The following is a 112,120-nucleotide window of genomic DNA, read 5'->3' as shown; positions in this document are numbered from 1 at the left end:
CTGCAGGATCGGTGCCGTCACGTCTCCGAAGAAGCCCGACGACGTGACGATGCGCCCCCGGCGCATGACCTCGGTGATGGCGATGATGGACACGAGCGTCGTGTCCTTGTTCAGGGTGATCAGCTGCGAGACCGTGGCCGGCACCATGCGGCGCAGGCCCTGGGGCAGGATCACGTAGCGCAGCGCCTGGCGACGGGTCATGCCCAACGCGGACGCCGCTTCGCCCTGGCCCTTGGGCAACGACAGGATGCCGGCGCGCATGATCTCGGCCAGCACCGCGCTGTTGTAGAGGATCAGGCCCATGAAGGCGCCCAGCACCAGGCCGGACTGGAACGCCTCGGGCGCCCAGCTCGGCATCGCGTCCTCCCAGGCCTGCTTCCACGACTGGGGCAACCCCAAGGCGAAGTACAGGATCAGGAAGATCAGCGGCAGGTTGCGGAAGACATCGACCCACGCGCCCGCGAGGAAGCTCACAGGCTTGAGCACCGACAGCCGCAGCAACGCCAGCACGAGCCCGAAGATCAACGCGAAGATGATCGAGATGACCGCGATCTCCAGGTTGATGAGGAACCCCTCGAGGATGAACCGGGCGTTGTTGCCGGTCCAGAGCCATTCCCAGTTGTCGGGACTGAAGAGGTAGCTCATCGGGCGATCGCGAATCGCTTTTCGAGGGCGCGGAAGATCAGCGTCGCGGCCCCGGTGAGGATGATGTAGCCGACGGCCGCCCAGAAGAACGTCTCGTCGGTCTGGAACGTGCGCGCCGACACGACGCGGGCCTGCTTCAAGAGATCAGGCAGCGCGAGCAGTGACACGCCCACGATCGCCGAGTTCTTGATCATCGCGATGGTGAGCGAGCCCAGCGGCGCGATGACGGTGCGGAACGCCTGCGGCAGCACGATCCGGCGCAACGTCTCGGCGTACGAGAACCCGAGCGAGAGCGAGGCCTCGATCTGGCCCTTGCCGACCGAGAACACGCCCGAGCGCAGGGCCTCGGCCACGTAGGCCGCCGTGTACAGCCCCAATGAGGCGATACCGGCGACCCACGGCCCGATGTCGACGCCCGCGCGGCGCAATCCCGCGAACGAGATGAACAGGAGCACGAGCAGCGGGATGTTCCGGAACACCTCGACGTAGAGCCCGCCGAGGCGCTGCAACCACTTGTTGGGCGCGATCCGGAACGCCGCCACGAAGGTGCCGACGACCATCGCGATCCCGAAGGAGCCCGCGATGATCTGAACGGTCACCCACCAGCCCGAGCTGAACTCGGACCAGTGCTCTGTGAGGACGTCGATCAAGCGACGTCGTTAGTTGTTCTTGACCAGCTCGACGGCTTCGTCGACGCCGATCGTCGGCGGCTCGCCGGGCTCGCCCGTGTACTTGCCGACCCACTCGTCGTAGACCTTGAGCCAGGTGCCGTTGTCCTTGAGCTCGGTGAAGACGCCGTTGACGAAGTCGGTCATCTCCTGGTCGTCCTTCTTGATGCCGGCGCCGTAGGGCTCCTGCGTCAGCTGGTCACCGACGAGCTTCAGCGTCTCGTCCTGGATGATCATGCCCGTGAGGATCACGTCGTCCGTGGAGACCGCGTCGACCGCGCCGTTCTGCACGAGCTCGAAGCACTCCGAGTAGGAGTCCACGAGCTTGAGCTTGGCCTCGGGGGCCTGCTTCTTGAGGTTCGCCTCGTAGGTCGAGCCGAGCGCCGTGCAGACGTTCTTGCCCGCGAGGTCCGCGACGCCCGTGATGTCCGAGTCACCCGGCACGAGCACGCGACCGCGCGCGATGAAGTACGGATCGGAGAAGTTGATCTGCCCGACCCGCTCCTCGTTGATGGTCATCGTCGAGAGGATCAGGTCCGCCGTGCCGTCCTCGAGGAACGGGATGCGGTTGTCCGAGATCGCCTCGATGAACTTCGGCTCGACGCCGAGCTTGGCCGCGACGGCCTTGCCCATCTCGATGTCGAAGCCCTCGACCTCACCCGACTGCGGGTTCTTGATGCCGAACGGCGGCACGTCGAACTTGACGCCGATCGTGATCTCGCCCTTGGCCTGAATCGCACCCAGCGACGTGTCCGCCGCGAACTTCTCGGCGGTCGCGGCCGGAGTGGCCTCCGTCGTCGCTTCCCCACCCGCGGCGCCGCTCCCCGACGGCGCCTCGTCGTCCCCACATCCCGCAAACGCCAACGCGCCTACCGTCAGCGCTACTCCCAGCCAACGCAAACCCTGCATGTCCTCCGCCCTTCCCCCTAGTGGTGGATGATCTTGTCGACGAATTCCCGCGCGCGTTCCGACTGCGCATTGGCAAAGAACTCCGCGGGCGGCCCCTCCTCCACGATCAGGCCACCGTCGATGAACACCAGTCGGTCACACACCTCACGGGCGAAGCCCATCTCGTGCGTGACGACCAGCATCGTCATGCCCTCGCGAGCGAGGTCGCGCATGACGTCGAGCACTTCCCGGATCATCTCCGGGTCCAACGCCGAGGTCGGCTCGTCGAACAGCATCAGCTTCGGGTCCATGGCGAGCGCCCTCGCGATCGCCACCCGCTGCTGCTGCCCGCCCGACAACTCGGCCGGGAACTGATGCGCCTTCTCGGCGATCCCTACACGTTCGAGCAGCTCCTGCCCGCGTGTGCGCGCCGCGTCCCGCGCGATGCCTTTGACCTTCACCGGTGCCAGGACGATGTTGTCCAGGACCGACATGTGTGGGAAGAGGTGGAACTGCTGGAACACGAACCCGATCTCCGCCCGTAACGCCGATAAGCCCTTCCCCGGCTTCACGGGTCGTCCGTCGAACGTGATCTCGCCACGGTCTGCTGTCTCCAGACCGTTGACGCAGCGCAACATCGTCGACTTCCCGGAGCCCGAAGGCCCGGCGATCACGATCACCTCGCCGCGCGCGACCGAAAGGTCTACGCCGGCCAGGACGACGTTGTCGCCGAACGCTTTATGGATCCCCTGAAGTTCGACCAGATTCTGGTCACTCATTTACCCCTCACCCTGTTTTCAACCCTATACGGATGGACAGCACGAGTCACGTCCCTGGTAGCCTGGTGGTTCAATGGTCCGGCCAATTGCCTTCGGCACGGTGCAGCGGGACGCGCTCCCCGACCAGATCGCCGCGCGCTTGATCGCGCTCATCACCGAGCGTCAGCTCAAGCCGGGAGACCGCCTGCCGCCTGAGCGCGAGCTGGCCGCCTCCATGGGTGTCAGCCGCTCGTCCCTGCGCGAGGCGCTGCGGGCGCTGGCGATGCTCGGCGTCGCCGAGATGCGCCAGGGGGACGGCACGTACCTGACGGCCCTGGAACCGGAGCAACTACTTCGGCCGGTCGGGCTAGTGCTCAGCCTCAGCGATGCCGGACTGGCGGAGCTGTTCGAGGCGCGCAAGCTCGTCGAACCCGGTCTGGCCGCGCTGGCGGCCCAGCGGATCGACATCGCCGCCGCGGAGGAGCTCGTGCGCTGTGCCGAGTCCTCCCCGGAGGCGCTCGAGGACGCCGAGGCGTTCATGTGGAACGACATCGAGCTGCACGGGCTGATCGCCCGCGCGGCCGACAACGCGGTGCTCAGCCGGCTGCTGGATTCAGTGGCGAGCATGGGCCTCGCGAGCCGGCGCCGGACCGGGCGGTTGGCGAAGGTGCGCGCCCAGAGCGCGCAGGATCATGTGGAGATCGCCGCGGCCATCGCCGCCGGCGACGCGGAGGAGGCCAGAGCGGCGATGTTGCGCCACCTGGAGAACGTCGAAAGTGCGGTGACCGGATGATCGAACGGCCGGGCAAGATCGTGGCGATCGGGCTCAACTACATGGACCACGTGCGCGAGTCTGGGGCGGAGCCGCCCAAGCAGCCGCTCGTGTTCTGCAAGTTCACGACGTCGCTGATCGGCGACGGCGAGGAGATCAAGATCCCGCGCGCGCTCACGGAGCGCGTGGACTGGGAGGTCGAGCTCGCCGCGATCATCGGCAAGGAGGCGCGCAACGTCTCCATCGAGGACGCGCTGTCCTACGTCGGCGGCTACACGATCGCCAACGACGTCTCCGCGCGTGACCTCCAGTTCGCCGACGTGCAGTGGGTGCGCGCCAAGAGCCTGGACACGTTCTGCCCGCTCGGGCCGAAGGTCGTCCAGATCGAGGACCCGCAGAACCTGAAGCTGATCACGCGCGTGAACGGCGAGGTCAAGCAGGACTCCAACACGAGCGAGATGATCTTCAGCGTCGCCGAGCTGGTGAGCTTCTGCTCGCACTCGTTCACGCTCGATCCGGGCGACGTGATCGTCACCGGCACGCCCTGGGGCTGCGGCGAGTTCATGGAGCCCAAGCAGTCGCTCAAGCACGGTGACGTCGTCGAGTGCGAGATCGAGGGCATCGGCGTGCTGCGCAACCCGGTCGTGGAGATCTAGCGATGCTGGTCCACGTTCCCACCTCGGTGGACGAGGCCGTGGCGCTGCTCGACGAAGGCAAGGGCGTGCTGGTCGCCGGCTGCACCGGCCTGTACCCGCACCTCGGGCCGGACCAGTCGATCATCAGCCTGCGCAACGCCGGGCTCTCCGGCGTCGAGACGGACGGCGACACCGTCCGCGTCGGCGCGACCACCACGCTGACGCAGCTCGCGCGCGAGGTCCCGTTCCTGCGCGAGTCGATCGCGTCGATCGCCTCCCCCACGATCCGCAACATGGCCACGGTCGGCGGCAACCTGTTCGCCCCGCAGCCGCACGGCGACCTCGCGGTCTGCCTGCTCGCGCTGGACGCCCAGATCGACAAGACCGGCGACGTGGTCACGAGCATCACCTTCAAGGTCCCGGAGCACTGGTACTACACGAAGGCGATGCGGCGCAAGCAGAACAGCGCGTCGATCGTGACCGTCGCCTCCGACGGCGTGCGGATCGCGCTCGGCGGCGTCGCGCCCGGTCCCGTGCGCGCGCTCGCGGCCGAGGCCAAGCTCGCCGAGGGCGACATCGACGGCGCGGCCGAGGCCGCCCTCGAGGCCGCCGACCCGTTCGACGACGCGTACGCGAGCGCCTGGTATCGCCGCCGCGTCCTGCCTGTCCACGTCCGGAGGGCGCTCACCAATGCCGTCTAGCGTCATCGAGATCACCGTCAACGGCTCCGAAGAGGAGTTCATCGCCAAGCCGGGCACGACGCTGCTCGGCGCGCTGCGGGACACGCTCGGCCTCACGGCCGCCAAGCGCGGTTGTGGCGTCGGCACGTGCGGCACCTGCACCTGTCACGTCGACGGCGAGGCCGTGATGAGCTGCCTCGTCCCGGTCGAGACGATCAACGGCGCGACCGTCAGGACGCTCGAGGGGACGACGCCCGCCGACGGGCTCTCCCCGCTCCAGCAGGCGTTCCTGGACAACTTCGCCACCCAGTGCGGCTTCTGCACGCCCGGGATGATCATGGCCGCCGAGGCGCTGCTCGCGGTCAACCCGGCCCCGACCCGCGAGGACGTGGTGACGGCGATCTCCGGCAACGTCTGCCGCTGCACGGGCTACGAGAGCATCATCGAGGCGATCCTGATCGCCGCGGAGGCGACGTCATGAGCGAGGGCAACGGCGCCAACGGCAACAGCACGTTCGACGTCATCGGCAAGCCCGTCCAGCGCCTGGACTCGCTCGGCCACGTCACGGGCCGCACGCAGTTCTTCGAGGACGTCAACCCCGCCGGGATGCTGCATCTGAAGATGCACCGCTCCGAGCGCCACCACGCGAACCTCGTGTCGGTGGACACGTCCGAGGCCGAGAAGGTCAAGGGCGTCGTGCAGATCCTCACGCACGAGGACGTGCCGAAGAACTGGTACACGGTCCTGACGCTCATCAACGTCGGCTACCCCGAAGAGCTGGTGCTGGCCGAGAAGAAGGTGCTCTGGTACGGCGAGCCGATCGTGGCCGTGGTGGCCACGAGCGAGCGCGCCGCGCGTGAGGGCGCCGCGGCGGTCAAGGTCGAGTACGAGGACCTGGAGCCGATCTTCGACGTCGAAGAGGCGATCAAGGCCGACGCCTATCCGCTCAAGCCGCACGGCACCAACTACTTCGAGTACGAAGGGCACCACTGCCGGCGCGTGCGTCTCGGCGACGTGGAGAAGGGCTTCGCCGAGGCCGACCACATCTTCGAGTTCAAGTACCAGTCCAAGCCGATCGAGCAGGCCCCGACCGAGACGACGGGGTGCATTGTCGAGCCCCGGCACGACGGCCGCCTGAAGATCTACTCGAACACGCAGGCCGCGTTCTTCACGCTCGACAACACGGCGCTCATCCTCGACGTGCCGTTCGGCAAGCTGCAGGTCGTCGGCGGCACCGTCGGCGGCGGGTTCGGCGGCAAGGTCGACGTGACGGTGGAGCCGATCACGTGCATCGCGGCGATGAAGACGGGCAAGCCGGTCAAGTACGTCTACGACCGCTACGAGGAGATGCAGATCTCCTCCCCGCGCGCGGCCGAGCGCATCTACATCAAGGACGGCGTGATGAACGACGGGACGATCGTCGCCCGTCAGGTCACGCTCTACGCCGACGCGGGCGCGTACAGCCGCCACAGCCCGTACGCGACCACGAAGGCCGCCGCGCACATGCCCGGCCCCTACAACATCCCGAACGTCCACATCGACTCGTGGTGCGTCTACACCAACCGCACGCCTTCGTCCGCCATGCGCGGGTTCGGCGTGACGATCGGTGACTTCGCGCTGGAGACGACGATGGACCGGATCGCGCGGGCGCTGGACCTCGACCCGCTGCAGCTGCGGCTCAAGAACGCCTACCGCGACGGGGACATGAAGGCCCACCACAAGGTCGCGGAGGGCACCGCGCTGATCGAGGTCATCCAGAAGGCGGCCGAGCAGGTCGGCCACGAGCTGCCCGACGAGTACCGGGCGATGTCGTCGAAGGAGGCGCGCTAGATGGCCAAGCTCCGCGGACGCGGCTACGCCGCCGTCAACTACCCCACGGGCATGAACCTCGGCGGTGACCCGACGCAGGCGCTCGTGCACTCGACCACGACGGGCAACTTCGTCGTGTCCCTGTCGTCGGTGGACCTCGGGCAGGGCCTGAAGACGGTCGCGGCGCAGGTCGCGGCCGAGACGCTCGGGCTGCCGTACGAGAACATCATCGTCGACACCGCCGACACCGACACGGGCCCGCACTGCATGGGCACGTTCGCCTCGCGCGGCACGCACCGCGTCGGCAACGCGGTGATCATGGCCGCGCAGGAGGCGCGCGAGGCGATGCTCGCGGCCGCCGCCGAGGAGCTCGAGGTCGACGCCGAGGACCTGGAGACGGACGGCACGGGCTTCATCAAGCTCAAGGGCTCCGAGGAGGTCAAGATCCACGTCGTGGATCTCGCGATGGCCGCGCACTTCAAGCTCGGCCGCACGATCGCGGGCCGCGGCATCTTCCTCAAGGAGCGCTCCTACCCGGACCCCGAGACGGGCAAGATGGACCCGGACTCCGCGCAGGCCCACGCCTGCACGGTGGCCGACGTCGAGGTCGACGACGAGACCGGCGTCATCGAGGTGCTCGCGCTGCACAACGTCTACGAGGTCGGCCGCGCGATCAACCCGCGGATGGCCAAGCAGCAGATCGAGGGCGGCGCCTGGATGGGCATCTCGCACGCGCTGTACGAGGCGACCGACCCGTACTACCCGCAGCGCGACCATGGCCCGCGGGACTTCGAGGAGTACCTGATGCCCGGGCCGGCGGACAACGCCAAGATGGAGTCCGACATCATCGAGTTCCCGGCGGCCAACGGGCCGTACGGCGCGAAGGGCATCGGCGAGATGACGGCCAACGCGCCGATCCCGGCGATCGCCAACGCGGTCTTCGACGCGTGCGGCGTGCGGCTGATCGAGATGCCGTTCACGCCCGAGTCGGTCCTGCGCGGGCTCGACGAGCTGCGGGCGAGTGCCTGATCCGATCGAGCAGCTCGGGCGGTCCCTCGCGGCGGAGCAGTACTTCGCCGACGAGGGGCTGCTCACCGCGGCGCATCTGTCGCTGACGCTCGGCCGTCCCCTCCTGTTGGAGGGCGAGCCGGGCGTCGGCAAGACGGAGATCGCGAAGGTGCTCGCACGTGTGCACGGGCGCGAGCTCATCCGCCTGCAGTGCTACGAGGGCCTGGACGCGGCGCAGGCGCTGTACGAGTGGGATCACCCGAAGCAGCTGCTGGCGATCCGCACGTGCGAGGCCGAGGGCAAGCCGGTCGGCGAGCTCTACGACGAGTCGTTCCTGATGGAGCGCCCGCTGCTGCGCGCGCTGCGGACGCCGTGCGTGCTGCTGATCGACGAGATCGACCGCGCGGACTCCGAGTTCGAAGCCTTCTTGCTCGAGTTCCTGAGCGACTTCCAGATCACGATCCCCGAGCTGGGGACGATCGCCGCGGTCGAGCGGCCGATCGTGATCATGACCTCCAACCGCACGCGCGAGCTGCACGACGCGCTCAAGCGGCGCTGCCTCTATCACTGGATCGCGTTCCCGGACTCCTCGCGCGAGCGGCGGATCATCGAGTCGCGCGTGCCCGGGCTCCCCGAGGACGCGGCGAAGACGCTCGTCGCGGCCGTGGCGGGCGTGCGCGACCTGTCGCTGATCAAGCCGCCCGGGATCGCGGAGACGATCGAGTGGGCGCAGGCGGCGAAGCTGCTCTCGGACGAAGGCTCGGCGTGGCCCAGCGCGCTGCGACGCTCGCTCGGGTTGCTCGTGAAGGAGCAGGAAGACACCGAGAACGTGCTCGCGCACGCGGAAGGGCTCGGGCTGTGATCGCGGCCGACGAGCTGCTCGAGGAGTTCGTCTCGGCGCTGCACGTCGGCATGGAGCGGCGGGTGGACTTCCTCACCGCGCTGCGCGACAACCCGCCGCACGACATCACGCGGCTGTACTGGCTCGCGCGCGTCACGCTCGTCATCCGGCTCGAGGACCTCCCGTTCTTCGACGCCGTCTTCGCCATGCACTTCCTCGGCGCCCCGCCGCAGGAGGTGCCCAACGAGGAGGGCGAGGAAGAGGCGCCGGAGCCGAAGTCCAGCGGCGAGCTCGCCCCGCAGGAGCTCTCCGAAGGCACCGGCAAGAGCGCGAGCGTCCACGACCTGCGCCACAAGCGCACGTTCGAGGGCGACGCCGACGACCTGCGCGAGCTGCGCCGGGCGCTGCGCGAGCACCTGCCGAAGATCCGCTCGCGCCGGCGCCGGCCGCATCGCCGCGGGCAGATCGACGTGCGCCGCACGCTGCGCCACGCGACCCGCACGGGTGAGATCACGATGCTCGCCCGCCGCGGCCGCCCGCACCGGACGCGGCCGCTGCTGCTCCTGATCGACGTGTCCGGCTCCCTGCGCGAGCACACGCCGGACTACCTGCGCTTCGCGTGGGCCGCGCAGTGCGAGACGTTCACGTTCGGCACGCACCTGACGCGGGTCACGCGCCAGCTGCGCCAGCGGGAGCTCGCGACGGCGCTGGCCGAGGTGAGTGCCGTGGTCGAGGACGCGGACGGCGGCACGCGGATCGGACCTTCGCTGCACGAGTTCGTGACCACGCCTCGCTACGCCGACCGGGCGCGCGGCGCGCTCACGATCGTCCTCTCGGACGGGCTGGAGCGCGGCGATCCCGCGCAGATGGTGGCGGCCGTCCATCGGCTCGCCCGCCTGTCGCACAAGTTGCTGTGGTGGTCGCCGCTGGCGCTCCATCCGGAGTACAAGCCGGTCACCCGCGCGATGGCCGCGATCGTCGACGAGGTCGACCTCGCGGGCGCGCGCGAACTGGATTCGTTGTTGGAAAGGGTGCGTGAGCTGTGAGCGGATACGTCGATGCCCATCACCACATCTGGCGTGTGCAGGACCTCCCGTGGCTGAGCGGGCCGATGATCCCGCGGATCTTCGGGCCCTACGAGGCCCTGCAGAAACGCGACTACCTGGCGGCCGAGTACGGCGCCGACGCGGCCGCGCACGGCTTCACGCAGTCGGTCTACACGCAGGCCAACTGGCCGCTGGACCGGTCGGTCGACGAGGTCAAGTGGGTCCAGTCCCAGCACGAGGAGACGGGCCGGCCGAGTGCGATCGTCGGCTCCGCGGACCTCTTCAGCCCGCGGGCCTCGGAGACGTTCGACGCGCAGATCGCCGCTTCGCCGCTGATGCGCGGATGCCGCCTGCAGGTCCACTGGCATGAGCACGAGGCGTTCCGGTTCGCGAAGTCCGCGGACGCCATGCTCGACCCGATCTTCAACGAGAACCTCGAGCGGATCGCCGAGCGCGGCTGGGTGTTCGAGCTGCAGGCGTTCCCGAACCAGCTCCCGTACGTGAAGGAGCTGCTCGGCAACCACCCGGACCTGACGTTCGTGATCATCCACGCGGGCATGCCGATCGAGGGCGAGCCGTGGCGCGAGTTCCTGCACGAGCTCGCGCAGTTCCCGAACCTCAACGTGAAGCTGTCCGGCCAGGGCACGTTCATCCACCGCGTCGACCCGGAGTGGATCAAGACCGTGACGCAGGTCGTCGTCGACGAGTTCGGATCAGGCCGCGCGGTGTTCGGCACCAACTTCCCGGTGGAGAGCATCTGGACCGACTTCTCTAGCCTGGTCAATGCGTGGTTCGGCGTGCTCGCCGGCTTTCCGCAGGACGTCCAGGACGACATCCTCGGCCGGACCGCGCGCCGCATCTACAGGCTCGAGGAGGCATAGGATGACCCGTCCAGTCCAGCACACCGCCAGCGCCGTCGCCGGATGGTTGCGAGACGGGCGGCGGGTCGCGGCTGGGCTCCTCGTCGAAGTCGAGGGGTCCTCCCCGCTCGACGTCGGCGCCTCGATGTACATCGACGACCAGGGCGGCATCGAAGGGTCGATCACGGGCGGCTGCGTCGAGGGCGCGGTCGCCGCGGCCGCGATGGAGATGCTGGAGTCGGGCGGCGCGCCCCAGCTCGTCACCTACGGCATCAGCGACGAGCTCGCCGGCACGGTCGGGCTGATGTGCGGCGGGATCGTCCACATCTTCATCCACGAGCTCCGTCCCGAGCATCAGGACGCCGTGCTCGCCGACCTGCAGGCGACGATCGACCACACGCCCGCCGGGCTCGTGACGCTGCTCGACGGCGAGGACGCGGGCGCGAAGCTGTTCGTCGACGGCGAGCGGACGATCGGGTCGCTCGGCGTCGGTGAGCTGCTGGACAAGAACGCCACGCGCGAGGCGCAGGGGCTGCTGCAGGAGGGTCGCTCCTCGCTGCGCGACTTCGGCGAGGACGGCGCGTCGCTCGGCTCCGGCCTGCGCGTCTACAACTCGATCCAGGCCGAGCCGCCACGGATGGTCGTGTTCGGCGCGATCGACTTCTCGAGCGCGCTCGCGCCGCTGGCCAAGGGCCTCGGCTACCGCGTGACGATCGCCGACCCGCGCTCCGCCTTCCTGAAGTCGCGCCGCTTCAGCGCCGCCGCCGAGACCGAGGTCGGTTGGCCGGACGCGGTGCTCGACGGCGTCGAGCTCGGCCCGCGCGACGCGGTGCTCATCTTCACGCACGACCCGAAGCTCGACGTGCCGGCCGTGCAGGCCGCGCTCGGCACCGGCGCCGGCTACATCGGCGCGCTCGGCTCGCGCAACACCACCGCGGACCGCAACCGGCGGCTCCGCGACGTCGGCGTGACCGACGACGAGATCGACCGCATCTTCGCGCCCTGCGGGCTGGACATCGGCGCCTCCACCGTGGAGGAGACGGCGGTCGCCGTCCTGGCCGAGATCATCGCCCACCGTGCGGGGCGCCACGGAATGCCGCTGCGGGAGGCCCGCGGGCCGATCCGACACGCGGATGTGAACAACGAAAGGGAAGAATGGCCTACACCGTCGCGGTGACCTGGATCGCCAAGCCCGGCGAGGAAGACGAAGTCGCGCGCTGCTTGACCGAGCTGGTCGAGCCCTCACGTGCCGAGGAGGGCGTCCTGGTCTACGTCCCGAACCGCGACCCCGAGGACCCCTCGAAGTTCTTCATCTTCGAGGTCTACACGGACGAGGCGGCGTACACCGCCCACACCGAGACCGAGCACTTCCAGCGCCTCGGCTTCGGCGACGCGATCCCGCGTCTGGTCGACCGCAAGCGCGAGTTCTACGCGCCGATGGTCGACTGATCCAGGCCTTTTAGGTGCAAGCGGGGTGCCCAATCGGGCATTCCCGCTCTGCACCTTCTGACCTTCTAGGGGACTTATGCTGGTCCGGTCGTGCCCCGGTCCAGGTCGCCCGAGTCCGCTCTCTTCGCCGCTGCCGCGGAGAGCCTGCCGATCGCGATCGTCTTCGGTGATCGCGAGGGCCGCATCACGTACGTCAACCCGTTCGCCGACGCGCTGTTCGGGCTCGACGGCGCCGATCTACGGGGTACGGACGTCACGGCGTTCACCGCTCCCGAGGACCGCGAGGAGGCCCGCGCGATCGTGCGCTGCCTGCTGGCCGGCGAGGCCGTCTCGGACGCGCTGATCCTCCAGCTCCGGCGCGAGGACGGCTCGACCTTCCCCGCGGAGTTGACGCTCTCGCCGATGTTCGACGAGGCGGGCGCGGTCATCGGCGTCGCCGGGATGGCGCGCGACGTCACGCTCCGGCACTCGGCCGACGCGGCCGCCGCCCGCCTGCGCGGCATCGTCGACGCCGCGTTGGAGGCGATCCTGGGCGTCGACGTCGACGGCACGGTCCTGTTCTTCAGCCCGTCCGCGGAGCGCCTGTTCGGCTGGTCGGCGGCGGAGATCGTCGGGCAGTCGGGAGACCTGCTGGTGACCGCCGAGTACCGGATCGGCGCGCCGGCGCTGTTCGCCGTGCTGGAGGCCAAGGGGTCGCTCCGGGCGGACACGATGGCGTTGCGCAGCGACGGCACCGCGGTGGAGGTCGAGCTCAGCGCGGCGCCGATCCGCGACGCCGACGGCACGATCACGGGCGCGGCGATGACCGTGCTCGACGTCTCCGAGCGCCGGCGCGAGCAGCGGCTGCTGGAGCGCATCATCGAGAACGCGCCCAACGCGATCGGCGTCAAGGACCTCGACGGGCGCTACCTGTTCTTCAGCTTCGGCGCCGGCGAGGTGCCGTCGCCCGACGCGGTCGGGCGCACCGACGCCGAGTTGTTCCCGCCCGAGGTCGCCGTCCGCAGCGTCGAACAGGACCGGATCGTGCTCGAGACCGGCGCGCCGGCGACGTTCCGCGAGACGATCCTGTTCCGGGACGGCACGGACCACCAGTTCGTCACCACCAAGTTCCCGCTGGTGGGGCCGCACGGCCGCCTCGAGGGGCTCGGCGTGATCGCCCACGACGTGACCGAGCTGCGCCAGGCCGAGCTGGACCAGGCGCGGCTCGCCGCGCTCGTGCAGGCCGCGCCCGACGCCATCGTCGCGCGGGACGAGCACGGGCGGGTCGTGACCTGGAACCCGGGCGCGGAGGCCATGTTCGGGCTGCGCGCGGAAGCGGTGCTCGGGCGGTCCTACGCCGACCTGGTGGTGCCCGACGACGAACGTGCGCGCCACGAGGCGCTCGTCGCCGAGGCCCAGGCCGGCCAGACGCTGACCGTGCAGGTGATCCGGCGCCGCGGCGACGGCACGCTGTTCCCCGCCCAGGTGTCGGTCGCGCCGCTGACGTTGCTCGACGGCACCTGGCGCGGGACGCTCGCGATGATCCGCGACATCACCAACCTCGTGGAGGCCGAGCTGCAGCTGCGCGAGCGCGCGCAGCAACTCGAACGCTCGAACGCCGAGCTGGAGCGGTTCGCCTACGCCGCGAGCCACGACCTGCAGGAGCCGCTGCACTCGATCAAGCTCAGCGCGGGCGCGGTCAGCCTCGCCGCCGAAGACCTCCTCGGCGACGAGGAGCGCGCGCTCCTCACGGGCATCGACGAGTCCGCCAGCCGGCTCAGCGCGCAGATCCGCGGGCTGATGCAGGTCGCGCGCGTGGCCCTCGGAGAGGCGCCGGGAGAGCAGGTCCCGGTCACGGTCGCGGTCCGCGACGCCATCGACGCGCTCCGGGCCGCCACCCTCGAGGCGCAGGCCGAGGTCGTCGTGGACGAGCCGCTGCCGCCGGTCGAGGTGCCGCGTTCGGAGGTCGCGCTGGTGCTGCAGAACGTGATCGCCAACGCGATCAAGTACCGCCGCGAGGGCGTCCCGCCGCGCGTGCAGGTCACGGTCGAGGCCGGCGAGGAGCTCGTCGAGATCCGCGTCACCGACAACGGCGTCGGCCTGTCGGAGACGGACCTGGCCCGCGTGTTCGGCCTCTTCGAACGCGGGGCGACCAACGCTTCGGGCACCGGGTTGGGCCTCGCCGTCGCGCGCCGGATGATCGAGCGGCTCGGCGGCTCGCTCGACGCGAGCTCACCCGGTGTCGGGCACGGCTGCGTGTTCACGCTGGTCGTGCCGTTCGTGGCGTAGCTACCGGCGCGCGGCGAGCTCGCGCGCCGACATCACGCCCTGCTCGGCGAACAGGCGGTCGTCGCCGGTGAGCACGTCAAGCAGGGAGTGCGCGCCCATGGTCATCTGGTGGCGGCGGAAGGCGTCGGCCACGACCTCGCGCACGGCGGGCTCGAGATCCTCGCCGACTTCGAGCCAGCTGCGCAGCATCCGCGTCTGCTCGGTGATCGCGTCAGCCACGAGCGTGTTGACCACGGTCATCGTCACCGCGTCCAGGCGGCCGAGCGCGAAGCCCGCGCCGGTGAAGCCGGCGGAGGTGTCGCGGCCGGGGACGCGCGGCAGCGGCTCGGCGCCGGCGACCAGCTCGGCGTCGCTGCCGGCGAACAGCTCGCCGCGAGCGATCGCGGTGAGGATCGCCGTCAGCTCGTGCCCGAGGTCCAGGCGCCGCAGGTCACGGGAGGCGAACGCGCGGATCACCGCGGCCGCGAAGAACAGGAAGCGCAGGTTCGCGTACGCGGTCACGCCCGGAGCGAGCAGGTTCGTGCCCTCCGCCGTGATCAGCGACCACACGTCGGGACGCGTCTGGCCGGCCTCGCGGCAGCCGAGCCCGTAGCGACGCGCGGTGTCGCGGAGCGCCTCCAGCGCGAGGCCCAGCGAGTCGCTCGCGACCGAGGCGGAAGCGGGCAGGACGGTCAGCTCGTGCTGGTCGCCGTTGTAGCGGAGCCGCGCGCGGACGTCGATCCGAGCGAGCTCGCGCTCGGTGGCGTTCAGGCACGCGCGCGTCCGGTCCTCCAGGGTGCGCAGCGCGAACGGCTCGGCGTCGAAGAGCACGACCGTGCGGGTCAGCGCGACCGTCGCCAGCACGCGGCGCGTCGGCTCCTCGCCGAGGATCTGCAGCGCGCGCACCGTCGTGGCCGAGAGCGCGTCGACCGAGCGCAGCAGCGGCAGCCGGTCGTCCAGCGCCTCGCCGAGGTCCGACGCGAGCACCGACGGCAGGCACAGCACGGCGCCGCCCGCGTCGACGCGGATGTGCGCGGGAGCGACCGGGTCCCACGTCAGCCGGCCGGGCGCGGCCGTGCGTGCGCCGCCGACGAGGTCCTCCCCCGTGAGCCACTTGAGGTCCATCGTGTAGTCGGCGGTGCCGCCGGCCAGGGTCTGCACGCGGAAGGCGACCCGCGTCGCGCCGCGGCTGCCCGCCCAGCCCCGCAGCGCCCGCGCCACCTCGTCCGCGAGGGAGGGCTGGAGCCCGCGACCGTCGGCGACCGCCGCCTGCAGGAGGGCATGGCCCGCGGGCGTGAGCCACTCGCGCTGCGCCGGACCCACGAACGCGTACGGCGCGGGGGCGGCGCCGACGCGAGGACGGTGGATTCGGGCGGCGTGGGACTCGGACGGTCGGGACAAGGGGGGCGGCTCCGGTTGCGGGGGAACTGCACCGTTGTACGTCCTCGCGGGACGCAGGTCGAGTGCGTGGTCCCCCGCACCGGGGAGGGCGAAGCCTCGCCCTGCGGGCTCGTTTCGCTCGGACGATCGCCCGGAGGACTCGTCCTCCCGGCCTACGGCTGCACGGTCTCGATGGTGTCGATCGGCTCCAGCTGGGAGATCTCGGCGCGCCGGTCCTCCCAGTGCGGCGGGATGCACATGTGCGTGCCGAGCTCGTCCACGGGCTCGTCGATCGTGAAGCCCTGCGGCGTCGAGAAGGCGAGCTCGAACAGCGCGCCGCCCGGGGTGCGCAGGTAGACGCTGAAGAAGTAGCCGCGGTCCTTGACGTCGGACACGTCCGTGTAGCCGAGGCCGACGATGTAGTCCTTGACGACAAGCTGGTTCTCGGCCGTGCCGACGTCGAACGCGTGGTGGTGGATCGTGCCCTCGCCGAAGCGCCACGTGCCCTGCTGCAGGTCCGGCTCCTCGACGAGCTCGAGCGTGCGGCCGTGGCCTTCGCCCTGGATCTCGTACTGGTGGTGCGCGCCGTCGCTGGCGACGTGCGTGCAGTTGAACGCCTCGCGCAGGAACTCGTCCTGCAACTCGGGCTCGCGGACGCTCGTGGTCGTGCCGAACGCGCCGCGGATCGCGTGCTCGGCGGGGACGTCGCCGCCGGCGTAGGGCTCGCGCGTGTCGCTTCGCGTCTCCCCCACGATCTGGTACGGGATGCCGGACGGGTGGGCGAGCTCCAGGCGCTCGGTGCCGAAGCGCTCGACCTGCTTCGCGGCGATGCCGGCGGTCTTGAGGCGGTCCGCCCAGTACCCGATCGACTCCGCGGGCACGGCGACGTTGATCGACTTTGCCTGGTTGGTCCCGCGCTTGCCCATCCAGCCCGCCTGACGGTACGGGAAGCTCGTCAGGATCGTGCTCGCATCCCCCACGCGGTTGGCGTAGTAGAGGTGGTAGATCGGGATCTCGCCGTCGAAGAGCACCGTCTTCTTGACGCTCTTCAGGCCGAGCGTGCGGACGTGGAAGTCGTAGTCCTCCTGCGCGCCGCCGACGCAGAACGTCAGGTGGTGGCTGCCGTTGATCGTCCCGGGGTTGGGCATCGTGGTCTCTCCTCCGTAGGCTTCGCCAATGTCCAGGCACCCAGACCTTTTCAAAGACATCGACTCAATGGAACCGGAGGCGTTCACACGTCATCTGTCCGACGATGTCCGCTTCACGTTCGGCAACAGCGAGACGGTCGTCGGGCGCGACAACGTGCGTGACGTCTGGGCCGGCTTCTGCGACGGGATCGCCGGCGTGAGCCACGCGGTGATCGAGCAGTTCGAGGCCGGCCCGGCCACGATCGTGGAGTCGACCGTGACCTACACGCGCAAGGACACGTCGACGGTCTCCCTCCCAGTGGTCACGATCTACCGCGGCGAAGGAGACCTCATCGACGACTACCGGATCTTCATGGACGTGGCGCCGCTGTTCACGGCCGCGTGAGCGACAGCCCCACCCGGGTCCGGCGACGTTGATGCGGCCGTGGCCTTCAGCTTGAGGTGGACCGTCTCGGCGGCGTTCGCGACGCCGGCTGCAGCGACGAGGGCGGTGATGGCGGTGGCGAGGAAGAGCAGGGTGCGGTTCATGGGCGGAAACCTATGGACGACCGTGCATAGGTTCCGCGCCCTTTCCCCTACTGCGAACGTGTCGTTTTACACAGAACGGGCCGGACCGGTGATGCCGCTCGGGCTGACGGCGCGCACGGTCACGCGCTTGGCGCCCCGGATGGCGAGCCTGGGGTGCTTGACGTTGCGCACGACGGTCTTACCGCCGCGCAGCTTGACCGTGACGGTGTAGGCCGCGGCGTGCTGAACACGCTTCCAAGTGGCGCCGCGCTTGGTGACCTTCAAGCCCTTGACGGGCGCCGGGCGGGCCGCCTTCGGGGCGCGGTACGAGGCGACGTCGAGCTCCTCGCGCAGCACACCGTCCTGCTCGACGAGCGCGACGATGCGGCGCTTCTCCGCGGCGCCTTGCGCGGGCGTCCAGCGCAGGGTGCCGCGGTCGCTCGTGAGCTTGCCGAGCTCCCCGCCGGCCGTGCCGCCGCGCTCGACGAGCGTGATCGTCTGGCCGGCGACCTTCGGCGCCGTGTAGGTCAGCACGCCGGGCCGCGCGACCTTGACCCTGATGTCCGGCTTGTCCAGGCCGTCGGCGGTGAGCACCTCGGTGATGGTCGACGAGCCGAGCTGCGGGGTGATCGCCCAGCGGCCGGCGGCGGGCTTCTCGATCAGGACCTGGGTCGTGTTCGTGCGCGTGTCCTCGAGCAGCAGGTAGCCCTGGCCGACGACCGACGGCTTGCCATCGCTAGGCGGCTGGAGGGTGCGGCCGTCGGGTCCGGTGAGCACGACCTTGGGCGGCGCGCCCTCCCCCTTGATCACGAGCGAGGTGCCGGGCAGGCCGGCTTTCAGGTCGACGGTGCGCGCCGCGCCGGTGAACTGCGCCGCGGCGGCCTTCGGGCGGCTGATCGCGACCTTGTAGTCGCCGATGTCACAGCCGCTGAAGTACGGGGTCGGGAACGCCTTGCCCCACTCGTAGCCGATGCCAGGCGTCCAGTCGGTGAGCCACAGGTCGATCTTCAGGCAGGCGGCGATGCCCTTGGAGGAGACGATCGCGCGGGCGCCGGCGCACAGGTCGACGGCGTCGATGCACGCGTCCACGCGGCCGCTCGCGTTGAACTTCGTCTTGAGCATCTCCAGGTTGATGCCGCCGCTGAGCGACACGATGCCGTCGATGCCCCAGTCGAACTTGCCCATCGCGGTGATGTAGCCGTCGCCGTGGACCGAGAGGCGCGCCTCGGCGACGGGGATCTCGACCAGCTCGAGCTCCCCGAACGCGCGCAGCACCCACGGACGGTCGGCGTACGTCGCCCAGCCGAGGCCGGCGGTCAGGCGCGCGGCGGCCTTGCCGAGCACCGACGGGCCGGCGGTGAGGGCGACCTCGCCGCAGAGGGCGAACGTCGGGTGGCCGTGGTCGACGTGGGCCGGGACGCTGGACGGGCGCGGGCCGAGCAGCTCGGTCGGCCAGTAGAGCGGCTTCCTTCCGGTCGCCGGGACGCACTCGCTCTCGGGCGGGTCGACCTCGATGCGGAACTTGATCCGCTCCAGCATCACCGGGATCGGTCCGCCGAGCGGCAGGCCGCCCGGGAACTTGGCCTCGGCCTCGCCGTACGCGAACTTGCCGGAGCTGCGGATGCCGGCCTTGCCGGTCAGGTCGACCGCCGCGGGCGCCGGCAGGTTGATGCCGGCCTCGATCTCCCACAGGTTGATGCCGTTGTAGGAGACGACCAGGCGGTCCAGGCCGATCGGGCCGAGCGCGGCGGTCGGGACCGAGAAGCTGAACGCGTCGTCGGCGCCCGCGGCCTTCGCGACGCCGCCGAGCGTGACCGGACTACCGGAGGTCGCGCCGCCGAACTGCGCGGGCAGGGCGACGAACACCTTCGCGCGGAACTGGCTGCCGCTCAGCGCCGACGTGCCCGAGAGCCCCGTGACCTTGAGGCCGTTGACCTTCGCGTCGGGGCTGATGGTGAAGCCGTTGAGCCGGGTACCGGACGGCGTCCACTCGAACGCGCCCGTGGAGAGCGTCGCGAACGTGCCGCCCGCGTTCATGGAGACGGTGGCGTTCTTCGTCGCGATGCGGTCCTTGGCGAGGCTGACCCACTGGCCGGCCTTCGGCTCGATCGCGATGCCGTTCAGCGTGACGGGCTCGGATGTGCGGTGGTGATCGCCGAAGTCGCGCAGGCAGGCGCCGGTCGCGGTGAACGCGCCGAGCTTGACGGTCTGCTCGCACTTGGGCTCCTTCACGCTGACCGTGAAGCTCTGCGTGGCCTGCGCGCCCTGGTCGTCGGTGACGCGCACGGAGACCGGCCACTCACGGACGATCGGCCCGATCGTCCGGCGCGGCTTCGGCTGGAACGTGTGCGTGACGGTCGGTGTGGTGCCCGTGGTCTGCTCGAACGTGCCGTCGCCGTCCAGGTCCCACTCGTACTTGACGATCTGGCCGTCGGGGTCACTGGACGGCGCGGCGCTGATCGTCTTCGGTGCGCCCTGGTGGGCGATCGTCAGGCCGCACAGGGTGAGCTGGCCGTGGCGCGTGCACTCGCGGTCGAAGCGCGCGACGGGCGGCGCGTTGGTCGGCGGCGCGGCCGTGGGGATCGCGGTGGCGGTCGGCTCCGGCGTGGCCGTCTCGGTCGGCGTGGCCGTCGGCGTGGGCGTCGGCGTGCCGATCACGAACGTCTTCTCGGCAACGCTCGTCCGGATCACGCCGTCGACGGCCTGCGAGGCCTGCAGCCGGACCACGTGCGTGCCGTCCTTGAGGAACACGGTCTTGGTCGTGCGGCCGGTGGCGTCATCGAACGCGCCGTCGCCGTCCAGGTCCCACGCGTTCGTGATCGGCGACAACCCAGAGCCGGTGCTCGTCGCCATCAGCGCGACGGACTCATTGAGCCTAGGCTGCTCGGGGTTCGCGGTGAGCGAGGCCATCAACGGCTGCTGCGCCGTTGCGGCCGGCGCCACGAAGAGGGTCACGGCCACCGTGGTCAACAGCAGCCGTCGAAGGGTCGAGGTCATGACCGCCATGCTCATCGCGCCGGCCCACCCCGACATCGGGGTCCACCCTGAACCCGCCCAAGTTCAGGGAGCGGTTATCCACACCCCAGTCGGCCAGTCGTCGGCGTCGGCCTCGTAGTAGTGGACGCCGTCATCGCCCCGCTGGGCCTCGCCCGGCTCGGGGACGGACTTGGTGTCGTCGGGCTACGGGCGCGGCCACGCGTTCAGCGCCGGCTCGGTGCGAACGCTCGAAGCAAATGACCGCACACGTAGTCGCGTGCGTCGACGAGAATCGTTCACGGCCGGGTCCTGCACCTTGCGCAATTGGATCAGTCCCACAGCGCCCGGCGCCGTGCGTGTCGGCCCGCGTCGGCACCTCCCTGCGCTCGCCCCCGAACTCGCGCTTCGGTCTGTGTGCGCGGTAGGGCTCTTAAGTGCGCTGGGAGGTACCGCCGCGTGCCGCCCAGAAGCGTGGGCTGACTAGCGGTGCGGCTTCTCCTTGGCAGGCGTGCGGAGGGAGGCGAGGTCGTGTTGGCGTGGCCTTTCGCCTCCTTGGCTTCCCGGAGATCAAGTCAGCCCCCCGCTTGATCGGCCACGGCGTTCCCCTTGGACAGTGGCCCTCGGGCGGGCATTCCCTGACATCTCCGGTCCTTCGGAGCACTCAGGCGCGACCCGAGTGGCATAGACCCAAGCTGGCGGGCACGGGCTCAGCCTCGCGGCGAGCTCCGCCGTGGGTAGCTCGACGACGCCACCGGCCCGAGTCGCACGCGTGACGACGAGCCAGCCGCTGCTTCTATCACGCGAAAGCAACGGTGCCGGAGATCTCGAGGTCCGCTCGCGCGATCCGACCCAGAGATCTGCGGCTAGGGCGCGCGTCAGAGTTCACCATCGCGGTTGCAGCTCATGAGGCGACCGGCGGTCCGCCTTCGTTCCGCGTTGTGCGGTTTCAACCTCTTTGAGGCAGAATCGCGACCACATGCAACGGATCGATTCGCTCGGCGGCGCGCGTACCGGCACGTGAATCCGTTCAAGCGCTTGCGTCTTGACGCTTGTTGCGAATAAGGTGAGTCGTTGTGAAGGCAAGTGATCCTTCGAGCGCGTTTTGATATCCACTGCGGCGATGCAGGTCGTGATCCGGCATTTCGCTGCGGGCTCTGGTGCGAACGAGGCAATGCCTGAGGAACAGGATGCCCGATGACGTCGCGCGAAGACCTTGTCGACCGCGCTCTCGACACGCTGACCCGGCTGCTGACGCTGACGGAGGTAGCGGCGATCGATAGTCATGTCGCGCTGGAGGTGGGAGGGCTTGCCGATCCGGAGGCTGTCGATGCCTTAGGGATGTACCTCGTAGCGCTGCTTGCCGGAATTGTGGGAACGGACCTGCGGCTGTCGGCGGCGCTCCTGGAGGACTCGGCCGACGCAAAAGCAGAGTTGATGGCTGCCGTCGTCGCGAGGCTAGAGCCGGTTCCCGACGCGAAGCAGGAAATCAAGGACGTTTTCGCACCCAATGTTCGTGATCCATGGATCGCGGAAGGCGTTGCTCACGCTCTACTGGCGGTTCGACAGCGCGCCGTGACGCCGTGCGTTTCGGGAAACGTGGCAGCCATTGCCGTGCCGCATCCGAAACCTTCCCAGCAAGGACTAGACCTGTTCGCCATTTACGATGACGCAGGGCTCCCGGCACTCGCGTTGGGTGAGGCGAAGGCGACTAAGAACAATGGGAGTGGGCGGCTCACGGAAGCCACTTCCTTCTTCCAGAAAGTGCATGATGGCGCCCGCGACGTCGATATCCGGATGCAAACGGTGGTCTTGCGACCCGCGTTGTCTGCCCAGCTGCAGGCTGGTCTTTCTGGCGCATTCTGGAAGACGCGTGCGTGCTTCCTGCCGTTTATTGCCCACGGTGATCAGCTGGATCTAGCCCGCAGTCGTCCTGGCCTGAAACGGATCGGGCGTCCCGTCGAGAGCAAGCGCGTGTTGGATTGTCACCCGGTCGTGTACGACGAATTCTTCGATGCCGTTGATGCTGCCATGCGCAGAGCGGCTGCGGCGCTGTACGCGTAGATGTTTAATCGCGGAATAGCGGTTCTGCTCGAAGCGCTCCCCACGTTCGAAGGGTTGGACGGACAGACCGTTAAGCGGATGTTGGCGCGCGCGTACCTCGAAGGTCTAGACGTGGCAACTGCGGCACAGGGCGCTGAAGCGGACGCACTCGCAGCTGAACTCCGACGCTTGGTTACCGCGCTCGAGGTGCACGCGATCCTCGTGCCTGGCGTAGAGCCCGAAACGCGTCGCGCGTGCGCGTTCGTCGCAGCCGAGAGCTTGAGTTTGCTCCCAACCTTCCACGGCTCTTCAACGGCCGCAGAGTTCTTTCCCGCCTTTGGTCGGCGCTCGCGCTACGAAGTGGTCGAAGCGGCACTCTTGTATCTGATTGCGGCGTTCGACGCCAATGCAGCGGTGGCGATTCCCGATGCTTTTCCACCGCCAGGTCCGCTCACCGCGGCTGATTATCAGCCGGACGTAATCGCTGAATCGCAGGCGTCAGAGTGGGCGCTTCGGCATATCGACGCGCTGGTACGTCTTGGCTGGGTCCGAGACGAAGACTTCCCAGAGGTTGCGGACCCCGCGCAGCCGGTCCTTACCCGCGTTCGAATCGAGGTATGGCGACGCCTCGGGGAAGCGGCGCGGGCGCACCTCCGCTGGCTTCGCCTTGAGGACCAAGCGAGCGCGAGCCCAGCGGCTGCAGCCCTCGGCGCCCTGCTCACGCTATTGGAAGACGGAGAGAGTGCGGCCTACGCCGACCAAGCCCACCTCGCTCGTCTGCTGAAGTTTGCCTGCGATGGGACCGGCAGTAGAGCACTGCGTGACGTCCCGCCGCCGGCAGATCCTGGGTTCTTCGAGGAGTATCTGGAACGGCGCTGTGCGCGCCGACCAGTGCTGTGGCCATCGGCTGAGAGCTACCGGGACGCGTGCCTTCCCGGTCCGGTCAACCATGCTGCAGTGAGCATGCCGACGGGGTCGGGGAAGAGCGCGGTGGCAGAACTCGCCGTCGCACAGGCGCTGAATACCGGATGGGTGCTCTATCTCGCGCCGACGCGGGCACTCGTCGCGCAGGTGCGGCGAGATCTCCGGACCGCCTTTGGCGCCCTCGCAGAGATCCGTGAGTTCCTCGGCGGCTCGGAGTTCACGGCGCTTGACGACGAGAAGCTGGGTGCCGACGACCTTACTCGGCACGTGCTCGTCATGACACCGGAGAAGTGCTCGTTGGCGCTTCGACAGTCGCCGGAAGTGTTCGAGGAGCTCTCGCTATGTGTGTTCGACGAGTGCCACCTCATCGGCGAACCGCGCAACCGCGGTGTGCTCGCGGAACTCGTCGTGGCGCAACTCATATCGGTGGCGCCTCGTGCCAAGTGGCTGATGCAGTCGGCTCTCCTCCAGAACCCCGAGAGCATTAAGTCGTGGTTGGAGCGAGCCACCGGCGGCCCGTGTGCCGCTCTCCGAGAACCATGGCGGCCGACCCGGACGCTGAGAGCGGTTGCGGGTTTTGACCCCGACGACGTCGACGACGCTCGCGTTCGTGGTCAGGCTGCACTGCTACAGAAACCGCGTAACGTCCACTTGCCGGTCGACGTGCGCGTCAATCTACTGGTCAACCTTCAGGGAGCATGGGCCGAAGCCGCTGCCGAGGACTATGCACTGGCCCGAACTCGGTTGGTCGCACCACTTCGCGCTTCGTGGGAAAACGGCCAAGTTGTCGTGCGCGGCCCTGCGTATGTGAATAAGGCGACCGGCTCCATCGCTCAAGGTCTCGCAGACGCGGGCCACCGAGTCCTCGCGTTCATTCCTCGAAACAAGCACTACAGCTTTTCTGTTGCGCGCGACCTACGGGGCTTCGGAGATCAGTCAGACCCGGACGACGTCAAGTGGCTCGAACTCGAATGGCTGCTTGACATTGCCGACTACGAACTCGGTGTCCCGAGTGCATTGCGGGACGTGATCCGGAAGGGCGTGGCGGTTCACACGAGCGCGATGCTCCCAGAGGAGCGGAGAGCGAGCGAACTGGCCTACGAACGCGGCTTCGCGAAGATCGTGTTCGCGACCGGGACGCTCGCGCAGGGGTTGAACCTGCCGGCGACGGCAGTCGTGATAGGGGGAATCACCGTCGGCTTTGAGCGGGACCTGCCCCGCGCGGTCCACGCCGCTCGAGAGCAGAGCCAACTGTTGAACGCCGTCGGCCGCGCCGGTCGTGCGTACGTGTCGGCACGCTCCTTGGCCGTGGTGCTACCGGACACAGCGATCGAGATCGGTCCGGACAGCGATGGCCGAACCGTCCGGACTCGCGCTCCGTTCCTTCAGCAAGAAGACGCGTCATCCCCGGTTGTTAGTCAGCTCGGGCCTGTCCTTGCAGACGCACTGGCGAACAAGTTGACCGTGCAGACGATGGGACCTGAGGGCCTTACTGCGTTTGCGTTTCTGCCGCTGCGGGCTGATCGGACAGAAGCAGAAGCCATCATCAGCCGGACATACGCGGTTGCGGCACGCCCGTCCGTCGGCATTGAGCAAGTGCGGCGAATGGCGGATTCGATGTTCCGGCTCGGCGACGGGCTTCGCGATTCCGTTCAAGGGCCAGACTGGCTTGTGCAGACCGCATACGAATCTGGTCTTTCGCTGCGTCAGATCACTGCTTTGTGGTCGGAAGTAAGCTCGACTCTCGAAGCGCCGTTTCCAGTAGATGTGCGGGGGTGGGCGGCACTCCTAGCGCGAACAATGTCTGGCCTCCCGTACGAGGTCGTTGCAGAGACGCTTCGCGTTTCGGATCTCGACGGCACCGAGATGAGATCGCTCGCAGCCGAGTTTCAAGACCATGGCAACGCCTGGACAGTGTTCGCGAGTGTTCTCGACCGTTGGCTTGCCGGCGACTCGCTGTCCACCCTCGCTGGAATCGCTGTGAATCCGGCTCGTCCAAGCGAGCCGGGACGGGGGACTGGACAGCCTCTGCCCAAAATGATTGGCTTCGCCGAGCACATCTTCACGTTCGGCACGACCCGCTTGGCGGGCGGGTTCGCTCTCATGGTTACCACGGCGACGGAACAGGACGGCGCGAACTTCGGTTGGGAGTTCTCCTCAACTTCGGCGCCAGCGTTAGCCCAGCTGTCGATGGCGATTCGAGCCGGGTGCCACGACGATGGAAGTCTCGGTTGGTGGAGATTTGGCGGAGTACGACACCGCCGCCTAGCGCACCTCGCCACAAGGCTCATACCGCCTCCGCCGTCAATTGTGCATGCCGACGACGAAGTTCAGCGCGACTGGTTCAAGGGCAAGCGCGACGTACTGCTCGACAGCGAGTTCCTCACCAGCCCGGAACGAACCCTTGTCGATGACGAGCGTGCGGCGCTGACGGCCTTCTCGCTCGCCCCCCGCTAGGGCTCCCGTCGGGTACGAAGCCCTAACACCGGTTAGGGTCGGCTGCGTGAACCTAGAGAGCGTAGACCAAGTATTCGGGCGAGAGGCCAGGAAGTGGGTCTGGTCAGCACAGCCCCGGTGGGTCTTCAACGAGGATGGGTCTGAAAGAGCCGATTTAGATCCGGTCGAGACCGTGGCCGAGATCGACTTCGATGACGAGAACGGCTGGTGGACGTGCCATCCAGAGACTCGTGCCGGTGATCTCGCGGTCGTATACCGCTCCGCTGGCGCGCGGGACTCTGAGTTTCCCGTCCGTGGCCCCAAGGACCTTGCGTACGTGGTGCTCGCCACGTCGGACGCCTTTCGTCTGGATGAGAACCCACTTGCAGTGGACGCAGGTTTCGGTCGCCACTATGGATGCCACCACGCGTTCGTCGCCAAGATCGATCCGCCGATACGGCTGGCGGAACTTCGCGCGGACTTGGTCCTCAGTGCATGGCCGGCGTTGAAGGCTAGCTTTGTCAGGGCGGCCATGCCGATGCCTGAGCAGGTGTGGCAGCGGTTGCTCGAGATCGCCGGAGTCGTAGCGGGGCGGCGGCCGTCCAACGCTGTGACGGGACACCGTCCGCTCAAGCCTGTTCGAACCGAACTTGAACTGGAGAACTGGCTCGCTCAGAACCTCAGTGTCCTTCGCGAGCACGGCCTAGATTTGGAGCTGATCGGCCAGCAGGTCTTCTGCAAAGGTCACGACGGGACGATCGACATCCTGTGCCACTTGAAGGATGAGCCTCGGCACTACGTAGTGATCGAGTTGAAAGCTGGCGAAGTCCGGCGCGACGCCGTGGGCCAGATACTCGGCTATGTCGGCTGGGTTCGAAATGCGCCAGACGCCATCGACGTCACGGGGGTACTCATCGGTCAGTCCCAGCATCGGCAAGTGCCCTATGCCCTCGCCGAGGTCGTCTCGAGGGTACGTTGGATTAGCTGGGACTCAATCGAGTTTCCTGACTCGAGCGGTGGTCGAACGACTTGACGTAGCTCCGTCTGCGCCCAGTGAACGCGATCCGAATGGCCCGATGAGGACTGGCGGACAGAACTAGCCGTCTCTTCGGCTGGCCGCGTTGCAACTCGTGTCTTCCTGACCGCCGGAGCGGACGATGGGGGAGCTCGGCTGGGCCGCATGCCGGACTGCTGCTCTGCGCGAGTTCGGCGACTACTCGAAGCCGTCAGCGTGTGGTGCGGACGGGGATCATGGGTGCGCGGCGGGCGTGCACGGTGTCGATGATCTCGGCGTTGTCGATGCCTTGCAGGTAGATCGACGTGATGCCGAGGTTGCTGTGGCCGAGCTGTCGCTGGATGACGATCAGCGGCACGCCTTCGTGAGCCATCTCGACGGCGTGCGCGTGACGAAGCTGGTGCGGCGCGAACCGGCGGCGAACTCCCGCCGCGGCTGCGGCGTGGCGCATCTCGTTTCGTGCGGCCGCGGTTGACCACCGTCGTCCGCGTGTCGGGCCGGTGATGATGCAGAACAGGGGCCCGACCGGCAGCTCGAGCCGGCTTTCGAGCCACGGTTGTAGCTCTTGCCAAGCCCAGTCGTCCATACCGACCTCGCGCCGGCGCCCGCCTTGGCCGCGACGAACCAGCACCGCTCCGCGGCGCGCGTCGAGGTCAGACTCGGCGAGCGCGAGCGCTTCGCTGATCCGCAGTCCCGCACGCCAGAGCACGGCGATCAGCCCGCGGAGCCGCTGTCCGTGCAGCGAGTCACCGGCCGCGCGCATCACCGAGACGATCTCCTCGACCGTTGGCGGATCGGCCGGATAGCGCACGCCCTTGTTCCGTGGCGGGCGCCCGGCGTGGAAGCCCGGCATGGTGGCTGGTGAACGACGGCGACCGGCGGCATCGAGCATCTGCGACATCGTGTCCTCCCTCGAACCGTTGCGATGCACCGACGATGCCAATCGCACAGGCGGCCGTCACGGAAGCAGCAGTCCCGCGGGAGCCGCACCGCCCGGATCTCGCCAACCCCTACATGGAAAGCAGAAGCGTCGGCACCGCAAGTTTGAGGGGCCCAGTCCGAGCCCGTCGCTCGATCGCCGTTCTCGTGTGGCTCCTCGCCCAACCGAACTACCGCACCCATTCTCCTTTTCTCCGCCAAATGCGGTCTTGCAGGAACCTGCAAGACCGCTATTAGCGCATCTCCGGGTGGCTCGATCTGTCAAGGCCGTGTACAACGCCCATACCGCTGTCAACTACCGGAGCGTGCTATGAGCAAAGACGACATCCAATTCCTCGTCATGCTGATGCTGACCTTGTCCGCGCTAGCGATGGGTGTGCTCGGCGTCGTACTGGGCGCGCTCGCCCTCAACTGAGGCGTAGCCGTGCTGGCGCCGCCAACGGCCCTTTTCCAGCTCTCGCGGCGACTCACGAACGAGACGCAGGAGCGGCTCGGCGAGGTGCTCGGAATCTCTGCATCGCAGGTTTGCCGGCTAGAGCGTGGTGGCCAAGTCGTGTCCCCCACTCGCTGGAAGGAGATGCTCCCGAGGTTCGCCATCGGAACCCGCGCCGACGACGAGGAACTGCCCCTGCATATCCTCTTCGAGCTGACGCCATCCGGCTATCGTCTTGTCAGCGTACCGGGCTGCCTCGGCGTGTTCGCAGATTGGCAACTTGCTCTCGCAGTGGCCGCCTTACTTGACTGTCTGAGCCCGTTCACCGTGGTGGCGCATCCCGTTTGGCTGGACGCTGCAATGGGTTGGACCGACTCAAGTGAGACCGGTCCGGACCAACTGGTGCTCATCGACGAGCAAGGTCAAGCGCCGGAGAGCGTCGTGCACCGGGCCACGCGCGAGCCCGCCGCGACGTACGTGTCCGGGCTCCTTCAGTCGCTCCCGTCTCGGTCGTAGTCGGGCCTCCGTCAACGTTCTGCTGGTCAGATCCTGAAGACGCCACGGATCCCGGCCATCGGATTCAACGGGGTCCCCGGTGGAGTCACACCCGTCGCCTTGGCGGCGGGAGCGGATCGGCGTGATCGGGGCCCGCTCTCGCAAAGAACGACGAGGAGCGGTCCGCCGGCGCGGATGCCTCACTGCTCCTTTGCGCGAACAGCACGAGTCCGGAAACACCATGGCCCGTCGGGACAACCGGCAGTCGTAATGGCTCGCCAGTCGCGCCGCGGCGGACGTGGCTACGTCGGGATCGCGATCCCACGAGCAGCGTGCCGTCGACGGCCTCGGTGAGCTTCGACAGGACGATCACGTCAGAGGCGAAGCAGGCGCCGCTCTGGTGTTTCAACGATGCACGCACCCATGACGCCAAGGCGATCCGCCAGCTCGCGCCGGTCAGCATTGGCGTCAAGCGCGGCTTCGTCGCGAGCCTGACGATCGCCACCTGAGCCGCGCAGGTTGTTCACACGCGGGTGGCCGACGCGCGCTGAGGTTGCGCGCGATGAAGATCCTCTTGAGAGCGCTTGCGCTGGTCGGCGTGCTGCTCGCCGCGACCACGGCGAGCGCGGCGGCAGCGCCGCTGAAGGTCAGTAGCTACGACATCAACTACGGGGTCGGGGTCGACGGGAAGCTCGACCTGGACCGGACTGCGGCCGCGATCACCGCCACGGGTGCGGACGTGATCGGCCTGCAGGCGGTCGACAAGTACTGGAGCACCCGGTCGGGCAATCTCGACGAGCCGGCCGAGCTCGCGCGGCGGCTGAACATGCATGTCGTGTACGGGCCCAACCTGGACAACGCGCCGGTCAATGCGGGCGATCCGCGGCGCCAGTACGGCGTCGCGATCCTGTCGAAGTTCCCGATCGTGTCCTCGACGCACACGCTGCTGCCGCGCCCGACCAACGGTGAGCAGCGCGGGCTGCTCGAGGCCGTGGTCGACGCCGACGGGACGAAGGTGCGCGTCGCCACCACGCACCTGCACACGACTGCGGTCGAGCGGGAAGCCCAGGTCGCTGCGATCATCGCCAAGCTCTCCGGCTCGGCCGAGCCGGTCGTCATCACGGGCGTGCTGAACGCGGCGTCGACGGCGCCGGAGCTCGCCCCGATCCTCGCCGCCTACCGCGACACGTGGAAGATCAAGGGCGTCGGCGACGGGTTCACCGCGCCCGCCGCCAACCCGACCGGGCGCACGGTCTACGTGCTCGCCGCCAAGGGCATCGGCGTGCTGTCCGCCGTGCTCGGCGACCGCACGGCCTCCACGTACATCCCCGTGACGGTCGAGCTCGACCCGTCCGGCCAGACGGGCGACACCGGCGACGGCCCGATCGTCACGCCGACGCCCACCCCCACCCCGACGCCCGAGCCCGACGCGGGTGGCGGCGCGCATCCCGACGCGCCCGGCACCCCGCTGCACGTCACGAGCTACAACATCGCGCACGGCGCCGGCTACAACGCCCAGAACCAGCTCGTCTTCGACCTCGACCGCACGATCGACACGCTCCGCGCGATCGGCTCGGACGTCATCGCGCTGCAGGAGGTCGACAAGCACTGGAGCGACCGCTCCAACAACCTCGACGAGCCCAAGGTCCTGTCCGAGGCCCTCGGCATGCACGTCGTGTACGCGCCGAACCTGGACAACCCGCCGAACACGCCGGGCGGCCCGCGCAGCCAGTACGGCACCGCGATCCTCTCCAAGTATCCGATCCTGGAGTCGCGCAACACGCTGCTCCCGCGGCCGGGCAACGGCGAGCAGCGCGGGCTGCTGGAGGCCGTGATCGACGTCAACGGCCTGCGCGTGCGGATCGCCAACACGCACATGAGCACGCTCGCCAACGAGCGGACCGCGCAGACCGCGCGGATCATGGAGCTGCTGGCGGACTCCAAGGAACCGGTCGTGCTGCTGGGCGACCTCAACGCCACGCCGGAGAGCAGCGACCTCGCAGCGCTGTGGACGCGCTACCGCGACTCGTGGAAGCTCGGCGGCGTCGGCAGCCCGTTCACCTACCCGGGCAACTTCCCGGACCGGCGGATCGACTTCATCGCGCTCTCGAGCGGCATCAACGTCCGCTCGGCGGAGGTCGTCAACACGCTCGCGTCCGACCACCGGCCGTACACCGCCAGGCTCGCGATCACGACGAGCACGCAGACCACCGCCACGGTCGGCGGCACGGTCCCGGCGACGCTCTCCCTGTCGCTCGGCACGCCCGGGATCTTCGCCCCGTTCCAGCCGGGCGTCGAGCGCACGTACACGGCCGGCACGACCGCGACGGTGACGAGCACCGCGGGTGAGGCGACGTTGTCGGTCTCCGAGCCCGGCCACCTGCGCAACGGCGCGTTCAGCCTGCCGGAGCCGCTGCAGGTGACGCTCACGCCGCCGTCCTGGACCAGGCCCGTGACCAACGCGCCGGTCACGATCGGGTACCGCCAGCACATCGGGTCCAGCGACGCGCTGCGTACCGGCACCTACGCGCAGACGCTGACGTTCACGCTGTCGACGACGACGCCGTAGCGACACGTCCGGTCGGGGCGGACAGGTTCCGCCCCGGCCACTACGTGCAGTCCTTGAGGCCGGCGTCCTTCGCGGCCGTCTGGGCTTCGGTCGTGAGCCGCGTCGCTTCTTCCGCGGCTTCGGCGTCCCCCGAGGCGAGCTTCGCGTTGACCTCGCTCAGCGCCTTCGCGCGACTGAGGATCCGATCGACCGCGGCCTCCGAAGCCTCGGGCCCTTCGAGCTCCCCCAAGTCCTCGAGCGCCTTCTGCGTCCGCGCCCCAAGGTCCTCGGTGGCCCGGATCATCGCCTCCTGGTCATCGGTGTCGATGCCCTTGAAGGCCTTCTGGTTCTCTTCGTCGAGCTGCTTGCAGATCGCGTTCGCGCGCTCCCGGAACGCGTCCGCGGAGAGCGTCTCCGACTCGCCGCCGCACCCTGCCACCACGAGCACCGCGACGGCCCCGCTCAGAATCCTCCGCACGGCCTCCAAGCTAGCGACTGCGAGCGACGGGCTCGAGCGCGACCGTGGCCGGATCGATGCCGTTCCCGACGAGCACGACCTCGATCCCGTCACGCTCGTGCCGCGCGACCCAGACGTCGTCGACGGCGAGGAACTCGAACGCCTCGTCCACACCGTCGAGCGTGAATGTGCGCTGCGTCGGCTCGACGCCCGACACCCGCCGGCGCATCGCCCGCCGCTGGCCCATGAAGCGGATCAGCATCGCCGGATGCGACAGCACCAGATCGGAGTCGGGCTCGACCTTGCGCCAGACCAGTTCCGTCGCGAGCGGCTGCGGCCACCGCCGGGGACCGTCGAGCCGTTCGGTGCTCACGGTCAGCGGGATCGTCTCGCCGTCCTCGCACCGCAGCTCGACCGAGCCGAACTCTCCGCCGTCGCTGACCCTCCGCAGCACCGCGGTCCGCCCGACCGGCGTGTAGATGGGCCAGCTGAACCGGGCCAGCACCTCGGCCAGCGCCTCATCCAGCCCGCGCGTCGACGAGCGAGGCCGTCGCCGCTTGCGGGGCGTCTCCAGCCCGATCGGCGCCTCGTGATCGTCCTTCGGATGGAGGCCGCCCCCGCCGACGACGAACCCGCAGCGCGCGCACGCCACCATCCCCGTGCGCGGGTCGACCGCGATCTGCACCCAGGCCTCGTCATCACACACCGGGCACGGCTCGCCGGCGTCCCGCACCACCGCGCGCGGCCCTTCCGGGAGCGGAGCGATCAACGCCCCGTCCGCGCCCAGGAAGCGCACCAACGTCTCCGCGAAGCCGGCCTGGTCCGCGACCACGCGCCACACGTCACCGTCCACCGTCGCCTCGTGCTCGTCGCCGGCGTCGTCGATGACCACGACCCGTACCGCGCCCGGCGGTACCTGTCCAGTCATGTCAGGGCGAGGGTTGATGCGCACGCGCGGCGTTCTAGCAGTAGCGTCGGGCCAATGGCCGACTTCCACAGCGAGACGATGTCCGTCATCACGAACGACCTCGCGCCGGGTCAGGGGCCGGCGCTGCACCGGCATCCGTACGAGGAGGTGTTCGTGATCGTCGAGGGTGAGGCGACGCTGACGCTCGGGGACGAGACCGTCGTCGTGCGCGGCGGCGAGCCGCCCGTGGTCGCACCGGCGCACACGGCGCACGCGTTCAAGAACACGGGGACCGGCCGGCTCGTCACCGTCGACATCCACGCCAGCCCCGTGTTCAAGACCGAATGGCTGTGATTCAGCCCCCGTGCACGCCGCCGTGGAGGTCCTCGGCGAACGTGGAGTAGTCGTAGATCGGCAACGCTTCGGTGCTGACGCCGGCCCCCAGCTCGCGGAAGATCGGCAGGCCGCCGAGCGCGCGATCCAGGTCCGCGTGGGACTCGACCTCGACGATGGCGAAGACGACACGCTGGCCAGACACTTTCCACAGGTGCTTGACGGCGCCGGCCTCGACCGCGGCCATCGCCGCGTCGGCCTCGCGCCGCCAGATGGCCACGAGCTCCGCGTTGCTCACGTTCGCGGGCTGACGCACTTCGAACCGGACGATGAACTGCACTGGGGTTCTCCTCCTCAGGTCGCTGGGCGCGACCCTACTGATCTGCCCGAGAGCGAGACATCGTGGCAATTGACACAGTATGGTCTCGGTCGAGAGCAGCGAGTGCAGGGAGAGGAGCCGTCGTGAAAGTCAAAGACGCGATGACCGAAGAGGTGTTGACGTTCACGCCCGCGCGCAGTCTGCGCGACGCGGCGAAGTTCATGGCCGACCACAACGTCGGCTCACTCGTGGTCATGGATCCGGAGCAGCCGGGGCCGGGGATCATCTCCGAGCGCGACCTGGTCCGGTCGCTGGGCAAGGGCGAGGATCCGGACACCGAGCGCGTGTCGGATCATCTGACGTCCAACGCCGCGTTCGCCGACGGCGACTGGGACCTCGAGGAGGCCGCGGACACGATGGCCAAGGGCGGGTTCCGGCACCTCGTGGTCGTCGATCACGGTGAGCTCACCGGGATCATCTCGATGCGCGACATCATGAAGATCTGGCGGCCGAGCGCGCGCCTCGTTTAGGTTCTCGCACCCGTTGCCGATAGCGAGGGCGTGGACCGATCCGTCCCGCCCCCGCCTCGACGCCTACTCGCGCTGCTCGGTGTCATCACCGCGCCGCTGTACGTCTCGATCGCACTGACGGACTCTCCCGCGCTCCACCAGGGCGTCATCGCCGCCGTCGGCGTGGTCGCGCTGATCGTCTCCGGCCACACCGCGGTCCGGACCCGTGGCTCCGCGCAGCTCGCGCTGACGACCGGGATCGCGCTCTGGACCAGCGGCGCCATCGTCGCCGCCGTGCAGCTGCGCGGCGGCCTGTACACGAGCTACCCGACCGCGGCCGAGTGGCTCTGGCTCTCCTCCTACCCCGCGCTGCTCGTCGCCGTGATGCTGATGGTCCCGCGCTGGGGCGCCGGCCACTGGCTCGACGGCGTCGTCGCCTGCCTCGGCGCCTCCGCGGCCGGCGCCGCGCTGCTGATGCCGCACCTGACCGTCAACGGCCTGTCCCCGCTCGGCGGTGCCGTGGCGAGCGCGTTCGCGATCGGCGACATGCTGCTGATCGGCTTCACGATCGCCGCGCTGGTGATCTCGCGCCGCTCGCTGCATCCGCAGTACCGGCGGCTCGCCTGCGGCGTCCTGCTGCTGGCGGGCACCGACCTGCTGTTCGCGTTCCGGATGGCCGGGCCGGTCGAGGACTACGCCAACTGGGTCGACATCGGCTGGGCGGCCGGGCTGATGTCGCTGGCGCTCGCCCGTCCCCGGAGCGCCCGGCGCGAGCCGGCCGTCGGGCGCGTGCCGATCATCCCCGTCGTGAGCTCCGCGGCCGCGCTGTCGGTGCTGGTCGTCGACCACTACCACCGGGTCGCCGACGGCGCGATCTGGCTGGCCGTCGCCGGCCTCGCGCTCGGCATGGCCCGCACCGTCGAGGCGGCCCGCACCGGCGCCCGGCTGGCAGAGGCCGAGCGGCTCGCGCACACCGACGACCTGACCCGCGTCGGCAACCGGCGGCGGTTGTTCCGCGATCTCGGCGACGCGTTCGAGAGCGGCACCGGCGCGCGGCTCGCGCTGTTCGACCTCAACGGCTTCAAGGCGCTCAACGACAGCCAGGGACATGCCGCGGGCGACGCCTTGCTGGCCGAGTTCGGCCGGCGGCTCACCGACGCGGTCGACGGCGCCGGCACCGCCTACCGGCTCGGCGGCGACGAGTTCTGCGTCCTCCTCGACGCGCGCGCCGACGAAGCGCTCGCCCGCGCCGGTGCCGCGCTCCGGCAGGACGGCGTGACCGCCGCCACCGGCTCCGTCCTGCTCGGCGTCGAAGCGACCGATCCCACGCAAGCCCTGCGCCTCGCCGACGCACGCATGTACGCGGACAAGACGCGGAACTAGCGAACTTAAACGTCCTGGACGTTTATGTTTCCCGACATGACGTCAATAGCGGTCGTCGGCGGCGGGTTCGCGGGGGTGGGTGCGGCGGCCATGCTCGCGCGTGCGGGCTACCGCGACGTGACGGTGTTCGAGAGGGAAGCGCGGCTCGGCGGCGTGTGGCACCACAACACCTATCCCGGCGCCGCGTGCGACATCCCCTCGCACCTGTACGAGTTCTCGTTCGCGCCCAACCCGCGCTGGTCGCGCCGCTACGCGCCGCAGACCGAGATCCAGGCCTACCTGGAGGACGTGGCGCGGCCGTTCGACGTACGCCTGAGCACCGACGTCAAGGCCGCCCACTTCCATGACGGCCGCTGGACGCTCGAGACGAGCGCGGGCGAGCACACCGCGGACGTGCTGATCACGGCCTGCGGGCAGCTCACGACGCCCGCGATCCCGCCGCTCCCCGGCCTGGACGACTTCGCCGGACCCGCGTTCCACACCGCCCGCTGGGACCTCGCCACCGACCTCACCGGCAAGCGCGTCGCGGTGATCGGGACGGGCTGCAGCGCGATCCAGGTCGTGCCCGCGATCCAGCCCGAGGTCGCGCAGGTCACGGTGTTCCAGCGCTCCCCCGGCTGGACGATCCCGAAGGGCGACTTCCCCTACCCGGGCTGGGCGCAGCGGCTGTTCGCGCGCGTCCCGCTGCTGCAGCGACTGGACCGCGCCGCCAACTACGCCTTCCACGACTTCGCCGCCTACGCCCTCTCGCACCGCAAGACGAAGCTGCTCGCGCCGTTCCGGGCGATCGGGTCGCTGCAGATCAAGCGGGCGATCAAGGACCCGGAGCTGCGCCGCAAGGTCACGCCGGCCGACGAGATCGGCTGCAAGCGGATCATGCTCACCGACGACTGGTATCCGACGCTGGCCAAGCCCAACGTCGACCTCACCGACCAGCGGATCGAGCGCATCACCGCGGACGCGATCCGCACCGCCGACGGCGTCGAGCACCCGGTCGACGCCATCGTGCTCGCCACCGGCTTCCGCGCCCACGACTTCGTGGCGCCGATGGCGATCGCCGCCGAGGACCGTACGCTCGCGCAGGAATGGGCGGCCGTCCCGCGCGCGTACCTCGGCATCACCGTCCCCGGCTTCCCGAACCTGTTCCTGCTCTACGGCCCGAACACGAACGGCGGCTCGGGCTCCGTGGTGGCGACGATCGAGGCCCAGCTCACGCACGTGATCGCCGCGCTGAAGGAGCGCGAGCGACGCAGCGCCCGGACGATCGTCGTCCGCCGCGAGGCGGCGCAGGCGTTCGACGCCGAGCTGCGCACCGCGCTCGCGAGGACGGTGTGGCACAGCGGCTGCACGAACTGGTACGTCGACGAGCACGGCAACGACCCGAGCCAGTGGCCGTGGTCCTGGACCGAGTACCGCCGCCGCACCTCGCGGCTGGACCCGCAGGCCTACGAGACGGGCTGAAGCTCGCCGGTGCCGCGCTCGATCAGCGTCGTCTCGCGGACGACCTCACGCGCGCGGCCGTTGAAGCCATCCAGGCGCGAGAACAGCAGCTCGGCGGCGGCGCGCCCGAGCGCGACGGCGTCGTGGGAGACCATCGTCACCGGCGGGGCGATCGGGCCGCGCAGCGGGATGTCGTCGAAGCCGACGTGCGCGACGATCCGGTCCAGCCCGAGCCGGAACAGCGTCCGCATGACTTCCACCGTGATCAGGTTCTGCGCCGAGAAGACCGCCGTCGGCGGCTCCGGCCCGGTTACGAGCGGCTCCAGGTCACCGTTGACGACGATGTCCTCTTCCAGCCCCGCCATGCCCTCGCGGTAGCCGGCCAGCCGCTCGGCGGCCCCGAAGCCCGCGTCGGCGCCCGGGCCGACGAACGCGATCCGCTCGTGGCCGTGCGCGCGCAGGTGCTCGATCGCGCGTCGCGCGCCACCCCGGTGGTCGGTGAACACGCAGTCGGTGTCGATCGTCTTCGGCGGGCGGTTGACGAACACCAGCCCGGTGCCCGTCGCGACGTCGCGCCGCAGGTACGAGTGGTCCTTGCCGGTCGGGAGCAGCAGCAGCCCGTCGACACGCCGGCCGAGCATCGTCTCGATGATCTCGCGCTCGTACTCGGGGCTGCCGTCCGAGCTGGCGGCGAAGGTGACGACCGAGCGCTCGCGCGCGACCTGCTCGGCCCCGCGATGGAACGCCGCGAAGAACGGATCGCTGATGTCCTCACCGATCAGCCCGATCGTCGCCGACAACCCGTTCGACCGGCGGAGCGACCCCGCGGCGTGGTTGTGGCGGTAGCCGAGGAGCTCCACGGCGCGCTGCACGTTCGCCGTGAGATCGGCGTCGACTCCCTGGCCGTTGACCACGCGCGAGACCGTGCTGAGGCTCACGCCGGCCATCGCGGCCACGTCTTTCATAGTCGGCCGCCGTCCGTTCATCGCTGTGGCAGGAAAATAGCGCGTCTCGGATCGGAATACGACCGGAATCGCCGGTCTGCAATGGGTTCTGTCACCCAACGCATTAAATCATCGGACAAATCGCCGGAGAGCGTCCCGATCCTTGACCGATATCGACCGTCGGCCCGTTTCGATCCAACCAAGATCGCGCAGTTGCCGGAGCGCTTTCGTCACCGCTTCCCGCGACGCGCCGGTCCACCCCGCAAGCTCCTCCTGGGAGAGCGGGAGCGTGATCGTGACGCCGTCGTCCTCCTCGCGCCCGTGCGTGTCGGAGAGGTCGACGAGCCGGCGCGCGACCCGCCCGAGCGTGTTCGCGCTCGTGAACTCCTTGCGCTGCAGGTCCGCCAGGCGCAGGCGCCGGATCACGATCATGAAGCCGAGCACGACCTCCTTGCCGTCGTCGGTGAACGTGACCGCCTTGGCCCGCCCCTCGGTCAGCACCAGGACGCGCGTGGGCTCCTCCCCCTCGCGCAACATCGCCGCGCCGCGCTTGAAGGCGCGCGGCACGGCGCGGGCACGCAGCGTCGCCCGTTCGTCCTCCTCGAGCAAGCCGAGGAAGTCATGCTCACCGGTCACGAGCTGGAACCTACCGCTCCGCCTGGCTCTGTGGTTGACTTCGCGCCACCGGGGCCGGCTCTCATCGGCGGCCCATCGGAGGGGCGACAGGGAGAGGGGACAGTCATGAGGGGTACCAGCACGCGCTGGTTGGCCGGTGCTGCGGCAACGCTGGCGATGGCCGTACCGGTAGCCACCGCGGGAGCGCATTCCGCGGACTTCATGTTCACGGGGGACGTGGCGCAGCAGATCGGCGCCTACCAGGGCGGCGCGGGCATGTTCATGCAGCGCGCGCCGGACACGCCGGGAGCGCTGACGCTCGTCGGCCACGAGCCGCTCGAGAGCCGCGGCATGAACGCGGCGATCGCGGTCAACAAGGGGTTCGTGTACGTCGGCAGCCGCACGGACGGCAGCGCCGGCCGCCAGAACGCGGGCATCATGGTCGTCGACGCGCGCAACCCCGCGCAGCCGAAGATCGCGGCGCAGATGAAGCCGCCGCTCGAGGGCAACCCGCAGGAGTCCTCGCGCGAGCTGCGCGTGTGGCGCTCGCAGGACGTGCTGATCGTCCTGCACACCAACTGCGGCGGCACGTCGGCGCACCTGTGCGCGCAGCCGAGCCGCAGCTCGATGCGGTTCTACGACATCAAGGGCGAGAACGCGACGAACCCGAAGCTGCTGCACCAGAACACGCGTGACACGCACGAGTTCTTCATCTGGGAGGACCCGAAGAACCCCAAGCGCGCGCTGATGTTCGAGGCCAGCGCGGGCTCCCAGCTCGCGATCTACGACCTGTCGCCGCTGCTGAACGCCGACGAGGCGACACGCGCGCCCGTGCGCCTGTTCCAGGGCGCGCACGGCTTCGGCAACTCCAACGGCTCGGGCATCCACTCGTTCTCGGTCTCCAACGACGGCACGAAGGCGTACTTCGCGCTGCTGACCCGCGGCTTCGGCGTGGTCGACGTCTCCGACTTCACCGACACCGACCCGGCGACCAACACCTACCGCACGATCACGCCGACGGCGAACCGCCCGACCTGGCCGGGCCCGGGCGCCCACAGCGCGATCAAGCTCTGGAACAAGGACTCGGTGTACGTCTCCGACGAGGTCTACGGCACGGCGACCGGCAACGGCCACGGCTGCCCGTGGGGCTGGACGCGGTTCATCGACATCAAGGACGAGACGAAGCCCGTGGTCGTCGGCGAGTACCGGCTGGCGGAGAACCAGCCGCTCTCGTGCACGGCGTTCAACCCCTCGCGCACGTCCTACTCCGCCCACAACCCGACGCTGACGCCGAACATCGCGTTCAGCACCTGGCACTCGGGCGGCGTGCAGGCGATGAACATCTCCGACCCGACGAACGTGACGCAGCTGGCGGAGTACAAGCCGCGGCCGCTGGCGTCGGTCGGTGACGAGGACCCACGGCTGTCGAGCGACACGCTGCCCGACCGCACCGACAACAAGGTCGTGATGTGGAGCTACCCGGTGATCGAGGACGGGTTGATCTACGTCGTCGACCTGCGCAACGGCCTCTACATCCTCAAGTACACGGGCCCGTTCCAGCAGGAGGTGGACGACGTCAAGTTCCTGGAGGGCAACTCCAACCAGGGCGACGCGCTCTGCTTCGAGCCGGTCCCCGGGGCGGCGCTCGCCGACTGCTCCACGTCCGCCGAGGGCACCGCGGGCGGCTCCGTGCCGGCCACGCTGTCGCTCACGCTCGGCGCGCCCGGGACGTTCGGCACGTTCCTCCCGGGCACGACGCTTGACTACTTCGCCAAGACGGACGCGAAGGTCATCTCGACGGCGGGTGCGGCGCTGCTGACCGCGGCGGACATCAGCACCGTCGCCACGGGCCACCTCGTCAACGACGCGTTCTCGCTGCCGCAGCCCGTGCAGGTGAGGGCCACCAACTCGGCCAATCCCGCCTCCGCGTACGCCCCGGTGGGGTCAGCGAACGTTCCCACGCCGCTACTTTCGTACACGGCTCCGGTGTCCAACGACGAGGTGACGTTCGACTTCAAGCAGTCGATCGCTTCCACCGACGCGTTGCGCACCGGCGCGTACTCGAAGCTCCTGACGTTCACGCTGTCTACGACGACCCCTTGAGAAAACACGCCCTCATCCTTGTGACGCTCGCGCTGGCGGGCTGCGGTGGCTCCTCCTCCAGTGAGGACGAGCTGCCGCCCGAGCCGACCACCGACGCCGCGCTCGAGATCGGCTCTTTGGCCGCCGATCCCGGCAACGGCGAGCTGCTGATCGGCTCCACCGACGGCTCGTTCCGGATTCCGAAGGGCAGCAAGACGCCCGCGGAGTTCAAGCCGTCGATGTCGGCGCCGGGCAAGGGTGAGGGCCCGCTCATCGACCTCGTCATGCGGTACACGGGCCCGGGTTCGCTGCTGGCGTCCGGCCATTCCAAGGGCGGGACGCTGCCGCTGAACGTCGGGCTCGTGAGCTCCCCGGACGACGGCAAGACGTGGAAGGTCGTGTCCGGGATCGGCGAGATCGACTATCACGACCTCGAGATCATCGATGCGCAGCGCGTCGTGGCGCTGCGCACCGACGACCCGAACTCCGTCCAGGTCTCCTCCGACGGGGGCAAGACGTTCGAGAGCCGGGCCGCGCCCGCCGCGGCGGCGACGATCGACGTCACGATCAACCCGGACGACCCGAAGCAGTGGGCGGTGGGCACCGAGCAGGGCACGTGGCTGTCCACCAACGAGGGCCGGTCCTGGCGCCAGCGCGACACGACGCCGAAGGCCCGCGTCTCCTGGGGTGCGTCCGACCAGCTCTACAGCGCCGGCCTCGACGGCAAGATCCGCCGCAGCGCCGATCAGGGCAAGACGTGGAACGAGGTCGGGGGCTCGGCCGGGGGCGGTCCGAAGGACTTCCTCGCGACCGCCGACGGCACGCTCTACGCGTACATGACCGGCGGCAAGGTGCGCACGTCGCCGGACGGCGGCAAGACGTGGGAGGACCTGGCGTCGCTGCGGTAACGCCGGGCCGAGGGGGCTGACCCTTTACCCTGGCTGGGAATGGCGTTTCATCGTGACGGGGCGGACCCGATCGGAGGCGAGCGGGTCGGCCGGACGCACCAGGAGATCCGGGTGCGGTCGCGCGTCGTCGCCGCGGCGACGCTCGCCTGCCCCAGCTGCGACGCGCCGGTCGCGCCCGGCGAGCGGGCGCTGACGCCGGCCGAGCCGATCCAGTGCCCGTTCTGCGGCGAGGCCGGCCGCGTGCGTGACTTCCTCTCGCTCGCGGCGCCGACCCGGCCCGCGCACGTCGAGATCCGGATCAGGTAGGCCGCGCCACGCCGTGGCGGCGGTTGAACTCGCTCGCCGAGCGGGCGGCGTCGATCGACGCCCAGATCACGAGCGGGATCCAGCCCAGGATGCCGATCAGGCAGGCGAAGGTCAGAAACCACAGCACGGCGTTGCCGACGGCGAGCAGGATCGCGGTCGTGTCGTTGCGGCCGGCGTAGAAATGGCCGACGCCGAGCCACAGGATCGTCAGCAGCACCGCAACCGCCGGCGACTTGGCCGACACGTAGACGGCGGGCGCGTACGGCGGCGGCTGCTGGAACGGGCCGGGCTGCCCGAACGGCGACGACGCCGGCGGCGGTGACAACGGGGACGTAAAGCCGCCCGCGTGCCGCGTCTGGTCCGTCCAGCGCTCACCGTCCCAGTAGCGCTCGCCGCCCGACCCGCCCGGGTCCGGGTACCAGTCCGCGCGCGGCGTCTCGCCGCTGCCTCCTTGCCACAGGCCTCCGTCGCTCATCTGGCCGCGAGCCTAGCGATTGGCGACCAGGCGGTCCACTTCGGCGCGCAGCGCGGTCAGCGCGGGCGGCTCGTCGGCGTAGACCACGTAGGTGCGACCGTCGGCGCTCCAGCGTTCCTCGAGCGTGACGTCGTCGGGCTCGGGGGCGGGGGCGAGCGCGGCGAAGTCGGGGATCGCGGCGCGCAGCGCGTCCAGGCCGGCGGCGCTGAAGCGGCGCTTCTCGACGAGCTCCCCCTCGCCGCGGGCGTGCAGGAACGCGCCGTCGGCGGTCACGCGCCAGCGGACCTCGGGCTCGTCGTCGACCCGGCGCTCGTAGTCCAGCGGCAGTCCCACTAGGCGAACGCCACCTCAGGCCCTTCGGGCGCCAGCGGGTCCTGCTTGGGCTTGGGCAGCGGGCCGTCGATCAGCTCGGTCGGGACCGGCGTCGGCGGCTTGGCGTCGAAGCTCCACTCCTTCATCATCGTGACGACGCGCAGCGCCTCGATGAAGGTGACGCCGTGCTCGGGCTCGATGTCCTCGCCGTTGGACATCACGCGCCCGTCGCGCTTGCGCGCCACGCCGTGACCGAACTCGGTGCGCACGAGCAGGTCGTGGGCGGCGGTCTTGGCCTTCTTGCCCTTCTTGATCGGGTACTCGTCGGCGAGCCCGAGCATGTGGCCGGCCTCGTGGACCGCCGGCCGTTGCGTGCCCGCGGCCTTGTCGTGCGGGCGCAGGTCCTCGGAGTCGAACTTGGTCTTGCCCTTGTCCTGCCACCACTTGGGCGCCGTCACCGAGCTTCCCCGCTCCTCGTCCTCCGGGATCTTGGTGATGTTGAGGTCGTAGTGCGGGTCCTTGCTGTCCTCGACGAAGCGGATCTGGACGTTGGCCTTCAGGTCTTCCCACCACGGCTTCGTGCAGTGGAAGGTGAAGGTGTTCGACCACTTGGCGCTGACGAGCTCCATGAACTTGGTCTTCCACTCGGCCGACGCCTTCGGGTCCCACGCGAGCTCCTCGGGGTCCGCGTCCGGGTAGTCGGACTCGCTGCCGCCGAGGAAGTTGAAGTGGCAGCGGACGGTCACGACGAGCCGACCGCCCTTGGCGTCGTAGGTGACGTCGAAGTTCCCGCGCCCGGTGCTCGGCCGGTAGTCGCGCCGCCGGTAGAGGATGTCCATGAACTCGGCCTTCTTGGCCATCGCCTCCTCGTAGCCCTGTGGCGTGAAGGTGGCGGGGTTGCGGGCGAGCATCGCGCGGGCGACGGCGGCGTTGCCGAGGCCGGAGAACGGGTGCGCGGGTGTGGCGCCGACGCGCTGCGCCGCCTGCTGCTCGTCCTGCCTGCGCTGTTCCCGCTCGCTGCGCATGGCCCATGCTCCCGCACGTTGCCGGCCCGCGTCAATGTCCATCAGGGCAACCGAACGGCTCTTGTTGCGACCGTCCATCGGTGAGAGGGTCGCCAGCATGTGGGACCGTGAAGCAGCTCGCCGGCGGGGCGAGCGGCGGCAGGTGGCGGAGACCCCGCGCGAGCCGCCGGTGCTGGCCCGGCAACCCGTGGCGGAGGCCACGAACGCCTCGCCGCAGCTGCGCGACTGGGAGGAGCAGGAGTCGCTCCGCTACGTCGAAGGCCTGCGGCTCGATGACCTCTCGGTGCGTGCGGTGCAGGTCGCGATCGGCACGCCGCCGACGGGCTGGTGGACCAAGGAGGACGCGCAGGCCTTCTCGAAGTGGCGGGTCGCGAACGGGCTCACGCGCGGCGGCAAGCTCACCGGCGGCGCGCTCGACGCCCTCGTCCGCACGCAGGCCGCGGCCGGCAACCACGACGAGCTGATCCACCTCGTCGCCGACTACTTCGACCTGGACCTGCAGCCGGGCACGCTGTCGGTGCGGTTCGACGCGACGCTGACGGCGGTCTCCGGGACCTCGTTCGACGGCCTCGGGCTGAAGCTGATCACGATCGGGCCGGCAGCGTTCAGAAACGCGCGGGCGCTGTTCGTGGCGATCCGCAAGCAGCTCGACGAGCCGTCGTTCTTCGGCGCGAGCGGCCCGCCGCCGCAGATCCTGACCGACGCCGAGGCCAAGGACGCGGCGGACGCCAACAGCGGCGTGTTCCAGGACTCGCGCTCGGTCCACGCCGTGCAGGCGGTGCTCGGCGCCAAGCCGACCGGGCAGATCGACGCCGACACGGCGCAGTTCATCGCCGCCTCGCAGCAGGGCCGAGGCGTGATGCCGACCGGGTTGCTCGACGAGCCGCAGCTGCTGAAGGTGGTCGAGGAGCTGCTCCGGCGCGGCGAGCTCGACGCGCTCGTCCGGATCGTCGTGGACTTCTTCACGATCCCCGAGGTCGGCGTGCTCGACGTCAAGGTCGACCCCGACCTCGGTCGCGCGTTCGCCGTCCGCTCGGGCGGCACGGGCACGCCGGCCACGCTCACGTTCGGCACGATCGGGGGCTCCCCCGCCGGGGTCATCCATCTCATCGCCCACGCGTACGAGGACGTGCGGCTCCGGCGCGAGCGGCGCAGCGCGGACGCACGCCGGTTCCTCGGCTACAAGGTCGAGATCCTCAGCGACCGGCTGCCCGAGGAGGACGTGCCGGGGTTCGTCTCCGACGCCACGGCGGCGCTGGACCGCTTCCTCGCGCTCGACGTCGCGGAGCAGATCGACCTCTGGGAGGCGTTCGTCGAGACGCGCGGGAAGGTCCAGCAGCGGCTCGGCCCCACGACCGGGAACGAGGCGCTGCAGGCTCGCTACTGGGCAGTGCAGCCACCGGTCCGCACCCCGTGACACGATGCCGCGATGGCCGAGGGGGAACCGGGCGCGCTCGACGCGACCGAGCAGGCGTTGGTCGATCGCATCGCGCAGCGGCGGGACGAGATCGTCGCGCTCGCGTGCGAGCTGATCGCCTATGACACGACGAGCCGGGCGGAAGCGGACGAGCCGGCGCGTGAGGAGGTCGCGCTGCAGCAGGCGCTGGCCTCGCGGCTGGAGCGCGCGGGTGCGGAGATCGACCTGTGGGAGCCGACCGCCGAGGACGTCGCCGACCACCCGCTGAGCGTGCCGGGAATCGCGTTCGCGGGGCGTCCGCAGCTCGCGGCGACGCTCCGTGGAAGCGGCGGCGGCGCCTCGCTGCTGCTCAACGGCCACATCGACGTCGTGCCCGCGCGGCGCGAGGAGGGCTGGACCGCCGACCCGTTCGACCCGCAGGTCGTGGACGGGCAGATCGTCGGACGCGGCGCGTGCGACATGAAGGGCGGGATCGCGGCGATGGTCGTGGCCGCCGCGGCGCTGGCCGAGCTCGGGCAGCTGCGTGGTGACGTGATCGTGTGCACGAACACGGACGAGGAGTCCAGCGGTGTCGGCGGGCTCGCCTGCGCGCGTCACGGCGTCCGGGCCGACTACGCGATCGTCACCGAGCCGAGCTCGCTGCACGTCTGGCCCGCCTGCCGGGGCACGGTCTACTGCACGATCGGGATCGAGGGGCGCTCCGGGCACGCCGAGCAGGAGCATCCGCACTGGCGCGACGGTGGCGCCGTGAACGCGATCGAGAAGGGGCGCTTCCTGCTCGACGGCGTGGACCGGCTGCGCGCGGAGTGGCGCTCACGCGCGGACTTCAAGCACCCGCTGCTGGACCCGCCGGACATCGTCCCGACGCGCTTCGTCGGCGACGCGGGCTGGAGCGTCACGATCCCGGGGCGCGCGGAGATCGACCTCTCCGTGCTCATCCTCCCGGTGCAGGCGGACGCGCGCGGCTGGACGAGCGAAGCGCAGGCCGAGGTCGAGGGCTTCCTGCAGCGCTGGTGCGCGACGGACTCGTGGCTCGCGGAGCACCCGCCGACGTTCCGCTGGTACACGGAGGTCAACCCGTCCGAGACGCCGGTCGAGGCCGCGAGCGTGCAGGCGCTGCTCGCGGCGAACACAGCTCTCGGCCTGCCGACCGCGCTGGGCGGACTCGGCTCCTGGTACGACGGCGCGACCTACGCGCTCGAAGGCGGGACGCCGGCGCTGATGTACGGGCCACGCTCGATCGACTGGGCGCACACGGTCGACGAGCACGTGCCGATCGAGGACCTCGTCCAGTGCGCGCAGGGGCTCGCGATCGCGGGGTGGCGGCTGTGCCGGTGAAGGCGGCGGTGCTGCGGGCACCGGGAGCGGCGATCGAGATCACCTCGGTCGAGCTGGAGGCCCCGCACGCGGGTGAAGTCGAGGTGGAGATCGCGGCGGCGGGCGTGTGCCACTCGGACCTGCACGTCGTGCGCGGTGAGTGGGACGTGCCGATGCCGGTCGTGCTCGGGCACGAGGGCTCCGGCGTGGTGACGCGGCTCGGCGAAGGCGTGACCGACCTCGAAGTCGGCGACCACGTGATCCTCTCGTGGGTGCCGCAGTGCGGGCACTGCCGCCAGTGCGTCTCCGGGCGCCCGTGGCAGTGCGAGCTCGTGGCGAGCGTCATCGCGACGCAGGGCGTCCTGTTCGACGGCACCTCGCGCTGGGGCGACGGCCTGCACCACTACCTCGGCGTGTCGTCGTGGGCGGAGCGGGTGGTCGTGCCGCGCTCGGGCGCGGTGAAGATCCGGCGCGACGTGCCACTGGACGTCGTGGCGATCGTCGGCTGTGCGGTCGCGACCGGCGTGGGCGCGGTGCGCAACACCGCGGGTGTCCCGCCGGACGCGACGGTCGGCGTGATCGGCTGCGGCGGCGTCGGGCTCTCGGTCGTCCAGGGCGCCCGGCTCGCGGGCGCGTCGCGGATCGTCGCCTGCGACACCAACCCGGCGAAGCTCGAGGTGGCGACCCGGTTAGGCGCGACGGAGACCGTCGGTGATGCCTCCGAGCTGCGCGACCTCGACTACGTGTTCGACGCGATCGGGCGGATCGAGACCACCGAGGCCGCGATCGGGGCGTTGGCTCTGGGCGGCGCGGCGGTGATCGTCGGGCTGCCACCGACGGGGCGCCGCGCGAGCTTCGATCCGCTCGCGCTGGCCGAGGCCAACCAGCGGATCCTCGGCTGCAACTACGGCTCCGTCGACCCGCAGCGCGACATCCCGTGGATCGTCGACCTCTACAAGGCCGACATGCTCGACCTGGACACGATGATCTCCGCGCGGCGGCCGCTGGAGGAAGCGGCCGCGGCGCTGGAGGACCTGGCCGAAGGGCGCACCCTGCGCACGCTGCTGACGATGGGAGGCACGGCATGAGCGTCACCGAGCACGAGACCCACTTCAAGCGGGTCCTCGGGTTGCCCGCGCTCGTCTTCTTCGGGCTCGCCTACATGGTCCCGCTGACGGTCTGGACCACGTACGGCCTCGTGACGACGGAGACCAAGGGCCACCTGCCGCTCGCCTACACGGTGACCACGATCGCGATGCTGCTGACCGCGTACTCGTACGGGCGGATGGTGATCGCGCAGCCGATCGCCGGCTCCGCGTACAGCTACGCGTCGCGGTCGTTCGGGCGACCCGTCGGCTTCATGGTCGGCTGGGCGTTGCTGCTCGACTACATCTTCCTGCCGATGATCAACTACCTGGTCATCGGGATCTACATGAACGACTACTTCCCGAGCACGCCGGAGTGGATGTGGGTGATCATCGCGGTGGTCCTCGTGACCGGCCTGAACATCCTCGGGATCAAGCTGCTGGCGAACGCGAACCTGATCTTCGTCGCCGTGCAGTTCGTCTTCATCGCCGTGTTCGCAGCGATGGCGATCGGGAAGATCACCGGCGACGTCGAGGTCGAGTCCTGGACGGCGCCGTTCTTCGACTCGGACACCGAGCTCGGGCTCGTGTTCGCCGGCGCCGCGATCCTCGCGTTGAGCTTCCTCGGCTTCGACGCGGTCTCGACGTTGTCGGAGGAGACCGAGAACCCGCGCGTGAAGATCCCGCGGGCGATCATCCTGTGTGCGTTCGTCGGCGGGCTCGTGTACATCTTCCAGTCCTACCTCGGGCACCTCGCGTTCCCGGACTGGCAGTCGTTCACCGACGTGGACTCTGCCAGCGCCGACGTCATGAAGTTCATCGGCGACGACTTCCTGAACTCGTTCTTCACCGCCGCGTACGTGGCGGGCGCGTTCGCGTGCGCGATGGCGTCGCAGGCGAGCGTCTCCCGGATCCTGTTCGCGATGGGCCGCGACGGCTCGCTCCCGCGCCCGCTGTTCTTCCGGCTGCACCCGAAGTACCGCACGCCGGTGACGGGCAACGTGCTCGTCGGGTTCTTCGGCCTCACGGCGCTGTTCATCAGCCTCGCGACCGTGTCGTCGATGATCTCGTTCGGCGCGCTCGCGGCGTTCTCGTTCGTGAACCTGTCGGTGATCAAGACGTACCTGATCGACCGCGAGGACCGCTCGGGCGCCGCCATCGTCAAGTTCGGCGTGATCCCCTTCCTCGGGTTCGCGTTCACGATCTACCTGTGGACGAACCTGACCGGCATCGCGTTCGAGGTCGGCCTGAGCTGGCTCGCCGTCGGCTTCATCTACCTGCTCGTCCTCACGCGCGGGTTCCGGAAGGCGCCGCCCGCGATGTACACGGGCGAGGAAGAGGAGTCCGAGGTCGCTAGCGCGTGAGCTTGCGGACCAGCACGCGCTGACCGGCGTCGAGCTTGGCGTCGACCGCCGTCGGCCAGGACGACAGGATCGTGAGCACGGTCCTCGTGTCCGAGTCGACGGCGATCAGCTGGCCGTGGATGCCGCGCGCGCAGGTCGCGCCGTCGCGGCGCCACCACTGGTTCGCGTAGCCCTGCGCGCTGACCGGGACCGTGGGGTCGCTGATGGGCGTGGTGCCGAGGCCTTCGGCGTGGTCGGCGACCCAGAGGCCGAGCCGCGCGTAGTCGCGCAGGCTGGCGCAGAAGCCGCCGCTGATCACGGCGGTGCCTTCCGGGTCGACGGCGAGCTCGGCGTCGTGCTCGGCGCCGATCGTCGTCCACAGCTGGTCGGCGATGACCTGCGCGAGTGGCTTGCCCGCCGCGCGTTCGACGACGAGCCCGAGCAGGTCCGTGTTGGGCGACGCGTAGTGGAAGCGCTCGCCGTGCCGCCAGTCGGCCGGGCCGATCGTCGGCAGGAACGTGAGAATCGAACGGGGTGCGTCGGCGATCGGCGCATGCCAGCCGCACGCGGCGTCGTACGCGACGAAGCTCTCGTAGTCCTCGACGAAGTCGACCGCCGCGGTCATGTCCAGCAGATGCCGCACCGTCGCGCCGTCGTAGCCGCTGCCGGCCACCTCGGGCACGAAGTCGGTCACGAGCGCGCCGGGGTCGACGTCCGCCAGCCGCGTGGCCAGGCCCAGCACGGACTTGGCAACCGACTGCGAGAGGTGCAGCGAGGTCTCGTGCATCTCGCCGCCGTAGGCCTCGTGGACCAGCACGCCGTCGCGGACCACGGCGAGCCCGTCCGTGTACGGCGGCAGCTCGAGGTCGAGTGACGTGTCCGCGCGTGGCAGCTCGATGACCGCTCCGCCGCGCGGCACCGGCACGGTCTTCACGACTTCGCCGACGTGCACGTACGCCCACCGGTTGCGCGGTCCGATCTGCCACCCGACTGCCGGTACGGTTCCGTCGCGCACAACCGTCGAGTCTATGTCGTCCACACCGCCCGCTCACGTGACGATCGAGCCGTTCGAGCACCGAGGCTCACGCGGCCGCGTGCTCTCTGCCAGGACCCCCGGGGCGCCGCCCGGGTCGATCCTGCTGATCTACGGCCACCACGCCGATCTCGAACGCATGCGGACGATCGCGGTCGCGCTCTCGGCGCTCGGCACCGTGACCTGTCCCGACCTTCCGGGGTTCGGCGGCATGCCCCCGGTGCGCGAGAACCGTGTAACGACGATCGACGGCCTGGCCGATGCGCTGGCGGCGGCGATCGGACAGTGCTGCGACCAACGCGAGCGCTTCTCGATCGTGGCCGTGAGCTTCGGGCTCGTCGTCGCCATCCGTGCCCTCGAACGGCATCCACACCTCGTGCCGCGCGTGAGCGCGGTCGTCAGCCTGGCCGGGTTGGCCGAGCGGGCCGACCTCAGGCTGCCGCGACGCCTCCGAACCCCGGCGCGGATGGTTATCCGCGCCGCGGCGACGGCCCCGGTAGCCGGCCTCACCGCCCGCTGGCTGTTGCAGTCGCCGCTCCTCGAGGCGCTGTGCCGGAACTTCGCCCGACACGAGCACGACGCCGTGAGCCTCGCCGCCGAGGTGCGGTTGTGGCGATCAGGTGACTGGCGCACGAGGCTGCTGACGCTCGCGGAGATCCTGCGGCGTGGGCGCCCGCCGACGAGCCCGCTGCCGGTCCTGGTCCATCACGTCGCGTCGGCGAACGACCGCTACGTCCATCCCCTGCGCACCGTGCGAACGCTCGAAGCCCGTTTCCGTGAAGTGCGGTTCAGCGTGGTCGCCGCGGACCGGCACATTCCCAGCGCCACCGCGGACCTCGCTGCGCTGACCGCCTTTCTGCCGGACGCCGCGCTCGAGGTGCTGCGTCGGCATCACGCCGATGCAGAGCGCAGATAGGGCGAGGGCGGCCAGTCGGCACCGACACGTCCCCGCGGATCGTGCGTGTGCCGGTACCACGCGGCGCGTACTGCCTCGTCGACGCTGCTCCGCAACCGCAGCGGAGGCACCTCAGGCGCTGCCACGGGCAGCACGTGGTCCCAATCGATGTCGTCGGCGTCGCGCAGCTTCTCCTGCGCGATCCACGCGTAGCCGAGGTGCAACGCGGCAGTGCGGACCGCCGCCCCGCCACGGAACCGGGTCACTTCGCGCCGGACCTCGGCCGGTGCCAGCTCGACCGCCGCTCGCAGTCGCCCGTCCAAGGTCTCGATCCGGGAGTCGAGCGTGTCGCTGTCGATGTCCAGCAGCTCCCGGATGTCGCGAGCCGACGTGAACCCGTGGTCGTCGAGCAGCGGCAGCAGCGGGAACAGCTGCTCCCAGAACCCGGTGTCGTCTGGCACGCCGGCAAGCGGGCGCGGAGGTCGCCAGCCAAGCTCGCCATCCCGGATCCGGTCGAGCACGTCCCGCAGGCGCTCCACTTCGTCCTCGTCCCCGGGCTGGCGGTCGACGATGCCGTCGCCGCCGAACTCCATGAACGTCAGCTCGTCCCGGAGGGAGGTCGGGATGTAGCTGAAGCGGACGCAGATCGGGCGGCTCGCGCGATCGAGGCCGTAGGCGTCGAAGAGCCTCGTCAGCCCCGCCATCGTCCTCGCGGCGTTGTGGCCCTCCTTCTCGCCAGGCGCCCATGGACAGACGTCGTCGATCAGGATGAACGTCGGCAGATCGCCATCCGACTGCAGCGTGCGCGCCAACGAGCGCAATGCCCTCAGCGGCACGGCAGTGCCTTCCGGCGGCCCTTGCCAGGGCCGTGCGGGCAAGAAGATCGGCACTTCGCCGACGCTCTGAGGATCGACGTCGCAGAGCAGATAGGTCGGAGAGGGACCGGCCGCCCTGCCCGCGCGCATCGCGTCGATCCGCGACGGCCCGGTGCGGCCGAGCACCCGATCGTCGCGATCGAGTGCGAGGGCCTCGATGAAGGTCGGCAGATCGCGATAGTCGGCGCCGAACACGACGTCGGTCACGCAATCAGCCACCCGTTCGGCGGCCTCGCCCTCGATCACGAGCCGGTAGTGCGGGTGGCTGAGCTCGTTCTCCTCGAGCCACTCGAACAACGCGCCGATGTTCGGGTCGCGCAGCCCCGGGCCGCAGCCGACGAACAAGAGCGTCGACACCTTCCCCAGGATCTGTTGGCCGAACTGGGCGAGCCGGTTGTCCAGGATGGTCTCGTAGGAGCCGCGGCCAAAGACGATCGACTCCTCGTCGGTGTGCACTCCGTGCAGGTGCAGGACCCCGGCCTTCTCGCGAAAGAACGCTTCCACCTCGCCGAACGCGCGCCACGAGATGGCCGGCACCCGTCCGGCGGAGAGCAACGTGTCGTAGTTCGTGGTGGCGAGGGGCACGTTCAGATGGCGCAGGGCGCGCAGCAGGGCGCCACTGGCGACGTCGAACCTGGCGACGCTCTCTTTCAGCCAACGGCGCCACGTCCCGTTTCCAGAGCGGAGCGCCTGCTCGACGCGCTCGGCAGCCGCGACGAGCGTCGCCGCGTCCGAGGACGAGAGCGCCGTCTCGATCTCGTCCAGCTCTTGCTCCGTGAGCCGGTGGTGGGCGCGTGCGTACTCGGCGCCGTGGCGGATCAGCGCCGGCCAGCTCGCCGGCCGGTCCGGGCTCGTGGTCGCGATCGTGAAGCCGGCGCCGACGACGGCCACGACCCTGCCGGCGACGAGCTCGTCGAGCAGTGCTTTCGCGGGGTCGTAGCCCATCCGGGCGCGAGCTTACCTGCGGGGCGCGAGGCGGAGTCCCGTACCGCTAGCGTTGCCCGATGCGTCTCGCCACCTCCGCGCAGATGCTGCTCGGCGGCTTCGTCGCCGTCGTGGCCCTCCAACACGCGCTCGTGCCGGAGCTGGCCCCGCAGCGGAACATGGTGTCCGAGTACGCCAACGCGCCGTTCGGATGGCTGATGGTCTGCGGGTTCTCGGCGTGGGCCCTGTCGTTCGCGCTGACCGCGGCGCTGCTGCGCCGTGACGACCCGGTGCTGGGCACGCTGTTCGCCGGCATGTGCGTCGGCGCGCTGCTCGTGGCGGTGTTTCCGACTGAGACGATCGCGGGGGTGCTCCCCGCCGGCGTCCCGCGTACCGCCGAGGGGCGCCTGCACGACGCCGGTTCGGGCTTGATCACGCTCGCGTTGCTCGCGGCCGTCCTGATCGTGGCCGCACGCCCCAGCACGCCCGCTTGCTGGCGTGCGTGGAGCCTAGGGCTCGCGATGCTTGCCGTGAGCGTGAACGTCATCCTGCTCGCGGTCGGCCCAAGTGTGGGCGGACTGAGACAGCGTGCGCTGATCGTGATCGGCTGCCTCTGGCACGCGTCCCTGCTTCGGCGCGCTCGCGCGCAGAAACTGGTGGGCTGATCCGGGATACTCAGACTACGTGTGGCAACTCGGCCTCCCCTTAGCGCTCCTTGCCGGCGCGGAACTGAACCGTCGGTTCCTGAAGCTCCCGAGGCTGGAGGCCGACGCTCGTACGCAGGACCGCCCGCTCGTCGCGGATCTGCGGTTTGGCATCGCCGCGCTCTGGGCGACCGCGACCGCGGGTTGGGCACTCGTCTTCGCCGCCGCGCTCGACCACGACTGGGCGCTCGGCGTGTTGGTGCTGCCGGCGGCGGTGGCAACGCTGATCGGGCCGATCGGCACGCGCAACGCCCTCTACTCGATCGCGCACCTCTACCGCCGGGCGAGCGGGCACGCGGCCAACGAGACCGTCCAGCGTCTCACAACGATCAGCCACGACGCGGTCGCTCAGGCCCGCCGGCTTCCGCCAGGATTGGAGTCCGCTTACGCGACGTTGAAGGCGGCGCTCGCCGACTTCCTCACGGAGGCTCGCGCGCGGCTCGCCGAGGAGAAGCGCAACGACCTGGTCGACGCCTACCGGACCTCGCAGAAGCACGAGTTCGAGCGCTACGGGAACCCGCTCGACGTCATCCGCCTGTGGCACAACGCCGGCATCGAGTGGCTGGCGCTCGCAGCCACCCTCGTCTTGCGTGCGGGGCTGGTGGCCAGCGCCGCGGCGCTCCCTCCTGAGCTGACGATCGGCGTCATCCCGGACGGCGGCGCAGCCGTGCCGTGGATCGTGCTCGTCGCGTGGTCGTCGGCGATGGCGCTTGCCGCGCCGATGGTCGCGTCGGTGGCGATGGATCGCAGGGAGCGCTGGATCGTGGACGTCATGCTCATCGAGCTGGTGCTGCTCGCGGCGACCGTCATCGCGACGCCCAGCTGGGTGATCCTCAGCTCGCTGGCGGTGATCTGGAACTGCGCGAACCGCCTTGGGGACGGCTTCTCGTGGCCGCTCAAGGTGCCGGCGGTCGCAGTCGGTGCCGCGGTCGTCTTCACGGCCTCGCTCGTCGCCCGTGGCGCCGGTGTCGAGGCGGGCCTGGAGCTGGTCTGCGGGCTGGCGCTCGCGGCACTGATCTCGGCGAGCTTCACGGTCTTCGCGCCGGGGAGCGTGTTCGTCGCCATCGTCATCCCGGTGCGGACGAGGATCTCCCAGCGCGCGGTCCGCGCCGAGCTGGAGCCGTACCGCGTGCGAGCCGAGATCGAGGCCGCGGCGTATCTACGTGCGATCGACGCGCAGCTGCCCTCTGGATCGCCGAGCAGCGCGTACGCCACCGCGGTCCAGATTCAGCGCATCCTGGCCGGACGGCCCGCAGAGGTGACCGCCGGTGTCGTGGATACGCTCGACCGGCGTGTCAAGCAGGAGCTCGCCGGCAGCGAGCTCCGGTTCGACGGCATCGTCGCCGACGCGACGCTCGGGGCCGCGCGCTGGCACTCGCGCGACGGGGACACGCAGCTGCTGATCGAGGCGGTGGAGATCCTCGCGACCGAGGCGACGGTCCACGGACGCGGCACATTCGACCTGCGTCTCCAATGGCGCGAGCAGCAGCTCGTGATCACAGCGGGCAACGAGCGTCAGGGTCCGGTGAGTCCCGCCCGGCTCGGCACCACACATCTGGACGCGGTCGTGGAGGCGCTCGGAGCGGCGCGGCGGCCGGAGCGGACGTTCGACGACACGCGCTGGGTCGTGACGTTCGCCGTCCCTTCCTCCATCGTCGAGTTCGAGGAACCGCAGCCGTGAGCCTTCAGACGGACGCGTCGTTGCGCGTCGGCCTGGTCTATGAAGGCGACCTCGACGCGGACGAGGGCGTCGCACACTACGTGCGCACGCTGGCCGCCGGGCTGCGTGCTGCCAACCACGACGTGACACTCTTGACCGCTGGTCCACGCCCCGGCGGATGCGCAGACTTCCCCGGTGGGTACTCGCTCGCGCGCGAGGTCCGCGTCCCGATCAATGGCAACCATGTGTCCGTCGCGTGGCGCGCGTCGTCGACCGCGATCCGACGTGCCATACGCGACGCGCCTCTGGACGTCCTCCACATCCACGTGCCCCACTCCCCCGTTCTGACCGGCGCGATGCTCCGCCGGCTCGCGCCGAGCACCGCCGTCGTCGCGACGTGCCACATGACGACGAGCCGCGTGCCGACCGTCCTCGCGACGCGGCTTTGGCGGCGGGCGAACCGCCGGAGCCTCGCCCGCATCGACACCTCGATCGCCGTGAGCACGACCGCCGCGAAGTACGCGCGTGAGGTGTTCGGCGTCACCCCGCGCGTGATCCCGGCGATGATCGAGGCACGTCAGGCGCAGGGCACGCCAGAGCGCGCTGCGCACGTGCTCTTCGTCGGACGTCTCGTGCCGCGCAAGGGGGCCGAGACCCTGATCGAAGCCTTCGCGGCACTGCCCCGGCCCCATGCGGGCTGCACGCTCGTCATCGCCGGGGACGGGCCGCTTCGTCCGGCGCTCGAGCGCCGTGTCCGCCGACTCGGGATCCAAGCGCGCGTCACGTTTGCCGGCCACGTCACCGAGGCCGCGAAGTTCGAGCTCCTCGCCGCCGCCGACATCGCGTGCTTCCCGTCTTCGGACGGCGAGAGCTTCGGCGTCGTGCTGCTCGAGGCGATGGCGGCCGGCGGCTGCGTCGTGCTGGCCGGCGACAATCCTGGCTACAGCGAAGTCCTGGACAACCACGCCGATCTGCTGGTCGAGTCGGGCACGTTGACGGCTCGCCTGGACACGTTGCTCGCGGACCAGGCGCTTCGCGAGCGGCTGTGCGAGTGGCAACAGGAGCACGTGCAACGATTCACCGTGCCGACCGTGCTGCCACAGATCCTCGACGTGTATCGGCAGGCCACGCGGCACGATTGGAGGCATGAGCTTGCTCTGGCCCAACGCTGAGAGCAGCGCGAACAGCGACCCGTGGCTCGTCGAGCACCACGACGCGATCACGCGCATGCGCCCGCGCGTGCTCGGCGTGAACTTCGTGCACGGGCTGTCCGATGTCGACGCCCGGCAGCAGCTGGAGACGCTCAGCGCGGTGCTCGCAGAGTCCTCGCGCTGGCAGGGCTACCGCGACCCGGCCGCGCCGATCTTCCTCGACTACGAGGTCGGCGAGATCCTCGACTTCACCGAGCCGGCCGGGTCCGTGGACCGCAACTCGGCGCGCTTCCCCCGTGACGGCATCCATCTCGACTACGGCGCGCTGTACGACATGATCGGGCTGCAGGAGCGGGTGGAGCGCGGCGAGGTCAACGAAGTGTGGCTGCTCGCCGATCACACCGACCACACGTGGCCGTGGGAGACGGTCGAGGTCAAGGCGACGTACGACGAGGACTTCAACCGCACGGGCGGCTTCGCGCGCTACGCCGGCAACTCGGGCGAGCACAGCGCGCCGTGGATCGGCCGCAGCCTGCGGATCCTGTTCGTCAACTACGCGCGCGGCGTCGGCTGCGCGATGGAGAGCCTCGGCCATTCGCTCGAGCGGATGGCGACGTGCGGCGCGCTCCCCTACTACGAGCGCCACTTCCGCGCCTACGCGATGCTCCACCTCTACGGGCGCAAGCGCGTCCGCCACCGCCGCCGCTCGGTCTCCGCCGGCGGCAACGTGCACTTCATGCCCAACGGGCGCTTCGACTACGACCTCGAAGGCCAGGGTCCGGTGCTGTCGACGATCGAGACCTGGCGCCAGGCCGAGGAGCGGGCCGTGCCGTGGACGCCGGCGCCGCTCGAGCGCTACCGCGACTTCGCGCCCGACTGCATGGGCCGCTGGGTCGTCTACTGGCGCCAGAACATGCCCGGCCTGCACAACACCGCGCTTGACGACGACGGCCGCCCGATGAAGAACTGGTGGCCGTTCCTGTTCTACTGACGGCTAGGGTCGGCGAGCAGCGCGAGCACCTGATCGGGCTCGAGGGCGTGTGCCGGGACCGTGGCCGCGATCAGGTCGAGCTCACGGATCTCGCGCTCCTCGACCACACCGCCGAGCTTGCCGAAGCGCCGCGTCAACCGCTTCTCGAGCGCGTGGAGCTCGCGCACGGGCGGCACGCCGCAGAGCCGGAGCTCCACGAGCGCCGGGTCCTCGGGGCTGCTGGCGAGGCCCGCGCCCATCGCCACCCCTTCCCCCATCGTCTCGGGGCCGAGGATCGTCTCGGCGAACGGGTCGCCGAGGCAGGCCTGCACCGCGCTGATCTGGTGGCCGGCGAGCGCGTTGGCGTCGGCGTCCTCGGCGGCCACCGGCTCGGTGGAGTCGACGCCGATCGCGACGATCCCCGCCTCGCTCGAGGTCTGGAAGCCGTCGGCGAGCACGCGGTCACGCACGCGGCTCGGGCTGAGCTCCAGGTCGGCCGCGTCGAGCCGGGCCTCGTCCACGTAGGCCAGCCGCGTCCGCGACTGCAGGCTGTCGGGGAGCGCCACCAGCGCCCCCGAAGACCCCGGCGGCGGGGCCTTCACCTGCGAGGCGCTGAGCTCACGCGGCGCGGACGTGGGCGCCGGGTCCGCCTCGGGCTCGCTCCCACCGGAGCCGCAGCCGGCGAGGACGAGCACGGTGCACAGGAGCAAGGCGTGGCGCATGATCCGCCGCAGCATGGCGGGCCATGACCGCGCGCCCGTGAACGGCATGTGAACGTACCGTCCAGGCTCCTCAAGCCTGCGGCCGGCGCGTGACCAGGTACGTGCCGACCCCGGCGAGCAGCGCCCAGAACGCCGCGCCGATGGCGAAGAAGCTGACGCCGGACGCGGCGACGACGAACGTGATGGCGGCGGCGTCGCGTCCGTGCTCGGCGCTCGTGGCGCCGGAGAGCGCGGAGCCGAGGGCCCCGAGGAGGGCGAGCCCGGCGACGGCGCCGGCGACGTCCGCCGGGGCCGCGCTGACCAGGGTGGCGAGCGCGGTGGAGAGCAGCGCGAGCACCAGGTACGCCCAGCCCGCGCTCATCGCGGCCGTCCAGCGCCGGCGCGGATCGGGATCGACCTCCGGCGCGATGACGAGCGTGGCGGAGATCGCGGCGAGGTTGATCGCGTGCCCGCCGGCCCCCGCCCCGAGAGCGGTCCCGGCGCCCGTGACGACCATCGCGCTACGCCAAGGCACGCGATAGCCGTAGCTGGCGAGGATCGCGGTGCCGGGGACGTTCTGCCCGGCCATGGTCACGACGTACAGCGGCAGCGCCAGGCTCAGCACGCCCGCCCACGTGAGGTGCGGCGTGGTCCACTGCAGCTGCGGGAGCAGGTCGCCGTGCACGCCTCCCCCACGCGCCGCGTCGACGCCGATGACGGCGAGCGCAGCCACGAACGCGGCGGGGATGGCCCACTTCGGAGCGAGCCGGAGCACCACGAGCCAGACCAGCAGGATCGGCGCGATCTGCCACGGGTGCGCGACGAGCTCACGCACCGGGGTGAGGCACAGCTGGAGCACGATGCCGGCGAGCATCGCCTGCGCGATCGGGGTCGGGATCGACGTGATGAGCGCGCCCAGCCGGGGCCAGATCCCGGTCGCCATGATCAACCCGCCGCAGATCAGGAACGCGCCGATCGCCGCGGGCCAGCCGCCGTCCACGGTGCCGGTGCTGGCGAGCAGCGCCGCCCCGGGGGTCGACCACGCGATCAGCAGCGGCATGCGGTAGTGGCGGCTCAGCAGCAGCGTCGCGACGGCCATGGTCACGGTCACCGCGAGCAGCCCGGAAGCCGCCTCGGCCGGGGAGGCGCCCGCGGCGCGCAGGCCCGACAGGACGACCGCGAACGAGCTGGTGAACCCCACCAGGGCCGCCATGATCCCGGCGACGATCGTGTGCGCGCTGGCGTCCGACGTCCGTTCCATAAACAGAACATAGCGAACCTGTTCTGTTTATGGAACAGCGCTGGTAGGGTCAAACGCGTGGACGAGCTGGCGGCACTGGTGGGGGAGCGCGTCCGCACCGCGCGTCAAGAGCGCGGGCTGACGGTGGCCGCGCTCGCGCAGGCGGCGGGGATCGGCAAGGGCTCGCTGTCGGAGCTCGAGCACGGCGCCCGCAACCCGACGCTGAGCACGCTGTACGCGCTCGCGAACGCCCTCGCGCTCCCGCTGGCCCACCTGCTCTCAGGGCGGGTGGGTGCGCGTCTCTCCGAGCCGGGGATCGAGGGACGCCTCCTCGACGTGAGCACCGACGCGGACTGGACGGTCGAGATCTACCGGATGACGTTCGCGCCCGGTGCGGAGCGCCACTCGGGCGGCCATGGCCCGGGCGTCGTCGAGCACCTGCTGGTGACCGCGGGCCGGCTCCGGGTCGGCCCGGTCGGCGAGGAGCGAGAGATCGGCGCCGGGGAGACCAGCACGTGGGACAGCGACGTCGCGCACGTCTACGTCGCGGTCGGCGCCGGCCCCGTCGAGGCCGTGGTCGTGATCCGCTCGCCGAGCGCAAGTACCCTCGGTCGCAACCACTAAGGGAGGTTGCTGAACATGCCGGACATGGGTGCCCCGCTCGATCGATTCGCGGAGGTGGAGACCGGAGAGGCGTTCACGCTGCAGAACCCGCGGCTGCTGAAGGTCGAGCTGTCCGAGACCACGGTGATGGCGCGCAACGGCTCGATGGTCGCCTATCAGGGCGACGTGCACTTCGAGCACAAGGGCGGCGGGCTCGGCCGGATGCTCAAGAAGGCGGCCACCGGCGAAGGGCTGCGGCTGATGCAGGCCAACGGGTCCGGCGAGCTGTTCCTGGCCAACGACGCGATGCTCGTCCACGTGCTGTCGCTGCAGAACGACTCGCTGACCGTGAACGGCAAGAACATCCTCGCGTTCGAGGCGGGGATCGAGTGGGACGTCACGCGCATCAAGGGCGGGGCGACCGGCGCGATCGCCGGCGGGCTGTTCAACATCCAGCTGCGTGGCTCCGGCCTCGTCGCGCTGCTGTCGGACGGCGAGCCGCTGCGGCTTGACGTGTCCGAGGCGCCGACCTTCGTCGATCCGCAGGCCGCGATCGCCTGGTCGGGCGGCGTGACGACCAACCTGAAGACCGACATGCAGGCCAAGTCGCTGATCGGGCTCGGCTCGGGCGAGAGCGTCCAGCTCGGGATGTCCGGCCAGGGCTGGGTGCTCGTGCAGCCGTCCGAGGGGCGCCAGGTGGTGGCCACCTGACGCCCCCGGTCGGCCGTTACGGGTTCGTCGTCGAGAGCGTGAAGGTCAACGTCTTCGAGTAGCTGCCGGTCCGCAGCGCGTCGGTGCGGCCGATCAGCTGCTTGAAGGCGATCGTCGACTTCACGTTCGACACCGGGGTCCCCCACGCGTTCGGCGTGATCCCGACCTGCAGCGGCTGCGGCAGCGAGAACGGGCCATTCGTCAGGTGGCCCGGATCGCTGACCGTCAGCGCCGCGTCACCCGCGGTGGAGACGATCGTCGCGTCCGTGGAGGCCGTGTACTCCCTCTCGACGCCCGGCGTGAACGCGCCGAACGTGGCGGGAGCGCCCAGCGTGAGCGAGAGCGTGGCCGGGACCGTGCCACCGACGGTGCCGGTGGTGTCCTTGACGAACGGCAGCGCCGGCGCGGTCGTCGCCGCGACGTGGCCCTTGCCGGCCGCGCTCGCCAGTCGCTCGAACGCGTAGGCCATGCCGACGAGCTTGTCGTCGTCCCACGCGCGGCCGAGCAGCTGGAGGTTGATCGGCTGGCCGTTGTCGTTGACGCCCGCCGGGAACACGACGGTCGGGATGCCCGGGCCGGCGCCCGGCGTGTCGCGGCGGCCGAAGCTCGACTTGCCGCCACCGCCGTCGTTGAGCGAGATGTCGGACAGCAGGCCCGGGTAGACGACGGCGTCGACGCCGAGGTTGTCCGCGCCGGCGGTGTCCAGCCACGTCTTCGCGAGCGCCTTGTGCTGCAGGCGGTAGTTGCGCCGCGCGGTCAGCTCCTCCGCGGTCATGCGCGCCGCGGGTGCGACGGCGCACGCGCTCGGGTCCTGGCGCACGTACTCGACCTTGCGCTGCGAGCAGCTGACGTCGACCGCGCTCTTGATGTTGAAGCCCTGCTCGGCCAGCTCCGGATGCGCGTCGATGTACTGCATCCAGCCTTCCTGGCTCGTGTTGCCGGACGGGTTGACGGCCGGCGCGGGCGGCGTGTTCGTGTCGCCCACGGTCGTGCCCATCTCGACGATCGTCGCGCCCGCGTCCGTGAGGTACTTCAGCGCGGCCTTGGTCGCCTCGATCGTGCCCGTCGTGCCGAACGGGTCCTCCCACGTGGCCGGAATGTAGCCGATGCGCTTGCCCTTCAGCGCGTCCGGGTCGAGCGTGCTGCGCCAGTCGGCGGGGCGCTCGGCGTCGGCCGGCGCGGTCGTCGGGTCCTCCGGGTCGGTGCCGGTGACGACGTTGAGCATGTCCGCGAGGTCGGGGACGGAGCGCGTCATCACGCCGCCGAAGTCGGTCAGCCAGGACAGCGGCATGATCCCGCTGCCGGACTCGAGCCCATCCGTGCCGCGCAGGGTGACGAGCGAAGCGCCGGACGCGGGCGCGTACAGCGAGTCACCCGTCTGCGAGCCGAGCGCGCCGGCGGCGAGGTTGGCGCCGAGCGCCGTCGCCGAGCCGCCCGAGGAGGCGAGCGCGGACTTGGAGGGCATGAACGCGTTCCACGTCTGGCCCCACGCGTCGTTGGAGTAGTTGCCGCTCGTCGCGTACTCCTCGAGCGCGGCCTTGCCGATGATCACGGCGCCTGCCTCGCGCAGCTTGGCGACCTGGAAGGCGTCCTTCTTCGGGCGGAAGCCGGCGAACGTCATCGAGCCGTTCGTGGTCGCCATGTCGTAGGTGTCGTAGAGGTTCTTGATCGCGATCGGGATGCCGAGGACGGGCGATGTCTTGCCGGCCTTGCGGGCGGCGTCGGCCTTGGCCGCCTGCTCGAGCGCGTCGTCGGCGACGATCTCGTACGCGTTGAAGCCGAACTGGCCCTGGTCGTAGACCTTGATGCGGTCCAGGTAGGCCTGCGTGATCGCGACCGAGGTCGTCAGGCCGGATTCCATGTCCGCGCGCATCTGGCCGATCGACTTCTCCACCACGTCGTAGCCGGACGTCGTGACGGCGCGCGGCTTCGCCGGCACCGGCACGCGCGGGACGCCGCCCGCGGCGGAGCAGTCGGCGGTGACGGCGAAGTTGTCGATCGAGCACACCTGCGCGGCGCTCAGCCCGGTCAGGTCCGGCGTCGTGACGAGCGACGCCGCCGTCGTCTCGACCTTCAGCCGCTCGGCGTCCGAGGTCGCGGTGGTCACGCGGCTGCCGAGCACGATGAAGTGCAGGACGGACTTCGTCGCGCCCGCCGGGATCGTCAGCGTGTTCACGTAGGCCTGGAAGTTGCCCTCGTGGCCGCCGGTCGCGAACGGCTCATTGAACGTGTCGTTGAGCCAGTTGCCGGTGAACGTCATCGCGCCGCCGAACGGAGCCGGCGTGCCGATGACCGTGGCCTGCGGGCCGCCGACGAGCGTCGTGCCCGACAGCGGCGTCGCGACCTCCGCCCACGTGTCCGATGCGGTGATCGCGGTGTCGCCGGAGGACGTGTTGACGAGCGCCGAGCTGTTGGCGCCGCTCGCGCTGTAGCCCGACTGGCCGCCGAACGCGACCTTGATCGTGACCGGCGCGCTCGTGGTGTTGGTGAAGGTGTCCAGCCAGCGGCCGTAGCTGGCCGTGCCGACCGGCAGCTCCTTCTTGATCTGGACCGCGCGCGCGATCTCGACCCCGCCGAGCTCGACGGCGGTCGTCGTCTTGAACGCGTCGCTGCCGTTGAACTCGAGCCCGAAGCCGCGCATCAGCTCGCCGTTCAGGCGAGGACTGCCGGGGACCTGGACCTTGATGCCGCCGAACCCGTTGATCGTGGTGGAGTAGGCGGGGCTCTGCCCCGCGCCGACCTGCGTGGCGCGGATGCTGCCCGTGTCGACACGCGGCGGGGCGAAGTCCTGGATCCCCCACCAGGTCCCGTTGCTGTCGGACACGTAGTTGAAAGCCGAGCTCTGCCCGGCGAACGCGAGGGCGGCCACGGCGGCCGTACCGGCGAAGGCGAAGAATCGTCGCATGACCCGCGCAATCCAATCCGCCACAAGCCGGAGCGGTTACCGCCCGTCGGTCGGTACCGGCTCGACCATCAGTCGAGCCCGCCACTTCGCGGACGGGTGACGTGCAGCTTCTCGAGCGCGCCGTCCACGAAGACCAGGCTCACGTCCTGCTCGGTGGTGAACCCCACGTACTCGTCGACGGTCAGGAACGCGTCGGTCGTCCACGAGATGTTCCGCGCCGCCAACCACTCCTTGACGGCGTCGAGCTCGAGCGGGAAGTCGCCTTCGACCAGTGGGTGCTCGCCGTATTGCCCGGGATACCAGACGATCATCTCGACCTCGTCGACCGCCTGCGTGAAGAACAGCACGAGCGAGCCGTAGAACAGCGCGCGCGGCCGTCGCTCGCGCCGGCTCGGCTCACCGAGCACGGCCTCGACCTCGGCCGCCGTGAGACCGAGGCGGATGCCGCTGGACTCACGTCTCGCGGCGAGCTCCGCGATAGAGAGCACTCGCGCTAGGACACCGACCAGGTGACGTTGTCCGCGCGGCACTCGTCGAACTTCTTGCCCTTGCGGTAGAAGCTGCGCTTCACCGAGAACGTGCCGGACCAGGTCGCGTCGGCGCGGGTGCCGGTGAGCTTGGCGCTGTTGCGCACGCGCCAGCCTTTGCCGAGGCTTGCGGAGCTGGAGTCTGCGTCGTTGATGACGTCGGCGGTCGCCTGATCGTACGGGCGGAAGAAGCGCGTCGAGGTCGGCCCTGTCGACTTGTTCTTCTTACATGACAGGGACCAGCCGATCTTGAGGCGCTTCGGGACGCCGTTCTGCAGGACGACCGTGACGCTTCTCCCCTGGCTGGTCTTGCCCCGGAGCACCTTGGCTTCGGCGGCGGCGGGCACGACGAGAGCGAACGTGGCGAACGCGGCGATGAGCCTGAACATGGCGCATCGAGTACCCGCGATCAGTGAACGTATGCCGACCGACAGCCCTCGCAGCAGAAGTACACGCGTCCGTCGGCGGTGTCGAGGTGGACGGTCTGCTCGGAGGCCAGGACCTCCATGCCGCAGATCGGGTCGGTCGCGCTCTCGATCGGGGCGTCCACCGGCGGCGCGGTGCGCTGGGCGATCAGCTCGGCGAGGATCGAGATCGCGATGTCCGCCGGGGTGCGGGCGCCGATGTCCAGGCCCGCGGGCGTGTGGATGCGGGCGCGGAGCTCGTCGTCGACGGACTCGCGGACCGCGCGGCCGCGCTTGGGTGACGCGACGAGCGCGACGTAGGGCACGTTGAGGCGCAGGGCGACGGCGAGCGCGTCCTCCTCGGCCTCGCCGTGGGAGGCGACGACGAGCGCGGCGTCGCCGGCCTCGGGGACCATGCCGACGTCGTACTCGGCGGCGCGGGCGATCGCGGTGAGGGCGCGGGCGATCGGGGTGTCGCCGACGATCGCGATCCGCGGGGCGACGGGCTGGGGGTCGAGGAAGATCTCCAAGGCGCCTCCGCTCAGGCAGGGGTTGTGGGAGACGACGACGCCGTCGAGTGGGTCGCGCTCGGAGATCGCCAGGCCGGGGAGCAGCCGGAGCAGCGTGGCCTCGCCGGTCTCCAATGCGCGGGCCGCCTGCAGGCGTACGGACTCCTGCGCGCAGACGCCGCCGACGAAGCCCTCGATCGTGCCGTCGGAGAAGACGAGCGCGGAGTCGCCGGGACGGACGCTCGTCGGCTTGGCGGCGCGCACGACGGTGGCGACGACGAAGGCCTCGCGCGCGGCGCGGAGCTCCTCGATCCGGTGGGCGGGGATCACTGCATGGCCTCCCAGACGCGGGACGGAGTACACGGCATGTCGACATGGGCGACGCCGAGCGCGTCGCAGATGGCGTTGACGATCGCGGGCGGCGAGCCGACGGTCGCGGACTCGCCGATGCCCTTCGCGCCGATCGGGTGGTGCGGTGAAGGCGTGACGGTCATCCCGGTCTCCCAGTCGGGGACCTCGACGGCGGTCGGGATCAGGTAGTCCATCAGCGAGCCGGCGAGGCAGTTGCCGTCCTCGTCGAAGGCGATCGTCTCCATCAGCGCCATCCCGATCCCGTCCGTCAGGCCGCCGTGGATCTGGCCCTCGACGATCGCCGGGTTGATGCGCACGCCGCAATCATCGACCGCGATGAAGCGCCGCACTTTGACGACCGCCGTGCCCGGGTCGATGTCGACGACGCAGACGTAGGCGCCGAACGGGAACGTCAGGTTGGGCGGGTCGTAGACGGCCTCGGCGTCCAGCCCGGTCTCCACACCCGGCGGGAGGTCCAGCGTGCCGCGGGCCGCGCGCGCGATCTCGGGGATGGTTGCGCCGACGCTCGGATCTCCCGCGACGGACCAACGACCCTCTCGCCACACCAGGTCTTCGGGCGCGACCTCGAGCATCGCCGCCGCCACCAGACGCGCCCGGTCACGGACCTTGCGCGCGGCGATCGCCGTCGCGGCTCCGGACACCGGCGTCGAGCGCGACCCGTAGGTGCCGAGCCCGTACGGCGTGTTGTCGGTGTCGCCGTGCAGCACCTCGACGTCGTCGACCTCCAGCCCGAGCTCGTGCGCGACGATCTGCGCGAACGTCGTCTCGTGCCCCTGGCCCTGCGACTGCACGCTGATCGCGACCTGTGCCGTGCCGGTGGGCGACATGCGGATCGCGGCGCCGTCGTTCATCGCCAGCCCGAGCATGTCCATGTGCTTGCGCGGCCCGGCCCCGACCGCCTCGGTGAAGAAGGACAGGCCGATGCCCATCAGCTCGCCGCGCGCCCGCTTCTCGGCCTGCTCGGCGCGCAGCGCGTCGTAGTCCGCGATCCGCAGCGCCTCGATCAACGCCGCCTCGTAGTCGCCGGAGTCGTAGACCCAGCCGGTCTTGCTCGCGTACGGGAACTGGTCCGCGCGGATGAGGTTCTGCAGCCGCAGCGCGACGGGGTCCACGCCCAGCTCGCGTGCGAGGCAGTCGACCAGCCGCTCCACGAGATAGACGGCCTCGGCGATCCGGAACGAGCACGCGTAGGCGACGCCACCCGGCGCTTTGTTCGTGAACGCGCCCGTCACGCGGCAGTGCGCGGCCTCGACGTCGTAGGAGCCGGTGAAGACGGAGAAGAAGCCGGCGGGGTACCGGGTCGGCTGGGCGGTGGCGTTGAACGCGCCGTGGTCGGCGATCACGTCGACGGCGATGCCGCGGATGCGACCGTCGGCCGAAGCCGCGATCCGCCCGCGCATCGCGTAGTCGCGGGCGAAGCCGGTCGACATCAGGTTCTCCGAGCGATCCTCCACCCACTTGACGGGCACGCCGAGCTGCATCGACGCGGCGATCGCGCACACGTACCCCGGATAGACCGGGACCTTGTTGCCGAAGCCGCCGCCGACGTCGGGCGAGACCACGCGGATGCGGTGCTCCGGCAGGCCGGTGATGAGCGCGTACATCGTCCGGTGCGCGTGCGGCGCCTGCGTCGTGCACCACAGCGTGAGCTTGCCCTCCACACGGTCGAAGGAGGCGATCGCGCCGCACGTCTCCATCGGCGCCGGGTGCGAGCGCGGGAACACCATGTCCTGCTCGACGACGACTTCGGCGTTGGCGAACACGCGCGCGGTCGCGTCGGGGTCACCCGCCTCCCAGTCGAAGACGTGGTTGCCGGCGTCGCGCACCGGTGTGGCGTCGTCGAGCAACGCGGCGCGGGCGTCGGTGACGACCGGCAGCGGCTCGTACTCGACCTCGATCAGCTCGAGCGCGTCGCGCGCGGAGTAGCGATCGTCGGCGACGACGAACGCGACCTCCTGACCCTGGAAGAGCACGCGGTCCCCCGCCAGCACGGCCTGCGTGTCGGCCGAGAGCGTCGGCATCCAGGCCATGTCGCCGAGCTCGGAAGCGGTGAGCACGGCATGGACCTTCGGATGCTGCAGCGCGGCCGTCGCGTCGATCGACACCACCTCCGCATGCGCGTAGGGCGACCGCAGCACCGCGCCGTGCAGCATCCCGGGCAGCTCCATGTCATCCACGAACCGGCCCTGCCCACGGATGAGCCGCGCGTCCTCCTTCCGGCGAACGGAGCCGAAGGCCGTCATGTCTCGCCCTTCGCGTCGAACACGGCGACGTTGACCGTCTTGCACGCACCGCACTTGATGCGCACGCGCTTGGTCATCTGCTCCATCCCCATCGCGGCCGCGAGCACGTTCCCGCACTCGACGCACACGTAGTCGTACGGGCCGTTGGCGCGGAAGACCGGGCGGGCGGGATCGTCCTGCAGGGCGGTGGCGCCGTCCGGCGGCACCTCGCCCTCGCGCACCCGCCGCATGGTCATCCGCTCGGCCATCAGATCTTCGCGAGCTTGGTGGTGAAGTCCTTGATCATCGCGTCGAGGACGGTCTGCACCACGCCCTCCCCCATCGACGCGGCCTTGCCGTTGATCGTCGCCTTCGTGTTGATGTCGCCGCCGCCGCCCGAGAGGTCGAAGGTGACGTCGGCGTTCGCGTAGCCCGAGCCGCCCGTGTCCTTCGAACGCACCGCGAACACGGCGGTGCGCGCGTCGTCGTCGCGCTGCGTGACCTCCACGGTGCCGCGGAACGTCATCGACATCGCGCCCATCTTGACCTTGATCTCGGCCTTGGCCTTCTCGTCGGACTCGCGTTCGAGGACCTTGCCGCCTTCCACGCACGGGATGAGCCGGTCGAGGTCGAGCACGGCCTGCCAGTTGTCGGCGTCGTCCTTGCCGGTGTCGAAGCGGTGGTTGAGCTCAACCATTGGTCCTCACTTTCACCTCGACGACGTCGGCGACCTTGAGGGTCCCGAACAGCGCCGAGTAGGGCTTGATCTTGAAGTCGGTCTGCTTGACCTCGGCACGACCTTCCGTGCCGTCGAACGTGAACGCGACCGGGTGCGTGACGCCGTTGAGCGTCAGCTCGCCGCCGCGGTAGGTGATCGGCGAGCCGTCGAGGATCTCGTCCTCGAGCGTCTCCTTGATCCCCGCCTTCTCCTCGTCGCCGAGGGTGCCGATGCCGCCCTCGCCCTTGAGCACGCGCAGGCTGCGCGGGTCGGCTTCGAAGTCCAGCGTGCCGTCCTCGTAGGTCGCGCTCCAGCGCTCGACGAGGATCGTCAGGTCGTGGCCGGCCTTCGCCGCCGCGCCCGCGCGCTTGGTGTGGACGGTCAGCGTCGCGTCTTCGGGTCCGTAGGTGGCCATCTAGTCCTTGTAAACCGTCTGGGCGTCGAGGCCGCCTTCGACGCCGGGCGGCAACGCACCCGTGCCGTGCGCGTACAGCGCGACGTCGGCGATCGTGCGCGCCTCGGCGCCGCTCACGAACGCGCCGTTGTCCCACTGCAGGTCGTCCGTGCCGAGGTCGGCGCCGGCGAGCAGCTTGGCCTTGGCGAGGATCTTGCCGGTGGCGACCGTGATCGCCGCGGGCGTTCCGGACGACGGGCTCTCGTTGAAGCCGTGGCCGGTGCCGAAGCGATCCTCGTCGGCGGGCACGACCTTCACGTCCAGGGCGGGAACGCCGAGCTCGTCGGCGACGAGCTGCGCGTAGCCGGGCTCGTTGCCGTCGGCGCGGGTGGTGAGGCTCAGCACCATCTTCCCCGTCGGGTGGACGCGCAGGAACACCGCGCGATAGGCCTCGTCAGCCACCTTGTGCCTCCAGTCGTTTGCGCTCCTGATGGGCGGTCAGGGCGTTGTGGTCTTCGCGGTCGCAGAACGCCGACGGCGGGCCGCCGGCCTGGTTGGGCGGCACGACCGGGCGGTCGCAGCCGGGGTAGATGCAAGTCAGTGCAGGTCCCATCCGGGTGTGGTCCTTCCTCGGCTCGGGCTGTAGCCGCTCGGCATGGCGACGCTGCTGCCGGCCACGGGCGTCGCGCTCGCCCACTCCTCTTCCTCGGGCTCGATCGGCTCCAGCTTGCGCGTGCGCTCGGAGCCGATCTCGGCGATCACCTCGTGCATCGCCTCGAGGTTGTGACCGGAGATCAACGCGTCGACGAACGGGAGCGCCGCGGCCATCCCACCGACCCGCGGTGAGAAGCCGGCGGCCGCCACGCGTGGGTTCACCCACACGATCCGGTACGCGAGCCGTGACAGGCGCTCCATCTCCTGCGCGACCAGCGCCGGGTCGCCGCGCTCCCAGCCGTCCGACAGGATCACGATCACCGCGCCGCGCGCCATCCCGCGCCGGCCGTGGCGGTCGTTGAAGGTCTTCAGCGCCTCGCCGATCCGGGTGCCGGAGGACCAGTCGGGCGCCGCCGCCGCGGCCCGCTGGATCGCGCGCTCCGGCGAGCGCGTGGCGAGCGCGCGCGTGATCCGCGTCAGGCGCGTGGCGAACACGAACGCCTCCGCGTCCTTGCCCGCGCAGGTGAGGAACTGCAGGAACGCGCGCGAGTACGGCTCCATCGAGCCGCTGATGTCGCACAGCAGCACGATCCGCCGCCGCTCGACCACGCGCCGGCGGCGCTGCAGGTTCACCGGGTCACCGGCCGTCCGCAGCGCGCCGCGCAGCGTCCGGCGCAGGTCGATGTGCTGGCCGCGGCGGTCGCGCTTGGCCCGGCGCCGCCGGCGCACGGGCGCGGCGAGCCGGAACTCCGTCATCAGCCGATACAGCTGCGCGAGCTCGCCCGGCTCCAAGGCATCGAAGTGCTTGTCGCGCAGGCGCTCCTCGTCGCTGGCGACCACGGGCACGACCGACACCGCGTCGTTGGTCGCCTCACCGTCACCCGGGGTGGGAGAGGCGCCGCCGGGCGCGCCGCCCTTCGCATCGGCGCTCGCGGGCCGGTCGTCGGCCACCGCGAGCTCGTGCTCGACATCCGGCGGCGCGTCGTACGTGAACGTCACGCCGCCGAAGACGTCGAAGAAGACGGTGTCGAAGGCGCGCACCTGCGCGGGGTCGGAGACGAACACGGCGCGCGCCGTCCAGTACAGGCGGGTGCGCGCGTACGGCTGCGTGAGCGAGAGCGCGTCGGCGAACCGGGCGCTGCGCTCCGGTGTGACCGGCACGCCCGCCTCGTGCAGGCGGCGACCAAACGCGGCGGCCAGCTCCGGGATCGGAAGCGCCCGGGAGGACGAGCCCTCCGGGCGAGTCGTCCCCGCGACGCGAGGCCCCTGGCCGAGTCGTCGCCTCAAACCAGGCTCCCGAGGCCGGCGGCGCGGACCACGTCCTGGTCCTCCGCGTACTTGAGCACCGAGCCGAGCGTGCGGTCGATCGTCGTCTCGTCGAGCTCGGTGATGCCGAGCAGCTCGAGCGCCCGCAGCCAGTCGATCGCCTCGGCGATGCCGGGCGGCTTCTGGATGTCGGCGTCGCGCAGCGTGGCGACCGCCGCGACGACCGCGTTGGCGAGGCCGTCGCTCACACCCCGCACGCGCCGCCGCACGATGTCCAGCTCGCGCTCCCGGCTCGGGTAGTCCAGCCACTGGTACAGGCAGCGGCGTTTGACGGCGTCGTGCAGGTCCCGGGTGCGGTTGGACGTGAGGATGATCACCGGCGGGTGCTCGGCCCGGATCGTGCCGAGCTCCGGGATCGTCACCGCGGCCTCCGCCAGCAGCTCGAGCAGGAACGCCTCGAAGTCGTCGTCGGCGCGGTCGACCTCGTCGATCAGGAGCACCGCCGGCCGCGGGCCCGGGTGCTCGAGCGCCTGCAGCAGCGGGCGCGCGATCAGGTGCTCGCGACCGAACAGGTCACCCTCGGCCAGCTTCTCGCCGGTCGCCTCGGCGAGCCGGATGCTCAACAGCTGGCGCGGATAGTTCCACTCGTACAGCGCCTCGGCGGCGTCGATGCCGTCGTAGCACTGCAACCGGATCAGCGGCGTGTCTAGGGCGCGCGCCAGCGACCGCGCGGCCTCCGTCTTGCCGACCCCGGCCTCACCCTCCAGCAGCAGGGGCTGCGGGAGGCGGAGGCTGAGGAAGAGCGCGGTCGCGAGCCCTTCGTCGACGAGGTAGTCGACGGCAGACAGTCGCCGCGCGAGCGTCTCGACATCGTGTGGCAGCTCGTCGGTCACTGGGGCGGGGCCGCGTTTCCCTGCATCGCCGCCCAGACGCGGGCGGGCGTGCACGGCATGTCGACGTGGTTGACGCCGAGCGGCTGCAGGGCGTCGATCACGGCGTTGACGATCGCGGGCGGCGAGCCCACGTTCGGCGACTCGCCCACGCCCTTCGCGCCGAGCGGGTGGTGCGGGCACGGCGTGACCGTCGCCCCCAGCTCGAAGTCCGGGCACTCGAGCGCCGTCGGGATCAGGTAGTCCATGAACGACCCGTTGAGGCAGTTGCCCTCCTCGTCGAAGGTGATGACCTCCATCAGCGCGATCCCGACGCCCTCCGCGAGGCCGCCGTGGATCTGCCCGTCGACGATCATCGGGTTGATGCGCACGCCGCAGTCGTCGACGGCGATGAAGCGCCGCACGGTGACGTGCGCGGTCTCCGGGTCCACGTCCACGACCGCGATGTACGCGCCGTACGGGTACGTGAGGTTCGGCGGGTCGTAGATGACCTGCGCGTCCAGGCCGCCCTCCATGCCCTCGGGCAGGGAGTCGCCGGAGTAGGCGCGCTCGGTGATGTCGAAGATCGTCGCGCCGACCGACGGGTCGCCCTTGACGTACCAGCGGCCCTTCTCCCACGCGAGGTCTTCCGGCCGCGTCTCGAGCATCTGCGCGGCGATCGCGCGGGCCTTGTCGCGGACCTTCCTCGACACGACCGCGACCGCGGCGCCGGAGACCGGCGTCGAGCGCGACCCGTACGTGCCGAGCCCGTACGGCGACTTGTCCGTGTCGCCGTGGCGGACCTCGACGTCCTCGGGCGGGATGCCGAGCTCCTCGGCGACGATCTGCGCGAACGTCGTCTCGTGGCCTTGGCCCTGCGTCTGGGCGGAGAGGCTGACGACCGCCTTCCCGCTCGGGTGCACGCGCAGGTCCGCGCCGTCGTTCATGGCCAGCCCGAGGATGTCCATGTGCTTGCGCGGGCCGGCGCCGACGCCCTCGGTGAAGAACGAGATGCCGATGCCCATCAGCTCGCCGCGCGCCCGCTTCTCCTCCTGCTCCTGGCGCAAGTCCTCGTAGCCCGCGATGTCCATCGCGACGCGCATCGTCTTGTGGTAATCGCCCGAGTCGTACGTCCAGCCGGTCGTCGTCTCGTACGGGAACTGCTCCGTGCCGATGAAGCTCTGCATGCGCAGGTCGATCGGGTCGATGTGCATCTCCAGGGCGAGCGCCTCGACCATCCGCTCCACCAGGTAGACGGCCTCGGTGATCCGGAACGAGCAGCGGTACGCGACGCCGCCCGGCGCCTTGTTCGTGTAGACCGCCTTGACCTTCACGTGCGAGGCCTGCAGGTCGTAGGAGCCGCAGACGATGTGGAAGAAGCCGGCCGGGAACTTGGTCGGCTGCGCGGTCGAGTCGAACGCGCCGTGGTCGGCGATCACGTCCACGCGCAGGCCGGTGATCTTGCCGTCCTTGGCGCAGATGTCGGACTTCATGATGTAGTCGCGAGCGAAGCCCGTGGACATCAGGTTCTCGGAGCGGTCCTCGATCCACTTCACCGGCACGCCCGCGACGATCGAGCCGGCGATCGCGCACACGTAGCCCGGATACACCGGCACCTTGTTGCCGAAGCCGCCGCCGATGTCGTTGCACTTGATCCGGATCATGTGCTCGGCGAGCCCCGCCACGTGCGCGTAGACCGTGCGGTGCGCGTGCGGCGCCTGGTTGCCGTTGTACAGGTCGAGCTGGCCGGTCTCCGGGTTGAAGTCCGCGATCATCCCGCACGTCTCCAGCGGCGCCGGATGGCAGCGCGGGTAGATGATGTCGCGGGAGACGATCGTGTCGGCCTCCGCGAACGCCTTGTCCGTGGACTCCTCGTCGCCGGCTTCCCACGTCGGCGACGCGAGGTTGTCGAGCTGGCCGTCCTTGTCGTCGCGGATCAGCGGCGCGTCCTCGTCGAGCGCCTTGCGCGCGTTGACCACCGCGGGCAGCGGCTCGTAGTCGACGTCGATCAGCTGCAGCGCGTCACGCGCGATGTACTCGTCGATCGCGATCACCGCCGCGACCTCCTGGCCCTGGAAGCGGACCTTGTCGCCGGCGAGCACGGCCTGCGTGTCGTAGGAGATCGTCGGCATCCACGCGAGCCCGAGCGTCTCAAGGTCCTTCGCCGTGATCACCGCGGCGACGCCCGGCAGCGCGAGCGCGGCACTCGTGTCGATCGAGTTGATCTTCGCGTGCGCGAACGGCGAGCGCAGGATCGCCATGTGGACCATGCCGGGCAGGCGGATGTCGTCCAGGTAGTTGCCCTTGCCGCGGATGAAACGCGCGTCCTCCTTGCGCTTGAGCGGGCCGAAGCCGATGGGCCGATCGCCGACCGCGGTCATGACTGCACCTCCGCTTCGGCGTTCTCCGCCGCCCACCGCACCGCGGCGACGATGTTCTGGTAGCCCGTGCAGCGGCAGATCGAGCCGCTGATCGCCATCCGGATCTCGGCCTCGGTCGGGTCCGGGTTCTCGTCGAGCAGCGCCCGCGTAGTCATCAGCATCCCGGGCGTGCAGAACCCGCACTGCAGGGCGTGCTTCTCGTGGAAGCCCTGCTGGATCGGGTCCAGCTTGCCGTCGACCTCGAGCGCCTCGACGGTGCGGATCTCATGCCCCTCGCACATCGCGGCGAGCGCCGTGCAGGACTTCAGCGGCTGGCCGTCCATCTGCACGACGCACGCGCCGCAGTTGGACGTGTCGCAGCCCCAGTGCGTGCCGGTGAGGCCCGGGGTGTCACGGATGAAGTGCACGAGCAGCGTGCGCGGCTCGACGTCACGCGTGACGGTCTCGCCGTTGATGTTGATCGAGATGTTCATGACAGTGCCCGTGCCGTCGCCTTCCGGAGTGCGCGTTTCGTGAGGACGCCAGCGAGGTGGCGCTTGTAGTCGACAGGGCCGCGGCTGTCGGGGATCGGCATGCAGTCCTCGGACGCGATCGCGCCCGCCTGCTCGAACAGCTCCTCGCTCGGCGGCTGCCCCCGCAGGAGCTCCTCCGCACGTGTGAGGTCGATCGTGGTGAGCCCGACCGCGGACAGCGCGATGCCGGCGTCGGTGATCACGCCACCGTCGATCCAGACCGCGGCGGACGCCGCCGCGATCGCCCAGTCGCCCGCGCGCCGCTCGACCTTCTCGTGCGCACTGCCACCGCCGGGCCGCTTGGCGATCCGCACCTCGGTGAGGATCTCGCCCTCGCCCACCGCGGTCGTCCACGGGCCGAGGTGGAACTGGTCCATCGGCACGGTCCGCGTACCGTCGGCGCCGGTGATCACGACGGTGGCCTTGACCGCCGCGCACACCGCGGACAGGTCCTCGGCGGCGTCGGCCTGGCACAGCGAGCCGCCGATCGTGCCGCGGTTGCGCACGACCGGGTCGGCGATGACGAGCTCCGCGTCCTTGAAGAGCGGGAAGTGCTCGGCCAGCAGCTCGGACTTGAGCAGCTCGACGTGGCGGGTGAGCGCGCCGATCGCGATCTCGTCGCCCTCCTCGCGGATGTACTGCAGGTCCGTGAGGTCGTTGATGTCGATCAGCCGCGTCGGGCTCGCCAGCCGCAGCTTCATCATCGGCAGCAGCGAGTGCCCGCCGGCGATGATCCGGCTGTCCTCATGCTCCTTCAGCGACGCGATCGCGCCTTGCAGGCTCGTCGCCCGCTCGTAGTCAAACCGCGCTGGGGTCTGCATCGGGAGCCTCGTATTGGGTGGGTGCGTTCGTGCCGATGATCGGGCTCCGGCCCGGCCGCTCGATCGGATAAAGCGTGCGTGAGGTGGCGCTCCCGTAGCGGGCGTCGCGGAGCGCCGGTCCGTTCGGGCTCAGGGCCGCGATGGGCGCCTCGCGGCCGAGCCGCGCGAGCGTCAGCGTCCCGCGTGTGTAGACCTCGCCGATCCGCGGCGACTTGACCGTCGCGCTGTCCGGGAAGTTACGCAGGCCCTCGGCCTTCGCGCCCGGGTACAGGCCGTCGACCAGGCCCATCGCCTCGGGCAGCCCGGCCTTCTTGACGAGCAGGCCCTCGAGCGCGTCGACGGCGGCGTCGAGGTTGGCGTTGATGTCGTCGACGATCGCGTTGACCGGCTCGGACTTGGTGATGATCTCGGTCACCGCGCCGATCGTCTCGTCGAGGCCCTTCGTGATCTTCTGCAGCGCGAAGATCACGGATACGAGGAAGTACACGAGCGCCAGGACGATCAGGACGACCGCGACCAAGAGAACGGCTCCGGCGGCGGTCATGCGTCGTCCACGATCACGTCGAGGGAACCGCCGTACGCGGCCACGTTGGCGACGGTGTCGCGCACCTGCTGCTGGGTGGTGAGCAGCAGCGGCGCGGCGTCGAGGTCCTTCGACCCCGCGCGTGCGGCCGCGGTGATCCGGTCGATCGAGCCGGTGATCGCGTTCGCCTCCTTGAGGACGTTGTTGAGCAGCACGACGACCACCGGCAGGACGACCAGCAGCACGATCAGAGACAGCACCCAGGTCATCGTGGCCTCCGCTCGGCGACGACGGCGGCCTTCGCGCCGATGCCCGGCAGCGCGCTGAGGATCGTGTCGAACTGCGCGTTGATGGCCTTGACGGACGGCTCGAGCGTGCGCAGGTGCTCGGACTCGACGGTCTCGAGCGCGCCGGCGAGCGTGGCGAGGCCGGTCGCGGAGGCGTGCAGGCTGCGGCGGACCTCGAGCAGCGCGCCGGCGAGCACGGCGATCACCACGACCGCGAGCAGGATGGAGAGCGCGACCATCTCACTTGCCTCCGAAGCCGTCGGTGAGCGCGTTCATGTAGCCGTCCTGCACGATCGCCTCGTCGACGATCTTCCCCAGCACGGGCGCGGTGGCCGCGAGCGCGGGGATGTTGGCGGTGTTGCCGGCGACCTTGCCGGCCACGTCGAGCAGGCCCTGCACGGAGCCCTCGATGTCACGGCAGGCCTTGATCAGGAGGAACAGCAGCGCCGCGACGATCAGCGCGGCGATGAGGCCGATGACCAGCGCGAGCACCCAGGCGTCGTCGTTGCTCACTTGCCCACCGCCACCTTGCGTACCGCGCGGGCGGAGCGCAGGATCCGCACGCCCGAGTCGTTGATCTGGTTGATGCCGGGAAGGCCGTCCGTCTGCTGGCGCACGACGTCCACCCCGCCGACCGCCGTGCGCGCTTGCTCGGCGATCCGCCGCGCAAGCACGACGATGGTGATGACGATCGCCGCGGCGATCAGGATCACGACCACGCCCAGGATCAACCCCAGCGTCCATCCGGTGGACATGTCACACCTCCCTCGATGATTGGGCGCGCTCGTACGCGCGCTGCAGGACGCGCTCGCAGAGCACGCCGACCACGTGTCGCTTGTACTCCTTGGACCCGCGCTGGTCGCTGACCGGGTCGCAGTGCTGCGCGGCGAGTGCCCCCGCGCGGGCGAAGTTCTCGGGCGTGGCCGGGGTGCCGACCAGCGCCTCCTCGGCCTCGTGCGCCGTGATCCCACCGCCGACCGCGGTGAGCGCGATGCCGGCGCGGGTGATCGTGCCGTTGTCGAGGTCCAGCGCGGCGCCGACCGCGGCCACCGCCCAGTCCCCCACGCGCCGGTCGACCTTCGCGTACGCGCTCCCGTCGCGCCGTGGGATGCGGATCTCGACCAACATCTCCGCCGCCCCGACCGCGGTCTCGTACGGGCCGACGCTGAACGTGGCCATGTCGACGACGCGCTCGTCACGACGCGAGCGGATGACGAGCCGCGCGCCGACCGCCGCGCACACCGCGCTCAGGTCCTCGGCCGGGTCAGCCTGGCAGAGCGCCCCGCCGATCGTGCCGCGGTTGCGCACCACGGGGTCGGCGATCACGCGCTCGGCGTCCGCGAAGATCGTCTCGGCCAGCTCGGGCGCCTCGAGCAGCGCGCGGTGCCGGGTCATCGCGCCGATCCGCAGCTCGTCGCCGACCCGCGTGATGTAGCCGAGCTCGGCCGCGAGCGGATCGATGTCGATGAGATGCTCGGGCTGCGCGAGCCGCAGCTTCATCATCGGCAGCAGGCTGTGCCCGCCGGCGAGCAGCCGGGCTTCCGGACCGAGCTCTTCGAGCAGCGCGAGCGCATGCTCCACCGAGGTGGCGCGCTCGTACGCGAATGGCGCTGGAACCTGCAGGGCTCTCCTCCCCTTTGGGTCTTGCTGACACGCAGATTGCCGGTGTTACGGTGGGCCTGTCAACTCGACCTAAGCGATCGCTTATGACCCTGGCCCAGCTCCAGTCGTTCGTCCTCGTGGCCCGTCACGGGTCGGTGAAGGCCGCGGCCGCCGAGCTCGAGGTGACCGAGCCCGCCGTGTCGGTCGCGGTGGCCGCGTTGCGCAAGGAGCTGGGCGACGAGCTGTTCGTGCGCAGCGGGCGCGGAATCGCGTTGACCCCCGGCGGGCGACGGCTCGCGGCGCTGGCGGGCGAGATCCTCGGGCTGGCCGAGCAGGCGCGCCGCTCCGTCGCGGAGTCCGCCGAGTCGCGCCGGCTGGTCATCGCGGCGACATCCTTGGTCGCCGAGCACGTCGGCCCGCTGATCGAGGCGTTCTCGGCGCGCGACGACGGGCTGGAGATCACGCTGAGCGAGCTGCCGGGCGCGCAGTTCGGCGAGGCGCTCGAGCACCGGCGCGCGGACATCGCGCTCGGGCCGGCGCCGAGCGCGACGACGATCGCCGCCGCACCGTTCCTGCGCTGCCGGCTGATCATCGCCGCGGCGCCGTCGCACCCGCTGGCGACGGCACGCTCGATCGCGCCGGCGTCTTTGGGCGAGGAGCGCTGGCTGGCGACGTCGCTCGACGCCTCCGAGGGCACCGGCGCGTTCTTCGCCCGCCACGGGCTCTCGCCGTCGGTGTCGACGTTCTCGTCGGGGGCCGCGGCGGTGGCGGCGGCCGCGGCCGGTGAGGGGCTCATCCTGACCTTGGCGCACGCCGTCGCGGACGAGGTGCGGCGGCGGGCGCTCGTCCGGCTCGACGTGCGCGGCACGCCGAGCCTGGAGCTGTGGCACGCGTCGACCTTGGGCCTGGGCCGGGCGCTGCCGGCCGCGCTCGCGTTGCAGCGCTTCGCGACCACGTCGGAGGCCACGCAGGCGATTTCGTCAGGCCGCGCGGGCGCGGTGAGCGGCGCGCGGCGGACCCCGCACATCACGCTCTGGCAGTCGGTGGCCCGCCCGTGAACGTCACCGTCTCGGTCAACGGCGTCGAGTACACCCGCGACGTCGAGCCGCGGTTGCTGCTCGTGCACTTCCTGCGTGACGTGCTGCGGTTGACCGGCACGCACTGGGGCTGCGACACGTCCAACTGCGGCACGTGCGTCGTGCTCATGGACGGCGAGCCGGTGAAGTCGTGCACGATGCTCGCCGCCACCGCCGAGCGCTACGAGATCACGACCGTCGAAGGCCTCGAGCGCGACGGCGTACTCGACCCGGTCCAGCAGGGGTTCCACGAGGAGCACGGCCTGCAGTGCGGGTTCTGCACGCCCGGGATGATGCTCACCGCGCGAGCGTTGCTGGACCACAACCCGGACCCCACCGACGAGGAGATCCGGGTCGCGATCAGCGGCCAGATCTGCCGCTGCACGGGCTACGCGACGATCGTGCGCTCGATCCGCTGGGCGGCTAACAACTCCGGTACGGCTTGAGCTTCGCCTTCTGCGCGGGGCTGAGCCGGGCGAGCAGCTCGTTCGGGATGCGCGCCGTCTCGCGCCTGCGCACCTTGAGATCGTCGAGCAGGCCCGGCTCGACGAACGTGATGCGCCGGCCGGCGAACACGAGCAGGCGGTTCTCGAACGTCTTGGCCACCAGCCAGCCGCGGCGGACGCTCAGCTCGTAGCCTCCGCCGGCGAACCGGCCACAGTTCTTGCCCGCGCCCACCTCGGCTTTCTCCGGGCAGCCGCTGAAGCGCTCGCAGTCCCGGTAGTAGAGGCTGCCGCCGTAGACGAGCGTGAGCAGCAGCCCCTCATGCCGGTGGCCGAGCCAGAGGTTGCCGACGAACTTCGTCGTCTTCGGCGGCGTGTAGGCGACGGGGCGCTTGCTCGGGTCGCAGTCGGCCATGAACGAGTCGCCGCTGCCCGGTCGCCAGGCCGGGTTGCCGGCGGCGACCGTGCCGTTGGTCAGCCACGTGAGGCAGCTGCCGTCGGGGGCGACCGTGTACAGCTCCTCCGAGTCGGCGTCGGGCAGGTTGCGGTCGGACGAGAACAGGATCCGGCTGCCGTCCGGCGACCAGCGCGGGATGCTGATGTCGCCCTCGTCCTTCGTGAGCCGCCGGGGCTGCGTGCCGTCGGCGTTGGCGACGTACAGCTCCCCCGACCAGAAGCACTGGTCCGAGCCGCACTGCTTGCCGTTGTGGTCGGCGATCGAGGCGTAGGCGATGCGGGTGCCGTCGGGCGAGTAGCTCGGCGCCTGCGCCCGCTTGATCAACGTCCTTGAGGGACCGCCCTGGGCCGGGACCGTGCGGATCTCGGGCAGGGCGTCGGCGCTGCGGTCGTAGCGGTTATACGTGTACGCGATCGTGCCGCCGTCCGCCGAGTACGCGGGTGTGTTGACCGTGCTGCCGCGGTTGTCCCAGCGCTGGGTGACGAGCGCGCGCTCGGTGCCCGACGCGACGTCGCGCGTGACGATCTGGGTGGTGAGCGTGTCGTCGGCGCTCGTGAAGCGCAGGAACGCGACCGTGGCCCCGTCGGGTGACCAGGCCGGCCAGCCGTCGGACGTGCCGGCCCGCTTGGACGTCAGCTCGCGCGTGCCGGCCGCGTCCTTGAGCATCAGCCGGCCGTCGTCCTCACCGCCCTGCGAGTAGACGAGCCGCGACCCGTCCGGCGACCACGCCGGATCGTCGAGGATCTCGCCCTTCGGCGGCGCGACGACCGGCACCACACCGGTCCCGTCAGCCTTCATGCCCGCGAGCCCGCCCTCGGCGGTGTACGTGATCTCGGCGGGCGCCGCGAGGGTCAACGACAGGGCGAAGGCCGACAGTGAGATCCCCATGGTGGAGACCTCTTGCCCACTACGCCGCGGCGTGAACCCCGGCGAGCTGCTCGGCCAGGCGCTCCATCGAGCGCTCGTTGCCCTTGCGGATCATCCGGCGCATGAGCGGGACGAGCGGCTTCTCGCGCGCCGGGACCTGCTCGAACGCGAACGTGAACTCGATGTGGGTGCCGCCGTCCGGGAGGTCGCTCAACACGTACGTGCCGGTCGCGACGCGCTTGCCCTTCGCGCCCCAGTTGCGCTCGCGGATCATGCGACCGTCCTCGACCTCGATCACCTCGATAGTCGCGGGGTCGGACATGCCGCCGGACTTGGTGACGACGTCGGCCTTCGCGCCGACGCCCGTGGCCGGGCCGGAGACCCGCCACTCGGTGAGGATGTGGTCGGTGAAGGCCTCGTGGTTGGCCATCACGTCGAGGTAGGCGTAGACGTCGGCGCGGGACTGGGGAACGTCGACGGAGACGGTGACTGGGGAGGACATGTACCACACGGTACACTTCTGCCATGGCCGGCGTCAACCCCCGTCAGCGACTGCTCAACGCGGCGATCGACCACATCGCCGAGCGCGGCGTCAGCGACCTGTCGCTGCGTGAGCTGGCGGCCGCGATCGGCTCCAGCCACCGCATGCTCAACCACCACTTCGGTGGGCGCGAAGGCCTGCTCGTGGCGGTCGTGCACGAGGTCGAGGCGCGCCAGCGCGCGCTACTCGACGACGTCATGCCGGACCCGCAGGCGTCCCCCGGCGACGCGATGCGCGCCTGGTGGCGGCACATCAGCGACCCGTCGCTGTGGCCGAACGAGCGGCTCTTCTTCGAGCTCTACGGCCAGGCGCTGCAGGGGCGCCCGGGGACGGTCGCGCTGCTGGACGGGATCGTCGACAGTTGGCTCGAGCCCGCCGCGACGCTGCTCACGCAGCTGGGGCTCGAGGACGGTGAAGCGGCCGCGCGTCTCGGCATCGCCGTGACGCGCGGGCTGCTCCTGGACCTCATCGCCACCCGCGACCGTGCGCGGGTGGACGCGGCGATGGAGGTCCACATCGCCGCGATGGAGGCGTTACTCAGCCGTCAAAGCCGTCCGGCAGACGCACGATGATCGCCTCGACGTCGTCCGGCTGGCCGGGGACGCGGCCGTTGGAGTCCGGGAAGTTGTTGTCGTTGACGACGAACAGCCGGTCCTTGCCGATCGGCACGATGCTCTCCAGCGACTGGATCGGGTAGCGGAACGGATCGCCGAGGCCGCCGATCCCGAACGGATCGCGGACGCGCAGCAGGTCGAGCACCTGCTCCTTGCGCACGAAGCCGTCCGTGTCCACGTCGCCGAGGTCGAGCTTGACGACGTTCTTGATCTTCGCGGCGGCGCCCTCGAGGTCGTCGCGCTCGATCACCAGCAGCTCGCGGTCGCCGATCGCCTGCGCGTCGCCGATCTGCAGGTTCGCGGCGTCCGTCTTCATCGCCCACTTGCGGCCGGTGTAGCGCTTGCTCGCGACGTCGAACTCGTAGATGTAGCGGCGCAGCTGGTTCGTGTCGTCCAGGCGGTAGCCCTCGACGATCGGGTACAGCGTGCGGCCATCCTGGCTGGAAGCGACGGCCTCCCAGCCGCGGCTGCCCTGGATCGTCGGCTGCTCGCCCGGCTGCAGGTCGGGGCTGGACGGCGACTTCGCGCCCGGGAGCGCGATCGGCGCGTCGAGCACCTTGCCGGTGGCGTCGGTGTGCAGCAGGTACGGGCCGAACTCCTCGCCGAACCACAGGTCACCCCTGCGGTCGCGGGCGATCGCCTCGATGTCGAAGTCGCCGCCCGTCAGCAGGCGGTCCTTCGTGGTCTGGTTGACGATCTCGAACGGGATCTTCTTGTCCGGGTCGCGCAGGCTCAGGAAGCCCTTGACCTCGATCTTGTGGCTGAGCCAGTTCGGCTCGATCTTGTACACGCGCAGCAGGAAGTCGCGCGAGTTGCCCTTGGTGCCGAAGCCGTTGTCGGGCATCGCGAGGAAGCGGTTGCCGCCCTCGTACAGCGCGCCGGAGAAGCCGGGGATCGGCTGGCCCGGGAACGGCGGGACGACGCCGTTGTTGGCGCCGACGCCGGAGTTGCCGGAGGTCGGGCCTGGCTGGTACTGCGTGGCCGAGTAGAGCGCGCGGCCCTCGAGCACCGGTTCGCGATGCAGCTTGACGGCGAAGCGGTAGACGCGCGTCGCCTGGCTCGCGGAGAAGTTGTCGTCGCTGATGAGCGTGAGCTCGCGGCGGCCGTCGGCGAGCTTGCCGCCGAGCGCCAGGCCCTCGATGTTGTCGATCAGCGGCGTGTGGTCGGTGACGTCGAGCAGCAGGCGCTTGTAGATGAACGGGCTGCTGTCGGAGAGCGCCGCGACGCTGGAGACGTCCTGCGCCCCGCCGAGGTAGGCCTCGTAGACGCGGATGCCCCACTGATTGTTCAGGAACTTGCGCTCCATGACCAGCAGGCGCTCCTCGTCGACGACGGCGAGCTCGACGAGGTTGAAGTTCTCGTCCGCCTTGTAGGCGTACTGCGTGGTCGGGACGAAGTCGCCGCGCTTGGGGCGGTCGTAGCGGATGAGGCGCAGGCGGCCGGTGCCGTCGGCGCTCAGCGCGCCCTCCATGCCGGCGAACAGCGTCCTGCCGTCCTCGCTGCCGGCCAGGCCCTCGAAGGCCTGGTTCGTGGTGGCCTGGCCGTTGGGGGCGATGCCGAAGCGCGGCGGCGTGCTGAGCTGCGCGAGCTGGTCGCCGTCACGGTCGAAGCGGCGGATGACGGGCTCGGTCTCGCTGCTGATCAGGAGGTTCCCGTCAGGCTCGACGACGAGGCCCTCACCGTCGAGGTTCTGGCCCGTGAAGGGCGTGCCGTCGACGCGCTTGAGCGTCGTGACCTTGGTGGTCTCCACGCGCTCGCCGCGGACCTTGAGGGTGAAGAAGCGGGCGGGCGTGGCGCCCTGGTTGTCGGTCAGCGCGAGCGCCTGGCTCGAGCTGGTGAAGGCGAGCGCGGAGAGGCCGCCGACGGACAGGCCGCCGTACGTCGTCTTGTCGAGCGTGCTGTTGACGCTCAGCAGCGTGGCGTCGGACGAGGCGTGTGCAGGCGCGGCCGCGATGGCCGCGACCGCGAGCACCCCTGCCGCGGCGCGAGTCATGGACATGATCACGCGCCGCAGGGTTCCGAACTTAAACGTCCAGGACGTTTAAGTTCAGCGCACGACGGTGACGCGGTCGCGCAGGCGGCCGTTCTGCTCGACGAGCGCGGTGATCGGGGCCTTCGTGCGAACGCGGAAGGAGCCGCGCGTGCCCTTCGCCCGGCCCAGGTCCTTGCCACCGGAGGTGAAGCGCACGACCTGGCCGGGGATGCGCTTGACCGTGTAGTGCAGGCGGCCGCGCTTGCGCTTCGCCTTCACGCTCGGCTTGGCGAGGCCCTCCGCCGACTTGACGGACGTGCTCGTCTCGCCGTCGAGCGGGACGACCTTCCACGTGCCGGCGCGCGGCGTGGCGATCGCGAGCTGCGTGAGGTTCTCGCCCGGGACCTTCATCAGGAAGAAGCCCTTGCCGCCGACGGGCGTGTCGCTCGTGGGCGTCTCGATGCGTTGACCGCTCGGGCCGACGAACGCGACCCGCGGCGCGCCCTTGGCTCCGCGCACGGCGATCACGGCGCCGGGGAGGCCTTCGCCGAAGTGCACGCGCTTGGTGCTCGCGGCCGCGGCGCTCGCGAACGCCTCGCGGTACGGAGCCAGGTCGCAGCCGCTCCAGTACAGTTTCGCCGACTTGCCCCAGGCGACGCCAAAGCCGGGATGCCAGTCGCCGAGGAACGTGTCGACGGTCAGGCAGGCCGCGATGCCCTTGGTGGACAGCAGCGTCTCCGCGCCGAGGCAGTAGTCGATGAACTCCAGGCAGACCTGGTCCTTGGACTCCCCGTTGAACTTCGCGCCTTGGAACTCGATGCTCGAGCTGCCCTTGATCGTGGCGACGCCCGGCCAGCCGAGCTCCAGCTTGGACTTGACGCCGACGTAGCCCGTGTCCCGCATCTCGAACTCGGCGTCCTTGAGCGTCATGCCGACGAGCTTGACCTGGCCGCGGGCCTTGAGCACGCTCGGCTTGCCGGCGAACAGGTTCAGGCCGAAGCCACCGTCGAGGCTCAGGGCGGGCGCGCCGAGCAGGCTCGGGCCGGCGGTCAGCGCGAGCTCGCCGCACATCGCGGCCTTCGCGCCCGGCGCCTTGCAGTTGGTGCTCGCGGGGCTCGTGTCGACGGCGAAACGCAGGCGCTTGAGCGTGACCGGGCCGTGCTTGCCCTTGGCCTCGACGCTCCAGCTCCCGTTGCCCTCGAAGGTGACGGTCAGGCTGCTCAGGCCGAGGCCGGGCAGCGACGGGTTCGCGATCGTGAACGCGACGCCGTGGTTCGTGTTCGGGATGAGCGTGGCGGGCTGCGCGGTGCCGCCGAAGCCGGTCGGGAGCGCGAAGTGCGCCTTGATCTGCGACTGCGCGCCGGCCAGCAGCGTGACCGTCGGCGTGCCCGCGATCTTCAGCCCGCCGACCGCCGCGTTGAGCGCCTTCACGCCCGTGAGCTTCTCGCCGGTGAGCTGGTACTCGAGCTTGCCCGTGAACAGCGTCACCGGCGTGCCCTTGACGGTGAAGGTGACGCGCGCGTTGGCGGCCTTGACGAACGTCGCCGTGCGCGTGGTCACCAGCTCGACCGCCGTGCCCACGAGCGGCGTGATGACGATGCCGTTGACGGTCACGGGCGTCTTCGCGCGGCCGTTGTCGAAGCACGCGGCGGTGGCGACGAGCTTGCCGGCGGTGAACGTGGTCGGGCACGGCGCGGGCGTGGCGGCCGGGGTGATGACCGGCGCCGGCGTTGCGGTCGGCGCGGCCGTCGCGGTCGGCGTGGCCGTCGCGGTCGGCGTGGGCGTGGGCGCGTTCGTCCCCTGGACCGTGATCGTCTTGGTCGCGGTGCGCTCGATCGGGAGCGCCGCGGGCCAGCTGGCCTTCACGGTCACCTTGTGGTCGCCGGCGGTCTCGAACCGGTGCTCGACGATCGCACCGTGCGCGTCGACATGGCCATCGCTGTCGAAGTCCCAGCTCACGTCTGGTGCGGTCGTGGAGGCACGCAGGGTGGTCGTCTGCGTCGCGGTCGGTTGGTCGGGCGCCCAGGCGAAGTCGACGGTGTACGGCTGCTGGGCGAGGGCGGCGGCAGGGGTCAGCGCGACGGCCGCGAGGGTCACGGCCGCCGCACGCAGTGCGAGGTTCAATGCAGCTCCTTGAAGGGCGAGGTGCGGGGAGGGCCGAAGCCTTCCATCGCGCTCCCCGCCGCTCCGTACGGCGCGCTCATGTCTGCATTGACGGCGCGCCGTCTTCCGGCGTCGGCGCGCCGACGCCACCCGGTGCGGCTATCCGCCCGTCATCCCGTCACTCCGAGTGCTGCATCCTTGGTCGTAGCGCCCAGAAAGGCAGCACTCGAGTGCGCCAACGCCTCGGCGACCCGTTGCTGGACGGCCGCCGGACGTGTCGTGGCCTCGAGCCAGGTGGTGCGGATCACCTGCAGCCCCATCGTCTCCAGAACGAGCTGGCGAGTGGCGTCGTCGGCTCGAGCGATGATGTTCCCGTGGAAGCGTCGGCTGTCGGCCTCGAGGATGAGGCGCATGTCGGGCCACAGGAAGTCCGGGACGTACCGCGTTCCGGGGAGTGACGGGTTCACGAGCGGCCGCGGGAGCCCGGCCTGGTGGATGAGTGCCAGCACGAGGTTCTCGTTCTCGCTCCTGGTCGGTGCCGCGGTCGCCAGGAGACGGCGGAGCCGCTTGGCGCCGCGCCCGCCGTAGCCGACAAGATCGACGAGCGTGACCAGACCCAGGCCGAGTGCCTGGTTGACCACCGCGCGCAGGACCTTCAAGGACGCAGTGGGAGCGATGTCACCGATCGCGCGCGCGGGCGTCACGACCGGAACGCCGTTGTGGATCGTGCGTTCGATCTTCGCGCAGCGATGGCTGACGATGCCTGGGCGCGTTCGGAACGTGGGAGCGGTCACGTGCGGGTCGTGCTCGATCCAAGGACGCATCCCCCACCACGCGACGCCGGACCAGTGTGAGAGCGCGGCGTCGGGTCCGCAGGCGAGCACCGCCGCCAGTAGGCGTCCCCCAAGCGGGAGGTTGTAGTGCCCGACGGCGTAGACGCCCGCGTGGAGCCGGAAGAGCGTGCCGCGCCGCACGCGCGTGGCGATCGCGGTGTCCGACAGTCCGCATTCCCGCAGCTGACGGCGATCGATCACGCCGTACTGCCGAGCAGCCACGTCCGCGACGCGAGTGCTGCCTTTCTCGTCGTGGGGCCGAGAGATCGAGCGGTCGGTGGGCATGGCCGCAGCATCGCCCGCGTGGTCGCCACGGAACAAGACGCATGTGTGCCGATTGTGTGCCGGCTGTGCACCTAGAGCCCGCGGCCGGGGTGAGCGGGTTCGCCCTTGTGAGTGATGGCACAAGGTGTTCGTCAGGAGGACATTCGCTCGTGAGATGACGCACCGTGTGGAGGACGCGCTCGGGCTAGACCCAGAGCAGCACGAGCTCCTCGAGAGCTACTGCGGGAGCCGCCTGCCGGTGGCGATCGCGCTCTATGAGCACCAGCTTCAGCGACGGATCCGGCTCGAGTTCGTCTGCGGGCCGGAAGTCGAGCTGGCGCAGGACGTGGAGGAGCTGCTGTTCCGCGCCTACACGCTCTCGCGCCAGATCCACCTGACCTTCGAGTCCGGCCGCGACCGGGCGCTGTGCCTGCAGATGGTCTACGGCGTGATCGCCGGGATCTTCAAGGAGCTGGACCGCTCCGCGGTGACCGGGCGCGAGAGCTGCACGCGGATGCGGTACCTCGAGAAGGCGTGCAGCCGCACCGAGTCCTACTTCGCGCGGGCGTCGCAGCGCCGCGCCCAGCTGCGCTACCTCGGTGGGATGCTCGGCGGGCTGACGGCCGTCGCCGCCGTCGGCGTGCTGCTCTCGATCGGGCTGGACACGCTGCCCGACATCGACGACCAGGCGCCGATGTTCCTCGCCTCGCTGATCGCGGGCGGGATGGGCGCGGTGCTCAGCGTGCTGTTCGGGATGACCTCCGGCAAGCTCAAGCTGCACACGCTGTTCGCGAACGCGGAGTCCGGCATGGGCCCGCTGGTCGCCGCGGGTGCGCTGCGGCCGCTGCTCGGCGGGCTCTCCGGCATCGTCGCCTACGTGCTGCTGCAGGCCGCGATCGTCCCGATCGACGTGCCCGAGGGCGCGTCGGGCACGAACTTCGTGATCGCGCTGGCGATCGTCGCCGGCTTCTCCGAGCGCTGGGCGCGCGGGGTGCTCGCGGGGACCGAGGAGCGGCTCGTGGCGGCGCCCGCGCCCGCCGCTCCCGCCCCCAAGGTCAGCTGAGCGCGCGGCGCTTCTCGACGTAGCGCCGCTTCTTGGCGTTGGTGCCGCAGTCCTCCATCGAGCACCACTTGCGCGAGCGGTTCTTCGAGCGGTCCAGATAGAGCCAACAGCAGTCGCCGCAGCCGCGCAGGCGCCCGAGCGCCTCGGTGTCGGCGAGCAGCAGCGCGGCCTGGTGCGCCAGCCGGTGCACGGCGCTCATCGGGTCCCCGTCGGGCCAGCGCCAGCCGCCGGCCTGGAGGTGGCCCGCCCGGTAGGCGCGCTTGACGGCGGTCTCCAGCGCGTCGTGGTCCTGACCGCGGAACGCGTGCTCGCACGCCGTGCGCAGACGGCGCGCGGCCTCCAGCGCGGCGGTGCTCGCCGTCGGGGTGGCGACGCCCACGCGGGTGGCGAAGGTCATCAGGTCCTCCCGGGTCTGCAGCACGTCGTGCTCGGGCGGCTTGCCGACCTGGCCGTACAGGGTGTTGACGAGGTCCAGCGCGGGGTGTCCGCCGTCGAGGCGCATGTTCGCGGCGGTCGGCGGTGTTTCCACCATAAGCACGTTTGAGGGTAACACGAGTGGGCAGCCCTGAACTTGTGGTTGTCGCGCTGCCGTGTGTCGCCCAGTTCGTGATCGTGTTGGACGTGACGATCGTGGCCATCGCGCTGCCGGTCGTGCAGTCGGATCTGGGCCTGTCGAGCGCGCTGCTCGGCTGGGTGGTGACCGTCTATCCGCTCGTGTTCGGGTGCTGCCTGCTCGCCGCGGGCCGGCTGGCCGATCGCGTCGGGCGGCGCCGCACGTTCGTCATCGGGCTGCTGGTGTTCGGCGGCGCATCCCTGGCGTGCGCGCTCGCGCCGACCGGGCCGGTGCTGCTGGCGGGGCGCGCGGCGCAGGGCCTCGGCGCGGCGCTCGTCTCCCCCGCGGCCCTGGCGCTGGTGACCGCGGCGCGGCCTTCGGGTGACGAGCGCCGGCGGGCGCTGGGCTGGTGGACCGCCGCGGCCGCGGGCGGCGGCGCGAGCGGCTGGGTGCTCGGCGGCGTCGTGAGCGGCTGGCTCGACTGGCGCTGGGTGTTCCTGGTCAACGTGCCGGTCTGCCTGGTGTGCGCCGCGCTCGCCCCTCGCCTGCTGGCGGAGAGCCGCGCGCGGCTGCGCCGCCTGCGCTGGCGCGTGCTCGGGCGGCGCGCCGTGCTCGGGCCCAACGGCGTCGCCGCCGTGCTCACCGCGACCACGACGCCGGCGGTGCTGCTGTGCACGCTGCACGCGCAGCAGCGGCTCGGCCTCTCCCCCGTGATGGCCGGCCTGCTGTTCCCGCCCTTCAACGTGGCGGTGATCGCCGCCTCGCTGCTCGGCCCGCGGATCACGCGCGGGGCGATCCCCGGCGGGCTGCTCGCGATCGCCGCGGGCGCCGGGCTGCTCGCGCTCCACCTCGCGATCCCGACGATGCTCGTGGCCTTCGTGCTGATGGGCGCGGGGCTCGGCGTGGCGTCCGTGGCGTCGACCGCGCAGGGCACCGAAGCGGTCGACGCGGACGACCAGGGCGTCGCCTCGGCCCTCCTCGCGACGAGCGCGCAACTGGGTACGGCGCTCGGGCTCGCGGTCTTCTTGCCCACAGGCTTCGTCCCTGTCGCCGCCCTCGCGTTTATCATCGCGGTCTCATGGCAGGGGTTGGACATGGAGGTCCGCAGTGAGCGCCGGCCTCGCTGCGCTACTGGATGACGTCGCCGTGCTCGCACGGGCGGCCGCCGCGTCGGTCGACGACGTCGCCGCCGGAGCGAGCCGCGCAAGCGTGAAAGCGGCCGGCGTGATCGTCGACGACGCCGCGGTCACACCGCGCTACGTGACGGGCTTCAAGCCCGAGCGCGAGCTCCCGATGATCCGCCGGATCGCGATCGGCTCGCTGCGAAACAAGCTGCTGTTCATCCTGCCGGTCGCGCTCATCCTGAGCGAGTTCGTGGACTGGCTGCTGACGCCGATCCTGATGGTCGGCGGCGCGTACCTGTGCTTCGAGGGCGCCGAGAAGCTCTGGGAGCTCGTCAACCCGAAGCACCATGCGCAGGAGAGCTCGGTCTCCGAGCAGGGTGAGCAGCAAGAGGACCAGATGGTCTCGTCGGCGATCCGGACCGACTTCATCCTCTCGGCCGAGATCATGGTCATCTCGCTCAACGAGGTCGAGGACGAGCCGTTCCTCTCCCGCACGCTGATCCTCATCGCGGTCGCGTTCGCGATCACCGCGCTCGTCTACGGCGTGGTCGCGCTGATCGTGAAGATGGACGACGTCGGGCTCAACCTCGCCAAGACGCGCGAGGGCGCCGGCGCGTCGTTCGGGCGCGGGCTCGTGAAGGCGATGCCGATCGTGCTGTCCGTGCTGTCGAAGGTCGGCATCGCCGCGATGCTCTGGGTCGGCGGGCACATCCTGCTCGTCGGGATCGACGAGCTCGGCTGGCATTTCCCGTACGAAGAGGTGCACCACCTCGAGGAGGACGTGGGCGGCGGCGTGCTCGGCTGGTTCGTGAACACGGGCGCGTCCGCGATCCTCGGCATCGTCGTCGGCGCGATCGTCGTGGCGGTGATGCACGTCGTGCACCACCGCCGTTCAGCCGCGCACTAGAACCGGGAGCCGCGTCGCCAGGCGCGGCACGCTCAGCAGCGCCGCGCCCGCGACCACCACGCCGATCAGCGCGATCACGACGATCGCTCCGCCGGTCGCGGTCGCCGGGTCGTCGCCGCGGATGTAGAGCGTCTCCGCTCCGGCCAGCGCGACCGAAGCCCCGAGCTGGCGGAGCAGCAGCAGCGTCCCGAGTCCCGCGCCGATCATCTGCGGCGCGATCGTGCGGGTCATCGCGATCTGCAGCCCGCTCAGCTGCGGCCCGACGCCGAGCCCGATCAGCGCCATGAACGTCAGGCTCTCCCACTTCGGCGTGCCGGCGTCGAAGGTGGCGAAGCCGAGCGCGCCGAGCGTCAGCAGGACGAGCCCGGCGAGGACCGTGGTGCGGTACTCGCCGCGGCGCATGATCACCGTGCCGGCGATGTTCACCGACACGATCAGGCCGACGAGCAGCGGGTAGATCAGCAGCCCGCTGTGCGTCGCGGACGCGCCCTCCACGCGCTGGAAGTAGAGCGGCAGGAGCAGCACGCTCGCGAACAGGCCGAACGCGCCGAACCCTCCCGCGACCAGGATCCCGGCCGTCTTGCGCTCCCGGAACAGCGACGGCGGGATCACCGGCGCGGCCGCGCGGCGCTCGACCAGGATGAACGCGATCAGCGGCAGCACGCCCGCGACGACGTACGCCGCCTCGCGCTCGCTCAGGCCGACCAGCACGAGCCCGATCGCAAGTGTGAGCAAGGCGATCCCCGCGAGGTCGAGCGGCGTCCGGCGATCCTCGCCCCGCCCGATGGTCGCGGGCAGCACGGTCGCGACGACCGCGAGCGCGGCGAGCCCGATCGGCACGTTGACGAGGAACACCCAGCGCCAGCCGGTCGTGTCGGCGAGGAAGCCGCCGATCAGCGGGCCGATGATGAAGCTCACGCCCATCAGCGCGGCCATCACGCCCTGCAGCGCGGCGCTGCGCTTGCCCTGGAAGAGGTCGGCGACGAGGATGAAGCTCAGCCCTTCCAGCGCGCCGGCGCCGAGGCCCTGCAGCGCCCGGAACGCGATCAGCTGCTCCATCGACTGCGCGGCGGCGCCGAGCGCCGAGCCGGTGAGGAAGATCGTCATGCCGGTGAGCAGCAGCGCGCGCCGCCCGTAGCGGTCCGACAGTCGCGCGTAGATCGGCAGCGAGACCGTCGCCGGGACGAGGTACGCGGTGACGGCCCACACGTACAGGTCGCTGCCGCCGAGTTGCGCGACGATCGTCGGCAGCGCCGTGCCCACGATCGTCTGGTCGAGCATCGCGAGCAGCAGTCCGGACATCACGGCCACCAGCAGCAGCCGTTCGCGTTTGGGCGTCAGTTCCATATGTCGAGATTTACATGTCATGCTCGACGTGTCAAGTTCGACATGTCAATTCTGTCATGTGGTCGAGTAGGATGAGCCGCGGTGTCGCTCCGCCACGCGCTTCTCGGTCTCCTCGCCACCCAGCCCGCGACGGGGTACGAGCTGGCGCAGAAGTTCGACAAGTCCCTCGGCACCGCGTGGCACGCGAGCCACAGCCAGATCTATCCCGAGCTGGCGCGGCTTGCCGACGCGGGCATGGTCGAGGTCGTCGGCGAAGGCGCCCGCAACAGCCGCACCTACGCCGTCACCGAAGCCGGCTACGACGAGATCCGCACCTGGCTCATCGAGACTGACGCGAACCGCAGCCAGCGCAACGAGACCGCCGTGCGCTGGTTCCTGCTCGGCCTGCTCAAACCGGAGGACCGCCGCGCCGCGGTCGACCGCGAGCTCGCCTACGCCGAGGAGTACGTCGCGAACCTGCGCCAGATCGCCGAGCAGATCGACGCGGCCAACCCCGAGCACCCGTTCCGCAAGACGGTCGACCTCGGCCTCCGCACGTCCAGCGTGATGCAGGACTGGCTGCGCGAGCAGCGCTGAGCTAGGTCATGCAGCCGGCGGACGGGCGCTGGTTGAGGCGCACCACCTGGTCGACGTCCCGTCCCAACACGCGCACACGCACGTTCAGGCGATCGACGTCGAAGATCGCCCCGCACGGGACCACGAGCTCGAACCGGCCGCGGTCGAAGTCGACCACCTCTCCGGGCCGGAAACGCACGGTCTCCGCCCCGGGCGCCGTGGTGGCGAGTACCCGCACTTCGGGACGTCCGTGGCTCTGCAGGTAGCCGCTGAGGACCAGCTTGCCGTCCCGCGGGCGATGATCGACGGCGGTGTCCATCGTGGCGCTGAGCGGGTGTAGGAATCCGTAGGAGAGTGTCGCCGCGATCAGCGCGACACCCATGATCACTGCGAGCCCGGCGGTCAGCCGCGTCCACCGCAGCGGCGTGCGCTCGCGGGTCGCGAGCTCGCGCACGAGGATCACCAGCAGGGCGAACGGGACCCATCCGCTGACCGACCAGCCGTCGCCCTCGGTCGGCAAGGCCCCGAGCGCCGCGGCGCCGACGACGAGCGGGACGCGCCACCTGGCGATGCTCGTCCGGTCCCGAAGCATCAGCTCCACGCCCCCGGCGAAGGCGAAGCCCATCCACAGGAGCGGCCCGATGTTCGCGACAGCGCTCCACGGACCTTCCAGACGCCACGGCGGGACGAGGCCGTTGGTGCCCCCGTCGGACGGCGACGGCATCCCGATAGCCAGCCCCACGAACGCCAGGCCGATCATCGCGCCGAACGCGAAGATCACCCCGACCACGACGGCCGAGATCGCCTCCCACCACGACGGCTTGAGCACGCGGGACGTCTGTGCGGCGAGCGCAGTCATCCGCAGGGGACGTCCCGCAGCCAACCGAGCCGCACGACCTGGTGGTGCTCGCGATCGCCGACTTTCATGTGGACGTCGAGCCGATCGACCCGGATCGGGGCGGAGCACCCTTGCGGCATGCGCAGCGCGAGGGTCCGGGTCTCTCCCGCGAAGATGCTGAGGCCGTCGATCCCGCCGACCCCGTTGCCGATCCAGTTCCAGGCGCGGATCACGACCTCGGGCCGGCCAGGCACGCGCACGGATTCCAGGTTGACGATCTCAGGGCCGAGGCCGCGCAGCGGGATGGTGAGGTACTCGTGGCCGCGATTGCTCGTGCTAACCGGCCCCCACTCCGCGCTGAGGGCGTTCACGCGGCCGTAGGAGACGGTGGCGGTTGCCAGGGCGACGGCCGCGACGGCCACGAGGCCGATGGTCAGCGGGCGGCGGCGAAGCGGGCGCCGCGGGCGCGTCGCCTCGTGGCGCACCACAAGGGTCAGGGGGACGATCGCCAGCAGGTTGAGCTGGATGTACGCGTCGTGCCACACGACCAGCGCGAGCCCGGTGGCGACGACGACGGTCGGCGCGCGGCGTGGTGAGATCGTGGTGTCCGCGGACACGACGGAGAGCGCGGGCCACGCGAACGCGCAGCCGAACAGCAGCGCCGGGCCGATGTCGGCGGCCAGGCTCCACGGCCCTTCGATCCGCCAGGGCCAGCCCACCCCGGGCGCGCGGCCCAGCGGGTCCGGCCACTGGACGACATCGGTGAGCGCGAACCGCAACAGGGTCACCGCAACGCCGGCGGCGAGCAGGCCCCACAAGGTGACCCAGAACGCCCGGAGCCACCCGGGGCGCAGCGTGGTCGGAGCGGCGATCGCGGTCATCGGCACTTCCAGCGGACGGCGCCGGGGAAGCGGAGCGACTGCGCGTGCACATGGCCGTTGATGCGCACGCGGACGTTGACCCGGTCAAGGGCCGGCGGGTTCGGGCACAACGTCGGGATGCGCAGGGCGAAGGTGCCGTCCGCGCGGGCGCGCACCGTGCTCGTGGGCGCGTTGGTGCCGCTGCCGAAGTGGACGTCGTCGAGGTCGGGGATCCACGCGTCGAGCACTTCGAGGTCGACTTCGCCGGTGTTGCGAACGCCGACCTGGACGGCGATCGCGCTGTCACGGCTGCCGATCGCCTGGAAGGTCTGCAGCTCGAGCGGCTGGCCGGGCACGCCCTCGGAGCGTGAGGTGACGGCGAGCGCGAGCGCCACGACCACGCCCAGCGCGACCGCGACCCAGGCCGGGCCGATCCCCCGGCGAGCTTCCGTGCCCGTCTCCATCGGCGGTCACCCTAGGTTCACGACGTTCGCTGCGCAAGCGCGGCGTGGACGAATGTTCACGACGCCCGGCGCCCGACGGTTTAGATTCCGACGAGTGCGGAGGCTTGTCGGATTGATGGTTGCGGTTCTCGTGCTGCTTGCGGGAGCCGCCTCGGCCTCGGCCGTCGTGCTGCCCAAGGGGTTCACGGAGACGACCGTCTGGTCGGGTCTGCGAGCCCCGGTCGTGACCCGGTTCGCCGACGACGGGCGGGTCTTCGTCGCGGGCAAGGGCGGGTCCGTCGACGTGTTCGACAGCCTCGAGGACACGAGCCCGACGCGGTTCGTCGACCTCAGCGAGCAGGTGCACGACTACTGGGACCGCGGCCTGCTCGGCATGACCCTGGACCCGCACTTCACGACCGGCCGACCCTACGTGTACGTGCTCTACGCCTACGACAAGGAGCCGGGCAACCCGCTGCAGCCGCGCTGGGGCGACACCTGCCCCTCCCCGCCCGGCCCGACCGAGGACGGGTGCGTGATCTCCGGGCGGCTCTCGCGCCTGGCGCCCGACGGCACCGAGACCGTGCTGATCGAGGGTTGGTGCCAGCAGTTCCCGTCGCACTCGGTCGGCGGGCTCGAGTTCGGCCCCGACGGGCAGCTGTACGTCTCCGCCGGTGACGGCGCCTCGTTCAACTGGGGCGACTACGGCCAGAACGGCAACCCGTGCGGGGACCCGGTCGATCCGCTGGACCCGACCTCGGCCAAGGGCGGCTCGCTGCGGTCGCAGTCGTTCAGCCGACCGGCCGGCGAGCCCGTCGTGCTCAACGGCGCGATCCTGCGCGTGGACCCGGACACGGGCGCCGCGTCGGCCGGCAACCCGGCGATCGCGGACGCCGACGAGAACCGCCGGCGGATCATCGCGTACGGCTTCCGCAACCCGTTCCGCTTCACGTTCCGGCCCGGGACGCGCGAGCTCTGGATCGGCGACGTCGGCGCGGACTTCATCGAGGAGATCAACCGCCTCCAGGACGTCGCGAACGTGCCGAACTACGGGTGGCCGTGCTACGAGGGCACGGAGCTGCACTGGGCGTTCGGCACGATGGGCAATCAGACGTGCGACGCGCTGTACGCGCACAACGGCACGAGCGACGCGTACTTCTCCTACCGCCACGGCGTGCCGGTCGTGCCCGGCGATCCGTGCCCGGCCGCGCAGGGGTCGATCTCCGGCCTGGCGTTCTACACGGGCGATGCCTTCCCGGCCAAGTTCAAGCAGGCGCTGTTCTTCAGCGACCACTCGCGCCAGTGCGTGTGGGTCGCCTACGCGGGCGCCGGCGGCCTGCCGGACATGTCGACGCTCGAGACGTTCGCCTCCGACGTGGCCATCCCCGTCTCGTTGACCGAGGGCCCGGACGGCGCGCTCTACTACGCGGACCTGCTGACCGGCGCGATCCGCCGGATCGAGTGGCGCGGCAACCGGCCGACCGCCCACGTGACCGCCACGCCGTCGGAGGGCCTCGCGCCGCTCGACGTGGCCTTCGATGGCACCGGGTCGACCGCCCCGGAAGGCCGTGAGCTGAGCTACGCGTGGGACCTCGACGGTGACGGCGAGTACGACGACTCGACCGCCGCCAAGCCCACGTTCACGTACACGAGCCCCGGCACGGTCGTCGCCCGCCTGCGCGTCACGGAGGTCGGCGGCCAGAGCCACACGGCGGCGCAGACGATCACGATCGGCGCGCTCCCGACGGTCGCGATCACCGCGCCGGACCGGTTCACCGTCGGCGAGACGCTCGACTTCTCCGGCAGCGCGCAGGACAGCACGGGCGCCTCGCTGCCGGCGTCCGCGCTCACCTGGTCGCTCGCGATCCGGCACTGCGCGCGCACGGACGCGACGCTCTGCCACACGCACCCGGTCGAGAACTGGGTGGGCAAGGCCGGCGCGAGCGTCGTCGCACCCGACCACGAGTACCCGTCGCACCTGCAGCTCTCGCTGACGGCCGTCGACGGAGCCGGGCTTCTGGCCACGAAGGTCGTGCGGATCGATCCGCGCACGGTCGACCTGACCCTCGCGAGCGACCCGCCCGGCCTGGAGCTCACGCTCGGCAACGAGCTCGCGGTCGCACCGTTCACGCGCACGGTCATGGCGCGGTCGCAGAACTCGGTCGCCGCGAAGGCGTCGCAGACGCTCGGCGGCGTGCCCTACACGTTCGCGGGCTGGAGTGGCGGGGTCACGCCCGGCGGGTCGGTCACGGCGCCGGCTTCGGGCACCGCCACCTACACCGCGCGCTTCACGCCACCGCCGACGCCGACCCCCACGGCCACGGCCACGCCGACCGCCACGCCGCCGCCGGAGGATCCGCCTCGGGTGATCCCGTTCCTGCCGCCCGACCTCGGTGGCCTCCCCGCGGCCCCGAAGCTGCTCGGCGCGTGGGGCTTCAACACCGGCACCAAGCAGCGTGTGGCCGGCCGCCACGGCAAGGCGCTGCGCCTGGACGGCCGCAACCGCTTCGCCGTTAGCCCCAAGCCGCTCGACGCGTTCACGGTCGAGACGTGGGTGTACGCGACGCGCGCGGGGACCGTCGCGCAGCGCGGGAGTGCCTTCCGCCTGCCGACCACGCTGCGCAAGCGCTGGACGCACCTCGCGCTGACCTACGACGGCACGGCCCTGCGCACGTATCGCGACGGCAAGCTCATCGCCACCAAGCGCGGGGCGCTCCCGCGCAGCACGAGCCCGCTGCGCTTCGGCGCGTTCGTGGGCCGGCTGGACGACGTCCGCCTGTACGACGGTGCGCTGGACGCGCCGCAGCTCGCCCGCGACATGCGGGCCGCCGTGCGCTGAGTGGACGGATATCCACGCGCCAGGACGCGCCGCGCGCTTTACGTTCGGTGTCGTGCGGAGACTGATCGTCATGCTCGTCGTCCTCGGAACGCTGGTGAGCGCCGGTTCGGCGCGCGCGGTCGTGTTGCCGAGCGGGTTCACGCAGACCACCCAGTGGAGCGGGCTCGGCAATCCGACGGTGATCCGCTTCGCGCCGGACGGCCGCGTGTTCATCGCCGGCAAGAGCGGCGTGATCAACGTCTTCGACTCCCTCGACGACACGACGCCGACGGCGTTCGTCGACCTGCGCTCGAAGGTCCACGACTACTGGGACCGCGGGCTGCTGGGCATGGCGCTGGACCCGAACTTCACGACCGGCCGTCCCTACGTGTACGTGCTGTACGCGTACGACAAGGCGCCGAACAGCGCGACGCAGCCCCGCTGGGGTGACACCTGCCCGACCCCGCCCGGGCCGACGGGCGACGGCTGCGTGATCAGCGGGCGCCTCAGCCGGCTCGCGGCCAACGGCACCGAGACGGTGCTGATCGAGGACTGGTGCCAGCAGTACCCGAGCCACTCCCTCGGCTCGCTCGACTTCGGCCCCGACGGCCAGCTGTACGTCTCCAGCGGCGACGGCGCCTCCTTCAACTGGGCCGACTACGGCCAGGACGGCAACCCGGTCAACCCGTGCGGCGACCCGCCCGGCACCGCCGGTGCGACGCCGTCCGCGTCGAGCTCGCAAGGCGGCGCGTTGCGCTCGCAGGCGTTCCGCCGCCCCGCCGGCCAGGCCGTCGCGCTCAACGGCTCGATCCTGCGCGTGAACCCCGACACGGGCGCCGCGTCGTCCGACAACCCCGCGATCGGGAACGCCGACGTCAACCGCCGGCGGATCGTCGCGTACGGCATGCGCAACCCGTTCCGGTTCACGTTCCGGCCGGGCACGGGCGAGATCTGGTCGGGCGACGTCGGCTGGAACACGTACGAGGAGATCAACCGCACGCAGAACCTCGCGCAGGTCCGCAACTACGGCTGGCCGTGCTACGAGGGCACGCCGAAGCTGGGCGCGTACGACTCGCTCAACACCACGTCGTGCGAGTCGCTCTACACCGAGGGCGGCGCGACCGCCCCGTACTTCGCCTACCACCACAACGAGAAGGTGGTCCCGGGCGAGACGTGCACCACCGGCTCGAGCTCGATCTCCGGCCTGCACTTCTACACCGGCGGCTCGTTCCCGGCCGCGTACACGGACGCGCTGTTCTTCAGCGACTACTCACGCGCATGCATCTGGGTGGTCTACAAGGGCGCCGACGGTCTGCCGGACATGAGCACGCGGGAGACGTTCGCCGCCAAGGCCGACGGCCCGGTGTGGCTCACCCAGGGCCCGGACGGCGCCCTCTACTACGCCGACCTGCTGGGCGGCAAGGTCCACCGGATCGCGGCCGACAACAACGCGCCGACCGCGCGGATCACGGCCACGCCGAGCGAGGGCGTCGCGCCGCTCAGCGTGACCTTCGACGGCACGAAGTCGACCGATCCCGAGAGCCGGCCGCTCACGTACGCGTGGGATCTGGACGGCGACGGCGCCTACGACGACGCCGCCACCGCCCGGGCCTCGTACACGTACCGCTCGCCCGGCAGCGTCACCGCGCGCCTGCGCGTGACGGACACCGCCGGGCTCTCCGGCACCGCGACGCAGACGATCACGATCGGCGCGCCGCCGACGGTGACCATCAGCGCGCCGACCGCGACCACCACCTGGGCGGTCGGGGACACGATCACCTTCATTGGGTCGGCCCGCAACAGCGCGGGCGCGACGCTCGCCGCCTCCCGGCTCACCTGGTCGCTCTCGCTGCGCCACTGCTCGCGCACGGACGCGACCGTCTGCCACACGCACGCCATCCAGGACTACGCGGGCGTCGGCTCCGGGAGCTTCGTCGCGCCCGACCACGAGTACCCGTCACACCTGGAGCTCTCGCTCACCGCGGTCGACGCCGCGGGGCTGACGACGACGCGGACCGTCCGGCTGGACCCGCGCACCGCGGACCTGACCGTGCGCACCGAGCCCGCCGGGCTGCTGGCCTCACTCGGCAGCGAGACGCTCGTGACGCCGTTCACGCGCACGGTGCTCGCCAAGTCGCAGAACTCGGTCGGGGCGCGGTCGCCGCAGTCGCTCGGCGGCGTGCCGTACACGTTCTCGGGCTGGACCGGTGGACCGTCGTCGGCGGGCTGGGTGGTCGCGCCCGCCTCGGGCGGCGTGACGTACACGGCGCGGTTCACGGCGCCGACGCCCACGCCCACGGCGACCCCGACGCCAACTGCCACGCGCACGCCGACGCCAACGCCCACGGGCACGCCGACGCCGACCCCCACCGCGACCCCGACGGCCACGCCGACCGACACGGCGACGCCCGTCCCCACCGAGACGCCGGAGCCGCCCGCGCCGCCCGTCGTGCTTCCGGATGACGTCGGCCCGCCGCTCACGCCGCTGCCGCCGCCGTTCGAGCCGCCCGTCGTCCTTCCCGCGCCCGCGCGCGCCACGCTGCTCGGCGCCTGGGCGTTCGACGATCGTCCCGCCGGTGCCAAGCGCGCCCCCGGGCGCCACGGACGGGCGCTGCGACTCGACGGCCGCAACCGCTTCGTCGTGCGCCCGCCGCGACTGGACACGTTCACGCTGGAGGCGTGGGTCTACGCGACCCGGCCGGGGACGATCGCGCAGCGCGGGTCCGCGCTGCGGCTGTCTACGAGCGGCGGCCGTGTCGGCACCACGTCCGCGCCCGCCTCACTCCCCCGCAACCGCTGGACGCACGTCGCGCTGACCTACGACGGCACGACCGTCCGCGTCTACCGCGACGGCAAGCTCGCGAGCAGCAAGCGCCGAGCCGGCGCGCCGCCCCGCAGCGCGAGTGAGCTGCGCTTCAGCGGCATCATCGGCCGGCTCGACGACATCCGCCTATACGCCGGCGCGCTCACGCCGGCGCAGGTCGCGACCGACCGCAAGACCGCCGTCCGCTGATCAGCGTCGCTAGCCGCGCTCACGCAACGCGGCGACGAACCACGCCCACGCGGGGACCGTCGTCGGCACCGGCGGCCAGCCGTTGATGATCGCCAGCAGCTGCCAGTAGCGCTCGGCGCGCGGGTCCAGGCCGACCTCGAGCCGGTCCGCCAGCGCGGCCGGTGACAGCGCGCCCGGGAACACCGGGTGGACCTCGTCGACGACCGCCGCCGCCTCGTCGCTCGCCGGGTCCAGCCCCGCCGCCAAGGCGCTGCCCGCGTGCTCGCTGACGAGCTCCGCGGCGCGCTGCCAGCCGGCGTCCGGCGCGAGCCTCTCCCCCGCCTCCCGCGCCGTCGCGTGCTGCTCGGACATCCGCCGGATCGACGCCTTGAAGTCCGGCTCCTGGACGAGCTCGGCGAGCTCGATCCAGGCGTCGACCTGCTCGGGCGTCGGGTCCTCCGGCAGGTCCGGCGAGACCGAACGCATGTGCGCCGCGAACCCGGGCTCCATGTCCAGCCCGTCGAACGCGTCGTCGAGGAACCCGGCGACGATCCGCTTGCGCTCGTCGTCGCTCAGCTGTGCGAGCTTGTGCATCCGTTGCATCTCCTGTGGGTCGCTGCCTTTTCGAGCGACCGCCTCCAGCACGGCCTTCTGCACGCGCAGAACGCGGATCTGCGCGGCGAGCGCCGCGGCGTGCGCCGCCGCGACGTCCGGCACGCTGACCTCACGCTCCAACACCCGGCGGATCGTCGCGAGGTCGATCCCCAGGTCGCGCAGGGTCCGCACCAGCCCGAGCCGGACGAGCGCGTCCTCGCCGTACAGGCGATATCCGGCCTCCGTCCGCTCCGTCTCGGGCACCACGCCGGCATCCGAGTAGAAGCGGATCGTCCGCACGGGCAGGCCGGTGCGACTCGCAAGCTCTCCGATGCTCAGCAGGGCGGTCATGCAGCCAGTCTCAGGTCTCCACCGACTGGAGAGTCAAGGGGGATATTCTGCCGATCGTGAAGGTCCGGCTCGCCTATGGCGTCGGAGGGCTCGAGGTCGAGCTGCCCGACGACCGCACCACCGTCGTGGAACCCGCGTACCACGAGGGTGCGCCGGACGAGGTCGCAGTCCTGCGGGACGCGTTGCGCAAGCCGGTCGCCGGCCCGCCGCTCCGGGAGCTCGTCAAGCCCGGGATGAAGGTCGCGATCTCCATGTGCGACGGCACGCGTGCGCAGCCGCGCGACAAGATGATCCCGGCGGTGCTGGAGGAGCTCGGCGTGCCGGACGAGGACGTCGTGATCCTCGTCGCCACGGGCACGCACCGCGGCAACTCCGACGAGGAGATCCGGGCGATGCTCGGCGACGACGTCGTCTCGCGCATCCGGGTCGTCAACCACGACGCGCGCGACAAGTCCACGCTCACGTTCCTCGGCGAGCACGGCAACGGCGTGCCGGTGTGGATCAACTCCGAGTGGGTCGAGGCCGACCTGCGGATCACGACCGGGTTCGTCGAGCCGCACTTCTTCGCCGGCTTCAGCGGCGGGCCGAAGCTCGTCACGCCCGGGCTGGCCGGGCTGGACACGGTGCTCGTGCTGCACGACGCGGCACGCATCGGCGACCCGCGCGCGACCTGGGGCGAGATCGACGACAACCCGGTCCACGCGGACATCCGCGCCGCCGCGGCGGCCGCGCCGCCGCACTTCGCGTTCGACGTGATCCTAAACCGCGAGCAGCGCGTGATCGAAGCGTTCGCGGGTGAGCTGGGGCCGATGCACGCCGCCGCGTGCGCGGCCGCGCAGCGCTTCGCGATGCAGGCCGTGCCGGCGCTGTTCGACGTCGTCGTGACGAGCAACTCCGGCTATCCGCTCGACCAGAACCTCTACCAGGCCGTGAAGGGCATGTCGGCCGCGGCGAAGGTGGTCAAGCCGGGCGGGCTGATCGTGTGCGCCGCCGAGTGCCGCGACGGCTTCCCGGGTCACGGGTCCTACCGGGAGCTGCTCGAGGAGCACGCGTCACCGCGGGAGTTCCTCGACGCGCTCAAGCAGGCCGACCACGTCACGCCTGACCAGTGGCAGGTGCAGATCCAATACAACATCCAGGATCATGCGCGGCTCGTGATGCACACGGGGCACCTGTCCGACGAGGAGCTGCGCGCCGTGCACATCGAGCAGACGCGCGACATCAGCGCGACCGTCGCCGCCGAGGGCTCCTCCGCGACCGTCTGCGTGCTACCCGAGGGTCCGCAGACCATCGCGTACGTCGCCTGACCAATTAACTGCTAGCCTCCTGTCTACAGGTCGGGCAATTGCGCCCGGCACCGCCGTGCACGGCGCCGCAGATTGTTGTTATCGCAACTCCTCCGCTCGCTCAGCACATATTTTTGGAGGACCGGCGATGACGACCGGCACCGTTAAGTGGTTCAGCGACGACAAGGGCTTCGGCTTCATCGTCCCGGACGATGGCTCGAAGGACCTCTTCGTCCACCACAGCGAGATCAGCGGCGGCGGCTTCCGCACGCTCGCCGAGGGCGCGAAGGTCTCCTACGTCGCCGAGTCGGGCCCCAAGGGTCCGAACGCGACGCAGGTCTCGCTGGTCTAGCTGCGCGGCGACCCACACACGATTGGATCGGAGGCCGGCTCGATGAGTCAGTCCCAACCGCACTACCGCACTCCCAAGACCCGCCGCACGTCGGTCACCACCGCGGTCGGCATCGCTGCCGAGCGGCGGACGATCGCCGCGCGTGAGCGTGACGTCGTGAAGGCCCGCGAAGCCGCCCAGCGGCTCGCTTCGGCGGTCTCCCGATGACGCCGCCCAAGCCCGGTCCGCGGCCGCGTTCGGCCTCCCCGGCCGAGCGCAGCGAAGAGTTCGCTGCCCACCAGCAGAAGCTCAAGGACGAGGCGGCCGAGCGCCGTCGCGTCGCGGAAGCGAACCCGACGCCGAAGCGCAAGCCGCGCCCGTCGGCTTCTCGCGGCTAGTAGTCCCGCCTGTTGCCCTCGGGGCGACAGGTCAACGCTCCCCGGCCCCGCCACTAGCGGGGCCGTTCGCGTTTAAGGGGCCTGGTGACCCGTCTGTTCACGCGGTTGCCGGCGCGCGGTGGTATCGCTGCGCCGTTGTGAACACGGTGCGCGTGATGGCCAAGCTGGAACCGGGTGGGGCGCAGCTGTCGATGTTGCGCGTGATGGCCGAGTTGCGCGGTCGGGGAATCGCCTCGGAGCTGCTGTGCGGGTGGGCGAGCGCGGATGGGCTCGCGCTCGCGCGCCGGCACGGTGTCGAGCCGACGGTCTGGGGCGGCGGCGGGAACGTGCAGTGGACGCCGGCCCCGGCGTTCGCCCGCTGGCTCGCTCCGAAGCTGCAGGGAGCGGATCTGGTCCATGCCCACATGTTCGGGGGATGGTGGGCGGCCGCGGTCGCGACGTCCGCGGCCACCCCGTTGGTGGCGAGTGAGCACAACCAGTACCTCTGGCCCGATCGCGCCTACCCCGACGAGCTGCGCGCCGGGCTCGACCGCGTCGACGTGTTTTTCGCCCACGGGCCGAGTGCCCGCGACACGGTGCTGGCGCACGGCCTCCCGCCGGAGCGGCTTCGTGAAGGCCTCTCGCCGGTCGTCGGAACCCAGGATCAGCCGCGAGCCGGCTTGCCCACTCCCCGCATCGTCTTCGCCGGACGGCTGCACGCGGACAAGGGTCCCGACCTCCTGCTGGCCGCGCTCGGGCGCTTGCGCGCCCCGCCCGTGACGCTCATCCTCGGCGACGGCCATCTGCGACCCGTCCTTGAGGAGCAGGTGCGCGAGCTGAACCTGCAGACGCGCGTGCGCTTTCTCGGCTGGGTACCGGACCCCGGCGCCTACATCGCCGGTGCCGCGGCGCTCGCGATCCCGTCCCGCGACGAGTCGTTCTCGCAGACGGCGATCATCGGCCTGGCCCACGGCGTGCCGGTCATCGGCACCGACGTCGACGGCTTCCCGACGACGTTGGGAGACGACCGCGGCATCATCGTCCCGCCTGAGGATCCGGACGCCCTCGCCGCCGCGCTGCGCGTGGTGCTGGACGGCGAGCTGCCCCGCCCGCGCCCGCTGCGCGACTACACCGACCAGTTCGAGCCCGCCCGCGTCGCGGACGTCTACGAGCACACCTACCGCGGCCTGCTCTCCCGCGGGTCCGTCGGAACGCCGGTCCCGGCATGAGCGCGGAGCCGCTGACGTGGTCCACCGGTGCGATGACGCCCGCCGGGCTCGCCGTCGTCTGCGCGGAAGTCAGCGCGCGCGAGCACCCGACGGTCGTGGAATGCGGCTCGGGCTTCAGCACGCTGCGTCTGGCCGAGCTCATCCACGAGCGCGCCGGACGCCTGGTCTCGCTCGAGCACGACGCCGCGTGGGCCGCGCGTGTCCGCGACGCGCTGGCCGCTGCCGGATTCGCCGAGACCGCGCGCGTCGTCCTGGCCCCGCTCGAGCCGCACCCGCTCGCCCGCGACGGCCTGCCCTGGTACGCCCAGCACGCGCTGCGCTCCCTCCCCCAGCACATCGACGTGCTCCTGGTCGACGGCCCGCCGGCGTTCGACCCGGGCACCGGGCTCAGCCGCTACCCGGCGCTGCCGGTGCTCGCGGACCGGCTCGCACCCGACGCCGTGGTCCTCCTCGACGACATCGACCGCCACGGTGAGCGCGAGATCGCACAGGCGTGGGAACGCGACACCGAGTTCGGCTTCGAGCTCCTCGCGGCGGAGCGTCTCGCGCGCGGAGGGCGAGCGCGACTCTGACGACGCGAGGCGTCCGGTTGCCCGGACACGAGGTGCGGTTTCCCCCACCTCGAAAGCACGACTGGCCGTACTTGCAGACGCCAGCCTCCACCCAAAGATCGACCCGCCCGGAGTGGGAGAGTTCCCATTGTCGAAAGACACTCTCCAAGCCGAAGACACCAGGAACTCCTCTCTCTCCCTCCTCCAGTCGTCCCAGCGAGTCGCCCTTGTCCTTTCCCCCGGACCGCGCTCGCTCCCACGGATGACGCCGGCCTGAAGATGCGAACGAACAACGGCCCCGCCTGACCAGCGGGGCCGAGTTCTTTAACGCCTACGGGTACCGCCGCTCGAGGCGTCGGTCGACGCCCGCGGCGCGGGCGACTCGCGCGAGCAGCCGCAGGCCGCGCTCGAGGATCGCGTACGCGCCGGGCAGCCGACCGTCGCCCCACTCGAGCAGCAGCGCGGCGTGGAGCGGGTTGCGCGGCATCCCGTTCTTGCGCACGCGCCCGTCGGCGGCCAGCCCGTACGCGACGCGCAGCGAAGTCTCGAAGCCCGGCTGCCCCGGCCGCAGCTCCACCCGTGCGACCGCCCGCTCGTCGCCTTCGTTGGACCACGCGTGCAGCGTCCCGATCGGCACGGTCGCTTCCTCGCCCGGCCCGAGGATCAGACGCTCGTCGCCGACCATGACGCTGAGCCGACCTTCGATCACCTCGAACCGCTCCGTGTAGCTCAGGTGGTAGTGCGGCGTCACCTTGCCGCCCGGAGCGACCTCCAGCTCACCCAGCGATCGCTCGCCGCCGGACTCCTCGCTCGTCTCGAGGAACGTCACGGCGTCGCCCTGCACCGGGTTCACGATCCGCCGTCGCGCGGATGCATCGATCTTCGTCATGCACCACCTGACGGAAAGACGTGGCGCTTTCTTCCCGCGAGCGGCCGGCTACACGCGGCGCGGCTGCCGGTGGTAGTAGACCGTCATCGTCAGGTCGTCTTCCTCGCCGGTGACCTCCGACGAGAACGTGATGTCCTGCACGTCGACATCACCCAGCTCCTCGATCGAGTCGGCCACCCGCCGGAGCAGCGCGGGCACGAAGCCCTGCCCCGGCCCGACCGGGTTCGACTGGCTGAAGTGATGAATCGTCCACTCGTCTCGGGTCTCTTCAATCATCGCTACTTGAGCATTGCATCCTCAGCGTCTGGGCAACCTCGCAGCTGATCGAGCGCCAGGAGCGCGGGATACTCGCGACGGCGCGGATAGCGGAAGCGGTGGTACTCGCCCCAGTAGCTGTTGGCGCGGTTCTCGGTGAGGGCGAGGAACTGGCGGTTGGCACGCGCGAAGTCCTGGTATGCGGGCGAGGTCAGCGGCGCCTCCTCGTGCACCAGCGCGCAGATCTGGAAGACGTACTCGCCCAGCAGGGAGAGCACGTACGGGATCACCCAGGGCTCCGTCGAGTCGACGACCCGAGCGATCGCACGCTCTCGGACGTGGCCGTCGCCGTGGCGTGAGTACAAGCAGCCGGCGACGAGCTGCTGTCCATCACTCATCGCCACGAGCGTGTCGGCTTCGAGCTCGGGGTAGTGGATGCGGTAGGGGACCGCCACCTCCTCGCCGGAGACGTGCACCGCCTCGCGGCGCTCCATGGCGGGGTACGTGCGCGGCGGAAGTGCGCGTAGGACGCTCAGCACGTCATCACGGAGAGAGGCCGGGAAGCCGCCGAGCAGTATCTGGTCCTCGTCCCAGGGCAACGAGCCATTATCAATGAAGTCTCGTGCCCAGCGTCTCGTTCCCCCGTCCGTTGTCTCCGCCGGAGCGCGCCGCGCTGCGAGATCTCATCGAGCGCGCCGGAGTACCCGAGCGGGACGTCCTGCTCGCGCAGGTCGACGCCGCGGAGGCGTTGAGTGGCTGCGCGTGCCCGTGCCCGACGATCAGCCTCCGCGTCGACCCGACCGCCGCCGAACCGGTCGAGTACACCGCGAAGCCGATCGCAACCGCCGACTACGACGACGGTGCCGTGATGGTCTGGGTCGAGGACGGCTGGCTCAGCCACCTCGAGCTCACCTGGTACGTCGCCGACCCGCCGCCGTCGGCGTTCCCGCCGCCGACGTCGATGTCCAACCACCGGGTCGGGTGAGCGCACGGGGGTGCGGTTTTCCCCACCTCGAAAGCACGACTGGCCACACCCCCAGACGCCAGCCTCCACCCAAAGATCGACCCGCGCCGAGTGGGAGAGTTCCCAGTGTCGAAAGACACTCTCCAAGCCGAAGACACCAGGAACTCCTCTCTCTCCCTCCTCCAGTCCTCCCAGCGAGTCGCCCTTGTCCTTTCCCCCGGACCGCGCTCGCTCCCACGGATGACGCCGGCCTGAAGATGCGAACGAACAACGGCCCCGCCTGACCAGCGGGGCCGAGTTCGTTTCAATGCGGCTACCTTCAACGCCGTGAGAGCCTTCGGGATCTGCGCCGCGCTGTCGGCGCTGGCGGTCGGTGGGTGTGGAACCGGCACCGTGACGGTGTCCGACACGGCTCACCCGCCTCGTACGGCAGCGGAACGAGCAGCCGTCGACGCCGTGCGCGCCTACGATCTCGCGATCCGCCGGGACGATGCCGCCGCCGCGTGCCGGAGCGTGGGCGGCGCCGAGCTCGACGCGTTCCGGTGCCGGACCAGGCCGTCGATCCCGGCCGACCGTCGTTCGCGGCTCGCCGACCCGGCGGACCTCCGCGTCTCCATGAACGACTCGCCCACGGGCTGGATCTTCCTCAGCGGCGCTGCGGCGGGAAGGGACATCGGACTCCACTACAAGGTCAGCCGAGCACGCGGAGCGCAGCGGGTGACACGCGTCGACGTCGGCGTCACCCGCTGAACCGCATGGCACGGACGGACACGGCCTCCCGGGTGATCTCTACTCCGCCGGAGCGGGTCTACGCCGCGCTCGTCGATCCCGAGTCGCTCGCGGCCTGGCTCCCACCCGACGGGATGAGCGGCGTGTTCGAGCGGTTCGATGCCCGCCCCGGCGGCTCATACCGGCTCGTGCTGACGTACGCGGACGCCTCGACCGCACCGGGCAAGGCCACGGCGGACACGGACATCGTCGAGGCCCGCTTCGTCGACATCGTCCCTGGCGTGCGGGTCGTGCAGGCCGTCGACTTCGTCCACGACGACCCCGCCTACGCCGGCACGATGACCATGACCTGGGAGGTCACGACCGTCGCCGCCGGCACGCGCGTGGAGATTCGCGCTGTGGATGTCCCCGCCGGCATCTCCGCCGAGGATCACGCGGCCGGCCTCGCTTCCTCACTGGCCAACCTCGCCGCGTTCGTCGAGCACTGACGCGGCGCGGCGTGGGGCGGCGGCCCAGCTGGCGAGCAGGTCCAGGCCTTGGGCGGAGCGTGAACCGGGTTCGGCGGTGTAGGTGAACATCGTCTGGCCGCTCTCGGCGGCGACGTCAAAGCGCTGGAAGTGCAGCGTGAGCTCACCGACGACGGGATGCACGAGGCGCTTGGTGCCCGAGTTGTGGAAGCGGACGTCGTGGGAGGCCCAGCGCGTCCGGAACGCCTGGCTCTGCATCGAGAGCTCGCCGACCAACTCGGAGAGCCTGCGGTCACGCGGGTCCGCGCCGGCGGTGTGGCGCATGATCGCCACGGTCTCGGTCGCGATCCGGTCCCAGTCGGGGTACATCTCCAACGCGACCGGATCGAGGAACAGGAAGCGGGCGGAGTTCACGGGCCGGTCGCGTTTGGCGAACAGCGGCGACCACAGCGCCTCGCCGAGCGGGTTGGCGGCCAGGACGTCGTGGCTGCCGTTGCTCACAAACGCGGCGGCGCCGGTGATCGAGTCCAGGAGCCACTGCACGTCGGGCCGGACCTGCTGCTTGGGCGTCGCGCGACGACGGCGCGGCGTGCCGGCGGGCTGGGCCGAGCGGGCGAGGTCGACGAGATGACCGCGCTCGGCTTCATCGAGCCCCAACGCATCGGCCAGCGCATCGAGGACGGAGTCGGAGACGCCGGACAGGTTCCCGCGCTCGATGCGGGTGTAGTACTCGACACTCACCCCGGCGAGCGCCGCCACCTCCGAGCGCCGTAGTCCGGGCACGCGCCGCGGGCCGTAGGACGTGATCCCGGCATCCTGGGGCGTGGTCCGGCCGCGCCGGGAAGTCAGGAACGCTCGGATCTCCTCCTTCGGGTCCACGGCATCGAGCCTACGCGCCCTCGGCCGGGCCAGGGAGTCCCTGCCAGTACCCCTTTCGACAGGGACTCCCACCCGCGCGAAGACGGCGCTTGGCTGGGGTCCATGAAGCACGCACTCCTCGGGACCCTCGAGGTCTCCCGCATCGGCCTCGGCGCCATGACCATGGCCGGGACCTACACCAGCGAAGGCGCGCTGGACAACGCGGAGTCGATCCGCACCATCCACCGCGCGTTCGACCTCGGCGTCACCCACATCGACACGGCCGAGATCTACGGCCCGTTCCTGAGCGAGGAGATCGTCGGTCAGGCAGTCAAGGGCCGCCGCGACCAGGTCAAGATCGCCACGAAGTTCGGCCTCGTCTCGCACGACGGCGGCGGCCCCGGCGTGATCGACAGCCGTCCCGCGAACGTCAAGGCCGCGGTCGAGGGCTCGCTCAAGCGCCTGGGCACCGACCACATCGACCTGCTCTACCAGCACCGCGTGGACCCCAACACGCCGATCGAGGAGACCGCGCAGGCCGTGGCGGACCTGATCGCCGAGGGCAAGGTCCTGCACTTCGGGCTCTCCGAGGCGTCGCCCGAGACCATCCGCCGCGCCCACGCGGTGCAGCCGATCTCCGCGCTGCAGACGGAGTACTCGCTGTGGACGCGCGACGTCGAGGCGGAGATCCTGCCGCTGCTGCGCGAGCTCGGGATCGGGTTCGTCCCGTACTCGCCCCTGGGGCACGGCTTGCTCACCGGGCAGATCCGCATCGTCGACGACTTCGCCGACGACGACTGGCGCAAGACCAACCCGCGGTTCACCGGCGAGAACTTCCGCCGCAACCTTGCGCTCGTGGACGAGGTCCGGGCGATCGGCGCCGAGATCGGCGCGACCCCCGCGCAGACCGCGCTCGCGTGGATCCTCACGCGCGGTGACGACATCGCCCCGATCCCCGGCACCCGCCGTGTCGCCCGCGTCGAGGAGAACACCGCGGCCGACGCGGTTCAGCTCACCGCCGCGCAGCTCGAGCGGCTCAACGACCTCGAGCCCGCCGCCGGCGCACGCCACGACGACGCCAACATGGCGACGATCGACCGCTAGAAACTCACTCCCGGGCGGCGCAGCAACCGCTGCCGCGCGCCGGCGCGGTCGTGGCTGAGCACGAACAGCGCCAGCGCGAGGACGATCGGCGCCGCGCCGACCCAGGCCAGCGCACGCACGTCGAGCGCGTCGAGCACGATGCCGCCCAGCAGCGCGCCGCCCGCGATCCCGAAGTTGCTGGTCGCGTTGATCCAGGCTCCGGAGAGCTCGGGCGAGATGGCGTCGGCGCGGATCGTCGCGCTCTGCATCAGGGACGCCACCGGACCGAACGCGGCGAGCCAGACGATGCCCGCGAGGACCACGGGCACGAGCGACGGCAGGCTCACGCCGATGGCGAGGACGCCGGCGACGACGACCGACAGGATCACGATCGCCGCCCGGCGCGGCTCGGCGTCCAGGAACGGCGCGGCCCGCCAGAGGCCGATGATCCCGAACACGCCGAACAGGAACAGCAGCGGCGCGACCGCCGACTCGGACGCGCCGGCGCGCAGCAGGATCACGGTCACGTACGTGTAGACGGTGAACTGGCCGAGGTAGGTCAGCGCGTTGGCGGCGATCACCGTGACCGCGTCCCGCCGCTGGCCTTTGACGGCCGCCGCGCGCGCGGCCGGTGGCGCCTGCGCCGAGGGCAGCACCGTCGCCAGCAGCGCGAACGTCACGAGCCCGAGCACGACGAGCACGACGAACGCCGCCCGCCAGCCGGCGGCCTCTCCGAGCGCGGTCGCCAGCGGGGAGCCGAGGATGAAGGCCGCGGACGGCCCCGCGGACACGAGGGCGAGCGCCCGCCCCGCGCGCTCCACCGGCACGAGGCGCGACGCGTAGCCGATGCAGACGGAGAAGAACACGGCGTGCGTGACGCCGCCCAGAACCCGGGCGGCCGCGAACAGCTCGAACGACGGCGCCAGCGCGCAGATCAGGTTGCTCAGCGTGTAGCTGGCCATCGCGATCAGCAGCAGCCGTCGGCCCGGAACGCGCCGCGTGGCCAGCGTCATCGGCACCGCCAGCAGCATCACCATCACGGCGTAGAGGCTGATCAGGAGGCCGGTGGTCGACTCGCTGTGGGCGAACGCCGCGCTGATCTGCGGCAGCAGGCCGACCGGCAGCATCTCGGTGGTGACCGCGGTGAAGGCCGCCAGCGCCAGCACGAGCAGGCCGGCGCGTGCTTCGTTCCGCGAGTCCATCCAGACCAATATACTCGGCCACCGAGTATATGTCCGTCTCGCGATCAGCCCGGGTGCGTTGGGCCACGGCTTCGGAGCTGCTGCGGCTCGTGCACCGCGAGCCCGGCATCACGCGCCGGACCGCCGGTGAGCAGCTGGGGCTGTCCAGCGGCACGCTCGCCGAGACCGTCGGGCGCCTGCGCGACGCGAGCCTGCTCACCGAGACCCGGGCGGCCGCCGCCGGCCCCGGACGGCCGACCACGATCCTGGAGCCGCACCCGCGCGGCCCGTTGGTGGTCGTCGTCGAGCTCCGGGCGCGCGATTGGGCCGTGAGCAGCGGGGACCTGGCGGGACACACGACACCGGTGGCGTCGGGGGCGATCGGCGACGAACCGCCGGCGCGCGTGCTGGACGAGGTCGCCACCCACGTGCACGACGTGCTCCGCGCTTCGGCCGGCCGTGTGCGGGCGGTCGTGGTCGCCGCGGCCGGCACGGTCTCGGGCACGCGCCTCGTCCAGTTCACGGTGCGGGGCTGGACCGACGTCGAGCTCAGCGTGCTGGCGCCTGAGGTCACCGTGCTCGCCGGGAACGACGCCACGCTCGGTGGCTTCGCCGAGGCCTGGACCGGCGCCGCCCGGGAGCACGCGGTGGCCCTGCACCTCATGGTCACCGAGGGCCTGGGCGGCGTGCTGTTGGTCGACGGCCAGCCGGTGCGCGGCGCGCGCGGTCGCGGCGGCGAGTTCGGGCATCTCCCCTTCGGCGATCCGCGCCTCGCGTGCCCGTGCGGCGCCCACGGGTGCTGGGGCCGGACGGTCGACGGCGAAGCCTTGGCGCGCCTCGCCGGCCATCCTCGCCCGACCGACCCCGAGGGGTACGCGCGGGCCACGCTGCGGACCGGCGAGCGCAGCGCCGCGGTGGAGGACGTCGCGGGCGCGCTCGGTGCCGGGATCGCCGGCCTCGTCAACGCGCACGACCCCGACGTCGTGACCATCGCCGGGCTCGCACCGCTCGTCCGCGCGGCCGCTCCCGACGCCTTCGCCCGGGCTTACGACCGCGGTCTGATGCTCACCAACCGCGACGCGCCACCACCGATCCGCGACAGCGTCCACGGCGACCGCGGCCCGGCCCGCGGTGCGCTCAACCTCGGCTTCACGCACCTCACCGAGCCGGACGCGCTGGCGGAGTGGGCCGCGGAGCCAGCGCGTCCTGCAGCTCGCGGATGATCGCGCCCTGGAGGCCCGACGCCAGCAGGCCCGGACCGAGCGGCCCGGCGCGATCCTCACCGAGGAGCGGCAGCCTTCGCAGCGCCTCCGCGACGGGCGCGGACATCCGGTCCAGCTGCCACCGGACCTCCTGCGCGACGGCGACGTCCTGGTCGGCCGCGGCCAACCCGGCGGCCTTGGCGGCGTAGGCGGCGGCACCCAACGCGTGCGCGCCCATGTGCGCGACGGCGGCGGCCTGCCCCGCGGCGCGCGCCGCAGCGACCGCGGCCTGCGCGAGCGCGCTGAGGTAGTGCCCGGTCCAGTGCCCACTGAGCAGCCCGCCCTC

Annotated in this window: 115 protein-coding genes (1 of these 115 cut by a window edge); 57 read left to right on the top strand and 58 right to left on the bottom strand. The window is 70.7% G+C overall.

The genetic code is table 11. The features are described from left to right. The 4 genes from OJ997_RS03445 to OJ997_RS03430 all read right to left on the bottom strand — a co-directional run. Window positions 1-645, bottom strand: partial view of an amino acid ABC transporter permease gene (locus OJ997_RS03445; protein ID WP_270023610.1) — the 5' portion only. The gene continues 153 nt to the left of window position 1, outside the view; 645 of the gene's 798 nt are visible here — the first part of the coding sequence; the start codon lies at window positions 643-645; the stop codon falls past the left edge of the window. Further along, window positions 642-1,295, bottom strand: a complete 654-nt coding sequence (locus OJ997_RS03440) for an amino acid ABC transporter permease (RefSeq protein WP_270023609.1) — start codon at window positions 1,293-1,295, stop codon at window positions 642-644. The genes OJ997_RS03445 and OJ997_RS03440 overlap by 4 nt, the downstream gene beginning before the upstream one ends. A 9-nt stretch (window positions 1,296-1,304) precedes the next feature. Further along, a complete protein-coding gene (locus tag OJ997_RS03435; RefSeq protein ID WP_270023608.1) occupies window positions 1,305-2,177 on the bottom strand; it encodes a glutamate ABC transporter substrate-binding protein in 873 nt (290 codons plus the stop codon). 62 nt (window positions 2,178-2,239) lie between these two features. Continuing rightward, window positions 2,240-2,980, bottom strand: coding sequence for an amino acid ABC transporter ATP-binding protein (locus OJ997_RS03430; RefSeq protein WP_270023607.1), 741 nt, complete (start codon window positions 2,978-2,980; stop codon window positions 2,240-2,242). Between the two features lie 73 nt (window positions 2,981-3,053). Here OJ997_RS03430 and OJ997_RS03425 point away from each other — a divergent pair, with 73 nt between their 5' ends. From OJ997_RS03425 to OJ997_RS03375, 12 genes are all read left to right on the top strand, one after another. Beyond that, window positions 3,054-3,752, top strand: a complete 699-nt coding sequence (locus OJ997_RS03425; protein ID WP_270023606.1) for a FadR/GntR family transcriptional regulator — start codon at window positions 3,054-3,056, stop codon at window positions 3,750-3,752. Next, entirely contained in the window at window positions 3,749-4,387 is a 639-nt protein-coding gene (locus OJ997_RS03420; protein WP_270023605.1) for a fumarylacetoacetate hydrolase family protein, read from the top strand. Before OJ997_RS03425 ends, OJ997_RS03420 begins: the two co-directional genes overlap by 4 nt. Before the next feature lie 2 nt (window positions 4,388-4,389). Continuing rightward, window positions 4,390-5,067, top strand: a complete 678-nt coding sequence (locus tag OJ997_RS03415; RefSeq protein ID WP_270023604.1) for an FAD binding domain-containing protein — start codon at window positions 4,390-4,392, stop codon at window positions 5,065-5,067. Next, window positions 5,057-5,527, top strand: coding sequence for a (2Fe-2S)-binding protein (locus OJ997_RS03410; RefSeq protein ID WP_270023603.1), 471 nt, complete (start codon window positions 5,057-5,059; stop codon window positions 5,525-5,527). Before OJ997_RS03415 ends, OJ997_RS03410 begins: the two co-directional genes overlap by 11 nt. Then, window positions 5,524-6,876: a xanthine dehydrogenase family protein molybdopterin-binding subunit gene (locus OJ997_RS37340; protein ID WP_308213565.1), complete on the top strand. Its 1,353-nt coding sequence runs from the start codon at window positions 5,524-5,526 to the stop codon at window positions 6,874-6,876. Before OJ997_RS03410 ends, OJ997_RS37340 begins: the two co-directional genes overlap by 4 nt. Beyond that, window positions 6,877-7,884, top strand: a complete 1,008-nt coding sequence (locus OJ997_RS37335) for a xanthine dehydrogenase family protein molybdopterin-binding subunit (RefSeq protein ID WP_308213564.1) — start codon at window positions 6,877-6,879, stop codon at window positions 7,882-7,884. Continuing rightward, the gene (locus tag OJ997_RS03400; protein ID WP_270023602.1) at window positions 7,877-8,725 is read left to right on the top strand and encodes an AAA family ATPase; all 849 of its coding nucleotides are present in this window, start codon (window positions 7,877-7,879) and stop codon (window positions 8,723-8,725) included. Before OJ997_RS37335 ends, OJ997_RS03400 begins: the two co-directional genes overlap by 8 nt. Next, entirely contained in the window at window positions 8,722-9,750 is a 1,029-nt protein-coding gene (locus tag OJ997_RS03395) for a vWA domain-containing protein (RefSeq protein WP_270023601.1), read from the top strand. The genes OJ997_RS03400 and OJ997_RS03395 overlap by 4 nt, the downstream gene beginning before the upstream one ends. Continuing rightward, complete coding sequence (locus OJ997_RS03390) at window positions 9,747-10,631, top strand: amidohydrolase family protein (RefSeq protein WP_270023600.1); 885 nt, start codon at window positions 9,747-9,749, stop codon at window positions 10,629-10,631. The genes OJ997_RS03395 and OJ997_RS03390 overlap by 4 nt, the downstream gene beginning before the upstream one ends. A gap of 1 nt (window position 10,632) precedes the next feature. Then, window positions 10,633-11,787 carry an XdhC family protein gene (locus tag OJ997_RS03385; protein WP_270023599.1) on the top strand — a complete coding sequence of 385 codons (1,155 nt, stop codon included), beginning with the start codon at window positions 10,633-10,635 and terminating at the stop codon, window positions 11,785-11,787. Continuing rightward, entirely contained in the window at window positions 11,766-12,059 is a 294-nt protein-coding gene (locus OJ997_RS03380; RefSeq protein WP_270023598.1) for a putative quinol monooxygenase, read from the top strand. Before OJ997_RS03385 ends, OJ997_RS03380 begins: the two co-directional genes overlap by 22 nt. 90 nt (window positions 12,060-12,149) lie before the next feature. Beyond that, window positions 12,150-14,327 carry a PAS domain-containing sensor histidine kinase gene (locus OJ997_RS03375; RefSeq protein ID WP_270023597.1) on the top strand — a complete coding sequence of 726 codons (2,178 nt, stop codon included), beginning with the start codon at window positions 12,150-12,152 and terminating at the stop codon, window positions 14,325-14,327. On the opposite strand, the gene OJ997_RS03370 is transcribed toward OJ997_RS03375, so the two are convergent. Both OJ997_RS03370 and OJ997_RS03365 read right to left on the bottom strand, forming a co-directional pair. Further along, on the bottom strand, window positions 14,328-15,707 hold the full coding sequence (locus OJ997_RS03370; protein ID WP_270023596.1) for a glutamine synthetase III domain-containing protein: 1,380 nt from the start codon (window positions 15,705-15,707) through the stop codon (window positions 14,328-14,330). It abuts the gene before it with no gap. 152 nt (window positions 15,708-15,859) lie between these two features. Continuing rightward, window positions 15,860-16,834: a VOC family protein gene (locus OJ997_RS03365; RefSeq protein WP_270023595.1), complete on the bottom strand. Its 975-nt coding sequence runs from the start codon at window positions 16,832-16,834 to the stop codon at window positions 15,860-15,862. A gap of 67 nt (window positions 16,835-16,901) precedes the next feature. Between OJ997_RS03365 and OJ997_RS03360 the strand changes: the two genes are divergently transcribed. Continuing rightward, a complete protein-coding gene (locus OJ997_RS03360; protein ID WP_270023594.1) occupies window positions 16,902-17,219 on the top strand; it encodes a nuclear transport factor 2 family protein in 318 nt (105 codons plus the stop codon). Here OJ997_RS03360 and OJ997_RS03355 read toward each other — a convergent pair. Together OJ997_RS03355 and OJ997_RS03350 are read right to left on the bottom strand one after the other, a co-directional pair. Beyond that, complete coding sequence (locus OJ997_RS03355; protein ID WP_270023593.1) at window positions 17,174-17,362, bottom strand: hypothetical protein; 189 nt, start codon at window positions 17,360-17,362, stop codon at window positions 17,174-17,176. The genes OJ997_RS03360 and OJ997_RS03355 overlap by 46 nt on opposite strands. Window positions 17,363-17,428: 66 nt before the next feature. Then, window positions 17,429-20,338, bottom strand: coding sequence for a PKD domain-containing protein (locus tag OJ997_RS03350; RefSeq protein ID WP_270023592.1), 2,910 nt, complete (start codon window positions 20,336-20,338; stop codon window positions 17,429-17,431). Window positions 20,339-21,511: 1,173 nt separating this feature from the next. Between OJ997_RS03350 and OJ997_RS03345 the strand changes: the two genes are divergently transcribed. From OJ997_RS03345 to OJ997_RS37330, 3 genes are all read left to right on the top strand, one after another. After that, entirely contained in the window at window positions 21,512-22,378 is an 867-nt protein-coding gene (locus tag OJ997_RS03345) for a hypothetical protein (RefSeq protein WP_270023591.1), read from the top strand. A 54-nt stretch (window positions 22,379-22,432) separates the two neighbouring features. Further along, complete coding sequence (locus OJ997_RS03340) at window positions 22,433-25,738, top strand: DEAD/DEAH box helicase (protein ID WP_270023590.1); 3,306 nt, start codon at window positions 22,433-22,435, stop codon at window positions 25,736-25,738. A 172-nt stretch (window positions 25,739-25,910) separates the two neighbouring features. Then, window positions 25,911-26,750 (top strand): endonuclease NucS domain-containing protein, encoded by an 840-nt coding sequence (locus OJ997_RS37330; RefSeq protein ID WP_270023589.1) that lies wholly within the window; start codon window positions 25,911-25,913, stop codon window positions 26,748-26,750. Between the two features lie 193 nt (window positions 26,751-26,943). Here OJ997_RS37330 and OJ997_RS03330 read toward each other — a convergent pair whose 3' ends face one another. Further along, window positions 26,944-27,633 (bottom strand): tyrosine-type recombinase/integrase, encoded by a 690-nt coding sequence (locus OJ997_RS03330; RefSeq protein ID WP_270023588.1) that lies wholly within the window; start codon window positions 27,631-27,633, stop codon window positions 26,944-26,946. Between the two features lie 462 nt (window positions 27,634-28,095). Between OJ997_RS03330 and OJ997_RS03325 the strand changes: the two genes are divergently transcribed. The 3 genes from OJ997_RS03325 to OJ997_RS03315 all read left to right on the top strand — a co-directional run bounded on the left by OJ997_RS03325 (window position 28,096) and on the right by OJ997_RS03315 (window position 31,168). Further along, complete coding sequence (locus tag OJ997_RS03325; RefSeq protein ID WP_270023587.1) at window positions 28,096-28,620, top strand: helix-turn-helix domain-containing protein; 525 nt, start codon at window positions 28,096-28,098, stop codon at window positions 28,618-28,620. A 311-nt stretch (window positions 28,621-28,931) separates the two neighbouring features. Then, entirely contained in the window at window positions 28,932-29,108 is a 177-nt protein-coding gene (locus OJ997_RS03320) for a hypothetical protein (RefSeq protein ID WP_270023586.1), read from the top strand. A gap of 53 nt (window positions 29,109-29,161) precedes the next feature. Next, window positions 29,162-31,168 carry an endonuclease/exonuclease/phosphatase family protein gene (locus OJ997_RS03315; RefSeq protein WP_270023585.1) on the top strand — a complete coding sequence of 669 codons (2,007 nt, stop codon included), beginning with the start codon at window positions 29,162-29,164 and terminating at the stop codon, window positions 31,166-31,168. A 40-nt stretch (window positions 31,169-31,208) separates the two neighbouring features. On the opposite strand, the gene OJ997_RS03310 is transcribed toward OJ997_RS03315, so the two are convergent. Both OJ997_RS03310 and OJ997_RS03305 read right to left on the bottom strand, forming a co-directional pair. After that, the gene (locus tag OJ997_RS03310) at window positions 31,209-31,625 is read right to left on the bottom strand and encodes a lipoprotein (protein ID WP_270023584.1); all 417 of its coding nucleotides are present in this window, start codon (window positions 31,623-31,625) and stop codon (window positions 31,209-31,211) included. 10 nt (window positions 31,626-31,635) lie between these two features. After that, on the bottom strand, window positions 31,636-32,532 hold the full coding sequence (locus OJ997_RS03305) for a hypothetical protein (RefSeq protein ID WP_270023583.1): 897 nt from the start codon (window positions 32,530-32,532) through the stop codon (window positions 31,636-31,638). Between the two features lie 54 nt (window positions 32,533-32,586). Here OJ997_RS03305 and OJ997_RS03300 point away from each other — a divergent pair, with 54 nt between their 5' ends. Next, complete coding sequence (locus OJ997_RS03300; protein ID WP_270023582.1) at window positions 32,587-32,865, top strand: cupin domain-containing protein; 279 nt, start codon at window positions 32,587-32,589, stop codon at window positions 32,863-32,865. Window position 32,866: 1 nt separating this feature from the next. Here the strand turns inward: OJ997_RS03300 and OJ997_RS03295 are convergent, their stop codons facing one another. Continuing rightward, complete coding sequence (locus OJ997_RS03295; RefSeq protein ID WP_270023581.1) at window positions 32,867-33,184, bottom strand: muconolactone Delta-isomerase family protein; 318 nt, start codon at window positions 33,182-33,184, stop codon at window positions 32,867-32,869. 122 nt (window positions 33,185-33,306) lie between these two features. Here OJ997_RS03295 and OJ997_RS03290 point away from each other — a divergent pair, with 122 nt between their 5' ends. From OJ997_RS03290 to OJ997_RS03280, 3 genes are read left to right on the top strand one after another with little or no spacing between them, the layout of a single operon-like run. Then, complete coding sequence (locus tag OJ997_RS03290; RefSeq protein WP_270023580.1) at window positions 33,307-33,693, top strand: CBS domain-containing protein; 387 nt, start codon at window positions 33,307-33,309, stop codon at window positions 33,691-33,693. A 30-nt stretch (window positions 33,694-33,723) separates the two neighbouring features. After that, complete coding sequence (locus tag OJ997_RS37325) at window positions 33,724-35,055, top strand: GGDEF domain-containing protein (RefSeq protein ID WP_270023579.1); 1,332 nt, start codon at window positions 33,724-33,726, stop codon at window positions 35,053-35,055. A 36-nt stretch (window positions 35,056-35,091) separates the two neighbouring features. Continuing rightward, window positions 35,092-36,516: a flavin-containing monooxygenase gene (locus tag OJ997_RS03280; protein ID WP_270023578.1), complete on the top strand. Its 1,425-nt coding sequence runs from the start codon at window positions 35,092-35,094 to the stop codon at window positions 36,514-36,516. On the opposite strand, the gene OJ997_RS03275 is transcribed toward OJ997_RS03280, so the two are convergent. Next, a complete protein-coding gene (locus OJ997_RS03275) occupies window positions 36,501-37,451 on the bottom strand; it encodes a LacI family DNA-binding transcriptional regulator (protein WP_270023577.1) in 951 nt (316 codons plus the stop codon). The genes OJ997_RS03280 and OJ997_RS03275 overlap by 16 nt on opposite strands. A gap of 117 nt (window positions 37,452-37,568) precedes the next feature. Further along, window positions 37,569-38,075 carry a Crp/Fnr family transcriptional regulator gene (locus OJ997_RS37320; RefSeq protein ID WP_270023576.1) on the bottom strand — a complete coding sequence of 169 codons (507 nt, stop codon included), beginning with the start codon at window positions 38,073-38,075 and terminating at the stop codon, window positions 37,569-37,571. A 156-nt stretch (window positions 38,076-38,231) separates the two neighbouring features. Between OJ997_RS37320 and OJ997_RS03265 the strand changes: the two genes are divergently transcribed. The 3 genes from OJ997_RS03265 to OJ997_RS03255 are packed head-to-tail and all read left to right on the top strand — an operon-like array spanning window position 38,232 to window position 41,350. Further along, window positions 38,232-40,157: an LVIVD repeat-containing protein gene (locus OJ997_RS03265; protein WP_270023575.1), complete on the top strand. Its 1,926-nt coding sequence runs from the start codon at window positions 38,232-38,234 to the stop codon at window positions 40,155-40,157. Continuing rightward, window positions 40,154-41,044, top strand: coding sequence for a WD40/YVTN/BNR-like repeat-containing protein (locus OJ997_RS03260; protein WP_270023574.1), 891 nt, complete (start codon window positions 40,154-40,156; stop codon window positions 41,042-41,044). Before OJ997_RS03265 ends, OJ997_RS03260 begins: the two co-directional genes overlap by 4 nt. Before the next feature lie 39 nt (window positions 41,045-41,083). After that, window positions 41,084-41,350: a hypothetical protein gene (locus OJ997_RS03255; RefSeq protein ID WP_270023573.1), complete on the top strand. Its 267-nt coding sequence runs from the start codon at window positions 41,084-41,086 to the stop codon at window positions 41,348-41,350. On the opposite strand, the gene OJ997_RS03250 is transcribed toward OJ997_RS03255, so the two are convergent. Genes OJ997_RS03250 through OJ997_RS03240 form a run of 3 tightly spaced genes read right to left on the bottom strand, consistent with a single transcriptional unit; the run spans window position 41,343 to window position 43,162 of the window. After that, window positions 41,343-41,825: a DUF2510 domain-containing protein gene (locus OJ997_RS03250; RefSeq protein ID WP_270023572.1), complete on the bottom strand. Its 483-nt coding sequence runs from the start codon at window positions 41,823-41,825 to the stop codon at window positions 41,343-41,345. The genes OJ997_RS03255 and OJ997_RS03250 overlap by 8 nt on opposite strands. 12 nt (window positions 41,826-41,837) lie before the next feature. Continuing rightward, a complete protein-coding gene (locus tag OJ997_RS03245; protein ID WP_270023571.1) occupies window positions 41,838-42,158 on the bottom strand; it encodes a hypothetical protein in 321 nt (106 codons plus the stop codon). Next, on the bottom strand, window positions 42,158-43,162 hold the full coding sequence (locus OJ997_RS03240) for a metallopeptidase domain-containing protein (RefSeq protein WP_270023570.1): 1,005 nt from the start codon (window positions 43,160-43,162) through the stop codon (window positions 42,158-42,160). Before OJ997_RS03240 ends, OJ997_RS03245 begins: the two co-directional genes overlap by 1 nt. A gap of 97 nt (window positions 43,163-43,259) precedes the next feature. Between OJ997_RS03240 and OJ997_RS03235 the strand changes: the two genes are divergently transcribed. Genes OJ997_RS03235 through OJ997_RS03220 form a run of 4 tightly spaced genes read left to right on the top strand, consistent with a single transcriptional unit; the run spans window position 43,260 to window position 48,345 of the window. Beyond that, window positions 43,260-44,579 carry a hypothetical protein gene (locus OJ997_RS03235; protein ID WP_270023569.1) on the top strand — a complete coding sequence of 440 codons (1,320 nt, stop codon included), beginning with the start codon at window positions 43,260-43,262 and terminating at the stop codon, window positions 44,577-44,579. A gap of 12 nt (window positions 44,580-44,591) precedes the next feature. Continuing rightward, the gene (locus tag OJ997_RS03230; RefSeq protein WP_270023568.1) at window positions 44,592-45,917 is read left to right on the top strand and encodes a M20 family metallopeptidase; all 1,326 of its coding nucleotides are present in this window, start codon (window positions 44,592-44,594) and stop codon (window positions 45,915-45,917) included. Further along, a complete protein-coding gene (locus tag OJ997_RS03225; protein WP_270023567.1) occupies window positions 45,914-46,984 on the top strand; it encodes an alcohol dehydrogenase catalytic domain-containing protein in 1,071 nt (356 codons plus the stop codon). The genes OJ997_RS03230 and OJ997_RS03225 overlap by 4 nt, the downstream gene beginning before the upstream one ends. Then, on the top strand, window positions 46,981-48,345 hold the full coding sequence (locus tag OJ997_RS03220; RefSeq protein ID WP_270023566.1) for an APC family permease: 1,365 nt from the start codon (window positions 46,981-46,983) through the stop codon (window positions 48,343-48,345). Before OJ997_RS03225 ends, OJ997_RS03220 begins: the two co-directional genes overlap by 4 nt. Here OJ997_RS03220 and OJ997_RS03215 read toward each other — a convergent pair. Continuing rightward, window positions 48,335-49,339, bottom strand: a complete 1,005-nt coding sequence (locus tag OJ997_RS03215; RefSeq protein ID WP_270023565.1) for a serine hydrolase domain-containing protein — start codon at window positions 49,337-49,339, stop codon at window positions 48,335-48,337. The two genes, OJ997_RS03220 and OJ997_RS03215, sit on opposite strands and share 11 nt — an antisense overlap. A 37-nt stretch (window positions 49,340-49,376) precedes the next feature. On the opposite strand from OJ997_RS03215, the gene OJ997_RS03210 reads away from it, so the two are divergent. Beyond that, on the top strand, window positions 49,377-50,273 hold the full coding sequence (locus OJ997_RS03210) for an alpha/beta fold hydrolase (protein ID WP_270023564.1): 897 nt from the start codon (window positions 49,377-49,379) through the stop codon (window positions 50,271-50,273). Here OJ997_RS03210 and OJ997_RS03205 read toward each other — a convergent pair. After that, complete coding sequence (locus OJ997_RS03205) at window positions 50,249-52,072, bottom strand: SIR2 family protein (RefSeq protein ID WP_270023563.1); 1,824 nt, start codon at window positions 52,070-52,072, stop codon at window positions 50,249-50,251. The two genes, OJ997_RS03210 and OJ997_RS03205, sit on opposite strands and share 25 nt — an antisense overlap. Window positions 52,073-52,131: 59 nt before the next feature. Here OJ997_RS03205 and OJ997_RS03200 point away from each other — a divergent pair, with 59 nt between their 5' ends. From OJ997_RS03200 to OJ997_RS03185, 4 genes are read left to right on the top strand one after another with little or no spacing between them, the layout of a single operon-like run. Further along, on the top strand, window positions 52,132-52,716 hold the full coding sequence (locus tag OJ997_RS03200; protein WP_270023561.1) for a DUF998 domain-containing protein: 585 nt from the start codon (window positions 52,132-52,134) through the stop codon (window positions 52,714-52,716). A gap of 19 nt (window positions 52,717-52,735) precedes the next feature. Next, window positions 52,736-54,436 (top strand): hypothetical protein, encoded by a 1,701-nt coding sequence (locus OJ997_RS03195; protein WP_270023560.1) that lies wholly within the window; start codon window positions 52,736-52,738, stop codon window positions 54,434-54,436. A gap of 20 nt (window positions 54,437-54,456) precedes the next feature. After that, a complete protein-coding gene (locus OJ997_RS03190; protein WP_270023558.1) occupies window positions 54,457-55,587 on the top strand; it encodes a glycosyltransferase family 4 protein in 1,131 nt (376 codons plus the stop codon). After that, window positions 55,562-56,557 (top strand): hypothetical protein, encoded by a 996-nt coding sequence (locus tag OJ997_RS03185; protein ID WP_270023557.1) that lies wholly within the window; start codon window positions 55,562-55,564, stop codon window positions 56,555-56,557. Before OJ997_RS03190 ends, OJ997_RS03185 begins: the two co-directional genes overlap by 26 nt. Here OJ997_RS03185 and OJ997_RS03180 read toward each other — a convergent pair. Both OJ997_RS03180 and OJ997_RS03175 read right to left on the bottom strand, forming a co-directional pair. After that, entirely contained in the window at window positions 56,551-57,306 is a 756-nt protein-coding gene (locus tag OJ997_RS03180; protein ID WP_270023556.1) for a hypothetical protein, read from the bottom strand. The genes OJ997_RS03185 and OJ997_RS03180 overlap by 7 nt on opposite strands. Window positions 57,307-57,328: 22 nt before the next feature. Further along, on the bottom strand, window positions 57,329-58,498 hold the full coding sequence (locus OJ997_RS03175) for a benzoate/H(+) symporter BenE family transporter (protein ID WP_270023555.1): 1,170 nt from the start codon (window positions 58,496-58,498) through the stop codon (window positions 57,329-57,331). 57 nt (window positions 58,499-58,555) lie between these two features. Here OJ997_RS03175 and OJ997_RS03170 point away from each other — a divergent pair, with 57 nt between their 5' ends. Both OJ997_RS03170 and OJ997_RS03165 read left to right on the top strand, forming a co-directional pair. Next, entirely contained in the window at window positions 58,556-59,101 is a 546-nt protein-coding gene (locus OJ997_RS03170) for a helix-turn-helix domain-containing protein (RefSeq protein ID WP_270023554.1), read from the top strand. A gap of 24 nt (window positions 59,102-59,125) precedes the next feature. After that, a complete protein-coding gene (locus tag OJ997_RS03165; RefSeq protein WP_270023553.1) occupies window positions 59,126-59,791 on the top strand; it encodes an AIM24 family protein in 666 nt (221 codons plus the stop codon). Window positions 59,792-59,807: 16 nt separating this feature from the next. On the opposite strand, the gene OJ997_RS03160 is transcribed toward OJ997_RS03165, so the two are convergent. The 20 genes from OJ997_RS03160 to OJ997_RS03065 form a co-directional block, all read right to left on the bottom strand. Further along, a complete protein-coding gene (locus OJ997_RS03160; protein WP_270023552.1) occupies window positions 59,808-62,696 on the bottom strand; it encodes an amidase in 2,889 nt (962 codons plus the stop codon). A 68-nt stretch (window positions 62,697-62,764) separates the two neighbouring features. Beyond that, window positions 62,765-63,184, bottom strand: a complete 420-nt coding sequence (locus OJ997_RS03155; RefSeq protein WP_270023551.1) for a hypothetical protein — start codon at window positions 63,182-63,184, stop codon at window positions 62,765-62,767. A 5-nt stretch (window positions 63,185-63,189) separates the two neighbouring features. Next, a complete protein-coding gene (locus OJ997_RS03150) occupies window positions 63,190-63,612 on the bottom strand; it encodes a hypothetical protein (protein WP_270023550.1) in 423 nt (140 codons plus the stop codon). Window positions 63,613-63,632: 20 nt separating this feature from the next. Then, window positions 63,633-64,466: an XdhC family protein gene (locus OJ997_RS03145; protein WP_270023549.1), complete on the bottom strand. Its 834-nt coding sequence runs from the start codon at window positions 64,464-64,466 to the stop codon at window positions 63,633-63,635. Continuing rightward, window positions 64,463-66,751, bottom strand: a complete 2,289-nt coding sequence (locus tag OJ997_RS03140; protein WP_270023548.1) for an aerobic carbon-monoxide dehydrogenase large subunit — start codon at window positions 66,749-66,751, stop codon at window positions 64,463-64,465. The genes OJ997_RS03145 and OJ997_RS03140 overlap by 4 nt, the downstream gene beginning before the upstream one ends. Then, on the bottom strand, window positions 66,748-66,999 hold the full coding sequence (locus OJ997_RS03135) for a hypothetical protein (protein WP_270023547.1): 252 nt from the start codon (window positions 66,997-66,999) through the stop codon (window positions 66,748-66,750). The genes OJ997_RS03140 and OJ997_RS03135 overlap by 4 nt, the downstream gene beginning before the upstream one ends. Next, on the bottom strand, window positions 66,999-67,427 hold the full coding sequence (locus OJ997_RS03130; RefSeq protein WP_270023546.1) for an SRPBCC domain-containing protein: 429 nt from the start codon (window positions 67,425-67,427) through the stop codon (window positions 66,999-67,001). The genes OJ997_RS03135 and OJ997_RS03130 overlap by 1 nt, the downstream gene beginning before the upstream one ends. Continuing rightward, complete coding sequence (locus OJ997_RS03125; protein WP_270023544.1) at window positions 67,420-67,863, bottom strand: YceI family protein; 444 nt, start codon at window positions 67,861-67,863, stop codon at window positions 67,420-67,422. Before OJ997_RS03125 ends, OJ997_RS03130 begins: the two co-directional genes overlap by 8 nt. Further along, window positions 67,864-68,304: a molybdopterin cofactor-binding domain-containing protein gene (locus OJ997_RS03120; RefSeq protein ID WP_270023542.1), complete on the bottom strand. Its 441-nt coding sequence runs from the start codon at window positions 68,302-68,304 to the stop codon at window positions 67,864-67,866. Between the two features lie 135 nt (window positions 68,305-68,439). After that, window positions 68,440-69,696 (bottom strand): vWA domain-containing protein, encoded by a 1,257-nt coding sequence (locus tag OJ997_RS03115; protein WP_505011398.1) that lies wholly within the window; start codon window positions 69,694-69,696, stop codon window positions 68,440-68,442. Window positions 69,697-69,779: 83 nt separating this feature from the next. Beyond that, complete coding sequence (locus OJ997_RS03110; RefSeq protein ID WP_270023540.1) at window positions 69,780-70,655, bottom strand: AAA family ATPase; 876 nt, start codon at window positions 70,653-70,655, stop codon at window positions 69,780-69,782. Continuing rightward, entirely contained in the window at window positions 70,652-73,012 is a 2,361-nt protein-coding gene (locus tag OJ997_RS03105; RefSeq protein ID WP_270023539.1) for an aerobic carbon-monoxide dehydrogenase large subunit, read from the bottom strand. Before OJ997_RS03105 ends, OJ997_RS03110 begins: the two co-directional genes overlap by 4 nt. Then, window positions 73,009-73,485: a (2Fe-2S)-binding protein gene (locus OJ997_RS03100; protein WP_270023537.1), complete on the bottom strand. Its 477-nt coding sequence runs from the start codon at window positions 73,483-73,485 to the stop codon at window positions 73,009-73,011. The genes OJ997_RS03105 and OJ997_RS03100 overlap by 4 nt, the downstream gene beginning before the upstream one ends. Then, a complete protein-coding gene (locus OJ997_RS03095) occupies window positions 73,482-74,345 on the bottom strand; it encodes an FAD binding domain-containing protein (protein ID WP_270023536.1) in 864 nt (287 codons plus the stop codon). Before OJ997_RS03095 ends, OJ997_RS03100 begins: the two co-directional genes overlap by 4 nt. Beyond that, a complete protein-coding gene (locus OJ997_RS03090; RefSeq protein WP_270023535.1) occupies window positions 74,323-74,889 on the bottom strand; it encodes a hypothetical protein in 567 nt (188 codons plus the stop codon). Before OJ997_RS03090 ends, OJ997_RS03095 begins: the two co-directional genes overlap by 23 nt. Beyond that, window positions 74,886-75,128, bottom strand: coding sequence for a hypothetical protein (locus OJ997_RS03085; RefSeq protein WP_270023534.1), 243 nt, complete (start codon window positions 75,126-75,128; stop codon window positions 74,886-74,888). The genes OJ997_RS03090 and OJ997_RS03085 overlap by 4 nt, the downstream gene beginning before the upstream one ends. Before the next feature lie 5 nt (window positions 75,129-75,133). Continuing rightward, window positions 75,134-75,394 carry a hypothetical protein gene (locus tag OJ997_RS03080; RefSeq protein WP_270023533.1) on the bottom strand — a complete coding sequence of 87 codons (261 nt, stop codon included), beginning with the start codon at window positions 75,392-75,394 and terminating at the stop codon, window positions 75,134-75,136. A gap of 1 nt (window position 75,395) precedes the next feature. Beyond that, on the bottom strand, window positions 75,396-75,668 hold the full coding sequence (locus OJ997_RS03075; RefSeq protein ID WP_270023532.1) for a hypothetical protein: 273 nt from the start codon (window positions 75,666-75,668) through the stop codon (window positions 75,396-75,398). Further along, window positions 75,665-75,910 carry a hypothetical protein gene (locus OJ997_RS03070; protein ID WP_270023531.1) on the bottom strand — a complete coding sequence of 82 codons (246 nt, stop codon included), beginning with the start codon at window positions 75,908-75,910 and terminating at the stop codon, window positions 75,665-75,667. Before OJ997_RS03070 ends, OJ997_RS03075 begins: the two co-directional genes overlap by 4 nt. A gap of 1 nt (window position 75,911) precedes the next feature. Continuing rightward, window positions 75,912-76,778: an FAD binding domain-containing protein gene (locus OJ997_RS03065; RefSeq protein WP_270023693.1), complete on the bottom strand. Its 867-nt coding sequence runs from the start codon at window positions 76,776-76,778 to the stop codon at window positions 75,912-75,914. An 83-nt stretch (window positions 76,779-76,861) separates the two neighbouring features. Between OJ997_RS03065 and OJ997_RS03060 the strand changes: the two genes are divergently transcribed. Continuing rightward, a complete protein-coding gene (locus OJ997_RS03060) occupies window positions 76,862-77,815 on the top strand; it encodes a LysR family transcriptional regulator (RefSeq protein WP_270023530.1) in 954 nt (317 codons plus the stop codon). Next, window positions 77,812-78,279 carry a (2Fe-2S)-binding protein gene (locus OJ997_RS03055; protein ID WP_270023529.1) on the top strand — a complete coding sequence of 156 codons (468 nt, stop codon included), beginning with the start codon at window positions 77,812-77,814 and terminating at the stop codon, window positions 78,277-78,279. The genes OJ997_RS03060 and OJ997_RS03055 overlap by 4 nt, the downstream gene beginning before the upstream one ends. On the opposite strand, the gene OJ997_RS03050 is transcribed toward OJ997_RS03055, so the two are convergent. Beyond that, a complete protein-coding gene (locus OJ997_RS03050; protein WP_270023528.1) occupies window positions 78,257-79,621 on the bottom strand; it encodes a beta-propeller domain-containing protein in 1,365 nt (454 codons plus the stop codon). The two genes, OJ997_RS03055 and OJ997_RS03050, sit on opposite strands and share 23 nt — an antisense overlap. A 19-nt stretch (window positions 79,622-79,640) precedes the next feature. Then, the gene (locus OJ997_RS03045) at window positions 79,641-80,102 is read right to left on the bottom strand and encodes an SRPBCC family protein (protein WP_270023527.1); all 462 of its coding nucleotides are present in this window, start codon (window positions 80,100-80,102) and stop codon (window positions 79,641-79,643) included. 23 nt (window positions 80,103-80,125) lie between these two features. Between OJ997_RS03045 and OJ997_RS03040 the strand changes: the two genes are divergently transcribed. Then, complete coding sequence (locus tag OJ997_RS03040) at window positions 80,126-80,713, top strand: TetR/AcrR family transcriptional regulator (RefSeq protein WP_270023526.1); 588 nt, start codon at window positions 80,126-80,128, stop codon at window positions 80,711-80,713. Here the strand turns inward: OJ997_RS03040 and OJ997_RS03035 are convergent. The 3 genes from OJ997_RS03035 to OJ997_RS03025 form a co-directional block, all read right to left on the bottom strand. Beyond that, the gene (locus OJ997_RS03035; RefSeq protein WP_270023525.1) at window positions 80,679-82,754 is read right to left on the bottom strand and encodes an esterase-like activity of phytase family protein; all 2,076 of its coding nucleotides are present in this window, start codon (window positions 82,752-82,754) and stop codon (window positions 80,679-80,681) included. The genes OJ997_RS03040 and OJ997_RS03035 overlap by 35 nt on opposite strands. A gap of 48 nt (window positions 82,755-82,802) precedes the next feature. Next, window positions 82,803-84,851 carry a PKD domain-containing protein gene (locus OJ997_RS03030; protein ID WP_270023524.1) on the bottom strand — a complete coding sequence of 683 codons (2,049 nt, stop codon included), beginning with the start codon at window positions 84,849-84,851 and terminating at the stop codon, window positions 82,803-82,805. A gap of 149 nt (window positions 84,852-85,000) precedes the next feature. Beyond that, complete coding sequence (locus tag OJ997_RS03025; protein ID WP_270023523.1) at window positions 85,001-85,885, bottom strand: type IV toxin-antitoxin system AbiEi family antitoxin domain-containing protein; 885 nt, start codon at window positions 85,883-85,885, stop codon at window positions 85,001-85,003. A gap of 217 nt (window positions 85,886-86,102) precedes the next feature. Between OJ997_RS03025 and OJ997_RS03020 the strand changes: the two genes are divergently transcribed. Then, on the top strand, window positions 86,103-86,990 hold the full coding sequence (locus OJ997_RS03020; protein ID WP_270023522.1) for a hypothetical protein: 888 nt from the start codon (window positions 86,103-86,105) through the stop codon (window positions 86,988-86,990). On the opposite strand, the gene OJ997_RS03015 is transcribed toward OJ997_RS03020, so the two are convergent. Continuing rightward, a complete protein-coding gene (locus OJ997_RS03015) occupies window positions 86,983-87,522 on the bottom strand; it encodes a CGNR zinc finger domain-containing protein (RefSeq protein ID WP_270023521.1) in 540 nt (179 codons plus the stop codon). The genes OJ997_RS03020 and OJ997_RS03015 overlap by 8 nt on opposite strands. Before the next feature lie 23 nt (window positions 87,523-87,545). Here OJ997_RS03015 and OJ997_RS03010 point away from each other — a divergent pair, with 23 nt between their 5' ends. Next, on the top strand, window positions 87,546-88,682 hold the full coding sequence (locus OJ997_RS03010; RefSeq protein ID WP_308213563.1) for an MFS transporter: 1,137 nt from the start codon (window positions 87,546-87,548) through the stop codon (window positions 88,680-88,682). Then, a complete protein-coding gene (locus OJ997_RS03005; RefSeq protein WP_270023520.1) occupies window positions 88,651-89,574 on the top strand; it encodes a DUF808 domain-containing protein in 924 nt (307 codons plus the stop codon). The genes OJ997_RS03010 and OJ997_RS03005 overlap by 32 nt, the downstream gene beginning before the upstream one ends. Here OJ997_RS03005 and OJ997_RS03000 read toward each other — a convergent pair. Then, window positions 89,560-90,921, bottom strand: a complete 1,362-nt coding sequence (locus OJ997_RS03000; RefSeq protein WP_270023519.1) for an MFS transporter — start codon at window positions 90,919-90,921, stop codon at window positions 89,560-89,562. The two genes, OJ997_RS03005 and OJ997_RS03000, sit on opposite strands and share 15 nt — an antisense overlap. An 81-nt stretch (window positions 90,922-91,002) precedes the next feature. Here OJ997_RS03000 and OJ997_RS02995 point away from each other — a divergent pair, with 81 nt between their 5' ends. After that, on the top strand, window positions 91,003-91,497 hold the full coding sequence (locus tag OJ997_RS02995) for a PadR family transcriptional regulator (protein WP_270023518.1): 495 nt from the start codon (window positions 91,003-91,005) through the stop codon (window positions 91,495-91,497). Window position 91,498: 1 nt separating this feature from the next. Here OJ997_RS02995 and OJ997_RS02990 read toward each other — a convergent pair whose 3' ends face one another. The 3 genes from OJ997_RS02990 to OJ997_RS02980 are packed head-to-tail and all read right to left on the bottom strand — an operon-like array spanning window position 91,499 to window position 93,638. Then, the gene (locus OJ997_RS02990; RefSeq protein ID WP_270023517.1) at window positions 91,499-92,335 is read right to left on the bottom strand and encodes a hypothetical protein; all 837 of its coding nucleotides are present in this window, start codon (window positions 92,333-92,335) and stop codon (window positions 91,499-91,501) included. After that, a complete protein-coding gene (locus OJ997_RS02985; RefSeq protein WP_270023516.1) occupies window positions 92,332-93,195 on the bottom strand; it encodes a hypothetical protein in 864 nt (287 codons plus the stop codon). The genes OJ997_RS02990 and OJ997_RS02985 overlap by 4 nt, the downstream gene beginning before the upstream one ends. Further along, window positions 93,192-93,638, bottom strand: a complete 447-nt coding sequence (locus OJ997_RS02980; RefSeq protein WP_270023515.1) for a hypothetical protein — start codon at window positions 93,636-93,638, stop codon at window positions 93,192-93,194. Before OJ997_RS02980 ends, OJ997_RS02985 begins: the two co-directional genes overlap by 4 nt. Before the next feature lie 115 nt (window positions 93,639-93,753). On the opposite strand from OJ997_RS02980, the gene OJ997_RS02975 reads away from it, so the two are divergent. Further along, window positions 93,754-96,456: a PQQ-dependent sugar dehydrogenase gene (locus tag OJ997_RS02975; RefSeq protein WP_270023514.1), complete on the top strand. Its 2,703-nt coding sequence runs from the start codon at window positions 93,754-93,756 to the stop codon at window positions 96,454-96,456. A gap of 52 nt (window positions 96,457-96,508) precedes the next feature. Next, a complete protein-coding gene (locus tag OJ997_RS02970; RefSeq protein WP_270023513.1) occupies window positions 96,509-99,448 on the top strand; it encodes a PQQ-dependent sugar dehydrogenase in 2,940 nt (979 codons plus the stop codon). Between the two features lie 9 nt (window positions 99,449-99,457). On the opposite strand, the gene OJ997_RS02965 is transcribed toward OJ997_RS02970, so the two are convergent. Then, window positions 99,458-100,372 (bottom strand): MerR family transcriptional regulator, encoded by a 915-nt coding sequence (locus OJ997_RS02965; RefSeq protein WP_270023512.1) that lies wholly within the window; start codon window positions 100,370-100,372, stop codon window positions 99,458-99,460. Window positions 100,373-100,428: 56 nt separating this feature from the next. Here OJ997_RS02965 and larA point away from each other — a divergent pair, with 56 nt between their 5' ends. The 6 genes from larA to OJ997_RS02935 all read left to right on the top strand — a co-directional run bounded on the left by larA (window position 100,429) and on the right by OJ997_RS02935 (window position 104,167). Beyond that, window positions 100,429-101,679 (top strand): nickel-dependent lactate racemase, encoded by a 1,251-nt coding sequence (larA, locus tag OJ997_RS02960; RefSeq protein WP_270023511.1) that lies wholly within the window; start codon window positions 100,429-100,431, stop codon window positions 101,677-101,679. A 127-nt stretch (window positions 101,680-101,806) separates the two neighbouring features. Then, window positions 101,807-102,010: a cold-shock protein gene (locus tag OJ997_RS02955; protein ID WP_270023510.1), complete on the top strand. Its 204-nt coding sequence runs from the start codon at window positions 101,807-101,809 to the stop codon at window positions 102,008-102,010. A gap of 42 nt (window positions 102,011-102,052) precedes the next feature. Then, on the top strand, window positions 102,053-102,217 hold the full coding sequence (locus OJ997_RS02950) for a hypothetical protein (RefSeq protein WP_270023509.1): 165 nt from the start codon (window positions 102,053-102,055) through the stop codon (window positions 102,215-102,217). Further along, window positions 102,214-102,387 carry a hypothetical protein gene (locus OJ997_RS02945; RefSeq protein WP_270023508.1) on the top strand — a complete coding sequence of 58 codons (174 nt, stop codon included), beginning with the start codon at window positions 102,214-102,216 and terminating at the stop codon, window positions 102,385-102,387. The genes OJ997_RS02950 and OJ997_RS02945 overlap by 4 nt, the downstream gene beginning before the upstream one ends. A 155-nt stretch (window positions 102,388-102,542) precedes the next feature. Beyond that, complete coding sequence (locus OJ997_RS02940; RefSeq protein WP_270023507.1) at window positions 102,543-103,595, top strand: glycosyltransferase family 4 protein; 1,053 nt, start codon at window positions 102,543-102,545, stop codon at window positions 103,593-103,595. Further along, window positions 103,592-104,167, top strand: coding sequence for an O-methyltransferase (locus OJ997_RS02935; protein ID WP_270023506.1), 576 nt, complete (start codon window positions 103,592-103,594; stop codon window positions 104,165-104,167). The genes OJ997_RS02940 and OJ997_RS02935 overlap by 4 nt, the downstream gene beginning before the upstream one ends. Before the next feature lie 310 nt (window positions 104,168-104,477). On the opposite strand, the gene OJ997_RS02930 is transcribed toward OJ997_RS02935, so the two are convergent. From OJ997_RS02930 to OJ997_RS02920, 3 genes are read right to left on the bottom strand one after another with little or no spacing between them, the layout of a single operon-like run. Next, window positions 104,478-105,035 (bottom strand): cupin domain-containing protein, encoded by a 558-nt coding sequence (locus OJ997_RS02930; RefSeq protein ID WP_270023505.1) that lies wholly within the window; start codon window positions 105,033-105,035, stop codon window positions 104,478-104,480. Window positions 105,036-105,083: 48 nt separating this feature from the next. After that, window positions 105,084-105,311 (bottom strand): hypothetical protein, encoded by a 228-nt coding sequence (locus tag OJ997_RS02925; protein ID WP_270023504.1) that lies wholly within the window; start codon window positions 105,309-105,311, stop codon window positions 105,084-105,086. A gap of 2 nt (window positions 105,312-105,313) precedes the next feature. Further along, complete coding sequence (locus OJ997_RS02920) at window positions 105,314-105,889, bottom strand: hypothetical protein (protein ID WP_270023503.1); 576 nt, start codon at window positions 105,887-105,889, stop codon at window positions 105,314-105,316. Window positions 105,890-105,912: 23 nt separating this feature from the next. Here OJ997_RS02920 and OJ997_RS02915 point away from each other — a divergent pair, with 23 nt between their 5' ends. The 3 genes from OJ997_RS02915 to OJ997_RS02905 all read left to right on the top strand — a co-directional run bounded on the left by OJ997_RS02915 (window position 105,913) and on the right by OJ997_RS02905 (window position 107,471). Beyond that, window positions 105,913-106,275 carry a hypothetical protein gene (locus OJ997_RS02915; RefSeq protein WP_270023502.1) on the top strand — a complete coding sequence of 121 codons (363 nt, stop codon included), beginning with the start codon at window positions 105,913-105,915 and terminating at the stop codon, window positions 106,273-106,275. Window positions 106,276-106,581: 306 nt separating this feature from the next. Further along, window positions 106,582-107,004, top strand: coding sequence for a hypothetical protein (locus tag OJ997_RS02910; protein WP_270023501.1), 423 nt, complete (start codon window positions 106,582-106,584; stop codon window positions 107,002-107,004). A 5-nt stretch (window positions 107,005-107,009) separates the two neighbouring features. Next, a complete protein-coding gene (locus tag OJ997_RS02905) occupies window positions 107,010-107,471 on the top strand; it encodes an SRPBCC family protein (protein WP_270023500.1) in 462 nt (153 codons plus the stop codon). On the opposite strand, the gene OJ997_RS02900 is transcribed toward OJ997_RS02905, so the two are convergent. Then, window positions 107,436-108,329 carry a helix-turn-helix domain-containing protein gene (locus tag OJ997_RS02900; RefSeq protein WP_270023499.1) on the bottom strand — a complete coding sequence of 298 codons (894 nt, stop codon included), beginning with the start codon at window positions 108,327-108,329 and terminating at the stop codon, window positions 107,436-107,438. The two genes, OJ997_RS02905 and OJ997_RS02900, sit on opposite strands and share 36 nt — an antisense overlap. A gap of 102 nt (window positions 108,330-108,431) precedes the next feature. On the opposite strand from OJ997_RS02900, the gene OJ997_RS02895 reads away from it, so the two are divergent. Then, window positions 108,432-109,412, top strand: a complete 981-nt coding sequence (locus tag OJ997_RS02895) for an aldo/keto reductase (protein ID WP_270023498.1) — start codon at window positions 108,432-108,434, stop codon at window positions 109,410-109,412. Here the strand turns inward: OJ997_RS02895 and OJ997_RS02890 are convergent. Then, window positions 109,409-110,593, bottom strand: coding sequence for an MFS transporter (locus OJ997_RS02890; protein WP_270023497.1), 1,185 nt, complete (start codon window positions 110,591-110,593; stop codon window positions 109,409-109,411). The genes OJ997_RS02895 and OJ997_RS02890 overlap by 4 nt on opposite strands. Before the next feature lie 53 nt (window positions 110,594-110,646). Between OJ997_RS02890 and OJ997_RS02885 the strand changes: the two genes are divergently transcribed. Beyond that, entirely contained in the window at window positions 110,647-111,795 is a 1,149-nt protein-coding gene (locus OJ997_RS02885) for an ROK family protein (RefSeq protein WP_270023496.1), read from the top strand. Here the strand turns inward: OJ997_RS02885 and OJ997_RS02880 are convergent. Next, a partial coding sequence (locus OJ997_RS02880) for a putative immunity protein (RefSeq protein ID WP_270023495.1) occupies window positions 111,731-112,120 on the bottom strand: 390 nt, incomplete at its 5' end. The genes OJ997_RS02885 and OJ997_RS02880 overlap by 65 nt on opposite strands.

Origin of the sequence: Solirubrobacter phytolaccae (assembly GCF_027587195.1) — a bacterium.
GTDB lineage: Bacteria > Actinomycetota > Thermoleophilia > Solirubrobacterales > Solirubrobacteraceae > Solirubrobacter > Solirubrobacter phytolaccae.
Note: the sequence above shows the minus strand (reverse complement) of the source record. Positions and strands in the feature narration are given on the sequence as shown.

Excerpts from the sequence above, each read along its gene's own strand:
- OJ997_RS03315 (WP_270023585.1), top strand. The coding sequence starts at position 29,162 with ATGAAGATCCTCTTGAGAGCGCTTGCGCTGGTCGGCGTGCTGCTCGCC.
- OJ997_RS03090 (WP_270023535.1), bottom strand. The coding sequence starts at position 74,889 with ATGACCGCCGCCGGAGCCGTTCTCTTGGTCGCGGTCGTCCTGATCGTC.
- OJ997_RS03265 (WP_270023575.1), top strand. The coding sequence starts at position 38,232 with ATGGCCGTACCGGTAGCCACCGCGGGAGCGCATTCCGCGGACTTCATG.
- OJ997_RS02950 (WP_270023509.1), top strand. The coding sequence starts at position 102,053 with ATGAGTCAGTCCCAACCGCACTACCGCACTCCCAAGACCCGCCGCACG.
- OJ997_RS02930 (WP_270023505.1), bottom strand. The coding sequence starts at position 105,035 with ATGACGAAGATCGATGCATCCGCGCGACGGCGGATCGTGAACCCGGTG.
- OJ997_RS03050 (WP_270023528.1), bottom strand. The coding sequence starts at position 79,621 with ATGGGGATCTCACTGTCGGCCTTCGCCCTGTCGTTGACCCTCGCGGCG.
- OJ997_RS03430 (WP_270023607.1), bottom strand. The coding sequence starts at position 2,980 with ATGAGTGACCAGAATCTGGTCGAACTTCAGGGGATCCATAAAGCGTTC.
- OJ997_RS03045 (WP_270023527.1), bottom strand. The coding sequence starts at position 80,102 with ATGTCCTCCCCAGTCACCGTCTCCGTCGACGTTCCCCAGTCCCGCGCC.
- OJ997_RS03160 (WP_270023552.1), bottom strand. The coding sequence starts at position 62,696 with ATGCGACGATTCTTCGCCTTCGCCGGTACGGCCGCCGTGGCCGCCCTC.
- OJ997_RS02895 (WP_270023498.1), top strand. The coding sequence starts at position 108,432 with ATGAAGCACGCACTCCTCGGGACCCTCGAGGTCTCCCGCATCGGCCTC.
- OJ997_RS03380 (WP_270023598.1), top strand. The coding sequence starts at position 11,766 with ATGGCCTACACCGTCGCGGTGACCTGGATCGCCAAGCCCGGCGAGGAA.
- OJ997_RS37335 (WP_308213564.1), top strand. The coding sequence starts at position 6,877 with ATGGCCAAGCTCCGCGGACGCGGCTACGCCGCCGTCAACTACCCCACG.
- OJ997_RS02890 (WP_270023497.1), bottom strand. The coding sequence starts at position 110,593 with ATGGACTCGCGGAACGAAGCACGCGCCGGCCTGCTCGTGCTGGCGCTG.
- OJ997_RS03255 (WP_270023573.1), top strand. The coding sequence starts at position 41,084 with ATGGCGTTTCATCGTGACGGGGCGGACCCGATCGGAGGCGAGCGGGTC.
- OJ997_RS02980 (WP_270023515.1), bottom strand. The coding sequence starts at position 93,638 with ATGGAGACGGGCACGGAAGCTCGCCGGGGGATCGGCCCGGCCTGGGTC.
- OJ997_RS03095 (WP_270023536.1), bottom strand. The coding sequence starts at position 74,345 with ATGCAGACCCCAGCGCGGTTTGACTACGAGCGGGCGACGAGCCTGCAA.
- OJ997_RS03355 (WP_270023593.1), bottom strand. The coding sequence starts at position 17,362 with ATGAACCGCACCCTGCTCTTCCTCGCCACCGCCATCACCGCCCTCGTC.
- OJ997_RS03205 (WP_270023563.1), bottom strand. The coding sequence starts at position 52,072 with ATGGGCTACGACCCCGCGAAAGCACTGCTCGACGAGCTCGTCGCCGGC.
- OJ997_RS03140 (WP_270023548.1), bottom strand. The coding sequence starts at position 66,751 with ATGACGGCCTTCGGCTCCGTTCGCCGGAAGGAGGACGCGCGGCTCATC.
- OJ997_RS03425 (WP_270023606.1), top strand. The coding sequence starts at position 3,054 with ATGGTCCGGCCAATTGCCTTCGGCACGGTGCAGCGGGACGCGCTCCCC.
- OJ997_RS03080 (WP_270023533.1), bottom strand. The coding sequence starts at position 75,394 with ATGGTCGCGCTCTCCATCCTGCTCGCGGTCGTGGTGATCGCCGTGCTC.
- OJ997_RS02985 (WP_270023516.1), bottom strand. The coding sequence starts at position 93,195 with ATGACCGCGATCGCCGCTCCGACCACGCTGCGCCCCGGGTGGCTCCGG.
- OJ997_RS03230 (WP_270023568.1), top strand. The coding sequence starts at position 44,592 with ATGGCCGAGGGGGAACCGGGCGCGCTCGACGCGACCGAGCAGGCGTTG.
- OJ997_RS03220 (WP_270023566.1), top strand. The coding sequence starts at position 46,981 with ATGAGCGTCACCGAGCACGAGACCCACTTCAAGCGGGTCCTCGGGTTG.
- OJ997_RS03130 (WP_270023546.1), bottom strand. The coding sequence starts at position 67,427 with ATGGTTGAGCTCAACCACCGCTTCGACACCGGCAAGGACGACGCCGAC.
- OJ997_RS03060 (WP_270023530.1), top strand. The coding sequence starts at position 76,862 with ATGACCCTGGCCCAGCTCCAGTCGTTCGTCCTCGTGGCCCGTCACGGG.
- OJ997_RS03240 (WP_270023570.1), bottom strand. The coding sequence starts at position 43,162 with ATGCGCAGCGAGCGGGAACAGCGCAGGCAGGACGAGCAGCAGGCGGCG.
- OJ997_RS02925 (WP_270023504.1), bottom strand. The coding sequence starts at position 105,311 with ATGATTGAAGAGACCCGAGACGAGTGGACGATTCATCACTTCAGCCAG.
- OJ997_RS03020 (WP_270023522.1), top strand. The coding sequence starts at position 86,103 with ATGACGCACCGTGTGGAGGACGCGCTCGGGCTAGACCCAGAGCAGCAC.
- OJ997_RS03305 (WP_270023583.1), bottom strand. The coding sequence starts at position 32,532 with ATGACTGGACAGGTACCGCCGGGCGCGGTACGGGTCGTGGTCATCGAC.
- OJ997_RS02935 (WP_270023506.1), top strand. The coding sequence starts at position 103,592 with ATGAGCGCGGAGCCGCTGACGTGGTCCACCGGTGCGATGACGCCCGCC.
- OJ997_RS03350 (WP_270023592.1), bottom strand. The coding sequence starts at position 20,338 with ATGACCTCGACCCTTCGACGGCTGCTGTTGACCACGGTGGCCGTGACC.
- OJ997_RS03365 (WP_270023595.1), bottom strand. The coding sequence starts at position 16,834 with ATGCCCAACCCCGGGACGATCAACGGCAGCCACCACCTGACGTTCTGC.
- OJ997_RS03250 (WP_270023572.1), bottom strand. The coding sequence starts at position 41,825 with ATGAGCGACGGAGGCCTGTGGCAAGGAGGCAGCGGCGAGACGCCGCGC.
- OJ997_RS37340 (WP_308213565.1), top strand. The coding sequence starts at position 5,524 with ATGAGCGAGGGCAACGGCGCCAACGGCAACAGCACGTTCGACGTCATC.
- OJ997_RS03415 (WP_270023604.1), top strand. The coding sequence starts at position 4,390 with ATGCTGGTCCACGTTCCCACCTCGGTGGACGAGGCCGTGGCGCTGCTC.
- OJ997_RS02955 (WP_270023510.1), top strand. The coding sequence starts at position 101,807 with ATGACGACCGGCACCGTTAAGTGGTTCAGCGACGACAAGGGCTTCGGC.
- OJ997_RS03280 (WP_270023578.1), top strand. The coding sequence starts at position 35,092 with ATGACGTCAATAGCGGTCGTCGGCGGCGGGTTCGCGGGGGTGGGTGCG.
- OJ997_RS02990 (WP_270023517.1), bottom strand. The coding sequence starts at position 92,335 with ATGACTGCGCTCGCCGCACAGACGTCCCGCGTGCTCAAGCCGTCGTGG.
- OJ997_RS03200 (WP_270023561.1), top strand. The coding sequence starts at position 52,132 with ATGCGTCTCGCCACCTCCGCGCAGATGCTGCTCGGCGGCTTCGTCGCC.
- OJ997_RS03135 (WP_270023547.1), bottom strand. The coding sequence starts at position 66,999 with ATGGCCGAGCGGATGACCATGCGGCGGGTGCGCGAGGGCGAGGTGCCG.
- OJ997_RS02945 (WP_270023508.1), top strand. The coding sequence starts at position 102,214 with ATGACGCCGCCCAAGCCCGGTCCGCGGCCGCGTTCGGCCTCCCCGGCC.
- OJ997_RS03420 (WP_270023605.1), top strand. The coding sequence starts at position 3,749 with ATGATCGAACGGCCGGGCAAGATCGTGGCGATCGGGCTCAACTACATG.
- OJ997_RS03015 (WP_270023521.1), bottom strand. The coding sequence starts at position 87,522 with ATGGTGGAAACACCGCCGACCGCCGCGAACATGCGCCTCGACGGCGGA.
- OJ997_RS03410 (WP_270023603.1), top strand. The coding sequence starts at position 5,057 with ATGCCGTCTAGCGTCATCGAGATCACCGTCAACGGCTCCGAAGAGGAG.
- OJ997_RS03180 (WP_270023556.1), bottom strand. The coding sequence starts at position 57,306 with ATGCCGTTCACGGGCGCGCGGTCATGGCCCGCCATGCTGCGGCGGATC.
- OJ997_RS03070 (WP_270023531.1), bottom strand. The coding sequence starts at position 75,910 with ATGTCCACCGGATGGACGCTGGGGTTGATCCTGGGCGTGGTCGTGATC.
- OJ997_RS03185 (WP_270023557.1), top strand. The coding sequence starts at position 55,562 with ATGAGCTTGCTCTGGCCCAACGCTGAGAGCAGCGCGAACAGCGACCCG.
- OJ997_RS03035 (WP_270023525.1), bottom strand. The coding sequence starts at position 82,754 with ATGTCCATGACTCGCGCCGCGGCAGGGGTGCTCGCGGTCGCGGCCATC.
- OJ997_RS03040 (WP_270023526.1), top strand. The coding sequence starts at position 80,126 with ATGGCCGGCGTCAACCCCCGTCAGCGACTGCTCAACGCGGCGATCGAC.
- OJ997_RS03300 (WP_270023582.1), top strand. The coding sequence starts at position 32,587 with ATGGCCGACTTCCACAGCGAGACGATGTCCGTCATCACGAACGACCTC.
- OJ997_RS03125 (WP_270023544.1), bottom strand. The coding sequence starts at position 67,863 with ATGGCCACCTACGGACCCGAAGACGCGACGCTGACCGTCCACACCAAG.
- OJ997_RS03385 (WP_270023599.1), top strand. The coding sequence starts at position 10,633 with ATGACCCGTCCAGTCCAGCACACCGCCAGCGCCGTCGCCGGATGGTTG.
- OJ997_RS03360 (WP_270023594.1), top strand. The coding sequence starts at position 16,902 with ATGGAACCGGAGGCGTTCACACGTCATCTGTCCGACGATGTCCGCTTC.
- OJ997_RS03330 (WP_270023588.1), bottom strand. The coding sequence starts at position 27,633 with ATGTCGCAGATGCTCGATGCCGCCGGTCGCCGTCGTTCACCAGCCACC.
- OJ997_RS03345 (WP_270023591.1), top strand. The coding sequence starts at position 21,512 with ATGACGTCGCGCGAAGACCTTGTCGACCGCGCTCTCGACACGCTGACC.
- OJ997_RS02975 (WP_270023514.1), top strand. The coding sequence starts at position 93,754 with ATGGTTGCGGTTCTCGTGCTGCTTGCGGGAGCCGCCTCGGCCTCGGCC.
- OJ997_RS02965 (WP_270023512.1), bottom strand. The coding sequence starts at position 100,372 with ATGACCGCCCTGCTGAGCATCGGAGAGCTTGCGAGTCGCACCGGCCTG.
- OJ997_RS03175 (WP_270023555.1), bottom strand. The coding sequence starts at position 58,498 with ATGGAACGGACGTCGGACGCCAGCGCGCACACGATCGTCGCCGGGATC.
- OJ997_RS03000 (WP_270023519.1), bottom strand. The coding sequence starts at position 90,921 with ATGGAACTGACGCCCAAACGCGAACGGCTGCTGCTGGTGGCCGTGATG.
- OJ997_RS02905 (WP_270023500.1), top strand. The coding sequence starts at position 107,010 with ATGGCACGGACGGACACGGCCTCCCGGGTGATCTCTACTCCGCCGGAG.
- OJ997_RS03105 (WP_270023539.1), bottom strand. The coding sequence starts at position 73,012 with ATGACCGCGGTCGGCGATCGGCCCATCGGCTTCGGCCCGCTCAAGCGC.
- OJ997_RS03100 (WP_270023537.1), bottom strand. The coding sequence starts at position 73,485 with ATGAACATCTCGATCAACATCAACGGCGAGACCGTCACGCGTGACGTC.
- OJ997_RS03165 (WP_270023553.1), top strand. The coding sequence starts at position 59,126 with ATGGGTGCCCCGCTCGATCGATTCGCGGAGGTGGAGACCGGAGAGGCG.
- OJ997_RS03235 (WP_270023569.1), top strand. The coding sequence starts at position 43,260 with ATGTGGGACCGTGAAGCAGCTCGCCGGCGGGGCGAGCGGCGGCAGGTG.
- OJ997_RS03150 (WP_270023550.1), bottom strand. The coding sequence starts at position 63,612 with ATGTTCAGGCTCATCGCCGCGTTCGCCACGTTCGCTCTCGTCGTGCCC.
- OJ997_RS02940 (WP_270023507.1), top strand. The coding sequence starts at position 102,543 with ATGGCCAAGCTGGAACCGGGTGGGGCGCAGCTGTCGATGTTGCGCGTG.